Annotated in this window: 108 protein-coding genes and 1 pseudogene (1 of these 109 only partly in view); 43 read left to right on the top strand and 66 right to left on the bottom strand. The window is 63.7% G+C overall.

What is annotated here, in order from left to right; all coding sequences use genetic code 11:
- Positions 1-556 carry the 3' portion of an isoprenyl transferase gene (locus ACT3TS_RS04020; RefSeq protein WP_444530227.1) on the top strand. 284 nt of this gene lie to the left of the window's left edge, so the window shows 556 of its 840 coding nt (coding positions 285-840); its start codon lies off the left edge, out of view; the stop codon is at positions 554-556.
- A 195-nt stretch (positions 557-751) separates the two neighbouring features.
- On the opposite strand, the gene ACT3TS_RS04015 is transcribed toward ACT3TS_RS04020, so the two are convergent.
- Positions 752-3232: a beta-glucosidase family protein gene (locus ACT3TS_RS04015; RefSeq protein WP_444530195.1), complete on the bottom strand. Its 2481-nt coding sequence runs from the start codon at positions 3230-3232 to the stop codon at positions 752-754.
- Between the two features lie 59 nt (positions 3233-3291).
- Here ACT3TS_RS04015 and ACT3TS_RS04010 point away from each other — a divergent pair, with 59 nt between their 5' ends.
- Complete coding sequence (locus ACT3TS_RS04010) at positions 3292-3981, top strand: TetR/AcrR family transcriptional regulator (RefSeq protein WP_444530194.1); 690 nt, start codon at positions 3292-3294, stop codon at positions 3979-3981.
- On the opposite strand, the gene ACT3TS_RS04005 is transcribed toward ACT3TS_RS04010, so the two are convergent.
- From ACT3TS_RS04005 to ACT3TS_RS03980, 6 genes are all read right to left on the bottom strand, one after another.
- Positions 3978-4880 carry a carbohydrate ABC transporter permease gene (locus ACT3TS_RS04005; protein WP_444530193.1) on the bottom strand — a complete coding sequence of 301 codons (903 nt, stop codon included), beginning with the start codon at positions 4878-4880 and terminating at the stop codon, positions 3978-3980. The two genes, ACT3TS_RS04010 and ACT3TS_RS04005, sit on opposite strands and share 4 nt — an antisense overlap.
- The gene (locus ACT3TS_RS04000) at positions 4880-5872 is read right to left on the bottom strand and encodes an ABC transporter permease (RefSeq protein WP_444530192.1); all 993 of its coding nucleotides are present in this window, start codon (positions 5870-5872) and stop codon (positions 4880-4882) included. The genes ACT3TS_RS04005 and ACT3TS_RS04000 overlap by 1 nt, the downstream gene beginning before the upstream one ends.
- Positions 5869-7599 carry an extracellular solute-binding protein gene (locus ACT3TS_RS03995; protein ID WP_444530191.1) on the bottom strand — a complete coding sequence of 577 codons (1731 nt, stop codon included), beginning with the start codon at positions 7597-7599 and terminating at the stop codon, positions 5869-5871. The genes ACT3TS_RS04000 and ACT3TS_RS03995 overlap by 4 nt, the downstream gene beginning before the upstream one ends.
- 141 nt (positions 7600-7740) lie before the next feature.
- Complete coding sequence (locus ACT3TS_RS03990) at positions 7741-8388, bottom strand: TetR/AcrR family transcriptional regulator (RefSeq protein WP_444530190.1); 648 nt, start codon at positions 8386-8388, stop codon at positions 7741-7743.
- 324 nt (positions 8389-8712) lie between these two features.
- On the bottom strand, positions 8713-9843 hold the full coding sequence (locus ACT3TS_RS03985; protein ID WP_444530189.1) for an alpha/beta hydrolase: 1131 nt from the start codon (positions 9841-9843) through the stop codon (positions 8713-8715).
- Entirely contained in the window at positions 9840-11513 is a 1674-nt protein-coding gene (locus ACT3TS_RS03980; protein WP_444530188.1) for an FAD-binding dehydrogenase, read from the bottom strand. Before ACT3TS_RS03980 ends, ACT3TS_RS03985 begins: the two co-directional genes overlap by 4 nt.
- A 93-nt stretch (positions 11514-11606) precedes the next feature.
- Between ACT3TS_RS03980 and ACT3TS_RS03975 the strand changes: the two genes are divergently transcribed.
- Positions 11607-12674: a quinone-dependent dihydroorotate dehydrogenase gene (locus ACT3TS_RS03975; protein ID WP_444530187.1), complete on the top strand. Its 1068-nt coding sequence runs from the start codon at positions 11607-11609 to the stop codon at positions 12672-12674.
- A 135-nt stretch (positions 12675-12809) separates the two neighbouring features.
- On the opposite strand, the gene ACT3TS_RS03970 is transcribed toward ACT3TS_RS03975, so the two are convergent.
- Both ACT3TS_RS03970 and ACT3TS_RS03965 read right to left on the bottom strand, forming a co-directional pair.
- Complete coding sequence (locus ACT3TS_RS03970) at positions 12810-13814, bottom strand: aldo/keto reductase family protein (protein WP_444530186.1); 1005 nt, start codon at positions 13812-13814, stop codon at positions 12810-12812.
- Between the two features lie 135 nt (positions 13815-13949).
- Positions 13950-14570, bottom strand: a complete 621-nt coding sequence (locus ACT3TS_RS03965; RefSeq protein ID WP_444530185.1) for a DUF3043 domain-containing protein — start codon at positions 14568-14570, stop codon at positions 13950-13952.
- A 70-nt stretch (positions 14571-14640) separates the two neighbouring features.
- On the opposite strand from ACT3TS_RS03965, the gene ACT3TS_RS03960 reads away from it, so the two are divergent.
- The 5 genes from ACT3TS_RS03960 (at position 14641) to ACT3TS_RS03940 (ending at position 19751) form a co-directional block, all read left to right on the top strand.
- On the top strand, positions 14641-16101 hold the full coding sequence (locus ACT3TS_RS03960; protein ID WP_444530184.1) for a dipeptidase: 1461 nt from the start codon (positions 14641-14643) through the stop codon (positions 16099-16101).
- A gap of 77 nt (positions 16102-16178) precedes the next feature.
- Entirely contained in the window at positions 16179-16565 is a 387-nt protein-coding gene (locus ACT3TS_RS03955) for a HesB/IscA family protein (RefSeq protein WP_444530183.1), read from the top strand.
- Between the two features lie 183 nt (positions 16566-16748).
- Complete coding sequence (ctaC, locus tag ACT3TS_RS03950; protein WP_444530182.1) at positions 16749-17630, top strand: aa3-type cytochrome oxidase subunit II; 882 nt, start codon at positions 16749-16751, stop codon at positions 17628-17630.
- A gap of 13 nt (positions 17631-17643) precedes the next feature.
- Complete coding sequence (gene ctaD, locus ACT3TS_RS03945; protein ID WP_444530181.1) at positions 17644-19350, top strand: aa3-type cytochrome oxidase subunit I; 1707 nt, start codon at positions 17644-17646, stop codon at positions 19348-19350.
- The gene (locus tag ACT3TS_RS03940; RefSeq protein WP_444530180.1) at positions 19350-19751 is read left to right on the top strand and encodes a cytochrome c oxidase subunit 4; all 402 of its coding nucleotides are present in this window, start codon (positions 19350-19352) and stop codon (positions 19749-19751) included. Before ctaD ends, ACT3TS_RS03940 begins: the two co-directional genes overlap by 1 nt.
- Before the next feature lie 178 nt (positions 19752-19929).
- Here the strand turns inward: ACT3TS_RS03940 and ACT3TS_RS03935 are convergent, their stop codons facing one another.
- On the bottom strand, positions 19930-20217 hold the full coding sequence (locus ACT3TS_RS03935; protein WP_444530179.1) for an HPr family phosphocarrier protein: 288 nt from the start codon (positions 20215-20217) through the stop codon (positions 19930-19932).
- Positions 20218-20296: 79 nt separating this feature from the next.
- On the opposite strand from ACT3TS_RS03935, the gene ACT3TS_RS03930 reads away from it, so the two are divergent.
- Positions 20297-21076, top strand: coding sequence for a GntR family transcriptional regulator (locus ACT3TS_RS03930; RefSeq protein ID WP_444530178.1), 780 nt, complete (start codon positions 20297-20299; stop codon positions 21074-21076).
- 251 nt (positions 21077-21327) lie between these two features.
- Here the strand turns inward: ACT3TS_RS03930 and qcrB are convergent, their stop codons facing one another.
- The 4 genes from qcrB to ctaE form a co-directional block, all read right to left on the bottom strand.
- Positions 21328-22998: a cytochrome bc1 complex cytochrome b subunit gene (qcrB, locus tag ACT3TS_RS03925; RefSeq protein ID WP_444530177.1), complete on the bottom strand. Its 1671-nt coding sequence runs from the start codon at positions 22996-22998 to the stop codon at positions 21328-21330.
- Between the two features lie 2 nt (positions 22999-23000).
- The gene (gene qcrA, locus ACT3TS_RS03920; RefSeq protein WP_444530176.1) at positions 23001-24029 is read right to left on the bottom strand and encodes a cytochrome bc1 complex Rieske iron-sulfur subunit; all 1029 of its coding nucleotides are present in this window, start codon (positions 24027-24029) and stop codon (positions 23001-23003) included.
- A gap of 97 nt (positions 24030-24126) precedes the next feature.
- Complete coding sequence (gene qcrC / locus ACT3TS_RS03915) at positions 24127-24915, bottom strand: cytochrome bc1 complex diheme cytochrome c subunit (protein ID WP_444530175.1); 789 nt, start codon at positions 24913-24915, stop codon at positions 24127-24129.
- 90 nt (positions 24916-25005) lie between these two features.
- On the bottom strand, positions 25006-25644 hold the full coding sequence (ctaE, locus tag ACT3TS_RS03910; protein WP_444530174.1) for an aa3-type cytochrome oxidase subunit III: 639 nt from the start codon (positions 25642-25644) through the stop codon (positions 25006-25008).
- 186 nt (positions 25645-25830) lie between these two features.
- Between ctaE and trpD the strand changes: the two genes are divergently transcribed.
- From trpD to ACT3TS_RS03890, 4 genes are all read left to right on the top strand, one after another.
- Positions 25831-26895 (top strand): anthranilate phosphoribosyltransferase, encoded by a 1065-nt coding sequence (gene trpD / locus ACT3TS_RS03905; RefSeq protein ID WP_444530173.1) that lies wholly within the window; start codon positions 25831-25833, stop codon positions 26893-26895.
- A 247-nt stretch (positions 26896-27142) separates the two neighbouring features.
- Positions 27143-28270, top strand: a complete 1128-nt coding sequence (locus ACT3TS_RS03900) for a sugar ABC transporter substrate-binding protein (RefSeq protein WP_444530172.1) — start codon at positions 27143-27145, stop codon at positions 28268-28270.
- 107 nt (positions 28271-28377) lie between these two features.
- The gene (locus ACT3TS_RS03895; RefSeq protein ID WP_444530171.1) at positions 28378-29277 is read left to right on the top strand and encodes an ATP-binding cassette domain-containing protein; all 900 of its coding nucleotides are present in this window, start codon (positions 28378-28380) and stop codon (positions 29275-29277) included.
- The gene (locus ACT3TS_RS03890; RefSeq protein ID WP_444530170.1) at positions 29274-30593 is read left to right on the top strand and encodes a sugar ABC transporter permease; all 1320 of its coding nucleotides are present in this window, start codon (positions 29274-29276) and stop codon (positions 30591-30593) included. Before ACT3TS_RS03895 ends, ACT3TS_RS03890 begins: the two co-directional genes overlap by 4 nt.
- A gap of 80 nt (positions 30594-30673) precedes the next feature.
- On the opposite strand, the gene ACT3TS_RS03885 is transcribed toward ACT3TS_RS03890, so the two are convergent.
- Both ACT3TS_RS03885 and ACT3TS_RS03880 read right to left on the bottom strand, forming a co-directional pair.
- On the bottom strand, positions 30674-30955 hold the full coding sequence (locus tag ACT3TS_RS03885; protein ID WP_444530169.1) for an Lrp/AsnC family transcriptional regulator: 282 nt from the start codon (positions 30953-30955) through the stop codon (positions 30674-30676).
- Positions 30956-31078: 123 nt separating this feature from the next.
- Entirely contained in the window at positions 31079-31471 is a 393-nt protein-coding gene (locus tag ACT3TS_RS03880; protein WP_444530168.1) for a DUF3054 domain-containing protein, read from the bottom strand.
- Between the two features lie 173 nt (positions 31472-31644).
- Here ACT3TS_RS03880 and ACT3TS_RS03875 point away from each other — a divergent pair, with 173 nt between their 5' ends.
- Entirely contained in the window at positions 31645-32118 is a 474-nt protein-coding gene (locus ACT3TS_RS03875) for a VOC family protein (RefSeq protein WP_444530167.1), read from the top strand.
- Between the two features lie 16 nt (positions 32119-32134).
- Here the strand turns inward: ACT3TS_RS03875 and ACT3TS_RS03870 are convergent, their stop codons facing one another.
- Together ACT3TS_RS03870 and ACT3TS_RS03865 are read right to left on the bottom strand one after the other, a co-directional pair.
- Positions 32135-32827: an AAA family ATPase gene (locus ACT3TS_RS03870; protein ID WP_444530166.1), complete on the bottom strand. Its 693-nt coding sequence runs from the start codon at positions 32825-32827 to the stop codon at positions 32135-32137.
- 156 nt (positions 32828-32983) lie between these two features.
- Positions 32984-33568: a hypothetical protein gene (locus ACT3TS_RS03865; protein ID WP_444530165.1), complete on the bottom strand. Its 585-nt coding sequence runs from the start codon at positions 33566-33568 to the stop codon at positions 32984-32986.
- 88 nt (positions 33569-33656) lie between these two features.
- Between ACT3TS_RS03865 and ACT3TS_RS03860 the strand changes: the two genes are divergently transcribed.
- Together ACT3TS_RS03860 and ACT3TS_RS03855 are read left to right on the top strand one after the other, a co-directional pair.
- Positions 33657-35555: a PAS domain S-box protein gene (locus ACT3TS_RS03860; RefSeq protein WP_444530164.1), complete on the top strand. Its 1899-nt coding sequence runs from the start codon at positions 33657-33659 to the stop codon at positions 35553-35555.
- Complete coding sequence (locus tag ACT3TS_RS03855; RefSeq protein WP_444530163.1) at positions 35552-37285, top strand: FAD-dependent oxidoreductase; 1734 nt, start codon at positions 35552-35554, stop codon at positions 37283-37285. The genes ACT3TS_RS03860 and ACT3TS_RS03855 overlap by 4 nt, the downstream gene beginning before the upstream one ends.
- A 590-nt stretch (positions 37286-37875) precedes the next feature.
- Here the strand turns inward: ACT3TS_RS03855 and ACT3TS_RS03850 are convergent.
- A complete protein-coding gene (locus ACT3TS_RS03850) occupies positions 37876-39045 on the bottom strand; it encodes a calcium:proton antiporter (RefSeq protein ID WP_444530162.1) in 1170 nt (389 codons plus the stop codon).
- Between the two features lie 372 nt (positions 39046-39417).
- Here ACT3TS_RS03850 and ACT3TS_RS03845 point away from each other — a divergent pair, with 372 nt between their 5' ends.
- On the top strand, positions 39418-41238 hold the full coding sequence (locus tag ACT3TS_RS03845) for an MFS transporter (protein ID WP_444530161.1): 1821 nt from the start codon (positions 39418-39420) through the stop codon (positions 41236-41238).
- 223 nt (positions 41239-41461) lie between these two features.
- Here the strand turns inward: ACT3TS_RS03845 and ACT3TS_RS03840 are convergent.
- From ACT3TS_RS03840 to ACT3TS_RS03830, 3 genes and pseudogenes are all read right to left on the bottom strand, one after another.
- Positions 41462-42688 (bottom strand): annotated as a pseudogene (locus ACT3TS_RS03840) (DUF1990 family protein).
- Positions 42689-43171: 483 nt separating this feature from the next.
- Positions 43172-43657: a hypothetical protein gene (locus tag ACT3TS_RS03835; protein WP_444530160.1), complete on the bottom strand. Its 486-nt coding sequence runs from the start codon at positions 43655-43657 to the stop codon at positions 43172-43174.
- Positions 43658-43689: 32 nt separating this feature from the next.
- On the bottom strand, positions 43690-44598 hold the full coding sequence (locus ACT3TS_RS03830; protein ID WP_444530159.1) for a class I SAM-dependent methyltransferase: 909 nt from the start codon (positions 44596-44598) through the stop codon (positions 43690-43692).
- Between the two features lie 47 nt (positions 44599-44645).
- Between ACT3TS_RS03830 and ACT3TS_RS03825 the strand changes: the two genes are divergently transcribed.
- From ACT3TS_RS03825 to ACT3TS_RS03810, 4 genes are all read left to right on the top strand, one after another.
- Positions 44646-45221 (top strand): helix-turn-helix domain-containing protein, encoded by a 576-nt coding sequence (locus tag ACT3TS_RS03825; protein WP_444530158.1) that lies wholly within the window; start codon positions 44646-44648, stop codon positions 45219-45221.
- A gap of 85 nt (positions 45222-45306) precedes the next feature.
- The gene (locus tag ACT3TS_RS03820; RefSeq protein WP_444530157.1) at positions 45307-46053 is read left to right on the top strand and encodes a GntR family transcriptional regulator; all 747 of its coding nucleotides are present in this window, start codon (positions 45307-45309) and stop codon (positions 46051-46053) included.
- A complete protein-coding gene (locus tag ACT3TS_RS03815) occupies positions 46050-46895 on the top strand; it encodes a sulfite exporter TauE/SafE family protein (protein WP_444530156.1) in 846 nt (281 codons plus the stop codon). Before ACT3TS_RS03820 ends, ACT3TS_RS03815 begins: the two co-directional genes overlap by 4 nt.
- On the top strand, positions 46892-47206 hold the full coding sequence (locus ACT3TS_RS03810; RefSeq protein WP_444530155.1) for a DUF1634 domain-containing protein: 315 nt from the start codon (positions 46892-46894) through the stop codon (positions 47204-47206). Before ACT3TS_RS03815 ends, ACT3TS_RS03810 begins: the two co-directional genes overlap by 4 nt.
- A gap of 38 nt (positions 47207-47244) precedes the next feature.
- Here ACT3TS_RS03810 and ACT3TS_RS03805 read toward each other — a convergent pair whose 3' ends face one another.
- Positions 47245-48252: a YeiH family protein gene (locus ACT3TS_RS03805; RefSeq protein WP_444530226.1), complete on the bottom strand. Its 1008-nt coding sequence runs from the start codon at positions 48250-48252 to the stop codon at positions 47245-47247.
- A 153-nt stretch (positions 48253-48405) separates the two neighbouring features.
- On the opposite strand from ACT3TS_RS03805, the gene ACT3TS_RS03800 reads away from it, so the two are divergent.
- Positions 48406-49344 (top strand): LysR family transcriptional regulator, encoded by a 939-nt coding sequence (locus ACT3TS_RS03800; RefSeq protein ID WP_444530154.1) that lies wholly within the window; start codon positions 48406-48408, stop codon positions 49342-49344.
- Here the strand turns inward: ACT3TS_RS03800 and ACT3TS_RS03795 are convergent.
- Positions 49341-49475, bottom strand: coding sequence for a hypothetical protein (locus ACT3TS_RS03795; protein ID WP_444530153.1), 135 nt, complete (start codon positions 49473-49475; stop codon positions 49341-49343). The genes ACT3TS_RS03800 and ACT3TS_RS03795 overlap by 4 nt on opposite strands.
- An 87-nt stretch (positions 49476-49562) precedes the next feature.
- Here ACT3TS_RS03795 and ACT3TS_RS03790 point away from each other — a divergent pair, with 87 nt between their 5' ends.
- The 5 genes from ACT3TS_RS03790 to ACT3TS_RS03770 all read left to right on the top strand — a co-directional run bounded on the left by ACT3TS_RS03790 (position 49563) and on the right by ACT3TS_RS03770 (position 53955).
- Positions 49563-50519 carry a hypothetical protein gene (locus tag ACT3TS_RS03790; RefSeq protein ID WP_444530152.1) on the top strand — a complete coding sequence of 319 codons (957 nt, stop codon included), beginning with the start codon at positions 49563-49565 and terminating at the stop codon, positions 50517-50519.
- On the top strand, positions 50506-50874 hold the full coding sequence (locus tag ACT3TS_RS03785; protein ID WP_444530151.1) for a GntR family transcriptional regulator: 369 nt from the start codon (positions 50506-50508) through the stop codon (positions 50872-50874). The genes ACT3TS_RS03790 and ACT3TS_RS03785 overlap by 14 nt, the downstream gene beginning before the upstream one ends.
- 117 nt (positions 50875-50991) lie before the next feature.
- The gene (locus tag ACT3TS_RS03780) at positions 50992-52206 is read left to right on the top strand and encodes a metallophosphoesterase family protein (RefSeq protein WP_444530150.1); all 1215 of its coding nucleotides are present in this window, start codon (positions 50992-50994) and stop codon (positions 52204-52206) included.
- Positions 52207-52321: 115 nt separating this feature from the next.
- On the top strand, positions 52322-52876 hold the full coding sequence (locus ACT3TS_RS03775) for a cysteine hydrolase family protein (protein WP_444530149.1): 555 nt from the start codon (positions 52322-52324) through the stop codon (positions 52874-52876).
- Between the two features lie 122 nt (positions 52877-52998).
- Entirely contained in the window at positions 52999-53955 is a 957-nt protein-coding gene (locus tag ACT3TS_RS03770; RefSeq protein WP_444530148.1) for a DMT family transporter, read from the top strand.
- Positions 53956-54043: 88 nt separating this feature from the next.
- Here ACT3TS_RS03770 and ACT3TS_RS03765 read toward each other — a convergent pair whose 3' ends face one another.
- Positions 54044-54934, bottom strand: coding sequence for a sigma-70 family RNA polymerase sigma factor (locus ACT3TS_RS03765; protein ID WP_444530147.1), 891 nt, complete (start codon positions 54932-54934; stop codon positions 54044-54046).
- A gap of 105 nt (positions 54935-55039) precedes the next feature.
- On the opposite strand from ACT3TS_RS03765, the gene ACT3TS_RS03760 reads away from it, so the two are divergent.
- Positions 55040-55885, top strand: coding sequence for an SDR family oxidoreductase (locus ACT3TS_RS03760; protein ID WP_444530146.1), 846 nt, complete (start codon positions 55040-55042; stop codon positions 55883-55885).
- A gap of 126 nt (positions 55886-56011) precedes the next feature.
- Positions 56012-56362 carry a hypothetical protein gene (locus ACT3TS_RS03755; protein ID WP_444530145.1) on the top strand — a complete coding sequence of 117 codons (351 nt, stop codon included), beginning with the start codon at positions 56012-56014 and terminating at the stop codon, positions 56360-56362.
- 22 nt (positions 56363-56384) lie between these two features.
- On the opposite strand, the gene ACT3TS_RS03750 is transcribed toward ACT3TS_RS03755, so the two are convergent.
- From ACT3TS_RS03750 to ACT3TS_RS03730, 5 genes are all read right to left on the bottom strand, one after another.
- Entirely contained in the window at positions 56385-56570 is a 186-nt protein-coding gene (locus tag ACT3TS_RS03750; RefSeq protein ID WP_444530144.1) for a hypothetical protein, read from the bottom strand.
- Between the two features lie 172 nt (positions 56571-56742).
- On the bottom strand, positions 56743-57408 hold the full coding sequence (locus tag ACT3TS_RS03745; protein WP_444530143.1) for a maleylpyruvate isomerase family mycothiol-dependent enzyme: 666 nt from the start codon (positions 57406-57408) through the stop codon (positions 56743-56745).
- 177 nt (positions 57409-57585) lie between these two features.
- The gene (locus tag ACT3TS_RS03740; protein WP_444530142.1) at positions 57586-58131 is read right to left on the bottom strand and encodes a GNAT family N-acetyltransferase; all 546 of its coding nucleotides are present in this window, start codon (positions 58129-58131) and stop codon (positions 57586-57588) included.
- A gap of 162 nt (positions 58132-58293) precedes the next feature.
- The gene (locus ACT3TS_RS03735; protein WP_444530141.1) at positions 58294-58731 is read right to left on the bottom strand and encodes a VOC family protein; all 438 of its coding nucleotides are present in this window, start codon (positions 58729-58731) and stop codon (positions 58294-58296) included.
- Between the two features lie 136 nt (positions 58732-58867).
- Positions 58868-59143 (bottom strand): putative quinol monooxygenase, encoded by a 276-nt coding sequence (locus ACT3TS_RS03730; protein ID WP_444530140.1) that lies wholly within the window; start codon positions 59141-59143, stop codon positions 58868-58870.
- Between the two features lie 98 nt (positions 59144-59241).
- On the opposite strand from ACT3TS_RS03730, the gene ACT3TS_RS03725 reads away from it, so the two are divergent.
- A complete protein-coding gene (locus tag ACT3TS_RS03725) occupies positions 59242-59748 on the top strand; it encodes a COG4315 family predicted lipoprotein (protein ID WP_444530139.1) in 507 nt (168 codons plus the stop codon).
- A gap of 31 nt (positions 59749-59779) precedes the next feature.
- Here ACT3TS_RS03725 and ACT3TS_RS03720 read toward each other — a convergent pair whose 3' ends face one another.
- From ACT3TS_RS03720 to ACT3TS_RS03705, 4 genes are all read right to left on the bottom strand, one after another.
- Complete coding sequence (locus tag ACT3TS_RS03720; RefSeq protein WP_444530138.1) at positions 59780-60487, bottom strand: anti-sigma factor family protein; 708 nt, start codon at positions 60485-60487, stop codon at positions 59780-59782.
- Complete coding sequence (locus ACT3TS_RS03715) at positions 60484-60993, bottom strand: sigma-70 family RNA polymerase sigma factor (RefSeq protein ID WP_444530137.1); 510 nt, start codon at positions 60991-60993, stop codon at positions 60484-60486. The genes ACT3TS_RS03720 and ACT3TS_RS03715 overlap by 4 nt, the downstream gene beginning before the upstream one ends.
- 42 nt (positions 60994-61035) lie before the next feature.
- Complete coding sequence (locus ACT3TS_RS03710; RefSeq protein WP_444530136.1) at positions 61036-61458, bottom strand: hypothetical protein; 423 nt, start codon at positions 61456-61458, stop codon at positions 61036-61038.
- A 937-nt stretch (positions 61459-62395) separates the two neighbouring features.
- Positions 62396-63253 (bottom strand): helix-turn-helix transcriptional regulator, encoded by an 858-nt coding sequence (locus ACT3TS_RS03705; protein ID WP_444530135.1) that lies wholly within the window; start codon positions 63251-63253, stop codon positions 62396-62398.
- A 161-nt stretch (positions 63254-63414) separates the two neighbouring features.
- Between ACT3TS_RS03705 and ACT3TS_RS03700 the strand changes: the two genes are divergently transcribed.
- Entirely contained in the window at positions 63415-64272 is an 858-nt protein-coding gene (locus ACT3TS_RS03700; protein WP_444530134.1) for an SDR family NAD(P)-dependent oxidoreductase, read from the top strand.
- 344 nt (positions 64273-64616) lie between these two features.
- Here the strand turns inward: ACT3TS_RS03700 and ACT3TS_RS03695 are convergent, their stop codons facing one another.
- The 5 genes from ACT3TS_RS03695 to ACT3TS_RS03675 form a co-directional block, all read right to left on the bottom strand.
- A complete protein-coding gene (locus ACT3TS_RS03695; protein ID WP_444530133.1) occupies positions 64617-64925 on the bottom strand; it encodes a protein-tyrosine phosphatase family protein in 309 nt (102 codons plus the stop codon).
- 160 nt (positions 64926-65085) lie between these two features.
- Positions 65086-65700, bottom strand: coding sequence for an RraA family protein (locus tag ACT3TS_RS03690; RefSeq protein ID WP_444530132.1), 615 nt, complete (start codon positions 65698-65700; stop codon positions 65086-65088).
- Between the two features lie 93 nt (positions 65701-65793).
- Positions 65794-67428, bottom strand: coding sequence for a DUF6297 family protein (locus ACT3TS_RS03685; RefSeq protein ID WP_444530131.1), 1635 nt, complete (start codon positions 67426-67428; stop codon positions 65794-65796).
- Positions 67425-67598: a hypothetical protein gene (locus ACT3TS_RS03680; protein ID WP_444530232.1), complete on the bottom strand. Its 174-nt coding sequence runs from the start codon at positions 67596-67598 to the stop codon at positions 67425-67427. The genes ACT3TS_RS03685 and ACT3TS_RS03680 overlap by 4 nt, the downstream gene beginning before the upstream one ends.
- Complete coding sequence (locus ACT3TS_RS03675) at positions 67535-68002, bottom strand: ABC transporter ATP-binding protein (protein ID WP_444530225.1); 468 nt, start codon at positions 68000-68002, stop codon at positions 67535-67537. Before ACT3TS_RS03675 ends, ACT3TS_RS03680 begins: the two co-directional genes overlap by 64 nt.
- 276 nt (positions 68003-68278) lie before the next feature.
- Here ACT3TS_RS03675 and ACT3TS_RS03670 point away from each other — a divergent pair, with 276 nt between their 5' ends.
- Positions 68279-68677, top strand: a complete 399-nt coding sequence (locus tag ACT3TS_RS03670; protein WP_444530130.1) for a GNAT family N-acetyltransferase — start codon at positions 68279-68281, stop codon at positions 68675-68677.
- 56 nt (positions 68678-68733) lie between these two features.
- Here the strand turns inward: ACT3TS_RS03670 and ACT3TS_RS03665 are convergent, their stop codons facing one another.
- Positions 68734-69189, bottom strand: coding sequence for a GNAT family N-acetyltransferase (locus ACT3TS_RS03665; protein WP_444530129.1), 456 nt, complete (start codon positions 69187-69189; stop codon positions 68734-68736).
- A gap of 116 nt (positions 69190-69305) precedes the next feature.
- On the opposite strand from ACT3TS_RS03665, the gene ACT3TS_RS03660 reads away from it, so the two are divergent.
- Entirely contained in the window at positions 69306-70013 is a 708-nt protein-coding gene (locus ACT3TS_RS03660) for an ASCH domain-containing protein (RefSeq protein WP_444530128.1), read from the top strand.
- A 51-nt stretch (positions 70014-70064) separates the two neighbouring features.
- On the opposite strand, the gene ACT3TS_RS03655 is transcribed toward ACT3TS_RS03660, so the two are convergent.
- Entirely contained in the window at positions 70065-71210 is a 1146-nt protein-coding gene (locus tag ACT3TS_RS03655) for a serine hydrolase domain-containing protein (RefSeq protein ID WP_444530127.1), read from the bottom strand.
- 500 nt (positions 71211-71710) lie between these two features.
- Between ACT3TS_RS03655 and ACT3TS_RS03650 the strand changes: the two genes are divergently transcribed.
- Positions 71711-72928 carry a M23 family metallopeptidase gene (locus tag ACT3TS_RS03650; protein WP_444530126.1) on the top strand — a complete coding sequence of 406 codons (1218 nt, stop codon included), beginning with the start codon at positions 71711-71713 and terminating at the stop codon, positions 72926-72928.
- 144 nt (positions 72929-73072) lie between these two features.
- Here ACT3TS_RS03650 and ACT3TS_RS03645 read toward each other — a convergent pair whose 3' ends face one another.
- The 5 genes from ACT3TS_RS03645 to ACT3TS_RS03625 form a co-directional block, all read right to left on the bottom strand.
- Positions 73073-75463, bottom strand: a complete 2391-nt coding sequence (locus ACT3TS_RS03645) for an ATP-binding cassette domain-containing protein (protein ID WP_444530224.1) — start codon at positions 75461-75463, stop codon at positions 73073-73075.
- A gap of 203 nt (positions 75464-75666) precedes the next feature.
- The gene (locus ACT3TS_RS03640; RefSeq protein ID WP_444530125.1) at positions 75667-76095 is read right to left on the bottom strand and encodes a GNAT family N-acetyltransferase; all 429 of its coding nucleotides are present in this window, start codon (positions 76093-76095) and stop codon (positions 75667-75669) included.
- Positions 76088-76837 carry a phosphotransferase gene (locus ACT3TS_RS03635; RefSeq protein WP_444530124.1) on the bottom strand — a complete coding sequence of 250 codons (750 nt, stop codon included), beginning with the start codon at positions 76835-76837 and terminating at the stop codon, positions 76088-76090. Before ACT3TS_RS03635 ends, ACT3TS_RS03640 begins: the two co-directional genes overlap by 8 nt.
- 63 nt (positions 76838-76900) lie before the next feature.
- On the bottom strand, positions 76901-77470 hold the full coding sequence (locus ACT3TS_RS03630; RefSeq protein WP_444530123.1) for a GNAT family N-acetyltransferase: 570 nt from the start codon (positions 77468-77470) through the stop codon (positions 76901-76903).
- Positions 77471-77653: 183 nt separating this feature from the next.
- Positions 77654-80455, bottom strand: coding sequence for an aconitate hydratase (locus ACT3TS_RS03625; protein WP_444530122.1), 2802 nt, complete (start codon positions 80453-80455; stop codon positions 77654-77656).
- A 46-nt stretch (positions 80456-80501) separates the two neighbouring features.
- Between ACT3TS_RS03625 and ACT3TS_RS03620 the strand changes: the two genes are divergently transcribed.
- From ACT3TS_RS03620 to ACT3TS_RS03610, 3 genes are all read left to right on the top strand, one after another.
- A complete protein-coding gene (locus ACT3TS_RS03620) occupies positions 80502-80798 on the top strand; it encodes a hypothetical protein (protein ID WP_444530121.1) in 297 nt (98 codons plus the stop codon).
- Positions 80791-81468, top strand: coding sequence for a peptide deformylase (locus ACT3TS_RS03615; protein WP_444530120.1), 678 nt, complete (start codon positions 80791-80793; stop codon positions 81466-81468). The genes ACT3TS_RS03620 and ACT3TS_RS03615 overlap by 8 nt, the downstream gene beginning before the upstream one ends.
- A 200-nt stretch (positions 81469-81668) precedes the next feature.
- Positions 81669-82640 (top strand): putative RNA methyltransferase, encoded by a 972-nt coding sequence (locus tag ACT3TS_RS03610; protein WP_444530119.1) that lies wholly within the window; start codon positions 81669-81671, stop codon positions 82638-82640.
- A gap of 56 nt (positions 82641-82696) precedes the next feature.
- Here the strand turns inward: ACT3TS_RS03610 and yczE are convergent, their stop codons facing one another.
- Positions 82697-83368, bottom strand: coding sequence for a membrane protein YczE (yczE, locus tag ACT3TS_RS03605; protein WP_444530118.1), 672 nt, complete (start codon positions 83366-83368; stop codon positions 82697-82699).
- A gap of 59 nt (positions 83369-83427) precedes the next feature.
- On the opposite strand from yczE, the gene yczR reads away from it, so the two are divergent.
- From yczR to ACT3TS_RS03585, 4 genes are all read left to right on the top strand, one after another.
- Positions 83428-84837 (top strand): MocR-like transcription factor YczR, encoded by a 1410-nt coding sequence (gene yczR / locus ACT3TS_RS03600; protein ID WP_444530117.1) that lies wholly within the window; start codon positions 83428-83430, stop codon positions 84835-84837.
- A gap of 65 nt (positions 84838-84902) precedes the next feature.
- Positions 84903-85388 (top strand): NfeD family protein, encoded by a 486-nt coding sequence (locus tag ACT3TS_RS03595; RefSeq protein ID WP_444530116.1) that lies wholly within the window; start codon positions 84903-84905, stop codon positions 85386-85388.
- An 83-nt stretch (positions 85389-85471) separates the two neighbouring features.
- On the top strand, positions 85472-86407 hold the full coding sequence (locus ACT3TS_RS03590) for an SPFH domain-containing protein (protein ID WP_444530115.1): 936 nt from the start codon (positions 85472-85474) through the stop codon (positions 86405-86407).
- 270 nt (positions 86408-86677) lie between these two features.
- A complete protein-coding gene (locus ACT3TS_RS03585) occupies positions 86678-87019 on the top strand; it encodes an RNA polymerase-binding protein RbpA (RefSeq protein WP_444530114.1) in 342 nt (113 codons plus the stop codon).
- A gap of 350 nt (positions 87020-87369) precedes the next feature.
- Here ACT3TS_RS03585 and ACT3TS_RS03580 read toward each other — a convergent pair whose 3' ends face one another.
- The 19 genes from ACT3TS_RS03580 to ACT3TS_RS03490 all read right to left on the bottom strand — a co-directional run bounded on the left by ACT3TS_RS03580 (position 87370) and on the right by ACT3TS_RS03490 (position 110117).
- Positions 87370-88101: a polyprenol monophosphomannose synthase gene (locus tag ACT3TS_RS03580; protein ID WP_444530113.1), complete on the bottom strand. Its 732-nt coding sequence runs from the start codon at positions 88099-88101 to the stop codon at positions 87370-87372.
- A 446-nt stretch (positions 88102-88547) separates the two neighbouring features.
- The gene (locus tag ACT3TS_RS03575) at positions 88548-90194 is read right to left on the bottom strand and encodes an amidohydrolase (RefSeq protein ID WP_444530112.1); all 1647 of its coding nucleotides are present in this window, start codon (positions 90192-90194) and stop codon (positions 88548-88550) included.
- A 124-nt stretch (positions 90195-90318) separates the two neighbouring features.
- Positions 90319-93309, bottom strand: coding sequence for a DEAD/DEAH box helicase (locus ACT3TS_RS03570; protein WP_444530111.1), 2991 nt, complete (start codon positions 93307-93309; stop codon positions 90319-90321).
- A gap of 67 nt (positions 93310-93376) precedes the next feature.
- Entirely contained in the window at positions 93377-94219 is an 843-nt protein-coding gene (gene tatC, locus ACT3TS_RS03565; RefSeq protein WP_444530110.1) for a twin-arginine translocase subunit TatC, read from the bottom strand.
- 17 nt (positions 94220-94236) lie between these two features.
- On the bottom strand, positions 94237-94557 hold the full coding sequence (gene tatA, locus ACT3TS_RS03560; RefSeq protein ID WP_444530109.1) for a Sec-independent protein translocase subunit TatA: 321 nt from the start codon (positions 94555-94557) through the stop codon (positions 94237-94239).
- Between the two features lie 21 nt (positions 94558-94578).
- A complete protein-coding gene (locus ACT3TS_RS03555; RefSeq protein WP_444530108.1) occupies positions 94579-94950 on the bottom strand; it encodes a hypothetical protein in 372 nt (123 codons plus the stop codon).
- A gap of 9 nt (positions 94951-94959) precedes the next feature.
- Positions 94960-97164 (bottom strand): WYL domain-containing protein, encoded by a 2205-nt coding sequence (locus ACT3TS_RS03550; RefSeq protein WP_444530107.1) that lies wholly within the window; start codon positions 97162-97164, stop codon positions 94960-94962.
- A 167-nt stretch (positions 97165-97331) separates the two neighbouring features.
- A complete protein-coding gene (locus ACT3TS_RS03545) occupies positions 97332-97727 on the bottom strand; it encodes an FKBP-type peptidyl-prolyl cis-trans isomerase (protein ID WP_444530106.1) in 396 nt (131 codons plus the stop codon).
- 18 nt (positions 97728-97745) lie between these two features.
- Entirely contained in the window at positions 97746-98732 is a 987-nt protein-coding gene (locus tag ACT3TS_RS03540; RefSeq protein WP_444530105.1) for an FKBP-type peptidyl-prolyl cis-trans isomerase, read from the bottom strand.
- Positions 98733-99200: 468 nt separating this feature from the next.
- Positions 99201-100574, bottom strand: a complete 1374-nt coding sequence (gene pafA / locus ACT3TS_RS03535) for a Pup--protein ligase (protein ID WP_444530104.1) — start codon at positions 100572-100574, stop codon at positions 99201-99203.
- Positions 100575-100672: 98 nt separating this feature from the next.
- Entirely contained in the window at positions 100673-101404 is a 732-nt protein-coding gene (gene prcA / locus ACT3TS_RS03530; protein WP_444530103.1) for a proteasome subunit alpha, read from the bottom strand.
- Position 101405: 1 nt separating this feature from the next.
- Positions 101406-102227, bottom strand: a complete 822-nt coding sequence (gene prcB, locus ACT3TS_RS03525; RefSeq protein ID WP_444530102.1) for a proteasome subunit beta — start codon at positions 102225-102227, stop codon at positions 101406-101408.
- Positions 102228-102233: 6 nt separating this feature from the next.
- Positions 102234-102440, bottom strand: coding sequence for a ubiquitin-like protein Pup (locus ACT3TS_RS03520; RefSeq protein WP_444530101.1), 207 nt, complete (start codon positions 102438-102440; stop codon positions 102234-102236).
- Between the two features lie 144 nt (positions 102441-102584).
- The gene (locus ACT3TS_RS03515) at positions 102585-103397 is read right to left on the bottom strand and encodes a hypothetical protein (RefSeq protein ID WP_444530100.1); all 813 of its coding nucleotides are present in this window, start codon (positions 103395-103397) and stop codon (positions 102585-102587) included.
- A gap of 119 nt (positions 103398-103516) precedes the next feature.
- Positions 103517-105094 (bottom strand): depupylase/deamidase Dop, encoded by a 1578-nt coding sequence (dop, locus tag ACT3TS_RS03510; protein WP_444530223.1) that lies wholly within the window; start codon positions 105092-105094, stop codon positions 103517-103519.
- Positions 105095-105108: 14 nt separating this feature from the next.
- Positions 105109-106890 carry a proteasome ATPase gene (gene arc, locus ACT3TS_RS03505; RefSeq protein WP_444530099.1) on the bottom strand — a complete coding sequence of 594 codons (1782 nt, stop codon included), beginning with the start codon at positions 106888-106890 and terminating at the stop codon, positions 105109-105111.
- Positions 106891-106941: 51 nt separating this feature from the next.
- The gene (locus tag ACT3TS_RS03500; protein WP_444530098.1) at positions 106942-108105 is read right to left on the bottom strand and encodes a tRNA (adenine-N1)-methyltransferase; all 1164 of its coding nucleotides are present in this window, start codon (positions 108103-108105) and stop codon (positions 106942-106944) included.
- Between the two features lie 102 nt (positions 108106-108207).
- Positions 108208-109383 (bottom strand): site-2 protease family protein, encoded by a 1176-nt coding sequence (locus tag ACT3TS_RS03495; RefSeq protein WP_444530097.1) that lies wholly within the window; start codon positions 109381-109383, stop codon positions 108208-108210.
- Positions 109380-110117: an HAD family hydrolase gene (locus tag ACT3TS_RS03490; RefSeq protein ID WP_444530096.1), complete on the bottom strand. Its 738-nt coding sequence runs from the start codon at positions 110115-110117 to the stop codon at positions 109380-109382. Before ACT3TS_RS03490 ends, ACT3TS_RS03495 begins: the two co-directional genes overlap by 4 nt.
- Before the next feature lie 98 nt (positions 110118-110215).
- Here ACT3TS_RS03490 and ACT3TS_RS03485 point away from each other — a divergent pair, with 98 nt between their 5' ends.
- Both ACT3TS_RS03485 and ACT3TS_RS03480 read left to right on the top strand, forming a co-directional pair.
- Entirely contained in the window at positions 110216-111118 is a 903-nt protein-coding gene (locus ACT3TS_RS03485) for a PAC2 family protein (protein ID WP_444530095.1), read from the top strand.
- 887 nt (positions 111119-112005) lie between these two features.
- Positions 112006-112929 (top strand): DUF222 domain-containing protein (locus ACT3TS_RS03480; RefSeq protein WP_444530094.1); only part of this gene is annotated, 924 nt, incomplete at its 3' end.

The following is a 112929-nucleotide window of genomic DNA, read 5'->3' as shown; positions in this document are numbered from 1 at the left end:
CGAAAACTGGAAGCGTTCCCCGGAGGAGGTTCGCTTCCTGATGGGTTTTAACAAAGATGTATTAAGACGTCAGCGCGACCAGCTGGACGCGTGGGGCGTGCGAATCCGCTGGGCGGGACGCAAACCAAAACTGTGGGGCTCGGTCATCAAGGAGCTCGAGGAGGCGCAGGAGCACACCAAGGACAACGACGTGATCACGTTGACCATGTGTGTTAACTACGGCGGGAGGGCTGAAATTGCCGATGCCGTGTCGGCCCTGGCCGCCGATGTGGCGGCCGGCCGGCTGAACCCGAAGTCGGTAAATGAGAAGACTGTCCAGAGGTACATGTATCTTCCGGACCTGCCCGACGTTGATTTGTTCCTGCGCTCCGGCGGGGAGGAACGGCTGTCAAACTTCCTGCTCTGGCAATCGGCTTACGCCGAATTTGTTTTCATGGACACGCTGTGGCCCGAGGTTGACCGTCTGACGCTGTGGGCGGCAGTGGACGAATACGCGCGCCGGGACCGCCGCTACGGCGGAGCGGTGGACGCCGCAGCCGCCACCGCGCAGGCCTAGGCCACGGGGGTGGATTCCTTGGGCTGGGCGTTCGTTTGAGGGAACTGCTGGACATTTTGCGTTCGACGGCGCCAAGGATGATGCGTTGCCGGCAGGGTGGCTGAAGTTGGCAATGTCCAGTCCAGAATCCCGACGATCATCACTCCATTCGCGGCAAGGAATTCACGGATTCATGCGCGGCTGCGGCCACCCCGCTTACCGCGAGTTTGGAAGGTGGGATGCAACGAGCCGGACGTCGAGTGCGGAGCGTCCCACCATTACTTGCATGGGACCTTGACAGGCCCGCCATTCCGCATCCCAGACCATGAATGCGTGCGGGTCCAACTCAACGTGAATCCGGGTTGGCACTCCCGGCTCAAGAGCGGCAGTGGTGAACCCGGCCAGCTTGCGGGTTCGCCCTCCGTCGGAGGGCTCCACATACACCTGGACCACCTCCGTTGAGCATCGTGAGCCCTTGTTCTCCACCGTGAGAGTGCAGGCACTCCCGGAGCCGTCCAGCAGCAGACCCGAATAACGCCAATTTGACCAGCCCAGGCCATGACCAATGGGGTATGCGGGGGTACGTCCGGCCGCCTGCCAGCCGCGATATCCGACGTTCACTCCCTCCGCATAGTCAACGATGGAGTTGACCGGGATCGCGCCAGGGACGGGCACGTGCGCGGCCTCGTCCGGCAGCGTCCAAGGTAGCCGGCCGGCTGGTTCGGAGTGCCCCGTCAGAACATCCGCGACGGCGTGGCCGAACTCCTGGCCGCCGAGCCAACCCCACAGGATGGTCTCCACGTCGTCCCGCCAGGGCAGCAACACAGGGGCGCCAGCATTGACGACAACAAAGGTGTGTGGGTTGACCGCAGCAACCGCCCGTACCAGAGCGTCCTGGTGCCCGGGCAGCCGAAGCGACTTGCGGTCCCAGCCTTCGCTCTCCACCTCCGGGTTGGTCCCCACGACAACAACGGCGGCATCGGCGGCGGCGGCGAGGGCGCAGGCTGCTGCGATTTCGTCCTCGGCCGACGGGCCAGGTGCCAGGTGACGCAGTTGGGCGCTGACGAGCCGGCCGTAGCCGTCGGCGTCGATGACGTCCAGCACCACGTCCAGCTCGACAGTGCGCGGGTTTTCCACGTCCCAGCTGAAGGACTGACCAGGCGGCAGGTTGACGGTTGAATCCAGCACGACGTTGACACCTGGGTCGTGCACGTTTTCGGCGGCCGGCATGCCGTCGATCAGGACTCGGTACCGTCCGACGGCGCCGATCTCCAGAGTGTGGCGGCCCGGCTGGGACAGGGCGAGTGTGCCGCGAAGGCGCACCGAGGTGCATTCCGGGCCAAAGTCCTGCATCCAGCGCCAGTCCGAGCGGGCACACGACTCGGAAGTCAACACAGAGCCCTCGCCGTCGAGGCACTCGAGAAGGAGTCCGGCGCTGCCGTCTGGCGCCGAGACCAGTGCGGCATCCAGAAGCGGGGGGTGTTCGAAGCTGGTACCCCCGCTGGCATGGCTGACCGAGATTCCAGCCGCCGTGAGCGCCTGTTGCAGGCCGTCCAGCACGGAAACCGTGTGGTCGGTGGCGACATGTGCGCTGCCGCCGCCTTGCGTGTAGGAGTCGGCCGCGTTGGGACCGAGCACCGCCACCGACGAAGTTGTGGCCAGGTCCAGGTGCGGCCGACCTCCATGCTTGAGCACCACCATGGCCCGCGATGCCAGGGCGCGGGACGTCGCGGGCCCGTCAGGACGCTGCACCGACACTGTTACGCCCTGCTTGCCGAGCTTGCCGACGCGCCGGGCCAGCCGGAGCAGGCGCAGGACCTTGTCGTCAATGACGTCCTCGGCCACTGACCCTGTCCGGACGGCTTCGACCAAGGCCGGACCCCACGGCCCGTCAGGGCCGGGCATGACCAGATCCAACCCGCCCTGGGCGGTGGCGACGGTGCTGCTGGCCGCGGCCCAATCACTGATGACGACGCCGTCAAAGCCCAGTTCTGCCTTGAGAACGCCGCAAACGAGATGTGAGTGCTCCGTCATGGGCGCGGACTGCCCGCCGTCGTCCACGCCGTTGTAGGCGGCCATCACAGACCAGGCCCCGGTTTCGACGGCGGCCTCAAACGGGGGTAGATACACTTCGCGCAGCGCCTCCTCGCCCACCCGGCTGACGTAGCTGGTCCGCTCGGTCTCCGAATCGTTGGCAATGAAGTGCTTGACGCAGGCACCGACACCATTTTCCTGCAGCCCTCGGATGAAGCCGGCACCCATGCGGGCAGTCAGCCATGGATCCTCCGAATAGTTCTCAAAGTGGCGCCCGCCCACCGGGGTGCGCTGAATGTTCACGACGGGTGCCAGTACTACGTCGATGCCGAAAGACGTGGCTTCAGCAGCGAAAAATGCGCCTGCCTCGCGCGCGGCTCCCTCGTCCCAGGTGGCGGCAAGGGCACTGGGCGGGGGCATGGATGTGGAGGTGCCGCCGGAAACGACGTCACGGACGCCCGCTGGCCCGTCTGACATGACGACAGAGTCCAGGCCGATTTTCGGGATGGCCAGCGTGCTCCAAGACGAAGCTCCGGTCAGAAGAGCGGCCTTCTCCTCCAGCGATAGTTGCCTGAGCAAGGTGCGCAACTCGGTACCGTCCTCGACGTCCGGGAAGGGGCTTGCCCCGGCGGTCATTGTGGTTTCAATATGGGGATGGTTCATGGGGATGTTCCTCAAGCTGTTGGGAAAAGTGGTGGTGCGTGCGGGACTAGACTGGGGCCATGATTGTCGTGCCAGAGTCGATGTCCGCTGAAGAACGGAAGCAGGGCGACGGCCAACCGGAGGGCTTGCAGAAACGCAAGACGCGGCTGCGCCGCAACGCCATTTTTGAAATAGCAGCTGAAGCTTTTGCGGCCCAGGGGTACTACAACACCTCGTTGATGGACATTGCGAGCCAGGCCGGGATCACCCCGGCAGGGTTGCTGCACCATTTCAAGACGAAGGATGTATTGCTGACGGAGTTGTTGGAACGCAGGGATGCCGAGCATATTGCCGAGGTCCGCAGTCGAGGCGAATTGCGCGGACTGGCGTTCTTGGGCCACTTGGTGGACACCGCCCGCCTGAACGAGCAGCATCGAAGCACCACGAGATTGTATGCAGTGCTCTCGGCTGAGAGCCTCACGGACGGCCACCCCGCCCAGCCCTGGTTCCGTGCGCGCTATGAAGGCCTGCGAGCGATGATCGAGACCGCTGTGGCTGAAGCCGTGGCCGACGGGCAGTTGCCCGCTGGCATGGATGCGGCCCGGACGGCCGTGGCCGCCACTGCGGTTATGGACGGGCTGCAAGTGCAGTGGTTGCTGGCCCCGGACGTGATTGACATGGGAGATACGACTCGGGCTGTCATCGAATCCCTGCTGGGCGTCCGGCTCGAGACGGCCCCGGGTCCCGAGTCGATGGAAGCCGGGCGCTAACCCTTGACGGCGCCTGTCAACATGCCCTTCGTGAAATACTTCTGGGCGAAAGGGTAGACCAGCAGGATCGGGATGGTCGAGATGACGATCACAGCCTTCTGGATGGTTTCTCCCGGGGGTGCGGGCACACCCGGAGGTTGGACGCTGGAAAGCGTGGAACCTTGGACTACATACTGGTTGAGCACCAGTTGGATGGGCCACTTGGCGGCGTCGTTGAGGTAGATCATGGCGTTGAAGAAGGAGTTCCAATATCCCACCGCGTAGAAGAGTGCGATGACAGCCAGCACAGCCTTGGACAGCGGCAGCACGATCCTGATGAAGATTTGAAACTCGCTGGCCCCATCCAGTTTTGCCGCCTCGATCAGCTCACTTGGCAGACCCATGAAGAAATTACGCACAACAATCATGTTGAACGCCGAGATCAGGCCGGGCAGGATCAGAGACCAATAGGAGTCCAGCAGCCCCAGCTGGCGCACCAGCAGGTAGTTGGGGATGATGCCCGCGCCGAAGAGCATGGTGCACAGCACCATGACCAGGATCGGCTTGGCGAAGGGCACGTCCTTGGTGCGGGTGAGCCCGTACGCCAGGGTTGTGGTGAACGCCATGGACAGGACGGTCCCAACAAGTGTCACTCCAGCGGAGACCAGCAGGGCTCTCGTGACGACGCCGCCGGTCAGGATGGAAACGTACGCCTGGATCGAGAACGACGACGGCCAAAATGTGCCCGATGTGGCCGCCTCCGGGGAAGCGAAACTCATCAGGATCACATAGAAGAACGGGTACAGCATGACAACGACGATTGCGGCAATGGCCACTGCCTTGCCGGCCTGGACCAGCGGCCCCGGCCTTTCCATCCAGACCGGACGCGCGTCGGCCCGGCTCGCTTTCAGAATACTCATTAGAAGATTCCTCCTGTTCCAAGTTTCTTGGCAAACTTGTTGGCGGCGATGACCATCACCGTTCCGATGACGCCCTTGAACAACCCAGCAGCAGAGGCAATGCCCCAGTTGCCGCCGGCTATGCCGCGGAAGTAGACAAAGGTGTCGATGACCTCGGCAGCATCGGTCCCGATCGCTGGCTGTTGGAGCAGGATCTGTTCGAAACCGACCGTGAGCACGTTGCCCATGGTCAGGATCAGCAGCAGCGCAATGATGGGCACGAGCCCCGGCAGTGTGATGTGCCAAGTGCGCCGGAACGATCCGGCGCCATCGGTGGCCGCCGACTCGTACAATTCGGTCGGAATGGCAAGTATGGCGGCAAAGAAGATGATGGTGCCCCAGCCGACGTCCTTCCAAATCACCTGGGAAGTGACCAGTGCGGAGAAGGTGTCCGGGTTGGACATGATGTTGACGCCTTCGATTCCGATCCGATCAAACAACGAGGCGACGGGTCCGGCCCCGCCAAGCACCTGCTGCCAGATGGAGATGACAATGACCCATGAGATGAAGTGCGGCAGGTAAACCACGGACTGCAGGAACTTCTTCAAGCGCTCGGAGACCAAGCTGTTGAGCAGCAAGGCCAGCAGGATGGGTGCCGGAAAGGCGAAGGCAATCTGCAGGAACGAGATGATCAGGGTGTTCTTGACTGCGTTGAGCACCTGTGGGTCGGCAAAGATGTCGATGAAGTTCTGGAAACCAACCCATTCGGAGCCGGTGATGCCGCGGTAGGGGGAGAAGTCCTGGAACGCAACGACGTTGCCGAACATGGGCACGTAGGCGAACACGATGAAGAACAGAAACCCTGGGACGATGAAGACATACATGGCCCATTCCCGGCGCATGCGTTTGCGCAGGGAGAGACGGCTGGGCGTGACAGGCTTCGTCCGGCCGCGCGGCCCGGGACGGGCCGGGGCTTCCACCTCCGGGGGAGCTTCGGTGGTGGAAGCACTCATTTGGTGCCCTTGTCCAGCTGCTGCTGGAATTCGCTGCGAATTGCGTCACCGCCGGACTTGCGCCAGTCCTCGCGGTACTTGGCCAGATCGGACAGTGGCATCCGGCCCGATATGATCCCATTTTGATAGTTCAGGCTCAGCTGCCCAAGCTTGGTCCCGGCTGAGATATTGGTGTCGGAGAACAGGCCAACGGTAGGGTCAGCGACGGTGGCGGCTGTCAATTTCTCTGCCTGTGTCTGGTAGTTGGCGGTGTACTTCTTTGCCTCGGTCGGTATGCGGGTGGTGGGGGAGTTGAACACACCCAGGTACTGGATGCCGGCGCGGTCGACGTCGGCCTGGTCGTCTCCTGTGGGCACGAGGGAATGGTCGTCGGCGAACGTGAAGTTCACGCCCTCAATCCCGGAGTTGATGAACAGCGATTCCTTCGAGCCGAAAGGTGAACGCCAGTAGTTGGCCACGCCGAGCAGCGTCTTCAGCCGCGCTTCGTCCTTGGCCGCCTCGGCCGAGATGCCGACCATGCCCCAGTAGCCGGCATCGCGCGGGACCGTGATGTCGCCGCCGTCGAATCCAGGCGGGACGAGGAAGGCCGGTGCCGCACCTGGGGTGCCGGCTGCCAGCTTGGTCAGGATCTTGGCCCCGAAGAAGCCGTTGGTCGAGTCGATGTGAAGTCCAAGTGTGCCCTCGGTGAACATGCCCGAGTTCTTTTCCTTTTGGGTTCCCAACGCCAATGCGTCGGGGTGGAAGACGTTGCTCTGCCACAGGTCGTTCAGGTAAGTCAGAGACTGTTCGAAGCCGTCCGTCTCGATGACGTTAATGAGCTTGCCGTCCTTCAGCTGCCATCCTGTGCCGGCGCGGAACATCCACTGTGTCATGCCGATGATGTCGGCGGTGAGCCCGCCGATGGGCCAGAACTTCTTCCCGGATACGGTGCCAAGCTGGGCCATGTCCGTCAACATGGCCTTGAACTCATCGGCGCTGGCGGGCATGTCTGGATGCCCGGAGGCCGCCATGGCGTCCTGACGGATGACGGGGAAGTTGCTCAAGTACGAGTTCTCGTTGGGGATGCCGAAGATGTGGCCGTTCTTCTGCGAGGCCTTCCACGCATTGGGGTCGATGTTGGCCAGGTTGGGCCACTCCAGGATCTTGTCCCCTGCCAACACATCGGACAGGTCGGCGAAAACGCCGTCACCAATCGCTTGAGCGCCCACGGCAGTGGTGTCCTGGATAAATACCAGGTCCGGGATGTTGCCCGAGGCGATCGTGGTGGCCATCTTGTCGTTGTAGTTGTCCGAGGAGACGAGGGTGGGCTTGAAATTGATGGCCAGGTTCTTGTTCAGCTGCTGCCAGTATTTATTCTTGTCCAATGACTGTGGAGGGGCGCCCCACAGGATCTGGAAGGAGGTGACGTCACTGCCGCCTCCGGGTGCCGTGGGGACCGAACTGAAATAGGAGGCAGGGAAACCAGTGAAGGTGGGAGGCATTCCCGGCACCTTGCTGACGATGGCTCCGGGAACCGTTGTGGCGGGCACGTAGGACGGGGCCTGGAACGCGGTGGCTTTCTTGACGGAGTCATTGGCGCCACCGCCGCTGCCGCACGCGGCGAGCAGGCCGGTCGCGGAAACACCGAGCGCCATGCCGAACAGTCCGCGTCGCGACATGGATGTCCACGGGCTCGGTGTGGTGGTGCGTGCGGCGGGCAGTGCCGCCGAGTCGTTCTGCTGGTTCATGAAGATTCCTCACTTCTTTGTCAGGGAAGGGTGCCGCTTGTGTGGCGACGAAATCTCACTGTAATGTGGATCACTAAAAAAGCCTAATGACCATTTAGTAAGTGACTGTGTAACAGCTAGGCTGTCCGTCCGAAAATGTACTTACACGGAGCTGGGGCTGATGCCATTGACCACGTCCTTTATGACCTTGGCCAAGATGCGCGGCATATCCACGGCGGTCGGATCCAGCAGCCACTGCACCTGCAGCCCGTCCATGAGGGCGATGAGGGCCGACGCCGCATCACGGGCGGCTTCCCGGTCCGTTCCCGGGCCGGCAACCTCCAGTAGGGCCCCCTCAAGCTTCGCCCTGAGAGCGGCCAGTCGTTGCCGGAAATAGGCGTTGGCGGGGTGCCCGGCAGAGACGGACTCCGAGCTCAGGAGAGTGTATGCCTGTACCACGCCAGGGCGTTCAACGTTCATGGCTACGGTGTCCACCAAGTGGTCGAGGAACCCTTGATCGCCACGCCCTTCGTGCATTTGGATGGTCACCACGTCCGTGTCGTCGCGGTAGGTGAGCATGGCCATCAGCAGGCCCTCCTTCGAGCCAAAATGATGCAGAACCCCAGCGCGCGTCATGCCCGCACGCTCGGCCACGCTGGCCAACGAACCCTTGTTGTACCCCTTGGCTCCAAAGACTTCCAGTGCTGCCCGCAACACATCTTCCCTGCGGTCGGTGGTCCCGGTGGTCGAATCGTTCAACATGGCCTCTTCGGAGTCATTGGCCCGCCACGGTGGCGGAGTGGGTGCCATGGACAGCAGCCCCAACTAAGCATCTTAGGCACGAACCGGTCTGCCCAAAGACCGGCCTGCCCACAACGCAAGACAATCGCATGAGCGAGGCACCCGCGCTGGGAAGGTCAGGAATCGGTCCCGACCGGTCCCGATCGCTAAGCACGGAAGCATGGCCAGGAAACGTCGGCGGTCAGCAGAATGGCGACAGGGGTTCGACGTCCGCCTGCAGATTCGGATACCGGACGGGAGGCCTCCGTGTACTCCTTCCGCGCCCCGACAATGCTCCATCCCTAGCGCCGGTTCTTGCCGCACGGATGTATTAATACAGCTGTGTTCCAGGAGTTATTCGACGTAACCGCGCAGCCACCGGTCCAGCCGTCTGTAGGCGTCGTCACGGACGGGTTTGCTGGAAAGAAACACTTCGTGGATTGCACCGTCAAGCCGTTCAAGCGTGACGCTGTTGCCCAGCGACAATGTCCGCAGAGCCAGTGAACGGACATCAAGGACGACGTCTGCCCGCAGCATCTGGTCGTTCCAGACGGGCCCGAGCAGGCTCTTGGCGGAAAGCAGGACGAGGACCGGCATGGGCAGCTTCAGCCCGGCGGCCACCTCCTGCTGAGCCGCCAAGATTGCCTTCATCCAACCCGCCCGGACCGGAAAAGCGTGCGGCGGCCGAAGCGCCTTGTCGACATGCCATTCCCCGTAGGCTTCGGCGCTGATGCCACGCCAGTAAAACGACCTTTCGGGCACCCGCATCCGCATGAGCGGGCGCAGATCGGCCAATTGCACCAAGGGCGTCGCAGCCCGCCTGATGGCGGCACCGCCCTGGATTTCCAGCCACGGGCTGTTGAGAATCAAGTGGCTGACAAGGCCCGGGTGGTGGTGTGCCCACAGGGTCGCAATCAAGCCGCCCGTGGAATGCCCCAGCAAAATGATCCGGTGCTCGGACTGGCCAGCGCCCTCCGTTGCAGCCCGGGCCCCGGCAGTCTCCACGGCGATGGCTGCGTGGGCTGCAAGAATCTCGGCGTCGTAGTCGGCAAGGTCGGCCACGTAGCCGCCCAGTTCAGGGGAGCCAAGGCTGCGGCCGTGGTTGTGAAGATCCAGGGCGTAGAAGGAGTAGCCGCGCGCGGTGAAGAACTCCGCCAGTCCGGTGTTGAAGAAGTAGTCGCTCCAGCCGTGGATGAACAAGACCGCCCGGCCGGGCGGTGTGTCTCCGGCCGAGGCGCCAGCCACGGGCCGGTGCCGCACCAGCGTGGCCCGGTAGATGCCAGCCGAATTTACCGGGGCGGCGCTGGCAGCTGCGGCGCCAGAGGACGCGGCGCTGGCAGCCGCGGGACTCGCGACTGTCGGCTGCGTGCTTGCCGAGCCCCCACTTTTTGGGCCCGCGGTGTGTCGCATGGGGACCCGCAAGGTGGCCGCCTGGTAATCGGGACCAAGGATGTCGGGGAGCCAGCGTGGCTGATCCGCCGTCATGCTCCCGTGGCGCCAGCTGCGTGCCGGCCCGCAACGCGTCCTGAGAAAAGGCAGCCGCCAAGGAACGTCCCCTCCAGCGACCTGTTGCCGTGCAGCCCGCCGCCACCGAACCCGGCCGCCTCACCGGCCGCATACAGTCCCTCGATGGGTGTTCCGTCGGCGGAAAGCACCCGCGCGGACAGGTCGGTGGCCAAGCCGCCAAGGCTCTTGCGGGTGAGCGTTGTGAGGCGGACTGCAATGAGCGGCCCATGTTCCGGGGCAAGCATCGGATGGGGCGGCACCACACGCATCAGTTTGTCCGTGGCAAAGCGGCGGGCCTCCCTGATGGCATTGAGCTGCGTGTCCTTGCCCAGGCCACTGCTGACCTGCCGGTCCCTGGCCACCAGGGTCTCCTGCAGTCCGTCAGGATCGATCAGCCCGGAGCCGACAAGCTTGTTCATTTTCCCTGCCAGCTCCACGGCGGTGTCGGCCTGAACAAAGTCCACCCCGTAATCAATGAATTTTTGGACCGGACCCGTGGCTCCGGGAAGGGCCCGCTTCGCCAGCAGCTTCATGTCCTTGCCCGTCAAATCAGGGTTCTGCTCGGATCCGGACAGCGCAAATTCCTTGCTGATGATCGTTTTGTTCAACACGAACCAGGAGTGGTCGTGGCCCGTGGTTTCCAGATGCCGCAACGTGCCCAGTGAGTCGAAGCCCGGGAACAAGGGGACCGGCAGCCGGCGCCCCGTGGCATCAAGCCACAACGGGGATGGTCCGGAGAGGATCCGGATGCCGTGGTTGGGCCACACAGGGTCTGGATTGTGAATGCCTTCCGGATAGTGCCACATCCGGTCCGTGTTGATCAAGGCGCCGCCGGCACGGGCCACGGCCTGCTGGAATTCGCCGTCGACCGAGGCTGGAACTCCAGTCAGCATGTAGTCCGGGCCGGTGCCGTTGGGCCACTGCTCGCGAACCATCGGGTGATTGCCGCCGATGCCGCCGGTTGTCACAATGACCGCTTCGGCCGACACATTGAACCCGCCAGTGACTTCCCTGCTGCTGGCTTCGCCACGGTTGGCCGCGGAGTCCTCAAGCACGTCGCCGCGCACCCCGGTGACGGATCCGCCGTCGAACATCAGCTCCGTGGCACGGTGCCGGAAGGCCAGCTGCACTTTGCCGGCGGCCACGCCCTCCTGGACCTTGGCCAGGAACGGCGCAAGAATACCGGGGCCGGTGCCCCACACCACATGGAAACGAGGGACCGAATTGCCGTGGCCCTGGGCGTCATAGCCGCCGCGCTCGGCCCACTGCACCAGGGGAAAGAACCGGACGCCCAGCGAATGCAGCCAGGCCCGCTTCTCGCCCGCCGCAAAATCGACGTACGCCTCGGCCCAGCGCCGTGGCCAGGCGTCCTCGGGACGGTCAAACGCTGCAGAACCAAGCCAATCGGAGAGCGCAAGCTCGGCCGAATCCTTCACGCCCAGGCGGCGCTGTTCGGGGGAATCCACGAGAAAAAGCCCGCCGAAGGACCAGTGTGCCTGACCGCCAAGGGACGCCTCGGGTTCTTGATCCAGAATCAACACCGTGCGCCCGGCGTTGTACGCCTCCGCCGCGCTGACCAGGCCGGAGAGCCCGGCCCCAACGACCACAACGTCCGCGTGCTGCCATGTCCTTGCACCATTGCTATCCATGAGGACATGCTAACGCGCTTTGCCGGGCCGGATGCGGCATCGTTCCGGCGGAGGTGTTTTGCAGTTCCGGCGCCGAACCGGAAAACTAGGAACATGCGAATATATCCCACAGTTTTCCGGCTCTGTTTCTCCTGGATGGACGCCGAACGGGCGCACAAGATCGGCTTCACCATGATCAAGGCGAGCCAGGCGGTGGGGGCTGGTGCCGTGCTGCGGCGCATGTTTGCGCCCCCGGCGTCACTGCAGACCGAGGCGCTTGGCCTGACCTTCCCCACCCCGTTCGGGCTTGCGGCCGGGTTCGACAAGGAGGGCAAGGGCATCAATGCGCTGGCCAATTTGGGCTTCGGCCACGTTGAAGTGGGGACCATCACCGGGCAGCCGCAGGCGGGCAACCCCCAGCCGCGGCTCTTCCGCCTGGTTGAGGACCGTGCCGTGATCAACCGCATGGGTTTTAATAACGACGGCGCAGCCGCCGTGGCGCCACGACTCAAGCAGGCGTTGGCAGGCCTGGGCAGGAACTACCCCGCAGTGCGTCCGATTGTGGGGGTGAACATTGGCAAGACCAAGGTGGTTGAGCTGGCTGATGCGCTCGGGGACTACCTTGTCAGCGCCAGCACCCTTGCCCCTGCCGCCGACTACCTCGTTGTCAACGTGAGCTCGCCCAACACCCCTGGCCTGCGCCTGCTCCAGGACGTTGCCACACTGCGTCCGCTGCTTACGGGTGTCCGGGAAGCAGCCGATGCGGCTGCCGGCAGGCATGTCCCGCTGTTGGTGAAAATTGCCCCCGACCTGGCCGACGAAGACGTGGCCGACGTTGCCGCGCTGGCACTGGAACTCCAGCTCGACGGCATCATCTGCACGAACACCACCATCAGCCGCGACGGCCTGCACAGCCCGTCCGCACTGGTGGCTGAAAAGGGAGCCGGCGGACTGTCCGGGGCTCCGCTGAAGGCGCGGTCACTTGCGGTGCTGCGCCAGCTGAAAGCAGCCGTGGGCGAGCGGCTGACACTGATCTCGGTTGGCGGCGTGGAGACCGGTGCGGAGGTTCAGGAACGCCTTGACGCGGGTGCCACCCTGGTGCAGGGCTACACGGCCTTCCTGTACGAAGGACCGTTCTGGGCGGCCCGCATCAACAAGGAACTGGCAGCCCTGCGCAAATAGTTCTGGACAGGACGAAGCCCGGCCCCGCAGTTGGAGGCCCCGGAGCGAGGATGGATTTTGCTCGCGAGGAACGAGCGGCAAAATCATACTGCTCGCGAGGGGTCTGTGACGGAGGGGCCGGGCTTTCGTCTCCGGTTACGCCACGCGCGTCGGCGGGCTGACTGTCTTGGCCGGGTCGTTGACGAGGCTGGGCGCCAGAGCGGTGTCAATTGCTGCCATGAGTTCGGCCGGGATCTTCACGCCGGACGCCTTCACGTTCTCTGCGACCTGCTCGGGGCGGGACGCACCAACCAGGGCAGTGGCGACGTTGTCGTTTTGCAGCACCCAGGCGATGGCCAGCTGCGGCATGCTCAGGCCCAATTCATGGGCGACGGGCTGCAGCTTCTGCACGTTCCTGAGGATGTCGTCATCGAGGAAGGCCTTGATGGTGTTCGCCCCGCCGTGCTCGTCGGTTGCACGGGATCCGGCCGGCAGCGGCGCACCGGGCAGGTACTTGCCGCTCAACACGCCCTGCGCCATCGGGGACCACACGACCTGCGACATGCCCAGCTCCTTCGCCGCCGGGATCACTTCGGGTTCAATGACCCGCCACAGGGCAGAGTACTGCGGCTGGTTTGAGACCAGGGAGAACCCTGCTTCCCGGGCCAGGCGCTGGCCGTCGCGCAGCTGCTGGGCATTCCATTCCGAGACACCGATGTAGAGCGCCTTGCCCGCACGGACGACGTCGGCAAAGGCGGCGATGGTCTCTTCGAGCGGGGTTTCATGGTCGTAGCGGTGCGCCTGGTAGAGATCCACATAGTCCATGTTCAGGCGGCGCAGGGAATTGTTGATGCCTTCCATGATGTGTTTGCGGGAGAGGCCCGTGTCGTTGGGTCCCTTGGGCCCCACCGGCCAGTAGACCTTGGTGAACACCTCCAAGGATTCACGCCGCTCGGAGGCCAGGGCCGCACCGAGGACTTCCTCTGCGGCGCCGTTGGCGTAGGCGTCGGCCGTGTCAAAGGTGGTGATGCCGGCGTCGAGCGCGGCACGAACGCACGCCGTGGCCACGTCATTCTCCACCTGGGAGCCGTGGGTGAGCCAGTTGCCGTAGGTGATTTCAGTGATTTTCAGGCCCGATCGGCCGAGGTAGCGATATTCCATGAGCCAAGCCTAGCGTTAGGCGCCGGCGGCCGAGGGGCACCGGGAGCCCAAGAGTGTCCGGTCTTAAATGACGACGCCGGCCGCTTCCGTGGGGAAGCGGCCGGCGGGTTGCGTCCGGGCGGGGTCTTGACAGGGTCAGGAAGGCCATTCCCCGCGGCGCACCATGGGCTTGGGGAGGCGGAGGCGGCGGAACTGCATGGATCGCATGGAGCCGTACCAGACGACGCCGGAATCAACGGAGCCGAATTTCGCGGCCAGCAGCTTCTTGAGTTTGCGCGACATCAGCCACACGTCAACGGCCACAAAGGCGACCATGACCCAGAACAACCCAAAGATGATCAGCTGGGAGTTGTTGGAGCTGCCGTCGGAATTGCGCACGGGAATGATGACAGTCAGCAGCACGATGGCCAGCGCAGCAAACATCACGAACTCGCCGAGGCTGAACCTTGCATCAACATAGTCGCGGGCGTAACGCTTCTGGGGTCCCTTGTCACGGGCCGGCAGGAACCGCTCTTCGCCGGTGTCGAGGGCGCGGCGCATGCGGGCCTGTTCCTCACGCCGGGCATCACGGGCGGCAACCTTGGCGGCCGCCCGATCATTGGGCACCAGGGGGCGCTTGCGTGCCTCTTCCTGTGCCCTGCGCGAGGGCGTGGGCACGCCCTTGGCTGATTGCGGGTCCTTGAACCGGGCAAACTGCTCGTCGGAGGCAGGCGTTATCTGCGGGTCGGGGGCTTGATCTTTCTTACGTCCAAACACCCATAAAGGATACCCCGAACCGGCTCTTCAGCTTGACCGTGGCGACTTCGGCGGCGGTAGTCTGGGGAATATGACCCCTCAACAACCGGCAGCCAATGAACTTGGCGCCAATTTGACATCCATCACTGCCCAACTGCCCACAGCCGAGCTGCGCGACCGCGTGGCAGCCAGCTTCGCCAAGACTGTGGCGGAGCTGGTGGAGCTCGTGGCGATCCCCGGCATCGCGTGGGACGCCTTTGATGCCGCACAACTGGAGCGCAGCGCGGAGGCGGTTGCCGAGCTGATCCGCTCCACCGGACTGGACGACGTGCAGATCCTCCGGGTTGCCAAGGACGACGGCGGCCAGGGCGGGCCCGCCGTCGTGGCCAGAAAGGCGGCGGCACCGGGCCGGCCAACAGTGGTCCTGTATGCCCATCACGACGTGCAGCCCCCGGGGGAGCGGGAGCTGTGGAGCAGCGAACCCTTCACGGCCCAGGAACGCGGCGGGCGCCTGTACGGACGCGGCGCTGCCGACGACAAGGCGGGCATCATGGCCCACATCGCCGCTTTCCGGGCCATCACCGAGACGCTCGGTGAGGACTTTGGTGTCGGCGTAACCTTCTTCATCGAGGGCGAGGAGGAGGCGGGCTCGCCCACTTTCGGCACGTTCCTGAAGGAACACCGCGAACTGCTGGCCGGCGATGTCATTGTCGTCGCCGACTCTGCCAACTGGCAGGTCGGAATCCCCGCGCTGACCACGAGCCTGCGCGGCCTCGTCGACGGCACGGTGGACGTGCGGGTCACCGACCATGCAGTGCACTCGGGCATGTTCGGCGGACCGCTGCTCGATGCCCCCACCCTCCTGGCCCGGCTGATCGCCACCTTCCACGACGAACAAGGCTCGGTCGCCATCGAGGGCCTGCACCGCGGCGTGGAGCCTGTGGTGGACTATCCGGAGGAAACCTTCCGCGCGGACGCTGCCGTGCTCGAAGGCGTCCGGCTCGCGGGGAAGGGCAGCATCACCTCACGCCTGTGGACCCAGCCGGCACTGTCCGTCATTGGCATGGACATGCCCAGCGTGGATATGAGTTCCAACACGCTCCTTCCCGCAGCCCGGGCCAAGATCAGCCTCCGCCTGGCGCCGGGGCAGGACCCCTCGGAGGCCATGGCGGCAATCCGGGAGCACGTGCGGGCGCACGCACCCTTCGGTGCAACGGCCACGTTCACCCCCGGAGAGGCAGGGCAGGCCTTCGCCACCAACACCCAGGCCCCGGCCGCGCAGGCAGCACTGTGGGCGCTGGGGGAGTCGTGGGGCGTCGCCGCCGTCGAAACGGGCATGGGAGGCTCCATCCCCTTCATCGCAGACCTGAAGGCCACGTACCCGAACGCCCAAATCCTCGTCACGGGCGTGGAAGACCCGGATTCCCGGGCGCACAGCGCCAACGAATCCCTGCACCTGGGCGACTTTGAGAAGGCAATTGTGGCCCAGACGCTCCTGCTGGCAGCCATCAACCACGGTGCACTCGACGAAGCTCGGGAACAGAAGGCATGACGCTATGGTTGACATAAGTTAGCGCCCCTGCCGGGCCCGACGTAGCATGTAGTAGTACTCTCACGTAAGGAAATGCCATGACAGCAAATGTCCACGAAGAAACCTCATCTGCCGCTGTTGCACAGGCCGAACTGCCCACCCACGGTGTGTTGATCAGCGATGTTGCTGCCGGCAAGGTGCGCAGCCTGCTTGAACAAGAAGGCCGCACGGACCTGCGACTGCGTGTGGCTGTTCAGCCTGGTGGTTGTTCAGGCCTGATCTACCAGCTCTACTTTGACGAGCGGATGCTCGACGGGGACGCTGTGCGCGACTTTGAAGGTGTTGAAGTTGTCATTGACAAGATGAGCGTGCCCTACCTCGATGGTGCAAGCATTGACTTTGAAGACACCATTTCAAAGCAGGGTTTCACCATCGACAACCCGAATGCCGGGGGCTCTTGCGCCTGCGGTGATTCATTCCACTAAGCACGTCTTTCTACTCGATGTAGAGCCTGTCGGAAAAAATTCCAGATGGACATTCGACGCACGGAGGGTTTGGTGCGCATTTTGCCTGCCATAGCGGTAAGCTCTACATCGAGTAGTAAAACCCATTTAGCTTCGGCGGGAATAGTCCGCCGCAGAGCACAGTAAGAAGAGGAAGGGCCGTCTGTGAGTTCGCAGGACCGAACCGGCAGCCGACGCGCAAAAGTCATCCCCCTAACGGGGTTGGCGATTGCCGGAGCGTTAGCTTTGTCAGGATGTACGGCAGAGAATAAGAATGGCTGGATGCCAGGCGAGCGTGATACCACCAATCACACGGCCGGGATCATTGATCTCTGGGTCAACACCTGGATCACAGTCTTGATCATCGGCCTCATCACGTGGGGTCTGATCATCTGGTGCATCATTGCGTACCGTCGTCGCAAGGGTGCCACTGGTTTCCCCCGACAGACCAGTTACAACCTCCCGTTGGAGATCTTTTACGTTTTGGTGCCGTTGTTCATGGTGCTGGTGTTCTTCCACTTCACCGATGTGGAGCAGCAGTCCATCAACGCCCGTGACGACAACCCGGATGTCACCATCGACGTGCGGGCCAAGCAGTGGTCATTCGACTTTAACTACCTGGCCGGCAACGACGTCAAGGATTCAGTGTATTCCGTAGGTGTCCAGGCAGAGCTGGACGGCAAGCCGTTCGACAAGTCAACGCTGCCCACACTGTATTTGCCCGTGAACCGTTCGGTTGAGCTGCAGTTGAACTCCCGCGAAGTGATTCATTCCTTCTGGGTACCTGCGTTCCTGGACAAGAAGGACATGCTCCCGGGCAAGACCAACTACATGACCCTCACGCCCACGGCGCTGGGCACGTACGACGGCAAGTGTGCTGAGCTTTGCGGCGAGTACCACTCGGAAATGCTGTTCAATGTCAAGGTTGTCACCCAGGCCGAGTTTGACGCTCACTTGGCCGAATTGAAGTCAAAGGGCCAGACCGGCGAATTGACTGAGAAGTACGACCGTAATCCCGGCGCAATTAATTCTGTGAATCAGAAGTAGGGGGGAGAGGAAAGTGTCTACGCTCGAGTACTCGGCAACCGAAGTCTCTTCGGCTGCACCTAGGGTCGTTCCCGTGTCCAAGGGACGCATTGTCGTCAACTGGATCACCTCAACAGACCATAAGACCATCGGGTACATGTACCTGATTGCATCATTTATTTTCTTCTGCCTCGGTGGCGTCATGGCGCTCATCATCCGTGCGGAACTCTTTGAGCCTGGCATGCAGATCCTGCAGACCAAGGATCAGTACAACCAGTTGTTCACCATGCACGGCACCATCATGCTGCTCATGTTTGCAACACCCTTGTTTGCCGGTTTCGCCAACGTCATCATGCCCCTGCAAATTGGTGCACCCGACGTTGCGTTCCCCCGCTTGAACGCCTTGGCGTTCTGGTTCTTCCTGTTCGGCAGCACCATTGCAGTCACAGGGTTCATCACCCCGCAGGGTGCAGCAGCCTTTGGTTGGTTTGCTTACGCACCGTTGTCGAACACCACATTCAGCCCCGGAGTCGGCGGCGACTTGTGGGTGTTTGGCCTGGCGCTGTCTGGCTTCGGAACCATCTTGGGTTCGGTCAACTTCATCACGACCATCATCTGCCTGCGTGCCCCCGGCATGACGATGTGGCGCATGCCCATCTTCACCTGGAACACCTTGATTACCGGCATCCTGGTCCTGATGGCGTTCCCGCCGCTGGCCGCTGCACTGTTCGCCTTGGGCGCTGACCGCCGATTTGGTGCACACATATTTGACGCCGAATATGGCGGGGCCATGTTGTGGCAGCACTTGTTCTGGTTCTTTGGCCACCCCGAGGTATATATCATCGCCTTGCCCTTCTTTGGCATTGTCTCGGAGATCTTCCCGGTGTTCAGTCGCAAGCCAATCTTCGGCTACAAGGGCTTGGTTTTTGCAACGATCTCCATCGCCGCTCTTTCTGTAACGGTATGGGCCCACCACATGTACGCGACCGGCCAGGTCATGCTGCCGTTCTTCTCGTTCATGACAATGCTGATCGCGGTGCCGACAGGCGTGAAGTTCTTCAACTGGATTGGCACCATGTGGCGTGGTTCGTTGACGTTCGAAACGCCCATGCTGTGGAGCCTTGGCTTCATTGTGACGTTCCTTTTCGGTGGCCTGACGGGCATCATCCTCGCCTCACCGCCGTTGGACTTCCATGTTTCTGACACTTACTTTGTGGTCGCCCACTTCCACTATGTGGTCTTTGGCACCGTGGTGTTTGCCATGTTTGCCGGTTTCTACTTCTGGTGGCCGAAGTTCACCGGGAAGATGCTTAACGAGCGTCTGGGCAAGATTCACTTCTGGCTCTTGTTCCTCGGCTTCCACGGCACGTTCCTGATCCAGCACTGGTTGGGTGTTTTGGGCATGCCGCGTCGTTACGCCGACTACATGATCGAAGACAACTTCACCTGGATGAACCAGTTCTCGACGATTTCATCGTTTGTTCTGGGCGCATCAATGATTCCGTGGTTCTGGAATGTGTACATCACCTGGCGCAGTGCCAAGAAGGTCGAAGTTGATGACCCTTGGGGCTTCGGTGCTTCCTTGGAGTGGGCAACATCCTGCCCGCCTCCGCGCCACAACTTCACCTCGCTGCCTCGCATCCGCTCGGAGCGGCCGGCGCTTGATCTCCACCACCCGGAGCTTGCTCCGCATTACCAGCCGGCACAGCCGGTCGGCGCATCCTCGAAGGGAGCTAACTAATGAAGATTGAAGCATGGCTCTTCCTCCTCCTGGGCGTGTTCTTCATTCCGGTGGCCGTTGTCTACGGATTCATGGTCGATTGGAATGAGCACGTCGGATACCTGGCCTTGTTCCTGCTGGCCGCCCTTTGCCTGATGATTGGCGTCTATGTCTTCTACACCGGGAACCGTGTCGGTCCCCGTCCCGAAGATCGACTGGATGCTGAAGTTCATGAAGGTTCCGGCGAGCAGGGGCACTTCAGCCCCTGGAGCTGGTGGCCGCTGGTTCTCGCACTTGCCGCCGCCTCAGGTTTCCTGGGGTTGGCAGTGGGCTGGTGGGTGTTCCTGTTCGGCGCCGGCCTGACCGTCATCGCCTTGGTTGGCTGGGTCTACGAGTACAGCCGTGGAGACCACGCACACTAAGCCTGCACGCAGTGGGCTTTTGAACACGAAATAGGGTTTGTTCCCGCCGAAAGGCGGGAACAAACCCTATTTTTTTGTCTGCGTCTTTTCCGTCAGGAGATGCGTCTCCGGCCCGGTTCATCTGTGGACGGCCGCCACCGGGCCGAGCCCTCGGGGCCTGGAGGTGCCGTCTGCGGGGTCAGGCCGGGTCTGTCAGGTCAGTGAGCAGCAGCGCAGCCAACTCGTCCACGGCCGCGCGGACGGACTGGATGTCGGCCTCGCAGGCGCCGACGCCAATCTCAATCTCGGCGCCGTGCTCGAAATCGGCACTCATGACCTCCAACAATGATCGGCCGTCGACGGCGGCCAGGCCCTCCCTGGCCAGGGTGATGGGCAGACCGGTCCGGTTGACGGCCCTGACAAAGACAGCGGCTGGTCGGGCGTGCAGTCCCACACTGGCCGCCACTGTGGCTTTCCGGGTGTACATGGTTTAACTCCTTGGCGGTTGATGTTCTGTATTGAGAGTAGTCGTGTTTTAGGCTGGTACCTGTGAACAGAGGAGTTTCATGGGCTATTCGGTGCCACCGGCGAGGGACATCCCGGGGGAGTTGGACAGGGATTCGAACGTTTCGGTCCATATTCAGTTGCGGGAACTGCTGCGCAATTACATTCTGAACCACAGCAAGGCGGGACGTCAGCTGCCGTCCGAACGTGATTTGGCCTTGCATTTTGGTGTGGCGCGGATGACCCTGCGCCATGCGGTCCAGGCCCTCGTGGAGGAGGAGCTGCTGGAGCGTGTTGTGGGGCTGGGCACTTTTGTGGCACGGGCAAAACTTGACGTCACGCTTAAACTGACGTCCTATTCGGAGGAAATGGCACGACGCGGCATGCGCCCGTCGGCCAGAACTCTCGCCTTTGAACAAATTCCCGCCACAGCCCGTCTCGCACGCGAATTGCAGCTCGAGGAGGGCCAGGGCGTTATCCGCCTTCGCAGGCTGCTGCTGGCCGACGAGGAGCCCATGAGCGTTGACGAGAACTTCATCCCCGCCTGGCGCGTGCCGGGCATCCTGGACGCGGGGCCGCCGTCGTCGCTGTACAACATTCTGGGAGAGCGGTACGGCCTCGTCATCGAATGGGGCGAGGACACCATCGAGGCCAATGCTGCCACGCCGTCCATTGCCCGGTTGCTGCAGGTGGACATCGGGGCGCCCGTGCTCCGGACGGAACGCCACGCGTTTGTGTCCCGGTCGACGGTCGACTACTCGGTGTCGTTCTACCGGGCGGACCGCTACAAGCTTCGTGTGCCGCTCCAGCGTCCCGGGGTGCGGGCCCGGCGCATGTACTAGCAGGCTCGCTTTGCTGTCCGCAGCGGGCCACGGGGCGACCTCCTGCGGGGCGCTGATGGCTGACCAGCCCCCGCTGCCTGTGACTCGAGCCCCGATGTCCCAGGAACGTGCGTCCCGGGAGTGTGCGCCCCGGCCGTTGTTCTCCGCAGGATCGAACGTGGGGGAGACCAGATCCGGCCCGTGAGGCAACAAAAAAGCCGTGGTGCGGGCCCCTTTCGGGATCCACACCACGGCCTCTCTTGGTTCAATCGTTAGTGCGTGATTGCCTTGTCGTCGTCACCGGCGGAAATTGCCTCGTGATGGTGACCGGCTTCCAGTTCCGACGGTGCGGCCGGGGCCACACGGTCCTCGAAGAAGAAGCCGCTGAGCCTGCTGCGCATCTTCTCCGTCTTGGTGACGATCCCGTTTTCGTTCGGGATGCCGTCTTCAGCAACGGGTGACTCGTAACCAACAAGCTTGTAGCGCTTGTAGTCGTCGAGTTGTGCGTGAATCTCCTGGAACTCGCCGTGCGGCAGGCGCACAATGCGGCCTGTCTCGCGGCCGTGCAGTGCGATCTCGCGATCCTTGCGCTGCAGCGCAAGCGCCACCCGCTTGGTGACGATGAAGCCCAGGATCGGGCCGATGAAGAACAGTGCCCGCAACCAGTACGTCACGTCGTTGAGGGATACCTCGAAGTGCGTGGCGATCAAGTCGGAGCTTGCCGCAGCCCACATGACGCAGTAGAAGATGAACCCTGCAACACCGATGGCGGTGCGAGTCGGGGCGTTCCTCGGGCGGTCAAGCACGTGGTGTTCGCGGTGGTCGCGGGTTACCCAGCGCTCAATCCACGGGTAGGCGAACAACAGCATGAACAAGATGCCTGCCGGGATCAATGCCGGCCCAAGCACGTTGAAGGACAAGGTGTTGGTGCCCCACGGGAATGGGATGTGCCATTCCATCGGGATATTGAAGAACCAGCCCGGCATCAAGCGCAATGCGCCGTCAACAAATCCGATGTACCAGTCAGGCTGGGTGCCTGCCGAAACGGGGGAGGGGTCGTACGGGCCGTAGTTCCAGACCGGGTTGATCTGGAAGAACGCGGAGATGAAGGCAATGATGCCGAAGACGATGAAGAAGAAGCCGCCAGCCTTTGCCGCGTATACCGGGCCGAGCGGGTAGCCGACGACGTTGCGGTCGTTGCGTCCCGGGCCGGGGTACTGGGTGTGCTTGTGAATGACAACCATGAACAGGTGGATGGCCACCATGAGCAGGATCAAGGCGGGCACCAGCATGATGTGCATCATGTACAGGCGGCCAACAATGACCGTGCCGGGGAATTCTCCGCCGAACAGGAAGAACGAAATGTACGTTCCGACAACGGGTACAGACTTGACCACGCCGTCAATGATGCGCAGGCCGTTGCCGGAGAGCAGGTCATCGGGGAGTGAGTATCCGGTGAAGCCGGCTGCCAGGGACAGGATCAGCAGTACGCCACCCACAACCCAGTTCAGCTCGCGGGGCTTGCGGAACGCGCCCGTGAAGAACACGCGCAGCATGTGCACGGCTACGGCAGCAGCAAAGAGCAGCGCCGACCAGTGGTGCACCTGGCGCATGAACAAGCCGCCGCGGACCTCGAAGGAGAGCCGCAGGGTTGAGTCGTAGGCCACCGACATTTCCACGCCCTTGAGCGGGACGTAGGGGCCGTTGTAGTGGGTCTCCGCCATGGACGGATCAAAGAAGAACGTCAGGAAGGTGCCGGAAAGAAGCAGGATGACGAAGGAGTACAGGGCGACTTCACCAAACATGAAGGACCAGTGGTCGGGGAAGACCTTCCGGCCGAATTCGCGCAGCATTCCTGATCCGCCGACACGCTCATCAACAAAGTTGGTGATGCGTCCGGTGGGTGTCTTGGCTTCGAACGGTGTTTGCGTTGCAGCAGACATGATTAGCCACGCTCCCAAAAGCTCGGTCCAACAGGTTCATGGAAGTCGCTCTGGGCGACAAGGTAACCGTCGGCGTCAACTGCGATGGGCAGCTGCGGCAACGGGCGGACTGCCGGGCCAAAGATGACCTTGCATTCCTGCGTCAAGTCAAAGGTTGACTGGTGGCAGGGGCACAGCAGGTGGTGCGTCTGCTGCTCGTAGAGAGCAACGGGGCAACCAACGTGGGTGCAAATCTTGGAGTAGGCAACGATGCCGTTGTATCCCCAGTCCTCGCGGCCTTCGGACGGGTGAAGGTCCTCCGGGTTGAGGCGCATCAAGAGCACAACAGCCTTCGCCTTGGCGGCGAGCTTGCCTTCGGTGAGCTTGTTCAGCGATTCGGGAATCACGTGGAAAGCAGAGCCGATGGTGACATCGGAAGCCTTGATGGGCGTGCCGTCGGGGTCGCGGGAGAGGCGTTCGCCTTTTTGCCACAGTGTGTGGCGCAGGGAGTCACCCGGCAGCGGACCAAGGTCGCGGAAGATGGCGATTGCCGGCAGGGGGGCCAGGGCCACGGCACCGATGAGGGTGTTGCGGATCAGAGGGCGGCGTTTGATGCCCGTCTCTTCAACGATGTCGTCGATGATCTGGACAGCTGCCACACGGTCTTCTTCCGTGCGCAGCTCGTGGCGGTCTTCAGCCACTTCGTGGTCAGGCATGAGGGCGCGGGCCCAGTGCACAATGCCGGTTCCAATGCCCAGCATGGCAAATGCCACGCCCAGGCCCAGGAACGTGTTCTGGAGGCGCAAAGTGGCGAAGGTGTCGTCAAGGCGCACGCCAAAGTAACCAAACATGAAAAGCAGCGTGCCCACGATGGAAATGACAAACAGCCATGCCACCTGGCGCTCGGCCCGCTTTGCCGCCTTGGGGTTCGTATCGGCCAGTCGCAATCGGTGTGGAGGCAGTCCCGGATCTTGGAACTTGTCCACCTCTTGCTGACCAGCCTTAGCTACGGCGTCCGAGCTTGTCGGCGAGCCGTCACTATGGTTGCCCATAATCCCCTCATCCTTCTCTTATCCCGGTGAATTCCCGGGGTCGTAATGTAAGTTTCTCGAGGCTGCCAATGCAGCCAAAATCTGTGGCTTCTTGTGACTACGAGGTACGTGAAGTCAGCCAGATGGTGAAGCCGATGATGACTCCCAGAACGGCTGTCCAGAGGAACAAGCCCTCGGATACCGGTCCCAGTGAGCCAAGCTTGGCGCCGCCGGGTGAGCCCTGGTTCTCGATCGTGTTCAAGAAGGTGATGATGTCGCGCTTGCCGTCGGGGCTGATGTTGGCGTCATTGAAGACGGGCATGTTCTGCGGCCCGGTGACCATGGCGCTGTAGATGTGGCTGTTTGACACACCGGCCAAGGGGGGAGCGAACTTGCCACGGGTCAAGGCGCCGCCTGCTGCAGCTGCGTTGTGGCACATGGCGCAGTTCACGCGGAAGAGCTCGCCGCCGACTGCCGCGTCGCCGCCGCCGTCGAGATACTGTTCCTCCGGCAATGCCGGCCCGTCACCCAAGGTGGCAACGTAAGCAGACAGTTCCCGTGTCTGTTCGGTGGTGAACTGCTTCGGCTTCTCACGAGCCTGGGGTCCCTGCATCTGCATGGGCATGCGGCCAGTGCCGACCTGGAAGTCGACGGCTGCAGCGCCAACACCGGCCAGGGACGGTCCAGCGTCCGTGCCGCTGGCGCCGACGCCGTGACAGGTGGCGCAGTTGGCGACAAAGAGCTTTTCGCCCTCATCGACCTGCTGCGCCGTGTAGGTGGTGGTATCGGCCTTGGCCTCATTCACGGTTGTGACAACGGCGTACAGCCCACCTGTCAGCATGAGCCCCAACACCAGCAACGCTAGTGCGGCCAGCGGATGACGTCGCTTCTGCGAAAGTGCCTTCACTTGGTGGTTCCTTTGATCTATATCCAGCAGCCCCTGGTGAGGGCCGCAAATGCTAATTCTTACGTTGGTTGAAGAAAGCCGTGTGCCAGCCTACTTCAGGACGTAGATGACCAAGAAGAGGCCAATCCACACGACATCCACGAAGTGCCAGTAGTAAGAAGTCACGATCGCGCTGGTGGCTTCGAAGTGTCCAAACTTCTTGGCCGCGTAGGCGCGCCCGATGATGAGGAGGAATGCAATGAGTCCGCCGATGACGTGCAGGCCGTGGAAGCCGGTTGTCATGTAGAAGGCAGATCCATAGGGGTTTGAATTCAGGGTCACGTACTCGGAGGTCAGCATGGCGTATTCGGTCGTCTGACCGGCTACGAAGACTGCGCCGAGAACGAAGGTCAACAGGAACCACTCCGTCATTCCCCACTTGGAGAACTGGAAGAGGCGTCCGGTGCGGCGAGGCCGAAGGTTCTCAGCGGTGAACACACCCATCTGGCAGCTGAATGAGCTGGAAACCAGAATCAAGGTGTTCACCAAGGCGAACGGGAAGTTCAGCTTGGCCGTTTCTTCCGCCCACATCCCACCAGTGGTGGAACGCAGCGTGAAGTACATGGCAAAAAGGCCGGCGAAGAACATCAGCTCACTGGCCAACCAAACTACGGTTCCTACAGAAACCATGTTCGGTCGATTCAGTGTCGGATGCGCCGGGGTACTGGGGGCATGGGTCACAGTTGTCACATAGACATTATGTCTATAAAACCCCAGAGTTCCCAATGCAAAACTCCGAGTCCCGGATCTTTTTCTACAAACTTGCGAAATTCCGGGGGATTCACAGGTTAAACCCAGATCCCTATGCACAACACAGTCCTTGTGTCAATGGTCACAATCGTTACAGAGGGCCTTGTTTCGTCTAACATCTTGAGAGTGAAACCTCTTGAAAACGCGTCCGCCGCCTCACGCACGTGGCCAAACCTGATCGCGGCCTTGATTGCCGGGGAAGACCTCAGCCAGGATGCCACCCAGTGGGCCATGAACACGATCATGACTGGAAACGCCACCGACGTGCAGATCGCCGGCTTCCTCGTTGCGCTGCGCGCCAAGGGTGAGACGGTTGCCGAAGTGACCGGGCTGGTGGAGGCCATGCTCGCCAACGCCCGTCCACTGCGGGTTGACGGGGATGCCCTGGACATTGTGGGCACGGGAGGGGACAGGCTCAACACCGTCAACATCTCCACCATGGCGGCCCTTGTGTGCGCGGGGGCAGGTGCCACCGTCGTCAAGCACGGGAACAGGGCCTCCTCCTCCGCAGCCGGTTCCGCCGACGTGTTGGAGAGTCTGGGGGTGCGTCTGGATCTGTCCCTGGAAAAGGTTGCCCAGGCGGCCACCGACGTGGGCATCACGTTTTGTTTCGCCAATTTCTTCCACCCCTCGATGCGTTACGCGGCCATCGCACGCAAGGAAATTGGCGTGCCCACGGCGTTCAACTTCCTTGGTCCGTTGATAAACCCGGCCAGGGTGGTGGCCTCGGCCATTGGGGTCGCCGACGCCCGCATGGCCCCGCTGATGGCCGGCGTCCTCGCCGCCAGGAACATTCGCGCCCTGGTGTTCAGGGGCAGTGACGGCCTCGATGAATTGACGACGACGGGCACCTCCACCATCTGGGAGGTCAGGGACAATAAGATCACCGAGAGCCACTTTGACCCGCTCGATCTGGGCATTCCCCGGGCCACGATAGCGGACCTGCGCGGGAAAAATGCCGACTACAACGCCGACGTGGTCCGGCGCATCCTTGACGGCGAACGCTCGCCGATCCGCGACGCGGTGCTTCTGAACGCTGCCGCCGGGCTCGTTGCCTACGACAGGTCCAGTTCCGGAACCCTCCTTGAGCGCATGAAGTTTGCCCTTGCCAGGGCCGAGGCCGCGATCGACGGCGGGGCCGCAGCCAATGTACTGAAATCCTGGGTCGCGCTGAGCACCGAAGCGCAATAACGCAGTTTGCAGTGGCTTGTTGCCCGGGCCGGCCTTGCGTGAAAAAATGGCCAGAAGACCGGGCTGTGAACCGCAGCCGCCCCGGTAGCTGGCGTTCCTGGAGGGGGCCTGCCCGGGCCCACGGGCCGCCTGCCACAGGAACCGACGGGAAAGTCGGGGCGTTCGGCAACCCTTGACGCCCACACCTTCGAGTGCGACGCTGGGACCAACCGCCAATGTCGGCGGCGCGTATCGGGAGGTTCTTTCCATGAAGATCGCCACGATGAGAGCGGTCGCCACCGGCGCCGCCCTCCTGCTGACACTGGGTGCCCTCGCAGGGTGCTCAAACGGGGCCGAAAACTCCGGTTCCAACGGCGGAGGCGGCGGCTCGTCGGGCGCCGCGGACAACAACGCCCAGATCGGGCTGCTCCTGCCGGACTCGGTCACGGCCCGCTACGAAAGTGCCGACAAGCCGTACTTCGAAGCCAAGGTCAAGGAACTTTGTGCCGGTTGCAAGGTGCTCTACGCCAACGCCGACGGCGACGCGTCCAAGCAGCAGCAGCAAGCAGAGTCGATGCTGACCCAGGGGGTGAAGGTGCTGGTCCTGGACCCCTTTGACGGGGAGGCAGCAGCCGCGATCGTCGCAGAGGCGAAGGCCAAGAGCGTGCCGGTCATCTCCTACGACCGGCTGATCAACAGCGCGGACCTGAGCTACTACATCTCCTTTGACAATGTGAAGGTGGGCGAGTTGCAGGCCACTGCGCTCGTTGACAAGCTCAAGGCCGATGGCGTGAAGCCCGGTGATGGCGGCATCCTCATGGCCAACGGCTCGCCCACCGACAACAACGCCAGCCAGTTCAAGGAGGGCGCCCACAAGGTCATCGACGCCAGCGGTTACAAGGTGCTCGCCGAGTTCGACACACCCGGGTGGGAACCCGCAAAGGCCCAGGACTGGGTGGCTGGCCAGCTGACCCAGTTCAAGGGCGAGATCAAGGGCGTGTATGCCGCGAATGACCAGGTTGGCGGCGCCGCAATCTCCGCCATGAAGGCGGCCGGTGTTTCGCCGCTTCCCCCGGTCACCGGCCAGGACGCAGAGCTGGCAGGCATTCAGCGCATCCTAGCAGGGGACCAGTACATGACCGTCTACAAGGCACTTAAGCCGGAAGCCGAAAAGGCTGCCGAGCTCGCCATCTCCCTGACCAAGGGCGAATCGCCGAAGGGCGACGTCACGGTGAAGACCAAGGGCGGAGCCGAGATCCAGTCGTTCCTGCTGACGCCCGTAGCGGTCACTGCGGACAACATTGAGGACACCGTGGTGAAGGACGGATTCTACAAGGCATCCGAGATCTGCACCGCAGATTACAAGGAAGCCTGCGACAAGGCCGGCATCAAGTAACACCCACACCAGCTCGGGGCTGCCGCAGGGCGGCCCCGAGCTGGTGTTCCCACGCCATTCGCCCGCTGGCCACCACCCGACTGATCGCCGACTTCAAGGAGATGCACGTGACGTTGCAAGCCTCGTCAATCCAGCACACCGGGCCCCAGGGGGAACCCGTGATCAGCTTGCGCGGCATCTCGAAAAGCTTCGGCGCGGTCAGGGCCTTGGACGTGGTCGACCTGGACATCTTCCGCGGTGAGGTCGTCGCGATTGTCGGTGACAACGGTGCAGGCAAGTCCACGCTCGTCAAAATACTGGCAGGGGTGCATCCACAAGATTCAGGCACCATCAGCTTCGACGGCAAACAGGTCTCGATCACGTCACCGGCAACATCCCGATCCTTGGGCCTGGCCACCGTGTTCCAGGACCTCGCCCTCTGCGACAACTTGGACGTGGTGTCCAATCTCTTTCTCGGCCACGAAGTTGGCAATTTCACCCTCGACGAAGAAGAGATGGAGAAGAGGTCGTGGGAGCTCCTGCGCCAGCTGTCCGCAAAGATCCCGTCCGTACGAATCGCTGTCGCCTCGCTCTCCGGCGGGCAACGCCAAACGGTGGCCATCGCCAGGTCGCTGATCGGTGAACCTGCGGTGGTCATCCTTGACGAACCAACGGCTGCCCTGGGAGTCGCGCAAACCGCGGAGGTGCTCAACCTCGTCGAGCGGCTGCGCGAACGCGGCCTCGGAGTGGTGCTGATCAGCCACAACATGGCGGACGTGCAGGCCGTCGCCGACCGCGTCGTCGTACTCCGGCTGGGACGCAACAACGGTGATTTCATGCTCGCCGATGTCAGCTACGAAGAGATCATCGCCGCGATTACCGGCGCCACCGACAACGCGGTGACCAGGCGGGCGAGCGCCCAGACAGGCAGCGGTCGAATGCGAGCTGCCGAACCGAGCGGCGGGGCGGAAGCTGTTGGGGCGGAGAGCGACGACGGAAACGGCCCGGGGGAGGACCTGACATCATGACCACGCCGACAAACCCTGTGACACCGAAGAAACCACTGGAACCGAAGCGTGCCGGAAAGCCACATCAAAAGACAGCCGAAACCCCGGCCAAGCTGGCCGCCGACCGGCAGGATGAGCGGCTCGCCCGGAATGAGGGCCTGGGCGGCGCCATCCAGTCCTTCCGCGTGCGGGTGGCCGGCGGCGACCTCGGCTCGCTGCCGGTGGTGATAGGCCTGATCGTCATTTGGGCGATCTTCCAGATCATGAACCAAAACTTCCTCTCCGCAAACAACCTGGTGAACCTGTCGCTGCAGTGCGCAGCCACCGGCACGATCGCGATCGGTGTGGTGCTTGTGCTGCTGGTGGCGCAGATCGACCTCTCGGTGGGCTCCATCAGCGGTCTCTCGGCCGCCATCCTGGGCGTGGGCATCACGGTCGGCGGCTGGCCGATCTGGCTTGCCATCGTGGTGGCCCTGGCCGCGGGCCTGCTGATCGGGCTCATCTACGCCGTCCTGTTCACCCGGTTCGGCGTGCCAACGTTCGTGATCACCTTGGCCGGGCTGCTCGCCTTCCTCGGCCTGCAACTGCGGGTGTTGGGGCCCAACGGGTCGATCAATCTGCCCTATGAGTCGTGGATTGTGCAGTTTGCGCAGCGCTGGTTTCTGCCACCGTGGCTCGCCATCCTGCTGGCCGTTGTTGCCGCGGGCGCCATGTTCGGCTCGGATTGGCTGCGTGCCAGACGACGCCGTTCGGCCGGACTGTCGACCGGCTTGGTGTCGTTGATGGTCATCAAGAGCGCGGCGCTGCTGGTGGTCTTGATTGTCGCCGTCGCTTATTTGGCGACCGACCGCGGAATCGGGCTGATGTTCCTGCTGTTCGTCCTGCTGGTCGTGACGATGAATTTCTTCCTGGGCCGCACCCGATGGGGGCGCTCGGTCTTCGCCGTCGGCGGCAACGTCGAAGCCGCACGGCGCGCAGGCATCAAGGTCAATCGCGTCTACATTTCGGTGCTCATGCTCGGCACGTTTTTCGCGGCACTGGGCGGTCTGCTTGCCTCGGCACGGCTGACTTCCGCGAGTTTGTCGAGTGGCGGCGGCGACACGAACCTTGTCGCCATTGCGGCGGCAGTCATCGGCGGAACGAGCTTGTTTGGCGGACGCGGAAGCGCCTATTCGGCGTTGCTGGGAATCCTGGTGATCCAGTCAATTTCCAACGGGCTGACCCTGCTGAACTTGGATTCGTCAATCCGCTACATGATCACCGGGGCGGTGCTGCTGCTCGCAGTCATCATCGATTCGCTGTCGCGCCGATCGCGTGCGAGCCACGGCCAGGCCTAGCGGGGACACGCCGGGCATGATCACGCCGGGGCCGCTCCCGGGCGACGTCCTGCCAGGGGCGTTGGGGGCGGGTCTGGGAGTTAGTTGTCGAAGCCCAGCGAATACGCGGCATCCAGATCACGCTGGGAGTAGGCGCGGAAGGAGATTTGTGTGGTGGTGGAGACCACTGACTTGACCTTGGAGAGCTTGTCGGCGATGACATCGGCCAGGTCTTCATGCTTCTGCACGCGGGCAATGGCGATCAAGTCCCATTCGCCCGTCACGGAGTAGACCTCGCTGATTCCCGCGAGTTCGGAGATTTCCTGGGCGGATTCGGGGATCCGTGTGGCATCAGTTTTGATCAAGACAAAAGCGGTGATCACAGGTGGGTTCCTTGTCATGTGGCTAATGGGAAATAGTGCTCATGTTGATCGTAACCCAATGAGCGCCGGGGCCACCGTCGGCGGATGCGCCTGTCGGTCGATGGAGGGTGCGGCGGTCAGCTGTCAGGGCCGCTGGTTGCGACGTGCCACCCAGGCTGCGATGAACCTGTGGCCCAGCAGGAAGACTGCCAGGACGATCGTGGCGACGATGACAAAGGGCAGTTCCGCAGTATTTCCGGAGGCAATGCGCAGGGCCATCCCGCCGGCCACCGTGATCAGCCACAGACAGATGCCCTGGGGCCGGATGCGGAGGGGTTGCTGCCACATGCGGCACACGAGCCAGCCGATGGCCAGGGATGCAAGGAAAGGCCATGCCGTCTCGAACACCCCTCCTGCCGTGAGGCTTTCCTGGTGCGAGCTGCGGCCCGAGAGGGCAAAGAGCACCACCAGCACAATGTCTGCGGCGGCTGCATAGAGAAGGATCTTGGACCCGGGGGTAGTCTTCGTTTCGTTCACCCTTGGAGTTTAGCCGCAATCCTGTGCAGTCCGTTTTCCTGACCGTCCGTCCCGGCAACCGCATTCTCGGGCGGCCAAAGCTACGGGTGGGTAGGCATTGTCGCAGGACGCCGGTCGATCTAGGCTTTTTCACAGGCCAATTGATTGGTGTGGAGCGCAGGGGAGTGGTGAACATGGCTGGCATTGGGACGTGCCTGTGGTTTGACGGGCAGGCCGAAGAGGCCGCAAATTTCTATGTGGGGTTGTTCCCCAACTCACGCATCGGCGAGGTATTGCGCTGGGGCGGGGACGGGCCGGGTGTGCCGGGGTCGGTGCTGACAATCTCCTTCGAGCTCGACGGCCGCAGTTTCCGGGGCCTCAACGGCGGTCCCGAGTTCACGTTCAGCGAGGCAATTTCCTTTGAGCTGTTCTTTGACACGCAGGCAGAACTGGACGAGAAGTGGAACGCCCTGACGTCCGACGGCGGCCAGGAGAGCCAGTGCGGTTGGCTCAAGGACAAATTCGGGGTGTCGTGGCAGCTGGTTCCGACCATGATGACGGGGGTGCTCAACGGCCCCGACCCGGACGGCGCGGCCCGCGCCATGCAGGCCATGATGGGCATGAAAAAACTGGTGATCGCCGAGCTTCAGGCGGCCTACGACGGCTGAGCTGGAATGGCCGGCATTAAATGTATTTCAAGAACCGCTGCGGGGCAGCCAGGAACGAGCGCCAGCTTTGCACGAGTTCCAGCTCTTCCCAGTTTTTGGCCCGCAATCCCCAAGGCCCCACCTCGTAAATGTCGGCACCCGGCAGGGAAGCCAACAGCGGGGAGTGGGTGGAAAGGATGACTTGAGAGTCGCCGTCGTCCAATAATTGCGTCAGGACACTGAGCAGCGAGAGGCAGCCGGAGAAGGAAAGTGCCGATTCGGGCTCATCCAGGATCCAGATCCCGCCGCCGCGAAATCTGTCGACGATCAGCTGCAGGAACGATTCGCCGTGGGACATCTCGTGGAAGCTGATGTCGGCCCGCCCGCCGCGCGGGTTGTCCTCCAAATAGGTGAAGAAGCCGTGCATGGTTTCGGCGCGCAGGAAGTAGCCGTACTTGCTGGTGCCGGCGTTGCGGACGACCTTCAGGTACGAGTGGAGGTCCGATTCGGTGGGGCGGCTGTGGTGCATGGCACCGGTGGAGCCGCCCTCGGGATTCACCCCGCAGGCCATGGCGATGCCCTCCACCAGCGTTGACTTGCCGGAGCCGTTCTCGCCCACGAAAACTGTGGCGCGGCCCAGGTTGATGCCTTCGCGCAGGATCTGCTGCACCGGGGCGAGGGTGGCCGGCCACGCGTCCGGGTCGGGCGGGTTGAAGTCGTTTCTGCCCACGTGGCGGATGGGAATTTCCCCAAACATCATGGCAGGTTGACCCGGTGCGCCGTCAGGGTCCGGCGGCCTGAGGCCGTCAGCAGCCTTGCGGGATCGTGATGTGTCATAACGCCATCCTGCCAGTCTTTGGGTGCCAGGTTGCTTTCGGCAGGAGCGTCAGTCCCGGTAGTGGGGCTGTTGCTCCCCTGGATTTGCCCGCACAACGTCAAGGCGGCCGTCCGCCAGGAGTGCCGCTATGGCGTCGCTGCTTGCGCCAATGCCAGCCCAGTGCGGGTCCACGTCCGAGGCTGCGCACCATGCGTGGTCGGCGGGCCAAATGAGGGCAGGGACCGGCAGCCACGGTTGACCGGGGGCCTGATCCTCCGGGGCAACGTCCCAAGTTCCGGCTTCCGAGACCTTTCCACTGTAGAGAAAGTAGGAGCGGTTGGGGACGTCGACCCGGGCCCCGGGCATGGCGAAGCCAAACCCGTCCCAGAAGCAAAAGAAGAGTTCGTCCGGTGTTGTTGTGTGTTTTCGCAGGGCAGCAACAGCAAATTCCAGCTGCTGCGTTTCCGTGGGTGCATCCGGGCCGGGGGCAGCGTGATTTTCGCTTTGTCCGGGCTGTGCCGGATCCGGGATGAACCGCAGCCGCGCATGCCCGTCGAAGCCGGCCGGACCAAAACCGACAAGCTGGTGCCATGGGAGCTGCGAGGACGTGATCCAGTCCGCTGCGGAGGAGTCGGTGCAAGGTTTAATGCCCATGGGATCACCCTACCCGCCCGCGAACGGGTGTATATTTCAAATCACTGCCCGCCTTCCGCCGGGCGGAGGTTCCCTGGAGGAGCACGCCATGCCGAACAGTGGCCTTGGTATCGATTCGTGGCCGCCCTCTGTCGCAGCGCGGCTGCTGGATTTAAGTGCCGACCTGGCCTGTGTGACAGGGGCTGACGGCCATTTTCGCGAGGTCACCGGCGACTGGACCGGCCTGCTCGGCTGGAACGCACAGGAGTTGTGCGCACGGTCGCTGGTTGAGCTGGTGCACCCGGAGGACGCCAGCGAGACGCAAACGCAGCTGAGGCGCGCAAGTGAAAGCGCCGCCGTCGTGTGTTTCCCAAACCGCCTCCTGGCCGCGGACGGCTCCACCCGGTGGCTGCTGTGGACCCTCGCCGGCGAGCCGCAAGAGCAACTCCTGCACGCCGTCGTGCGTGATCTGACCCCGCAGCACGAGGCAGCGGCCCGGATGCGTGAAAGTGAGCGGCGCTATCTTGACCTCATCGAATCCGCCCACGACATCGTGCAAAGCATCCTGCCCAATGGGCACTTCGGCTTCGTCAACCGGGCCTGGCACGAACTTCTCGGCTACACGCCCGCGGAGCTGCCCGGGCTGACCTTGTTCGACATTGTGGCTGAGGCCGACCATGACCATTGCATGTCCATCATCGGCCAAATCATCAGCGGACAGTCGTTCGACCATGTGGCGGTGACGTTTGTTGCCAAGGACGGGCACACCTTCCCTGTTGAGGGGAACGCGACGGGCAGATTCCTTGAGGGGCAGTTCGTCGCGACCCACACGTTCTTCCGGGACGTCAGCGACCGCAAACAAGCCGAAGCGCTGCAGGCCGCCTACCAACGGCAGCTGGAGGATGAGGTTGCCGAGCGTTCAGCCGCACTCATCCAAAGCGAAAAGCTGGCCACGCTCGGGCGGTTGAGCGCCGGCATGGCCCATGAACTCAACAACCCGGCCGCCGCTGCCCGGCGTGGGGCCTCGCTGCTGGAGGACTCGTTTTCCAAGACCTGCGGGGCCCTGCTGGACTTGGCCCGCGCGGCACAAAATCCCGCCGAGGCGGCCAGGCTGGGCGGGCTCATCGAACGGGCGGCGGTGCAGGCCAAGGACGCCGACCGGCTCGACCCGCTCACCCGCGGCGACCGGGAGGACGACGTCGAATCCTGGCTTTCCGCGCACGGGCTTGCCGATTCCTGGGAGGCCGCGGGATCGCTGGTGGACTTGGGCATGGATGCCGCCGGTCTTGACGAGCTTGCCGGCGCGTTTGGCCCCGACCACCTCGGTGCGGCAATCACGGCGCTGGCCGAGGCACGCAACGCGTACGGGCTCATCGCGCAGATCGGCCATGGTTCGGCGCGGATCTCGGCGATCGTGGCCGCACTAAAGGACTACAGCTACATGGATCGCGCCGCCGTGCAGGACGTGGACATCCACGACGGACTCGACGGCACCCTCGTCATGCTCCAATCCAAGCTCAAGCACGGCATCGAGGTGCACCGCGACTACGGCCCGGACGTGCCGCGCATCGAGACCCTGGGCAGCGAACTGAACCAGGTGTGGACCAATCTCATCGACAACGCCGCCGACGCCATGAACGGTTCGGGGCGCCTGACCATCCGCACCCGGGCCGCGGCGGGCGGGGTCGCCGTCGAAATTCAGGACGACGGCGGCGGCATCCCGCCCGGAGCGCTCGGCAAGGTGTTTGACCCGTTCTTCACGACAAAGCCGCCGGGGCAGGGCACCGGGTTGGGGCTCAATATTGTGTTCAACATGATCCGTGGCACCGGCGGCACCATCGACGTGCAGTCGGTTCCCGGGCGCACGGTGTTCCGGGTGTGGCTGCCGCTGCAGCGCCCGGCGGCTGCTCCGGGACAGGCAGCTCCGGGACAGGCTGCTCCGGGACAGGACGACGCGCAGGGACCGGGACAGGGACCGGGTCACGCGCAGCCGGGGAGCCGGCCATGACCGGGAACGCGCCAAACGGGCAGCATCAGGGCGCGCAGCACGAGCCGCCACCTCCGCAAGCCCCGCAGCGCCCGGCCCCGCAACGTCCGGTCATCCTCGCCGTCGACGACGATCCGGCCGTGCTCAGTGCAGTCCGCGGGGACCTGCGCAGCCGGTACGGCCGCCATTACAGGGTGCTGACGGCCGCCGGCGGTGCCGAAGCCATCGAGACTCTCAAGCGATTGAAACTGCGTGGTGACCCGGTCGCCGTCGTCGTTTCCGACCAGCGCATGCCGGAGGTCAACGGCACGGAGGTCCTCACGGCAGCCCTGGCGCTGTACCCCGAGCTGCGCACGGTGCTGCTCACCGCGTACGCCGACACCGACGTGGCCATCGGTGCGATCAACGAGCTGCACCTGGACTACTACATCCTCAAGCCCTGGGACCCGCCGGAGGAACGCCTGTTCCCCGTCATCGACGACCTCCTCGGGGATTGGCACGCCCACCACCAGCCCAGCTACGCCGTGACCCGCGTCATCGGCAGCCGCTGGTCGGCGCCCACCCACGAGATCCGCGACTTCCTGCAACGCAACCAGATCCCCATGCAATGGTTCGACGTCGATGCCAGCGAGGAAGGCCGGGCGCTGCTCGAGGCGGCCGGCGACGACGGGTTGCCGCTCGTCATCACCGCGGACGGCACCACACTGCACATGCCCGACGTCGGAACCCTGGCCGCCGCGCTGGGCCACAAAACCCATGCCGATGCCGAAGCCTTTGATTTGGTGATTGTCGGGGCCGGTCCCGGGGGCCTGGCTGCCGCCGTCTACGGCGCCAGCGAGGGGTTGCGGACGGTCTGTGTCGAGCAGCTTGTGCCCGGCGGCCAGGCCGGCCAATCTTCACGCATTGAGAACTACCTGGGTTTCCCCACCGGCATCTCCGGGTCTGACCTTGCCCGGCGGGCAGTGACCCAGGCTCGGCGGTTCCACGTCGACGTGGTGGCGCCGGCAGCTGCGGTGGGCCTGGACCTGACCGGTCCATACCCGCGGGTGGAATTGGCCGACGGATCGGCAATCAGTGCCGGCGCCGTCATCCTCGCCTGCGGCGTTGCCTACCACAGCTTGAATGTGCCCGGCAGTGCCGATCTGGAGGGCCGCGGCGTGTTTTACGGTGCCTCAATGAGCGAGCGGGACACCGTGGGCGGTGAGGACATCGTCGTCGTGGGCGGGGCAAACTCGGCCGGGCAGGCGGCCGTCTACTTCTCCGACTATGCCCGCTCCGTGACCATCCTGTGCCGGGCGGGCGAGCTGGGCGCGAAGATGTCCGCCTACCTCGTGGACCAAATTGCCGCACGTCCCAACATCACCGTGCGCTGCGGGGCAGCCATCGAATCGCTGGATGGGGCGGAGCGGCTGGAGGGCGTGAGAATTCGCGGTGGCGCAGGCGGGGTGCCGGAGCTGGTGGCCGCCTCGGCGTTGTTCGTGTTCATTGGTGCCTCGCCACGCACCGACTGGCTTCCACCGCAAATCGTCCGGGACTCCCGCGGCTTCATCCTCACCGGGCCCGCACTCGACGGCTCCACCGGCCGCCACCGCACGGCCGACGGCGAGCGCGACCCGTTCCTGTATGAGACGAGCGCCCCGGGTGTGTTCGCCGTCGGGGATGTGCGGGCCGGCTCGCTTAAACGGGTCGCCTCAGCCGTCGGGGAGGGATCGGTCGCCGTCCAGTTCGTGCACCAGGTCCTGCGCAGCTGAGCGTCCCGCGTGCCTCACCCAAAGTGCTCGCGACACTCTCCGGCTGTGTGGCCTGTGCCCCCGTGGACGCCAGACTCTCGAGGACAGGCCCTGGAATTGGACCCATGCTGCAAGGAAAACCGTGAACTGCACGCCGCCGCATAGCTGGAAGCGGCCCTGGAGCACGGGGATGAGCAGGGAAAGGCTCTGCAAAGCGCTCTCCGCTGAGGACAATCCGAGCTTCGCCACCATCTGCAAGCTCGCCAAAGCCCCTGGTCTGCGCATTCATTTCAAATCGTCCGCCTGATTGCAGAAGCGGGAACACCAGCTTTGCTGCTGGCGCATCCACGAAAATTCGAGCTGGATGCGTCGGGTTCGCCGAAACTGGCCGGTCGACACGTGTCGGCGTCAAGTGGCCGGGGAACTCTTGGGGATAGACCAAGGGGGCTCGCCAGACTGAACCAACGACGACGGTGCCGCTCCCAGCGGAAGCCCGGCAGCCGTCGTCGTGCATCAGGCTAGGTGGCCAAGGCCCCGCCTTCCACCTGGGACTCCTCCTCGGCCTCGTCAATGTAGTGCTGGACGGTGGCCACGGGCAGCCGCGGTTCTGCCTAGGAAAATACGACGATGCCGTAGACGGCGAAAACCACGAGATGGGCCGCGCCGTGCATCGCTGTCACCTTTTTGGCCGCAAATGTCGAAACAGACAGCAGCAAGGAGACGCCCAGGAGCAAGAGCTCCGCCGGTGATTCACCGAGCACCACCGCCTGGCCGGTCAGCAGGCCAATGATGAGAACGGCGGGAATCGTCAGGCCCACGGTGGACACCAGGGCGCCGTGGCAAAGGTTGCTGACACGCTGGATCTCGCCGTTCAATGCTGCCCGCACCGATGTGATCGATTCCGGCAGGAACACGATCATGGCGATGAGGATGCCGGACAGGGCTGTCGGTGCGCCGATGCGGTCAAGGCCGTCGTCCAGAAGGGTGGCCATGTCGTGCGAGAGCAGCACGATCGGCAGGACCGTGACGACCAGCAGGGAGATCCGCAGCAACAGCTCGGTGCGGTGCTCGGCCATGACCGCAGAGATGCGAACACTGGAGCTCGCGGGGCGTAGTGGGTTGGTTGTGCCGCGCGGGGTCTGGGCGGCGGTAAGGCGTGGGTCGACTTCCCGGAAGCTGTCGGCTTGTTTGCCCATCTGCTGGAAGAGGAAGAAGCCGTAAAGGGCCAGGGTGAGCACGATGATGGGGATTTCCTGCCCCTGGGTGTAGGACCCGGATTCGCCAATCAGCGCGGGCAGCGCGAAGGCCAGGGAGATCAGCACGATCAGCAGGGCAAGATAGGCGGAGGTGCCCGTGCGATTGTGGGCCAAATTGCCGTGTTTCAGGCCGCCGACGAGCAGGCTGAGCCCGACCACGGCGTTGAGGATGATCATCGACACGGCCATCACCGAGTCCCGGGCGATGGTTGCGTGCTCGCCGGGTCCAAGCATGACGGCAGAAATGAGCACCACCTCGATCAGCACGATCGAGAGCGTGAGGACCAGCGACCCATAGGGGTCCCCAAGCCGTTTGGCAAGATGTTCAGCCTCGTGAACCACTCCGAACGCACAAACCAGAATGACGCCCACGATGACGGCGAGCGCAGCGACCAGCAGTGGTGCAGGCACCGGCGGCTCCAGCAGTGGACCGGCAAACACCAATCCGATGACGGCGCCCCAGCCGATGGCGAGCCGCACGATGGCTGTGGGGGTGAGGATGGACCGGACAGTTGAGGAAACCATGGGGTGATCCCTTTTCGACGGGGTCGTCCCCGTGACAAGTAAACGAACGGGCCGTCCCATCCGCAGCGCTGCTGTGACGCACAACGGCCGTCCCGCAGGATTCATCCCAAGCGAGAAGGTGTTGTGTGCGGCAAGGCAGCAACTTCCGCTCCCAGCCTAGGGCACGCACAAAGTGAAGGTGCAATCCCGCCGCCGGTGAGCAGCAACAATTTCCAGCCACTTTTCGGGTTCATGCAGCGGCCGCAGGACTAGCATTGATAGTTAGCAGAGGTAACCAATTCCCCTGCCCCGACAACAACCGAGGGGCTGGCAAGCGTGGTTCAGGCGAAGGTGCGGGCAAGCGAGCGCAGAACTATTCGAAGAACCCGGGAATTGGCCAGTCCGCACTACAAGTGGATCGCCCTGTCCAACACCACCCTTGGCGTCCTCATGGCCACCATCAACGCCTCAATCCTGCTCATCGCGCTGCCCGACATCTTCCGCGGCGTCGGGATCAACCCGCTGGCCCCGGGCAACACCAGCCTGCTGCTGTGGCTGATCATGGGCTACATGGTGGTGACCGCCGTGTTGGTGGTCAGCTTTGGCAGGCTGGGCGACATGTATGGCCGGGTGAAAATGTACAACGCGGGCTTCGCCGTCTTCACGGTGTTCTCGATCCTGCTGGCTGTGACGTGGCTGCAGGGTGTGCCGGCCGTCATGTGGCTGATCGTCATGCGCATCCTCCAAGGCGTCGGAGGCGCGATGCTGATGGCCAACTCGAACGCCATCATCACCGACGCCTTCGGTGTGGACCAGCGGGGCCTGGCTCTGGGCTTGAACCAGGTGGCGGGCATTGCCGGTTCATTCCTGGGGCTGATCATTGGCGGACTGCTTGGCCCCATCGACTGGCGGCTGGTCTTCCTTGTCTCCGTCCCAGTGGGCGTTTTTGGCACCGCCTGGGCGTACCTGAAGCTGCATGAGAACGGCATCCGGCAGCCGGCACGGCTCGACTGGTGGGGCAACATCAGCTTCGCCGTGGGCTTGATCGCCGTGCTGGTCGGCATCACCTACGGCATCCAGCCCTACGGCGGCCACACCATGGGCTGGGGCAACCCGTGGGTGCTGGCAGCGCTGGTGGGCGGCGCCGTCGTGCTTGGCTTGTTCGTCGTCGTGGAGAACCGGGTGGCCGACCCCATGTTCGAACTCTCGCTGTTCCGCATCCGGGCCTTCACCGCGGGCAACCTCGCGAGCCTGCTGTCGGCGATCGGCCGCGGCGGGCTCATGTTCATCCTGATCATCTGGCTGCAGGGCATCTGGCTCCCGCGCCACGGCTACAGCTTCGTGGACACACCGCTCTGGGCCGGCATCTACATGCTGCCGCTGACGGCCGGCTTCCTCGTCGCCGGGCCCATCTCCGGCGCCATTTCCGACCGCCGCGGTGCCCGGCTGCTGGCCACCGGCGGCATGGTGGTGGCCGCGCTGAGCTTCGGCTGGCTGCTGCTCCTGCCCGTGAACTTCTACTACTGGACGTTCGCCCTGGCACTGCTGCTGAACGGGATCGGCATGGGCTTGTTCGCCGCCCCCAACCGCGCCGGCATCATGAACGCCCTGCCGCCCAACCGCCGCGGCGTGGGCGCCGGCATGAGCACCACCTTCCAGAATTCTGCCATGGTGCTGTCCATCGGCATCTTCTTCTCCCTCATGGTCACGGGCCTGGCCCGCACCCTCCCGGCCACCCTGAGCGCCGGGCTGACGGCCCATGGTGTTGCCGCGGTCGACGCCGGACGGGTCGCCAACCTGCCCCCGGTCTCCGTCCTGTTTGCCTCACTGCTGGGCTACAACCCCGTCCAGACCTTGTTGGGTCCTGCCGCGCTGGCCAAGCTTCCCCCGTCCGACGCCGCATACCTCACCGGCCGCGGCTTTTTCCCGGCACTGATTTCCGGCCCCTTTGCGGACGGGCTCGCCGTCGCGTTTGGCTTTGCGATCGTTGCCTGCCTCGTGGCGGCGATGGCTTCGGCACTGCGGGGAGGCAAATATGCCTACGGTGACGGGTCGGGCGCCGGGTACGGGGACGGGAACATGAACGCCACCGGAGTGGGTGCCGATCATGCCGCCATCGCGGCCAGCTCAGCCGTCTCGGCCGCGTCCGGTGCGCGAGATCGGTGGCAACCCGCAGCGACTTTCCCTCCACAGCACCGAACCCGCCCAAAATAGTGGGCTCGCCCAACATCGGACGGTGATTGCGCAAAAAGACGGTTGTCTGCCACCCGCTTTTTACGCAAACAGCGTCCCTTTTGCGATGGTGGTGCCCAAACCGGCGGATGACCCCGTTCCTGCGGCCCGAACAGTCCACGTGAAAGATTAGAACACTAATTCGAACACTGATTCGAACGCGTTGGCAGCGTCGGTGGCCTGCTGGACCGATACCTGTGGTTCCTCAGTGCAGCGCTCGCAGGTAGCGTCTGCGCACGACTTTCTGGATGATCATCAGGAGGGGAAACAAGGCCCGCCACGGCTGCTGCGGTGCCGCCCGCGTGAGTGACCGGATGGTCAGGTGCACCTCATCACCAAAGCGGTGCACGATGAACGCCTCCTCGCCACTGACGGGATGCCCCGGCAGCGTGCGATAGGCGAAGCCCACCCGGTCGGGAGTGTCCACCACCCTGATTACCTCCACCGGCTAAACGACCTTGACGCCGAGGAAGCTGGCGGTGACGTTGACCTGGTCGCCTTCCGCCACGGGTCCCGGCGCATCCACGGTAAAGCCGCTGCGTGTCTTCACCGTCCAGCGCAGCACATCGGCTGAAACGCGCTGCCACAGCTCCTCGCCCGTGCCCAGCTGCGCCGTTTCGGATGACACCCGGTAGCCGCCATGGTTGAGGGACCAATCGCTGCGGGCCGGCATGGTCAGGCTGCGCCGCCGTTCTCCCTGCGCCGCCCATGCCGGCCCCTCCTGGTCATGCAGCCACGTCTGGCGTGAGGCGGGTTCGCCGCTGACATCGCGGAGCCAGTACGTCGCATCCGGGTCCCAGCCCGCCAACACAGTGGAGTGGCTGTCGTCGACGGGGATGGCAACACCCGCCGTTGTCAGGTAGCCGCCCATGGTGAGGTGCACGCCGTCGTACTTGTCCTGGAATCGGGACCAGTCAGGCATGACCCAGGAACCGATCCGCCCGGTGGTGCGGTACCAGTCGTGGCGTTTGGCTGCGGTGACCTCCAGCGAGTGCTCGCGGCACAGCTGAGCCCACGCCCCGGGGGAATCGATCTCCAGGATCCGCGCACCGTACGGCGCATGCAACTGCTCAATGGCGGCTTCCGTTTCGCCGAATCCGTCCTCCACGAGCCACAGGCCCGCAGGACCAAGGGCGCCCAATGAGCGCGTGCTGCTGGCCAGGCCCGACGGCGGCCGGGACCACCACGTGCCGCTGAAGTTCGCCGTCGGGTCGCTCGGGCGGTCCGTGGCGGAGCGAACTTCCTCCGCCATTACATCCAGGCGCCACTGCTCGAGCGTCTCCGCAGCGCCCTTGCGCTCCGGAGGGGGACGGGACAGATCGTCAACAAAACTGACAGTCCACTGTGTGGCGGGATCCAGGGGCGCCTTCCACCAACCAGTGTGGGGCGATTTCGCCAGCAACTGTGCGAAGCGGTGGAGGGCGCGGCGCATTACGGGAGTCGCGGCCAGGACGTCGTCGCCATCCGGTTCCTGCCAATAGCGTGCCGAGTTCACGGTGGAACAGAGCGCTTCGAGGAGGCCGGTCTCGGTGAGCAGGGGGAGCGGCACGGCGTCAAGCAGGGCCGCCGCCTCATGGGGAGTTGGTGTGGGCAGTTCGGCATCCGATCCGGGGCCGACCATGACAACGGATCGCCCCCGGCCGGGGTCAAGGTGGTAGGAAGCGTAAAACCGGGCCATGCCAAAATCGCTCTGGCCGGCTTCCACGGAAGCTGCCGTGGCGGCCATGTCAGCGAGCTCGAGGCACAGGCGCCGGCCGCGGGGTCCGGCAAGCAGCGCAGCGGGATCCAAGTCAGCGGGATCCAGATCAGGCGGGCCCGGCGTGGCGGGTGTCGGTGTCATGGGGTCAGCCTACCCGGAGGGCGCTCGCGGCCAGGGGCGTGCCTCTTCGGGCTGAAACCGTCAGGCGTGCAGAGTTCAGTCCAGCTGCACCCGGCAGCTCTTGCCTGTCAGCTCCCCGTTCCCGGTGAACTCGATGGTGAGGTGCTTGACTCCTGCGGGCGGTTCCGGCAGGAAGGTCCAGGAACCGTCCCATTCCGTGCCGGTTCCCGCCCACCGTCCTGCCACGCAACGGTAGACGGTGTCGTGATTGTCGGTGATGTCCGCCTTGACCGCGCTGAGGACTGCCTGGCCGGGCATGGTCGGGGGCGGGCCCGCCTTGCCCTTGCCGTGGAGCTTTTGCTCGGCGACCCATGCCTCGACTTCTTGGAGGTGCGCGATGTCCCTGCGCTGAGTCTCCAGATTCCGGGGTGCCTCAAGCCCGATCCTGACGCCGCGCTCGCCGCCAGTGGCACCAAGATGCTCGGGGACGTCACGGACTAGCGAGACACCCGCCAGCCGTACGTCGATGCCTTCGTTGCTCGCGACGATCAGGTCCCCGGGTGCCCACACAATGGTTGTCATAAAAGCAGCCTAACGGCGGGATCGCATCAAAACTAGGCTTGCGACTTGCGGGCGGCCCACCCTGTGCGGTGCCCGCGCACGACAAGGTCGCCGCGGCGTTCCAGGGACTCCGGCCCGTCGCCCAGCAGGACCTCCAGCGAGGCGAGGTCTGCAGGCGCGGCGCTGCCTGCGAGCGCATTCCGCATCCGGCCCAGGAAGGTGCGTGCATAGCGGGCGGCGAGTTCCGGCGTCGAGCTTCCCGTGGTGGGGAAGTGGCGGCGTTCGACGGCGGATCCGGCACGTTCCAGCCCGGCCGTCCACTCGGGGTACTGGTTCCAGCCGTTGCTGGCCAGCGTTGCGTGCAGGCGGGCTTCCAGGCCGGGCTCGACGGCGGACCCCGCAGGAGGCGTCTCGGGAAGGAAGCTGGGCAGGCTGTCCATCTCGACAATGATGAGCAGGCCGCCGGGGTTCAGTGCCTCAAACATCTCGGCCATGGCACGCTCCGGATTGGTGAGTTCGTGGAGCGAGGAGGAAGCCCACATGAGATCGGCAGTTGCGCTCGCAGGCCAACCCTCGTCGAGGTCTGCCTGCAATCCAGCCACCCGGCCGTCAAGCCCCTGAGCTGCGGTTGCTTCCAAGGTCGCGGACAGCATGGTCGCGGACTTGTCGAGGGCGGTGATGTGGGCGTTGGGGAAGCGGCGGGCCAGCGCCAGGGTGCCAACGCCGGATCCGGCGCCGACGTCGATGATCGAAGCTGGCTTCTGCGCGGAAAGGTCCGCAGCCCACGCCGTGGCCTCCTCCAAGTAGGAGCCGAGGATGCGTGCGTCCAGGTCAAGCGTCTCCGCGAGTTCCGCGCCGCTCGGGTGCGCGTGGCCCTCGCCGTGCTGGTCGTGGCCGTGCCCGGCCCTGCCGTGTGAGTGGCCGCCGTGTGAATGTCCGTGGTGTTGTGCGTGTTCAGTCATGCTTCGACGGTAGCGGTTCCCTGCGGCTAACGCATAGACTAATGCGCATGACGCAAGAAACCGATGTTGATGCCGTAATTCGCCAGCGCATCCGCAGTCTCCGCCTTGCCCGCGGCTGGTCCCTGGACAACCTCGCCGGCCGCTGCTCACTCAGCCCCTCAACACTCAGCCGCATTGAAACCGGCCACCGGCGCATAGCGCTCGACCAGCTGATCCCGATATCCCGGGCGTTCGGCACCACGCTGGATGCGCTGGTGGAATCCGCCGGCGACGAGGACGTCGTCATCCGTCCCCAGCCCGGACACTCCCAGGGCCTGACCACCTGGATACTCTCCACCGACGACGGACTGCACGGCAAAACCGTCGCCAAAATGCGCATCACCCCCGAGCGCCCGCAACAGCCCGGCGTGCACCCCGGCCGCGACTGGTTCACCGTCCTGTCCGGCATTGTCCGCCTTGAGCTGGGGGAGCGGACCATCCTCGTCCACCCCGGCGAGGTGGCCGAGTTCTCCACCATGGTCCCGCACGCCATCTGCGCCCACGAAGGCCCCGTGGAAATCCTCAGTATTCTCAACCACGACGGCGGAGTCGCCCACCTGCACGGCGGGGCGCGCCCGGCGTAGCGGTCACGGCTGTTACGGGGCTGCGGGCTGCCCATTGGGTCCGGAGGGATTGCCGTACCAAACACAGATCAGTTATTATAACAATATGACTGCATCGACGGGCGTTCCCCTCTATCTCCAAGTTGAACATGCCCTGGTTGCCCGCTTGGCGGACGACTTGAAGCCCGGTGATCGGTTGCCAACAGAGGACGAGCTGATCCAGCAATTCGGCGTGAGTCGCATCACGGTGCGGCGGGCTGTGCAGAACCTGGCCGCTCGTGCTTTGGTGGTGACCAAACCCGGTCGTGGAACCTTCGTTGCCGCACCGAGAATCCGCCAGCCCCTCACGGAGCTGACCGGGTTCGTCGAAGACATGGAAGCGCATGGTCTCGCGGCCACCGCACGGGTGCTCACGATCCAGGAGGTGCCGGCTCCGCCAAACGTGCGTGCAGCGCTCGATCTGCCGCTGGGGTCAGCGGTCACTTTCATCGAACGGGTGCGCCTGGCAGGCGGGCATCCAGTCTCTTTCGATCGCACTTACCTCATTCCGGAGCTGGGCCGCCTGATTGCCAAGGACGATCTGGAGACCGAGCCGATCTTCACCCTGCTGGAGCAGCGGCACGCCACTCCGTTGGTTGAGGCGTCGTATGCCTTGCAGGCCGTGGTGGCTGACGCAGACGTGGCAGAAGCGCTTGAGATGGACGTAGGGGGTGCTGTTTTCCGTATCGAACGTATCTCATATACTGTCGGGAATCGCCCGGTGGACTATGAAGTGCTGCATTACCGGGGTGAGGCGATCACGTTCACCACACGCCTGCCCCGCAGCCCCGCCTCACCGGAGGCCGGGCAGTGAGCCCGGACCAGTTCTTCTTTCTCTTTGCTGCGGCACTGGCAGCCGGTGCTTTGGGGAGTGCTTTGGGGATGGCGGGCGGGATCTTTGTGGTCCCGGTTCTGACCCTGTTCGCAGGGGCGTCGTTTCCCGTTGCCGTTGCGGTCAGCCTCATCTCAGTGATCGCCTGCTCCTGCGCCAGTGCACCGCAATTCCTGAAGGCCGGACTGACCAATCTGCGTCTGGCGGTCGTGCTGGAAGTTGCCACAACATTTGGTGCGCTGGCCGGAATTCTGATGATCGGGCTGGTGCACGACCAAGTCCTGTATGGCATCTTCGCCACCGTGCTGCTGGTCTCGGCGCTGCAGATGTTCCTGGGGCGGCGTGCCCGCGTGCCCCTCACCTCGGACCGCACCTCCCAGAGACTGCGCCTGGCTTCCGCCTATACTGATCGCGACGGGACAACCGTCACCTACCAGGTCTCGCGAGTGCGGTTGGGGCTTTCGTTCATGTTCGGCGCCGGGCTGCTGTCCGCCTTGTTGGGCATCGGCAGCGGGGTGCTGAAAATTCCAGCGATGGATGCGGCGATGCGACTGCCCATCAAGGTATCTTCAGCCACGGCGAACCTCACGATCGGAGTCACCGCTTGCGGAACAGCCGCCGCGTATCTGCTTGCCGGCAACGTTGACCTTTCCCTCACCGCCCCCGTCGTCCTGGGCTCGGTCGCCGGCTCCATCCTCGGGGCCCGCATCCTGGTCAGAGTTGCCGGTCCCGGCCTGCGCACGGTCTTCATGGTCGTGCTCCTGGCCCTGGCGGTCCCCATGGCCATGAACGCCTTCGGCCTGCAGATGGGAGGCCTGTCATGACCGAGGTTGCCACCACCGTCAGCGCCACAGACCGGTCGCTTTCGCGCCGAATCGCCGTCCTGATGCGCTGGGGCACACTGACGGCCACAGTCCTGCTCATTGCCGGGGCAATTCTCGGCTGGTGTGCTCTGGCTCCGGCGTCATCCGTGGCGGTCGTCGCCGGGTGCGGCGTCCTCATCCTCTTGCCTGTCATTCGGTTGCTGCTCATGCTGATCAGTTTTGCCCGTCGCACGGACAAACCCTATGTGGGCATCACTGTCCTGGTGCTTGTCTTCATTCTCACCTCTGCAGTCACCGGACTGATTCTGTAACAAGCGCTCCTGCTGCGGCGGCACGTGCCCCGGCGGGCTCACCCCATTTGCACGGCGCCCCAGGCAAGGGTGGCGATCAACACCGAAGACAGCAGCGCCACCAGGAGGGCGCGCCATCCGGTGCGGATGAGCTCGCCCAGCCGCACTGCTGTGCCGAGGCCGAAAAGCGCCATGGCCAGCAACGCGGTCTGCACAGTGTCGGCCGCGTCAATGACCTCAACGGGCACGGAAACGAAAGTGCGGATCAGCATGGCACAGATGAATCCGACGACGAAGAGCGGCACGATCGGGGGATGCTTGGTGCCGGCCTCTGGCGCACCCTCCCGGCGTCGCACGACAAATGAGGTGATGGCGACCATCGGGGCGAGCATCAGCACGCGGGTGAGCTTGACGACGACGGCGACAGCAAGCGCGGCTGAACCGGCGACCTGGGCGGTTGCGACGACTTGGCCCACGTCATGCACGCTCGCACCAACCCAGTGCCCGAACTGCAAGTCGCTGAACCCGAGCGGATGCCAAAACCACGGCAGCACCGCGATCGCCAAAGTTCCACACAGCGTGACGAGCGCAATCGGGGTGGCCGTCTCCTCATCCTTGGATTTGGCGACGTGGCTCATCGCACCGATTGCGGACGCGCCGCAAATGGAGAATCCTGTCGCGATCAGCAGCGGCTGGTGGCCTGGCAGCTTGAACAACCGCCCCAACCACAACGTCACACCAAAGGTGACCGCCAGGACCGCCACTACAGTGACGATTGAAATCCAGCCGAGGTGCACAATGTCGAGCAGGCTCAGTTTCAGCCCGAGAAGCACAATCCCCAGGCGCATGAACCTCTTGGCCGTGACGCTCAAGCCCGCGGCGAGGACACCCGCCAGCGCCCGGCGGACGAAGGGGATCTGGGCGGTCAGGATGCCGATCATCACGGCGGCCGTAAGGAGCGGGATCGCAGGCACAAGCCCATGGATGCCCCAGGCGAGCGTTGCTGCGGCAGCGGCTGCAGCGACGCCGGGCACCGAAGCCACAACACCGTTCAACCGTGCGCGCATGGGACGCGGAGGGTCGGCAAGTGGGCTGCTGTGACCGGGGTGGTGGGGCATCATCTTTGTTGAACTCATGGAATCCACTCTCGCCGCTGGCATGAGGGTGCGGTAGGGGGCGTATCGTTGTTGGGACACAAGTCAAAGTTGTAGGAGGCGTTCTTGCTCGGTCCCCATGTCCCCGACCTCGCCGGACTGGAAATACTCGTTGCCGTGGGCGAAGTTGGGAGCCTGAGCCGCGTCGCCGAGCTCCTTGGCGTCTCTCAGCAAGCCGTCTCCTCACGGGTGCGATCGTTGGAGGGGCAGGTCGGTGCCTCACTCATTGCACGGTCTGCACGAGGCTCTGCGCTGACTGCGACGGGGGCGGTGATTGCCGGGTGGGCGTCGGAGGTCCTTGCCGCGGCGGAGCGGTTGGAAGCCGGCATTGAATCGATCCGTTCTGAGGCGATGCGCCACCTCGACGTCGCGGCAAGTCTCACTGTCGCGGAGTACCTCCTGCCCCGCTGGCTGCTCGCCCTGCGTGACCGGCAGGAGTCGGCAGGCCAGGTGGTGACCAGAATCGGGCTGACGGCGGCAAACAGTGAAGCCGTGATCGCTCTCGTACGCTCCGGATCAGTACCGCTGGGGTTCATTGAAACACCCGATATTCCGGCCGATCTGCGAGCCGCAACCATTGGGCGCGACACGCTGCAGGTTGCCGTATCCCCAACTCACGCGTGGGCGCGCAGACGGAAGCCGCTGACAGCGGAGGAACTGGCCAACACTCCGCTGATCTCACGCGAGGAAGGCTCGGGAACCCGCAAGGCACTTGAGTATCTGTTCGATCGTCCAGGAGCGACAGGTGTCCTGGTGCCGCCGCGCCTGGAACTTTCCAGCACGGCCGCAGTCCGGACCGCGATAGCCTCCGGGGTGGCCCCCGGGGTCCTGAGTTCATTGGCCATCGCCGACGATCTGGCCCTCGGGCGCCTGGTCGCAGTCGAAGCGACCGGGGTCAAACTTACAAGAACCCTGTCGGCGGTATGGTCAAGCGGACCGCGGCCGTCCCAGCCGCCGGCACAGGACCTGATCGCCATCGCGCGGAAGCACCGTTGGGCTGGCTAGGGAGTCGGCCTGGAGCACGGGTTCAAGGTCCCCATGAAGGTGCGGTAGGCGCGGATCGTTTCCACACCGTTGCCGAGCACCACGTGTGAGTCGACCATCTTGACGAACACGTCGTGTTGTTCAATAGTCATCGCGCGGCAGCTTCGTGCTTGTCCGGGTGCCGGAACGTCTTCGCATTGTAATGATACATTGAGACAAACAGCAAACAAAGGAGTGTCATGGATGCCTCACCCGCCATTGCCTGGACCGTCATGGCATTGTTGGCCGCCCTTTTTTCGGTGGGCCTGCTAACAGGACGAACCAAGCGCTCCCAGGAAAGGCGGGTGTTCACGTTTTGGCAGCGGGTTGGGCTGCCCATGGGGACGGAACAAATCAACGCCTCGGTCCAGCGCAGGCTGCGCCGCAGTGCGACTGCCACCTTGCTGGGTGCCCTGGCAGGTCTGCTGGCAGCTGCGGTGGCCCTGCTGTTGCTGCCCAATTCCGCCAGCACATTTGAATACTTGTGGCTCGTGGTCCTCCCCGCCGTCCTTGTTTGCGCGACGTTGTTTGACGTTGTCCTGGCCCTGCGGGATTCCCTTTTTGTGCAGCGGCCGGACGCCCCGCGAATGGCACGGACTGTGGCCGTCACGGCTGCCGACTATGTGAGTCCCTGGCGGCTGCGGCTTGCCCCGCTGCTGGTGCTGTTGGCAGCGGCCCTTGCCGCTGCAGGCTTGATCCTGGGCGTGGCAGGTGAGGTCGACATGGGCCACTTCCTGCGCAGCCTTGCCCTTCCCTCCCTCCTTGCGTCGGTGTTGGTCCTCTGCGGCACGGTCTTCGCCGCGCGCAGGATCCTGGCACACCCCCAGCCGGTCAGCGATCCGCTGGAACTTGCCTGGGACGACGCCCTGCGGGCGGAAACCTTCAGGAAGATGGGTCTGTTGGCGGCAGCCGTCGCCTGGCTCGCCCTGGCTGCGGGGGCGATGGGAATCCTCGGGGCGTTTGCGGCCCCCGGCGGCACCGATGGCTCAGTGCCCGGGTCTGCCCTCACCGAACTGCTCTTTACCTGGGGATATCTGGCCATCCTCGCAGTCTTCACTTTTGGTGGCGCAAGCAACTACTTCCGCTACCGACTATGGCGCAACCTCGCCCCGGCGCTCCCGCCATCACCGGGAGCGACCAGCCATGCTGTTGGTTGACCCCCGTTCGCCGGTTCCCCCGTTCGAGCAGATACGCGTGCAAATCCTGCAACTCATCCAGGATGGCAGCATGGCACCCGAGAATCGGCTGCCGACGGTGCGCAAGCTCGCCGCCGATCTGGGCCTTGCCCCCAACACTGTCGCGCGGGCCTACCGGGAACTTGAACTCAACGGCGCCATTGAAACCCGCGGGCGCCACGGCACCTTTGTCGCAGCCCATGACGATCCGGTGCACCAACAGGCGCAAAAAGTGGCCAGGGAATTTGCCCATCAAATCCGCGCCCTTGGACTGGGCAGGGACGATGCCTTGGCACTGGTGAATGAGCAGTTCCCGGCGCCGGTGACAGGAAGGTGAGACGTTCACTTCCTGTTTCCGCACTGGTCTTGCGGCGTAGGAGGCCCGGCCAATTTGCCCACCTAGTGTCAGTCCGGAAGGCAGCCCGACAGGGGCCGCAACATCATGGAGGCAGCAATGACGGAGAACACCAACTCAGTGAAATTCAGTCGCAGGACAGCGTTGGCAACGGCGGGCACATTGGGAGCGCTGGGCATCACCATGGCAACGGCAGCCGCCGGCAACGCAGCACCCGGCGCCAAGGCGCCGAAGCCAACGCTGGCATTCCGACCCGACGGATCGTTCAAGATTGTCCAGTTCAACGACACCCAGGACGATGAGCAGACCGACCGCCGCACGGTTGAACTCATGGAAAAGACCCTCGACTCCGAAAAGCCTGACTTTGTGGTCATCAACGGGGACGTCATCAACGGCGGCTGCGACACCGAACTGGAGGTCCAGCAGGCACTGAACCACGTCGTGCTGCCCATGGAAAGCCGCCAGATTCCCTGGGCCGTGACTTTTGGCAACCACGACGAAGACTCCGCGGCACGCAGCGGCATGACCGAGGCCAAAATGCTGGCGTTCCTGCAAAGCTACGAGTTCAATATCAACTCCGAAAACATCGAGGGACTGACCGGCACCTCCAATTCACAGCTGCTGATCAAGTCCGCAAAGTCCAAGGACCCGGCGTTCGGCATCTGGCTGATTGACACCGGCCGCTACGCACCTGAGAACATTGCCGGCCAGAACTTTGAGGGATACCCGGACTGGGACTGGGTGCGCATGGACCAGGTCGGCTGGTACCGCAAGCAGTCGCAGGCCGTGGAGAGCAAATACGGCAGGAAAATTCCCTCGCTCATGTGGGGCCACATCGCCCTCCATGAACACCGCAACATGTGGTTCGCCAGCCTTGACTCACGGACGGATGCGGACCACGCCCGCGCAGTCGCCAAGCACGCCATCGTCGGCGAGCGCAATGAGGACGAATGCCCCGGGCCCATCAACTCAGGATTGTTCAGCGCATTCCTGGAACGAGGGGACGTGTTGGGCTATTTCGTGGGCCACGACCACGTCAACTCCTATGCAGGCAACTACTACGGGGTTCAACTCGGCTACGCTCCCGGTTCCGGGTTCGGCGCCTATGGATTGGACGGTGCCGAGCGGAACCGCCTCCGGGGCGCCCGGGTCTTTGAACTGGATGAGAACCACCCGGACATCTACAAGGACACACGGGTGGTCTTCGCGAAGGACTTTGGCATTGACCTCACGGCAGACCGACAGTCCATCACGCCCCCGCTGCCGATCCCCGAGGCAAAGCCCGGCAAACCTGGCAAACCCGGCAAGAAGTAGCGCACTGGCCTGGCCGCCCGTCCGTGCTCCATCCAAATGGGCGGGTGTTCCGTGCCGGGGCTGGACGGCGTAGTCTCGTGTACGGCAACGATTCACCCCTGACGTGAGGATCACCATGACCACGCTTCCCGACCGCACCAAGACTGCCTTGGTGGTCATCGACGTCCAGAACGATGTCATGGCCGATGCTTACCAGCGGGCTCCGGTGGTGGCGAACATTCAGACACTTGTGGATGCGGCCCGCAGCACCGGAACCCAGATTGTCTGGGTCCAGCATTCCGATGACGACCTCCCCAAGGACAGCGAGGAGTGGGAGTACATCCCCGAATTGCTCCGCCGCGAGACTGAACCCCTGGTCCACAAGAGCTACGGCGATTCCTTTGAGGGCACGGACCTCGAGGACGTCCTCGCCCGGGGCGAAGTGGGCAGCCTGGTTGTTGCCGGAGCCCAGACCGACGCCTGCATCCGCTCCACCATCCATGGCGCGTTCACCCGCGGCTACGACGTCACCCTCGTCAGCGATGCCCACACCACCTCGGACAACAGCGAATGGGGTGCACCGGGGCCGGAACAGGTCATCGCCCACACCAACCTGTACTGGAAGTATCAGGACGCACCGGGCCGCACCGCTGCCGTCGTCGCCACTGAAGATGTGGGCTTCTCCAAATAAGCAGGGCACAAGCACGACGCCGGGCACTCACCCGGCTGCCGCACGTCCAGTCGGCTTGCGGCTGCTTCGGGAGGGCCGCCCTGTGCCCGGAGATCGTGGCGGCGTCGCCTAAGATGATCTAAATGGTGCACACCCCGCGTCGACCGCGCCCACTTTCGCTGAGCAGGCAGGAACTGGCCCTGCTCGCCATCACGGTGTTGTGGGGTGGCACCTATCTGGTCATACACCTGGCCATGCGGTACAGCGGCCCCATGTTCTTCGTCGGCATCCGCTTCGCCGTCGCCGGGCTCATCGCCGCTATTATTTTCCGTCGCGCGCTCCGCGTCATGACCCGGGCCGACCTTGGCGCCGGCGCCGCGATTGGCGTCATGATTTTCTTTGGCTACGGCCTGCAAACTGTGGGCCTGCAAAGCATCAGCAGCAGTACCTCGGCCTTCCTCACCGCATTGTTCGTCCCCATGGTGCCGTTCCTGCAATGGGCCGTGTTCCGCAAGCGGCCGCACGTCATGGCTTTCGCCGGGGCGGCACTGGCGTTTGCGGGGCTCGTGCTGCTGGCCGGCCCGGATGCCTTCCAGCTGGGCCTGGGGACCGGCGAGGTGGTGACTCTCCTGAGCGCCGTTGCCATCGCCGGGGAGATCGTGTTGATCAGCCTCTTCGCTGCCAAGGTGAATTTGGGCAGGGTGACCGTGGTGCAGTTGCTGGTGTGCAGCGTCCTGGCGTTCGTGGCCATGCCCGCCACGGGGGAAGCCGTCCCCGCCTTCTCCTGGGTGTGGCTTGCGGCCGGGGTCGGGCTGGGCCTGGCAAGCTGCATCATCCAGCTGACCATGAACTGGGCGCAAAAGTCGGTGGACCCCACACGCGCCACCATCATCTACACGGGCGAGCCGGTCTGGGCCGGCGTGATTGGCCGCATCGCAGGGGACCGGCTGCCGCCCCTGGCTCTGGTGGGCGCGGTCTTGATTGTGCTCAGCGTCCTCGTCAGCGAGCTCAGGCCGCTGGGACGGCCGGCATCCGGGAACCCGAGCTCCGCCGTCGTGCTTACCGGTGACGGAGAGCTCCCAGGATCCGGCGCACTCTGACGGGAATGCCCTGCCGGCTGTCCCACCGGAACCAGCGGAAGTTGGTCCAGTAAAACACGATGAAGGAGCAGCGCAGCCAATCAGTGGGTCAGTCTGCAATGGCCGGGTTGAGCGCCGCGAGACGGCTTGCGCCGGCCAGCACGTCGATTGACACTATGCGCCCGCCGGCGACGGTGAATCCAGTGATGGACTGGAGCTGCCCATCCTTGACGGTGATGACCCCGGCCGCGCCGTTGACGAGAATGTGTTGGTAAGGCAGCGAATCCGGGCCGAACATGCGTGCGTTGCTGGCCACTGTTGTGCCGCCTCTGAGCACCAGTGGCTGGGCCGTGAGTCCACTGGCGCGGAACTCGGCGTCCGGATGGAGGATGGCGACGAGGGCCTCGAAGTCGCCGTTCCGGGCAGCAGCAAAGAAGGCGTCAACCACCTGCCGCTGGCCGGCCAGGTCGGGATCCGGTAAGGGAGCCTGGCCGCGCACCCGATTCCGGGCCCGGCTGGCCACCTTCCTGGCGGCATCGGGTGTGCGCTCGATGATGGGGGCGAGCTCGTTGAAGGGAACCTGGAAGAGGTCGTGCAGGACAAAGGCGAGCCGCTCGTCCGGGTCCAGCGTCTCCAGCACCACCTGCAGCGCCAGCCCAACATTGTCGGTGAGAATGGCCTGCTCTTCGGGGCCCATTGCCTGGCCTGTCCCGCTGCCGTCCGCCCTGCTGAGGATGGGGTCCGGCATGAAGTATTCCAGCGGATCCTCCCGCAACCTGGCCCGGGAGCGGAGGGCGTTCAAGCTGACGCGTGCCACGATGGTCGTCAGCCAGGCCGTGAGGTTGTTGATGTGTTCCCTGTCCGCGCGGCTTGCGCGCAGCCACGTGTCCTGGACAGCGTCCTCGGCCTCGCCCAGCGATCCAAGCATGCGGTATGCAATGGCCCGCAAGTGGGCGCGTTGCGCCTGGAATTGGGCTGTGAACAAGTCCGGCTCGGTCATGCGGTCACATTCTTCCAACGTGCGGTGTCTATTAAGCAGACCCGGTTCGGGTCCATGCGGCGGCAGGAACTGCCCTGCCGTCCAGTTGAGAAATTGGAGCACACCATGGAACTTCCCATCTTAGTCACGGGTGGAACAGGAACGCTTGGCAAGGCGCTGGTGCCCGGGCTGGTGGCCGCCGGAAAAGACGTCCGGGTTTTGAGCCGCACAGCGCGGACTGGCGTGGCCGAAGGGGACGGGAACAGCCCCGGCGTGGAGTACATCGTCGGCGACTTGTCCGCGGGGCAGGGCATCGATGCTGCGGTGGCCGGTGCTGAAATTGTCATCCATGCGGCAGGCAGTGCCAAAGGAGACGCGGCGAAGGCGGCCCACCTTGTGGACAGCCTCCAACGGGCAGGCAGCGCACGCCACTTGATCTACATTTCGGTGGTTGGCGCCGAAGAGACTCCTTTTGAAAGCTGCATCGACCGCGCCACGTTGGGCTACTTTGACGAGAAGCGAAAGGGGGAACTTGCGGTCTCCGGTTCCGGGATCCCTTGGACCATCCTGCGGGCCACCCAATTCCACGACTTCATCGCCGCGTTTGCGGAGTTGGGCATGAAGCTGCCCATCATGCCGTCATTCTCAGGTTTCCGGTACCAGCCGGTCGATGCCCGCGAAGTGGCGGACAAGCTCGTGGAGTTGGCGCTGGGTGAACCGGCAGGCCTCGTGCCCGCCATCGGCGGACCCTCCATTTACCCCATGGCAGACCTGGTCAGGAGCTATGCCAAGGCGACCGGACACCGGCGTATTGTGCTGCCGATGCACATCCCCGGCAAGGCGGCCAAGGCTCAACGGAACGGTGCGAACCTTGCCAGGGACCGCGCCGTGGGCCAGCGGACCTGGGAAGAATACCTGGCCGAAAAAGTCGGGGCCCAAAAGTTGGGCGCTGAAAGAGCGGGCGCTGACTGAGCAGCGAGCATTCGCTGCCTAACGCTGCATGTTAAATGCATACGGCATGGGGGCCGTGCCGCAAGGCCCCCACAGGGTGCACAATGGTTGGCTGTCCAACCAGCAACACCCGAAGGAAACTGCCACATGCCCCAGACAACCAGCCCTTTCGACCTCCCCGAGAGCCGGTCCGCCTGGGCCGGAAAGCCGTGGAACGGGACGTGGGGATCGGCCGCCTCGAGGCCCGGCTTCGGGCGCTGGAACGCTTCGGGTTGGACCTGTGCCCTGGCAGGACGGATCCCGCCGGGACCGATCCATCCGGGACCGATCCAACTGCACCAGCCCTGCCTCACCTACATTGCCGACGTCCTGCCCAGTCTCGGCGAGGAGGGTGTCCAGACGTGCATGCTCCGGCATCTGGTCCCCGAGGGTGCACTGGCCCTGAACGAGCCGGATCCTGGCCGGAGCGGCTGGAACGCGCCGGCTTGGGCAGGCTGACGGTGACATCACTGCAGGTCAACTACCGCACGCCGGCGGAGGTCTTGGTGGAGGCCGCACCGGTCATCAGCCCAGCGCTTCCGGATGTAATTGTGCCCTCGTCGATCCGGAGCAGCGGCATCCCGGCGACGCATGCTGCCGTGTTGGAACCGGACGCCGTGCCGGAGCGGTGGCTGGCGGCAAACACCGAGGGGATCGTGTGCGTCATAAGCGCGGGCGACGCCGGCAGCTAGTGGTCCTCAGCCAGTGAGGACAGATGCTTTCAGTGTTGTTGCACGGGACAGACGTTTGGGCGCAGGCGGGGGAGGGGTTGCCGCTTCGGTGCGGCACCTTGCGGACTGCGATCAACCAGGTTGTCGTGCGCGTCCGGGACCTGAAAATTAGTTGGACTCCCCAGATCCGGGCGCCGCACAACGACTGCGCAGGGCTGCGACCCCGTCACCTGAAAGTTCATCGCAGTACAAGCTGCGGCCGGCCATTGCCATGGTCAGCGCCAGAGTAGATCCCTGCACGAGGAGACCATCGCCAATGGCAAAGGGGCCATCGGTGGCCTCCAGCCGCAACCCGACGATTGCGTTCTTGCTTTCCACAGTGAAGTTGCCGCGGGCGTAAAAGTCCGCAACGGCAGTGACGACACCGACCGGGACTGATCTGACAATTCCCAGTGGACGGCGAATGTCTGCACTGTGCACAACAACCTCTCCCAACCAAGCGGCTGTCGGGCCAAACGTCGACGTGGTGCTGGTGGTGATCTCTCGAAACAAGGCCAATGTTTCGGCAGGCGTGGAACCAAGATGTTCAGCAAGGCGCCTGTCGTTGTGAAGGTCGAAGTCGAACCTGGCGCCAAGAACGCTGGTGAACCAGCGCAGGGGACCGGTGCTCGCAGCAGCCGTGAGATGGGCAACGACTTGCTCCACGCTCCAACGCCCACACAGCGACTGGAGCCTCCACCGGCTATTGTCGAGCAGGGCCAGGTCGGCAGCGAGAGCGGCACGCTCGACGTGGGCAGCGGACCATAGTTCCCTGTTTGCGTCGTTCCTGGCCAATGGTTCGCCCTTCCTTGCATTTGCGGGCGGATGGATGCGCCAGCGTCTTGGATTGACTGTACTGCCCTGTTGACCGACGCACAGACAGGCTGATGATGTTCCCTGCCGCAACGTTGCCGGCCCCGAAGGTGCCCTGCCAGGACTTCAGGCGGTCGACTCCAGCTGGAGTGGCTGTCATCATGGGTGGCGGTCTGCGCGCAAAATGGAAAAGAGCATCGAGTCGCGCCGCACCCCGTTCACCAATCGGTGGGAACGCAGCAGACCCTCCGGGGTGAATCCGCTCTTCTCCAGAACACGGATTGAGCCGATGTTGCCGGGGTGGCAGGTGGCGGTGATGCGCTCAAGTTGGAGCGCATCGAAACCCAGCGCCAGCAGATGTTCGACAGCTTCCGTGGCGTACCCTTTGCCCCAATGGGCCCGGTGGAATGTGTAGCCAAGTTCGCCGTTGCGATCACCGGAATCAGTGACCCAGACAGCCACCGATCCGATCGTCGTGCCGTCCAGGACAGCCGCGAGCGAATACGATGGCCGGTCTTGGCCAATGCCGGCTTGCGCGGCTTCTTCAACGAAGTCCGCCGTCTGCTCCAAGGTATTGGGACCCCACGTCGACCAGCGGGTGACTTCGGGATCGGAGGCGTACTCGTGAACGGCCGGGATGTCGGAGCGGCTGAAATCGCGAAAAATGAGCCGTGGCGTGTGCGGATGCGCTCTTGGAATACTCATGGGTCACCTGTTCCGTCGTGTGCCAAGGTTCAATCCTATTGGCGCCTGGACTGTCATCCCGACATGCGAGGCGCCACACCTTGAGCCGGGAAAGGGTCTCTTGCCAAACAGTCTTTCCGTCCTGACAACTTGGGATACAGCCCAATTGGGCCGTATGGGCCGTTAGTCCTTCTTCAGTTCCTGGGCGAGCATCACGAGAATTCCGCTGGGACCGCGGAGGTAGGTGAGTTTGTAGACGTCGGAGTAAGTCGCGACGCCGCGCAGTGGATGGCACCCGTGCGTTGCGGCTATCTCGAGAGCCTTGTCGATGTCGTCCACCGAGAAGGCCACGCGGTGCATGCCGATGTCATTGGGTCGGGTTGGGTGTGTCTCGATCGCCTGGGGGTGGATGTATTCGAAGAGCTCGAGCCGGCCATGACCGTCCGGGGTCTGGAGCATCGCGATCTTGGCGTGGTTTCCATCAAGCCCGACGGCGGTGTCCGTCCACTCGCCGCTGACCGTGTCACGGCCGATGACCGTTAGACCGAGATCGGTGAAAAAGGCCACTGTTGCTTCGAGGTCGCTAACCGCGATGCCGACGTTCTCAAGTTTGATGGCCATGCGTTGAAAGCTACCAAAGCGGACAGAATAATTCCAGTGCCGGCGAGGCACCATTTCTGCCCGTCAGGGGTCCTTCACCCAGCAATCCCATCGCTGACATGCGGTTTCCCCTGGCGGTTGGTCTCACCGGCTCAGATCATCCGATGACGGAGTAGTTCCGCTTGATGTCCGCCGTTGCGCGGCCCCACTCGCTGGCCTTTACCCGTGCCTGGTGGATCTCGAAGGAAACGGCATCCTCGAACCGTTCGGAAACATCCCACACGAATGGATCGTCGGTCTGGACGACCTCGAAGGACAGGCAGCCCGGCTCGGCACGCGTCAATTCAATGTGACGGGGCAGGTGCTCCACCACGGCGGAAAGCTGCTCGGCGCTTTCGCATCTCAATTGGCCGGTCAAAACGGTGTTGTCCATAAAGAAGATCCTGCCATGTGTGAACCGGGCTGCCCGCCATCTCGTGTGTTGGGCATGGAGCCATCGAAGGTTTCACCAAGGCAAACGGAGAACCGGTCATGAAAGCCAAAATTGGAATCGCCCTCAGCGCGCTGGCGCTGGCTGCCCTCACGGCGTGTGGCAGCACAGCCGGGCCGGGCGGAATTTACAACACACCGGGCGGTTCGTCGTCATCCGATTCCGCCACAGGCGAGCTGCACACGGCCAGCACGTCCCTTGGCACCATCGTGGTCAACGGGGCCGGAATGACCGTGTACTTTTTCGATCACGACAAGCCCAACGAAACCGCCAGCACCTGCACGGGCGCCTGCCTTGCGTTGTGGCCGGCGGTCATCACCGCCTCAGCAACACCCACCATCTCCGGCGTCACGGGAACCGTTGGCACCATCACCGGCACGGACGGCGCAAAGCAGGTCACCCTGAACGGGCTCCCGCTGTACACCTACGCTGCCGACAAGGAGGCCGGGGACACCTCGGGCCAAGGTTTCGGCGGCATCTGGTGGGTGGTCGACGCCAATGGAGCCAAGGTCACGTCTGCACCGGCACAGGTCGGCAGCGGCTACTGAGCGGGTTGGGCACAGTGGCAACACGCAAGAATCACGGGGCCGCGCTGAGCAGCGTGGCCCCTGCGCCGTCCCGGATGTCCAGCCGCACGATGGAATGTGCCGGGCTGCCGGTGGTCGCCGTCGGCGAGACGTCGCTGCCGGGGCCTGCGGTCCAACTGGCCACCGTGGTTTCCACACCGGCCGTCGAGACCATGACCATGACATAGTCCTGGCCTGTCGGTGCGCCCGAGTATAGCGAGGCCGGGGCGTACGAGCAGGTCCAGTTGATCTGTGTCCCCCACGGAAAGCTGGCCAGTGTTCCCGTGGCCGTCAAGCCGCGCGGGGACGTGCCGGAGAAGGTGAGCGGGACGCTTGAGGAGGCGCTGCTGACCGCCAACGGAGGGGGAGCGGTGCTGGCGTCGAGGGCGGTGGTGATGGCCGCCGTCGTACCTGCCAAGGCAATGGCGGCAGCCGCGGCCGCCATGACAAGCCGACGACGGCGGACGGCCACTTTTGCGGCCAGCCCGGCATAGAGCGGCGGGGGTCCCGTCGCTGTCGCGGGGGTTGCGGACGAGGGAACGGCGGCGTGTTCCGCACGCGTCAGGGCGAGCAGGCCGGGCAGGCCTGACAGCTCGGCAACGTGCCGTCGGCAGCGCGAACAGCCGGAAAGGTGGTCCTCAAATTCGCGGCGTTCGGCCGTGGACAGGGAGCCGAGCACGTAGGCGGCGTCCCACAGGGCATACGGGTCGGAGGCATTCATCGTCCGCTAACCCCTCTCTCTTCCAACGCCAGGCGCAGCGCCCGCAGGCCATAATGCAGCCGCGATTTGACGGTTCCCTCCGGGATTTCCAGTTCCGACGCGATTGACGCCGTGTCCCGGCCCCCGTAATAGGCCTGCCGAATCACCTCACGGTGCTCCGGGCTGAGAGACTCCAGCGCGTCTCCCACCAGCCAAGCATCAAGGACCCGCTCGGTCTGGTCGTCGCCGGGAACCTCTGGCAGCTGGTCCGTGCCGAACTCGTGCCGGTGCCGGGCGCTGCGCCAATCGTCGATGATGAGGTTCCGGGCCACCGTGAACAGCCAGGCACGCAGCGCGGACGGTTCCCGTGCCAATACCTCGGGATGTTGCCAAGCCCGCAGCAGGGTCTCCTGGACCACGTCCTCGGCCTGTGCCCGCTCATGGACCAGCCGCATGACGAACCGCCAGAGCAGCTGGGCATAGTCGCCGTGCAACTCCCGCAATGCCTGCTGCTCGTCCTGGCGCATTCCCACCTCCTGACGCTTATACGCAGTATGGGCCCGGATGGTTCACTCGGCAATGCGTCGCCGGAAAAGTCCGACGGCGGCCAACACCGCACCTGCTCCTTGCGCAGCTGCACTGAGCGATTTTTGGAAGAACCAGACGGGCTCGTACATGGCAGGTAACGGGCCGAACGCGGGAATGTTGATGTAGCGGTACAGCAGGACTGCCGCGAGCCCGCCGGCGGCAACGATGAAGGCGGCGGCGTAGGCCGGCCGGCTGCCTCGGACCAGCACGTACAGGCCGGCAACGATGGCAGCTGCGGCCTCAATCCGGAACAGGTTGCCCTGTCCGATGCCGCCCTGGGCTGCAACTTGGTAGAAGGAGGCAAGCTGCAGGTGTACGACCGCGTCGATGGCCAGGGTGGCCGGCACCAGCACGCGCAGCGCTGTGCCGAACGGATCGTGGCGGTATAGTTTCGGGTTGCTCATTTCTTGTCCTGGACTTCGCTGACGCGTGGGCGGGGGGCCTTTACCTGTAACACGGGTTGGCGCTTCATTTGGTTCAGTTTCTTCGGTTGCGCATTCAGCAGCGTCTCGGAGGCCGTGGGCTCCGGGAGCGTCCGCAACAGGTTGGGCCTCTGCACGGAGAAGTTTGCGGCCTACCGGCGTTGGTTGGCCTCTCGCGGTTCAAATCGTGCGCCGTCACGGTCTTTCAGGAGCCACAATCCGGACCATGGCCCCCACCGTGATTCCGCATCTTCCGGGGCCCGCCCATGACCCGGAAGGTGGACTCCGAACCCGGAAGAGCGCCACGGTTTCCTCAGCAGCACGTGTCCTTGCAGCTCAGATAATTTGGAGACCTGTTGCGGGCCAAAGTTGAGCCGATCACGAAGGCTGTAAACGGGGTGGACCCGTGCCGATTGCATAAATTCGGTGCTGCGGATGGAGCCGCCTGAAGTGCCTCGTTCCCTGGAATAATGCCAGAGAAGTCTTGGTAATCAGCGCCATCAGCCCTTCGTCGATGAGCCCGAGAATCACGCCCCGTGGCGGATGCTCCATGAGGTTCAGCACGATGAAGGCCGCCACAACGGGATCGGTGAAGGAGAGCAAACAGCCACAGATCGAGCGTACCGACCACAGCCCGCAGCGGGGGTGACAGCTGCGTTGAGTGCCCGAGAGGTGATTCGTTTTCCGGGGCACTTGCGGAAGTACGGGCGTCCAGTGTTGATGCATCGGAGTCAGAGGTGGGCCGATCATGCTGAGGCCGTCGAAGGCGACGTGGGGGACACGGTCTCCCGCGTAGCGTTGAACCGGCCGCACGGATCCTGCGCCCGGAGACCCAACTCCGACGGCGGGACTCAGCAGACATCGGGAGCTCGCCCCACCCGCCACGGACAGCAAACGACGTTGGACTATAACGTGGCACTCACGAGGAGCCAACCTTCCTCGAGGTGAGGTTGGCTGTGCCGACGACGTTCAAGAGTTCTGCTTTGTCGGCGCTTTCGGTCCCCGGGGTGGCGGTAAAAACGAGAAGGGTCTGCATCTGGTCCGGGTCGAGAACCACTTGGCAGTAAAGGGACAGCTCGCCGACTTCCGGGTGCACGAATCGCTTCTCTTCAGAGTTGCGGACGCCGATTTGGTTCTCGTCCCACAGCGCCGCAAATTCAGCACTCCGCTCCTGGATCCGATGCACGAGCTCCGCTGCAGCTGATGAAGGACCCAGCCGGGCGGCCGATGCGCGCAATTGTGACACCTGGAAGCGGCTATGGTGATCGTGATCGGCTGCGGGATAAATGGTGCGGCTGGCAGAATCGGTGAACCACCGATATGCGGCGCTCCGCTCGGCGCCCTTGAAGTGGGAGTGGTCCCCGAGGAGGGCGATGGCGCTGACGTTCTGGGCGAGCGTCTCTCCAACGGACCCCATGACCTGGGCGGGAGTATCGGTGAGGCGGTCAAGAATGCGCATGAGCCCGGGGCTGACATGGCTGCTGGACCCAGACCGGGAGGGAGCCGGATGTCCGGCGAGAAGCAGCAAGTGGTCGCGTTCGTCAATGTTCAGTCGCAGAGCACGAGCGAGCGCATTGACCATTTGCACGGACGGCTGCGGACCGGCACCACGCTCCAGACGAGCGAGGTAGTCGGAGGACATGTCTGCCAGATCGGCGACTTCCTCGCGCCGCAAACCAGTCGTTCGACGCCGAGGGCCGCGTCTGAGACCGACGTCTTCAGGCTGCAGTGCGTCTCGGCGAGTCCGGATAAACGTTCCGACGGCAATTTGATCCATGAGCCGTTCCTCCTCGGGCTGATATATCTCCATTCTCTCTGAACCCGGACGGGTGTGACAGGACCTCTTGTTCAGTGGATAAACGTGTCCTTGTTGCAAATCTCCAACTGAGGTCTGATGTGAACAGCAGCCATTTCGGTTGCAGAACCTGGAGAAGCGCGATGGCTAAGTGGACCTCGGCAGACATGCCGGAAATGAACAGGAAGACCGTGCTGGTAACGGGAGGCTCGAGCGGAATCGGCTTCGTCGCCGCCCGTGAAATGGCTGCGGCAGGCGCCCACGTCACTCTGGGTGTGCGCAACGTCGCGAAGGGACGTCTCGCAGCGAAGGAAATGCACGGCAGCATCGACGTTCGTGAGATTGATGTGTCAGACCTTTCAAGCATCCGGGATTTCGCGGACGCGTGGACAGGCACGCTCGACATCCTGGTCAACAACGCAGGAGTCATGGACATCCCCTTGAGGCGCACCAGCGACGGCCTTGACATGCAAACCGCCACCAATTCGTTCGGGCCGTTCCTGTTGACGAACCTGCTGTTGCCGAAAATCACCGACAGGATTGTGTGGATCACAAGCCAGTTGCACCGGATGGGGCACCTGCATACCGGCGATCTGAACTGGGAATCCCGCCCCTACAAATCGAGGGACGCCTACAATGACTCGAAGCTGCAGGTCGTACTGTTTTCCCTCGAGCTCCAGCGTCGGCTCGAGGAAGCTGGTTCCAACGTTCGCTCTGTGCTTGCCCACCCTGGCATCGCGACAACCGCACTTGCTGCGCACTCGGGGGCGAACAACATCAACCGATTCTCTTTCCTGCTGAACGACCCCGCCCATGGGGCGCTGCCGACCCTGTTCGCGGCAACCCAGAACGTCTCCGGCAACGCATATGTTGGCCCCGACGGTCCCGGCAGCATCAAGGGCTACCCGAAGGTTCGCAAACCGGGAAAAGCGGGCCTCAACGCTCAATCCGCCTCGCAGCTGTGGACGGCCGTTAGCAAGAGGGTCGGGGTGCCAGCATGATGCCCAGTTCGGACGCTGCGCACTGTCACCTCAGATGACGAGGGTGCATCTGGCGCAGCTTTGCACCTTGCGGCAGAGCCTTCCTACCGATCTGAATTCGCCGCACGCTCCGTCCGAGACCGGTTAGGGCGGCTTGGGGCGAGCAGAACTGGCAGTAGGAGTCTCGCTGCAAATGAACGACGGCGCCGATGGCCGGGACTGGCGCGGATTTGCCAGGCCGGATCTTCCTCCTGTGATACGTGGTGGGCCGCGGTTGGTGGAATGGCTTCGAGTTGGCAGTAGCCGGAGCTCGGACGTGATGGGCACCCTAAATGATCTCCAAGCCGCTGAATTATGCTGCGGATTCAATCCGCGGTGAAGCGCTCGACGTACCGGCGTTGCCATGGCGTTTCAACCGCGCGGGGATGGTACTGCTCACGAACGAACTTCACTGCCTGGTCAGCCGGCACGCCGTCGAGCACGGCGATGCATGCCAGTGCGGTTCCTGTTCGCCCGAGTCCTCCACCGCAGGTGACTTCCACCCGCTCCGTTGTCGAGCGGAGCCAGGCTTCCCGAAGCGCGTCCTTTGCATCGTCGCGGTCCTTGGGCAGGCGAAAATCGGGCCACCGCACCCAGCGGGCATCCCAATCGACCGGGGCTGGCCTGCGTCCCATGAGGTGGATTGTGAAGTCGGGGAAAGTGTCAGGTGGCTGCGGCCGGCGAAGGCTGCGGCCGCGCAGCAATCGGCCGGACGGCAGAGCCAACACACCGATCTCACCGGACTCCCACGTAGCGCGCATAACTTAAATATAGGGGCGGTTGGCGGGCGGCTGGTTACCAGTCCACTCCGGCCGCGCGCAGGATCGAGTTGATCTTTTGCTCGTGTTCGGCCTCCCAAGCGTCGAGCAATTGGGCTTGTTCCGCGTTGGATTTCTTGGAGACTGCCGCCATCACCGCGGCGATGTCCGCGGCAGGCACGGCAACTATCCCTTCCTCATCCGCAACGATGAAGTCGCCCGGATACACCAGCACGCCGCCGCAATTCACAGGCTCCTGGAGGGGAAATGGAACAGCCTTCAGTCCGGGCTTGGGCACCACAGCGCGGGCAAAGACGGGAAAGCCCAGCTCACGTATCTCGGCGATATCGCGGATGGCACCGTCAATCACAAATCCGGCAAGTCCACGCCGATGCGCCACAGCGGCGACGTTTCCGCCAGCGACCGCGTGGGAGGCGTCTCCGCCGTCGACCACGATCACGGACCCGGCTGGTGCCCGGTGGATTGCCGCATGGAGCATCAAGTTGTCGCCTGGGGCGCAACGGACAGTGTAAGCGGGCCCGCTGAGTTTGGCTCCGGCCCACAATGGGCGAATGTCGGGGGAGAGGACCTGTGACCGCGCGACCTGATCGGCGACGTCCGTGGGTGAGGCGAATTGGGGCAACGCGTTCATGGGGCTCCCTTGATCTGGGCGGTCAGTTTCCTCTCAGATCATACGGGCACGTGTTTGGCGGCGCCTTCTGTTGCGTGGGCGTCGGGCGGCAGATCAGTGTCTGCGAGTTGCGAACCAGAGACAAAATAGGGACGTAACAATTTGCAGCACCAGCAGCCATACGGTGAGCGTCCCTGTCACCAACGCCAGCAAGGTGGGCAGCATTGCCAAGACGACGAAGTCAGGCCCTCTTGTATAACTTTCAATGGTTCCATTCGACTGCAAGACAGTGAGCATGGTTCCATCAACACTTGCCCAATCTGGCGCGGGCCGGTAGGCCATTCGCATGGCAGCCCCTGCAAGTCCGACGCCGGAGAGCATTCCCATGCCCAGAAGTGCAGATGTGCTGAACCCTCCGCTGCTCGCGCCCAACAGTGCCAGCAAGCCAAAGCTGAGCGCACTCCAGGTAACGGTTGCGAGAACGGGCACCACTGCATGCAGGCGAAGCTGAGCCGATGCGCCCAAGGGAAGCAACCGGTCCAGTTCCGGCCGGTCGGCGTATTGCTGGGCAATAGTGGAGGATGTAACGGCAACTCGCCAGCCTGTTAAAAACAACACTGCGACAACGATGATGGCGCTGCCCAGGCCGTCGATGAGCGTCACTGCTCCGGGAAGCAGCCCCAGTCCAACAAGCGTTCCCACGGTCTGGGGTTTACGCATGAAGGCCACCACGTCGGCGAAAACGAGGACACCTGCAGGAGATTTAGGCACCCGCGTCGTGATATTGAATCTCTTTCTTCCGCCGGAGTCCGACCGCAAGGCCTGGCCGAGCTCGCGAAAATCAGCAAAATACAAGGCGCTGCTGGCATGACCGGTAATTCCGCCAGCAGCCACCAGGTCAGCCCGGTACAGCCTGCCCAAGCCCGCATAAGCCCAGGCACATCCAACAACGGCCATTGCGAACATGACAAACAAAGGCCAAATACGCCCCTGGGCCACGACCAGCGGCCAACTTGACGGAAGCACCTGCAGGACGGATGAGAGGGCAGCTAAGAACTCATCACTTCGTGGCATGACCGTTGGCAGCAGCAATGTCAGCAAAATGTCGGCGGAGACTGCCCGTGCGCAGGTCTCGACGATGCGTTGTCTGCCGGAGATTTGAATTCCGACGGCGGAAGCGATGATCAGCGCACCCAAGAAGACGGCAGTAAGGCAGGCCAGGATCACGGATGAAACGCCATGGGCCGGGCTGGACAGTGCAGCCACCGGAGCCATGCAAAGCCCGGCCACACTACCGGTCCAAAGCAGCTTCTTGGCGATGGGGCCGAGCGCAAGTTTTCGACGGTCTGTTGGCAGGCTGAGCCACCAATATCCCTGGGCTCGGCTGGTTGCCACAGGTCCTGTCCGGCAAGCGAGAACTACACCGTAGGCGGATCCCAGAAGCAGCATCAGACTCATGGCCACCGACGCCGGGAACGGCCAGAGGTGTGCCGAGGCGATGGGGCGCGTTAAGAACCAGCCGGCGTCGACCACCAGATCTTGCTGTATGCCATAGAACAGGGAACCCGCGTACATGAGAATAACTGCAGCGCCTAAAAGACTTTGGTAGACGTCGCCAACGGTGCCCCAGCGGCTGGTGGTGCGATGTTTGTTGAACGCGTTCCTGGTGAAGGCAACAGGGTCGAAGTCGTGTTTCTTGCCCATCACTGTGGTGGACCGGGTTGCGGGTGATGTCTCTGCCGGTGTCATGCTGAAATAACTGCCGCAGCTTCATTCGGTGACAGGAAGCGGACTTGTTCGTCAACGACCATGCACCGATCCGCGACGTCGGTCAGGAGGAGCGGATCATGGGTGATCAGGAGCAGTGTGCTGCCCTGGTCGGTGGCGGCGTTGAGACGGGTTGCGAGTTCCCGCCGCATGGGACGTCCAGTCGTTGCTCGGGTTCGTCCAGGACCAGCAGGGTTGCTGGTCGGATGAGCGCCGAAGCCAACAAGAGCCGTCGCCGCTGCCCCGACGACAGTTCGTCAGGCATGTTCCCGCCATGGTTGCCCAGTTCAAAGAACTCCAGCTCAGCGTCAACGGCTTTCGCGGGCTTGGGCACCTGATGGCCGTGGGCCGTCATCAACAGGTGTTCAGCAACTGTCAGGCCAGGAAAAAAGGCGTCCTCATCAAAGATGGTGGCGACATTGCGTCTGAAAGACGCAGACCGCTCATCCACGGGACGGCCCTGGAAATAGGACAGGCCCGCCAGTGGCTGCTGTTGCCCGCACAGGGTTCTTGCGACAGTTGATTTGCCAGCTCCATTGGGACCGACGATCGCCATCGAGGACCCGGCACTGAGCTCGAAGGAAACAGGATCGCAGACTGGTGTTCTGCCGAACCCAGCCACTAATCCTTCGGCCACAATCGTGGCTGTCCCGCCAGAATTACCAATATCCAACTGCCCCAATATTCCCCCAAAACATCTCTGTCACGCTGCGATAGGACGCAGCGCACTCTTCGCAATAGCCTACCTGCATCCGTCATGGCGACCGTGGGTGTTGTTAGTACAAACGGCAACTGTCGGTGCTGGATACCAGCATGAAATACGATTCTGTGGATGACGACCCATGACTTTTCGATTCGATGTACGACGCCGTCAGACTGGCGCCAGATCCGCGACATCCGTTTGGCGACAACCAGCGATACACCCACGGACTTTGCGGAAAGCCTGGAAGCAGGGGAGGGCATGGATGAGACAGCGGGGAGGCAGCGAGGTGAACGTGGAATCGCAGCTCATGGGGCCCAGGCTGCTGCCATGTCTGGCTCCGGCCAATGGGTGGGGACCATCGAGGCTTGGGCGAGCACCGAGGGCGGCAAGCTAGCGCTCCACGTTCGCGAAGAAAACACCCGGGCGAGGAAATACTACGAACGAAACGGTTTTGCCGCGACCGGCCACAGCGTCCCTTATAGCCTGTACGCCACGAAGAACGAACTGGAGATGGTCAAGCACCTCTGAGGGTGTACCCCGCCGGGGGAGTGGTGGGTTCTTTGCCTCCCGGCCGGTGGGGCGGGTCAGAGTTGTCTGCTCCAGGCAATTTCCCGATCGAGCTGGCCTGTCTCGATGAAGAGTTGAACTTGGTGTGTTGCGGCCAGGGCCGAGGCAAGATCGTTCGTTTCTACAGATGTGAAGCCAAGTTTCTGCCAGAAGGGACCTGACCTGCGGCTGAACAACCAGGCGTGCTCGGCGCCAGCCTCGGCGGCCTGATCCAAAGTAAATTGGGCGACTTCACTGCCGATACCAGTTCCGCGAAGTGCTGGATCGACAGCGACGCTGCGGAGAAGGGCATGGCGTCCGTCGGCACTGCATTCAAAGCCGGCACTCCCTAGAATCCGTCCCGTCCTCTCGCCTCGCAAGACCCACAAATTCACCGAGGGTGAGTCCAGGCCACTGAGAGTCAGGTCGGCGATGCGCAGAAATTCCGTAATTTCTCCAGCGTCACTGACCGTTGCGCGCATAAGATCCTTCACCCCACAAGCGTAGCTGCACAGCATCGGGAGCCGTGAGTGTGAACTTGTGTCGAAACTTAATGGATTCCCGTGCGGGGGGGAGCGGTCACCATCGACTGGTAGGGAAGAATACATCCATGGACCCACTTGAATCAGAGCTGCGAGTTATCCAGGCGGCAGAGGAGTTGGCAGCTACTCTCGGTTCCGATGAGAACCATACGGTTGCAGCAGCGGCGATGGATACGCAAGGGGTGATTCATCGGGCCGTCAATGTTTATCACTTCACTGGCGGGCCGTGTGCAGAGTTCGTGGTCATGGGGCTCGCGGCAACGGCCGGAGCCGGCCCCTTGATGACCATGGCTGCAGCGGGCGACGGCGGACGCGGTCTCATTCCGCCCTGCGGCAGGTGCCGGCAGGCGATGCTGGACATTCACCCGGACATCATGGTCGCCGTACCGGGAGGCAAAGGCGCAAGGATGCAGCCGATCAGAAAACTCCTTCCATCCTCGTATGTGCTCCCGGACGCAGGTTCCCGGAGGATCCTCAGATTTAACAAGAGGTACTACGAGGCTGTGGCGACTGGAAGCAAGGTGACGACGGTTCGTTTTGATGAGGATGTGGTGCCCGGGGAGTATGTCTTCGTATTTGAGGACGACGCCGTTCATCGCACCCTGGCAGGGGTGGTATCCAGAGTGCAGTACTACCGGCTGGACGGCATGACGGCCGAGCAGGCCCGTCTCGCCCGGGGTACGTCCATGGAGGAGTTCCGCCGCGAGTTGCGCAACCACTATCCAGAGTTGTCCGACCAAGATGCGGTCAGCGTGGTGGAGTTCGAACTCGTCTGATGCAGGGGGAGGGGGAGTGGTGGCGTGTACCTGCCCAGCCGTGCTCCGAGGTCAGGATTCCACGGGTATGTCGTCAAGGTCCCAGGAGTAAGCCTTGGCAATGCGGTTCTGGATCTCCGCCATCACTGATCCACCCTTGTCGCCATTGGTCATGATCACGGCACCGTAGCCTTTGGCGACGTGCGCGATGGCTTGGGCTTTGAAGCCCCAGTTGTCACCGTCGTGTTCGAAGTACCAGCCATCGCCTTTTTGCGTCACCATGAAACCGACTGCGAACGGGCCCACCCCGACGGGGGTGACCATGTTGCGCATCGTGGTTCTGTCCAGAACAAGCGAGGATTCTCCCGCCAAAGTCTTTTGCACTTCGATGAGGAACCGGGCCAAGTCAGTTGCTGTTGTCCACAATCCGGCAGCGGCCTGCTCCGGGTGCGCATGCCATCGTGCGTCCATCGCCTCGCCCGAGACGTCGTGTGCATGGGCTGCCCGGCATTCGAGTTCTGCCGGCAAGGGCTGCTCGAAGGTGCTCATGGTCATGCCGATCGGTTGAAGGACCCAATCATGCATGATTTGTGCGAAGGGTGCTCCGACTGAGTCGGTGAGTGCGAGCTGCTGTATCTCGATGCCGCCGCCCGAATACTGGTAAGCCGTCATGGGCGGCCGCACCGGCCGCACTGCAGCCAGAGGGGAGGGTGGAAGCCCGTCGAGGACCTGCAGCAATGTCGGCAGCGGCTCATTCGGTTTGTACCCGGGGAAACCAAATCCGTCTCCGAGGCCCGAAGTATGACTCATGAGCATTCGAGGTGTGACCGCACCGCCTCCATGGAACTGCCCCTGAGGCAGCTGCCAGCTATTCAAGATGGTGTTGATGTCTTGGTCGAGATCGAACAGCCCGATCTGCGCAGCCTTCAGCGACGCCATCGCCGCCACCGGTTTACTGATCGAGGCCGCCTGGTACAGCGTTTCGTCGGTAGCTGCTGCTCCGGACTGCACGTCTGCCGTGCCCCATGACTTCGTCCACGCGATCTGGAAGTTGTTGATGACGGCGATGCTGACACCAGGCACATGGAAGTGGTCCAGCAACTGCGTGACGGGGAGGGAGCCGACGTGGTGCAGGTCTGCTGGCTGTGGGCACTCGATCTCGGCAATCCTCGAGTCTTGCATCTCGGATGGTTCTGGCAGGCTGGCTGACATGTTCATGAACCTACCATCTCGTTCCGCGAACAACTGGAACGTCGCTGAGTAAGTCGTAGACACGCGCCGCCACATCCGCGGGTGCGTTCGTCCGCTGGCCCGCCGAAACCATGCGTCAACTGGGTGGAAGGTGGGTCTGTGAAGATAAGAAAGGACAACAGGGCGCCCCGTATGGGAGGGCCAGATTCACTTTACTTTACATAATGTAGATTATCGGCGCATTATCAGGGTCAGTCCTTTTCTACGCAAGAACCCTTCATGCGGCGCGACGCCATGAAGTAAATGGGTGCCACTTGAACCTCCGTCGTCTTGTCTCCTCGGCCCAGGAAACTCTGAGCGGCCACTTGTTGCCTCAACAAAAATATCTCCAGGAAGGTGAGTCGTTGTGCTGCACTATCGAGGGGTCTAGGCTAGGTGCCAGTCCTTCGTTCCCCAGTGTGGTCTTGCTCCGGCGGCACGATCTGAGCCTGCAACAAGCGGGTCCACCAACGATGGAGGAAGAACTCATGCGTGTTCGAGTCGGATTCAAGTTCGCTGCCGCTGTGATCGCTGTGTCGTTGACGGGTGCCGGGTGCACAACTCTCGGTGGCAGTGGATCCCCGCCGACGTCTGACACGTCGGCACCGTCCCCGCCCGTATCCACGCCGGCGGACCAGGTGAGCGCGATCCTCGTCCAGCCCATCCATGACGCCCAGGTCGTCCGCGGAAGCGACGAGCTGGGCCACGTCGAATACGAACTCCTCGTCGTCAATGCGTTCAGCGACCCTGTGACGTTGACCGGTGTGACGGTCGTCGATCCTGACGGTAAGGATCTCATGACGGTGGAGGGAGACATCCTTGCGGCCGCGACCCAAACCTTATACACCCACGCAGCGTCGCCCGTCGTCGACGCCTCAGCAGCTGTCGTGGTGGAGGTGGACCTGCCGCTGCCGTCGGGCGATAAAGTTCCGGAGCGACTGTCGAACCGGATCGAGTACACACTGCCTGCGGGTTTGGTTGGTGCGGCTATCGTCGACGACACCGTCGTTCACGGCCCCGAGATCGTGGTCGACCGCACAGCAGCCACAGTGATCGCACCTCCCCTTGCAGGCGACGGCTGGCTGGCCACCAGCGCGTGCTGTTCGCCCAACGTCCACCGCGACCTGCGGCTCTCTGCGGACGGGATCCGCCTTGCAACAGCCGAGACCTTCGCCGTGGACTGGGCCCAGGTGAAGGGTGACCGCGTTTACGACGGCGACGGCAGCCGAAACGAGCTGTTCTACGACTTCGGAGCGAACGTGCTCGCGGTCGCCGACGGCACAGTCGTTGCGGTCCATGACGGCGTCCAGGAATCGACCCCGTTCAAGTCCACCGCCCCCGAGACGAAGGAGGGCTACGGCGGCAACCAGGTGATGATTAAGATCGCCGAGGGCGTCTATGCGGCCTACGCGCACCTGCAGCCGGGCAGCCTTGCCGTGGCCGTCGGCGACACAGTGAAGGCCGGCGACGTTGTCGGCAAGCTCGGGAACACCGGACCCTCCCAGGGGCCGCACCTGCATTTCGGCCTCCTCGACAAGCCCGACCTCTTCGTGGGGCGGAGCCTGCCGTTCGTCTTTGAGAGCTTCACTCTCGTTGGCACCGTGGACTTCGCGTCGGCGACAGGTGACACACTCGCAATCTCGCCCGAATCACGCAAACTTGCCAAGGCCTACCCGCTCTACGGCACTATCGTGGACTTCCCCTGATCCCTGCCAGCCAACGCGGCCATCGTGGGGACAAACTCCGCCGACTCCCCCGCCAGTTCGTGCAAGAGCACCACGACGGGTCCGGAGCCCCCGTCAAGTAGGACAGCTCCACGGCGCCGCGGGCAATCGAACACCGTTCGAACATCAGGCGCCGATGTAGGCTGCCAGGTGCTCCCCCGTCAACGTCTCCCGGCCAGCCACAAGCTGTGCCGGCGTTCCCTCGAAAACGACAGTCCCGCCGTCGTGCCCGGCACCGGGACCAATGTCGATGATCCAGTCGGCATGCGCCATGACAGCCTGGTGATGCTCAATCGCAATGACCGACTTCCCGGACTCGACCAGCCGGTCCAGCAGCCCCAAAAGCTTCTCGACGTCGGCCAGGTGCAGCCCCGTGGTGGGCTCGTCGAGGACGTAAATACCGCCCTTCTCCCCCAGGTGCGTGGCCAGCTTGATGCGCTGGCGCTCACCGCCGGAAAGCGTGGTCAGCGGCTGGCCGAGCTTGAGGTAGCCAAGTCCGACGTCGGACAGCCGGCTGACGATCTTGTGTGCGGCAGGCAGCTTGGCCTCGCCTTCGGCAAAGTACTCTTCCGCCGCATCCACCGACATGGACAGGACCTCGCTGATGTTCTTTCCGCCCAGGTGGTACTCGAGGACCGCGGCTTGGAAGCGGCGGCCCTCGCACTCCTCGCACACAGTGGAGACGCCGGCCATCATGCCAAGGTCGGTGTAGATGACGCCGGCACCGTTGCAGGTGGGGCAGGCCCCCTCGGAGTTGGCGCTGAACAGGGCAGGATTCACGCCGTTGGCCTTCGCGAAGGCCTTGCGGATGGGGTCCAGCAGGCCGGTGTAGGTGGCGGGGTTGCTGCGGCGGGAGCCTCGAATGGCGCCCTGGTCAACCGTGACGACACCGTCGCGCCCGGAGACGGAACCGTGGATGAGGGAGCTCTTGCCGGAGCCGGCCACGCCTGTTACTACTGTCAGCATGCCCAGCGGAATGTCGACGTCGACATCCTTCAGGTTGTTCTCGTTGGCGCCGCGCACCTCGAGCACGCCGGTGGGCTTGCGGAAGGTTTCCTTGAGCGTCATCCGGTCATCGAGATGCTGTCCGGTAAGGGTGCCGCTGGCGCGCAGCCCCTCGAGGCTGCCCTCATAGACCACCTCGCCGCCGGCGGATCCTGCCCGCGGGCCCAAATCAACCACGTGGTCGGCGATGGCGATGGCCTCGGGCTTGTGCTCCACGACGAGGACGGTGTTGCCCTTGTCCCGAAGCTGCAGCAGCAATTGGTTCATGCGGGCGATGTCATGCGGGTGCAGGCCGATGGTGGGCTCGTCGAACACATAGGTGATGTCCGTCAGGGAAGAACCCAGATGCCGAATCATTTTGGTGCGCTGGGCCTCGCCGCCGGACAGCGTGCCGGAAGGGCGGTCCAGGGAAAGATAGCCAAGGCCGATGTCCACGAACGAATCAAGGGTCTCCCCCAGCGCACCGAGCAGCGGCGCCACCGAGGGCTCGTCGAGGGAACGCACCCAGGCGGCGAGGTCGTTGATTTGCATGGTGCACGCGTCGGCGATGCTCACGCCGTCGATCCTGGAGTTGCGGGCATGCTCGGCCAGGCGGGTGCCGTTGCAGTCGGGGCAGGTGGTGAACACGACGGCACGCTCCACAAAGGCGCGGATGTGCGGCTGCATGGCGTCCACGTCCTTGGCCAGCATGGATTTTTGCATCTTGGGAATGATGCCCTCGTACGTCAGGTTGATGCCCTCGACCTTGATCTTGACCGGCTCCTTGTGCAGAAGGTCGTGCAGCTCCTTCTTCGTGAACTTGCCCAGCTTCTTGTCCATGTCGAAGAAGCCGGAGCCGGCGAAGATGCGCCCGTACCAGCCGTCCATGCTGTAGCCCGGGACGGTGATGGCGCCTTCGGACAGCGACTTGGCGGAGTCAAAGAGCGCGTCGAGATTGAAGTCGTTGACCTTGCCCATGCCCTCGCAACGCGGGCACATGCCGCCGGTGATGGAGAAGCTGCGCCGCTCCTTGATCTTCTCCCCCGCTTTCTCGATCGTGACGGCGCCTGCGCCCGAGATGGAGGCGACATTGAACGAGTAGGCCTGGGGCGAGCCAATGTGGGGCTGGGCCATCCGGCTGAACACGATGCGCAGCATGGCGTTCGCGTCGGTGACGGTGCCCACGGTGGAGCGAGGGTTGGCGCCCATGCGTTCCTGGTCGACAAGGATGGCGGTGGTCAGCCCTTCCAACAGGTCGACGTCGGGCCGTGCCAGTGTGGGCATGAAGCCCTGCACAAAAGCGCTGTAGGTTTCGTTGATCATGCGCTGTGACTCGGCAGCAATCGTGCCAAACACCAGCGAGCTCTTGCCCGATCCCGAGACGCCGGTAAAGACCGTGAGCCGCCGCTTGGGGATCTCGACGCTGATGTCCTTGAGGTTGTTCACGCGTGCACCCTGCACCCGGATCAAGTCATGGGTGTCGGCCGCGTGCATGCGCCCGCCCGGTGTCGCCGTCGTCAGGTCCTGGCTCATCATGTCTCTTCTCTCTGCAGCGGGCCGCCTTCGCGGTCGCTGTCCAGCTTATCCGCAAGGCGCCGCTGGAGAGGGGCCGGGCCTTCTTCGATCCTGCTCATTTTCGGCACATCCCCACACTACAAGCGCGGCAGCAGTCGAGGGCAGGGCTTCCGTGCAGGGAGTCTGGCAGGCGCCTGCCGCCGGACCCACAAGGGCTGCAGCTAATCGAATCGCACAAATGCCCGGGTTGTGCCGCTGCGAAATTCCGTTGTCTGCTGAAAGCCGAGCGCCTCATAGAACGCCTTCTGGCCAGGCTCGTCGTCGGTCAGCAGCACCTTCTGCCGCACGCCGCCGGAGTCTTGAAGCGCCTGCCGAACCAGTTCGCGGCCAATTCCGCACCGCTGAAACTCGGGCCGGACCAGCAGGTCCTGCAGGTACCAAATGCTGGCTCCGTCGGAAATGACCCGGGCCAGGCCCACCAGCTGCTCCCCTGTTCTAGCCGCGACAACCAGGTGCGAACCCTCGAGGGCCGCTGCCAGCCGCTCGGGGGTTTCTGTGTAGCTGGTCCACCCCACGGAGTTGTACAAGTCCAGAAGGTCTGGCAGTGCCAGACCGGTGCCTGCGCTCCGGATGTAGTCAATGTCAGCCATGGGGCCCGCCGTCGTCCGCAGCCGTGAAGGCTGCCAGGTATTCCACGTCCCGGACGTACAGGTCGGCGTCGTCGTTGAGGTCAGGCTTCTCCAGTTCCACGGCCTTGACCCGGGACATGTCCGCAAGGTCCCACAGCCTGATGATGGCGACACGGAGTACGTCGTCCCAGGTGGAGTCCGATCCATAGGCGTCCAGGACTAGTTGCACCCGCGCTCTTGCCTGGGCCATGCCGGGAGCGTTGGCGGGCGTGTCCCGGGCCAGCGGCACGGCCCGGGTGGCAAAATAGGCCAGATCCCACATTCGTGGGCCAGGCGAACACATGTCGAAGTCGATGGCCCCCACCAGCCTGCCGTCCTCAAAAGCGAGGTTGTGCGGGGCAAAGTCGTTGTGGCAAATGACCTCGGCAGGCACCTTGGCCGGCGACTGCCACACGGCCCCGTCCAGCCCGAAACCAATGCTGGCGTCGTGAAGCCGGCGCAGGCGCCGGGCCCCCTCCACGAGCACGGATTCCGTCCACACCCAGTCAGGCAGCGGGTACAGCGGCACGTCTCCCGCAACGAACGTCAGCCGCTCCCGGCCGCCGGCAACTTCCAGCGGCTGCGGGACCCAGTCGATGCCGGCGCGGCCCAGGTACGCCAGATAGCGGTGGACCGTGGGCGTCCAGGGCCCGGCATTGCGCAGCACCGTGTCCCCGTCGCGCTCCACTGCATTCATGTTGCCACCGGGCAGCGGTTCTGGCATGGGGGCGTCCCTTTTCAGCGGGTGGGAGGATGCGCCCGGAAGGATTTGCGCGGGCGCGGAAGGCTAGACGGCCGGCTCTGCGGCGGCGGGATCCGTGGCGGCCGGTTTACTGACCAGGAACAGTTCGCAGGCAGCGTTGTAATACTTTTTGGACAAGCCCTGGTGCTCCATGCCGAGGCGGCGGCACACGCTCTGGGACGCCTCGTTGGCAGGGTTGGTCACCGCCACCACCTGCTCCAGCCCGGACGCAAAGGCGTGGTCCAGTACCGCCGTGGCGGCTTCGGAGGCGAAGCCGTTGCCCCAGTGGTCCGGATGGAAATGCCAGCCGATCTCGATGTCCTTTGAAGGCTGCAGGGGTTCGTCACCCGAGGCCGGAATCGGCTTGAGCAGCAGTGTCCCCACGGGCAGGCCGTCCTCCTTGCGGGTCACGGCCCAGATGCCGTGGACAGGATGGTCCATTGCCTGGAAACGGGCAAGCCGCTCAACAGCCTCCGAGCGGCTGGCCATGACGGCCGGCTCGGTGCCGATGAAGCGCTGCACCACCCAGCGGGAGTACAGGTCATAGATGAAATCGACGTCGGAATCTTCCCAGGGACGCAGGGTAAGGCGTTCAGTGTTAATTACTTCTGTCATTGAATCATTATGCACGGTCGATGGCTTGCCGGCCCTCGACCGCGGATTCCCGGGCGTGCTCCGCCGTAACACAAGGCCCGTCCGCAGCCCACGTCAAGATGGACGACGGCGGCAACCGGCCGCCGTCGTCCATCCCACCTGAGGTGCATCCCAGCCGTGTCCACACCCCGCCGAGGTGCCGGACTAGGAATCCAGCAGCTGGCGCAGCACGTACTGCAGGATGCCGCCGTGGACGTAGTAGGCCTCCTCGGCGGGGGTGTCGATGCGCAGGGTTGTCGCAATCTCGCGGCTGGTGCCGTCCGATTCGATCCGCACGGTGACTTCCCTGGGCAGTGGATTGGCGCCGGCCAGGCCGACGACGGAGTACGTCTCCATGCCGGTCAGGCCCAGCGATTCGGCGGTGTCTCCGTCCTTGAACTGCAGGGGCAGCACGCCCATGCCGATCAGGTTGGAGCGGTGGATGCGCTCAAACGAGGCGGCGATCACGGCCTTGACACCCAGCAGCATGGTGCCCTTGGCAGCCCAGTCACGGGAGGATCCGGAGCCGTAGTCGGTGCCGGCAATGACCACCAGCGGGGTGCCTGCCGCAAGGTAGGCGGTGGAGGCGTCGAAGATGGTTTCCACCGGGCCGTCGGCCGAGCGTTTGGTAAAGCCGCCTTCCACCCCCGGCACGAGGAGGTTGCGCAGCCGGATGTTGGCGAAGGTGCCGCGGATCATCACATTGTGGTTGCCGCGGCGGGAGCCGTAGGAGTTGAAGTCAACCTGGGCGACGCCGTGCTCCAGCAGGTATTGCCCGGCTGGCGTGGACTTCTTGATGTTGCCGGCCGGGGAGATGTGGTCGGTGGTCACTGAGTCGCCCAGCATGGCCAGCACCCGGGCCCCGACAATGTCGGTGACGGGGGCCGGCTCGCGCTGCATGCCGTCAAAGTAGGGTGGCTTGCGCACGTACGTTGATTCCTCGGACCAGGCGAACATGTCGCCCTCGGGGACGTCCATGCCGCGCCAGTTTTCGTCGCCATGGTAGACATCCGCGTAGCCGTCGGTGAACATTTGCGCCTCGAGGCTGGCGTCAACCACTTCCTTGATTTCCGCCGTCGTGGGCCAGATGTCCTTCAAATAGACGGGGCGCCCATCGGTGGAGGTGCCCAGCGGGTCCTTGAGCAGGTCAACGTGCATCGACCCGGCCAGGGCATAGGCGATGACCAGCGGCGGGGACGCCAGAAAATTCATCTTTACCTCGGGGTGGATGCGGCCCTCAAAGTTCCTGTTCCCGGACAGGACGGCAGCAACGGTGAGGTCGTTGCCGTTCACGCCTTCGCTGACGGCCGGGATGAGGGGGCCGGAGTTGCCGATGCAGGTGGTGCAGCCGTAACCCACCAGGCTGAAGCCGAGTTTGTCCAAATACGGGGTGAGGCCGGCACGGTTGTAATAGTCCGTGACGACGCGCGAGCCGGGGGCCAGGGTCGTCTTCACCCACGGCTTGCGGTCAAGGCCCAGCCCGACGGCTTTTTTGGCCAGCAGTCCGGCGCCGATCATGACCGACGGGTTGGAGGTGTTGGTGCAGGAGGTGATCGCGGCAATGACGATGTCGCCGTGGTCAAGGGTGAGCTGTTGCCCGTCAAGGACGATCCGGGCCGGGTCGCTGGGCCAATCCAGGGAGTCCGGCGAACCGTCATCCTCATACACGTGCGGGGGCGCGTCGCGGGCAATGCGGGAGCTGATGGCCACGGGGTCGCTGGCCGGGAACGATTCATCTCCGGCGTCGTCAAGCCCGCCGGCCATCACGGCAACTTCCTGCGACTCTCCGGCCAGCAGCCCGCGTACGGCACGGGTTGCGCTGCGCAGCGGAATCCGGTCCTGCGGCCGCTTGGGCCCGGCGATGGAGCTTTCCACGGTGGACAGGTCGAGTTCCACGATCTGGCTGTAGTCGGGGGTGTGGTCGGGATCGTGCCAGATGCCCTGTTCCTTGGCGTAGGCCTCGACAAGGTTGATCTGGTGTTCGGTGCGGCCCGTGAGGCGCATGTAGCTCAGTGTTTCCCCGTCAATGGGGAAGATGGCGCACGTTGAACCGTACTCGGGGCTCATATTGCCCAGCGTTGCCCGGTTGGCAAGCGGCACATTGGCCACGCCCGGGCCGAAGAAGTCGACAAACTTGCCCACAACACGGGTCTTGCGCAGCAGCTCCGCCACGGTCAGCACCAGGTCGGTGGCGGTGGTGCCCTCCGGCAGTTCGCCGGTGAGCTTGAAGCCGACCACCTGGGGAACAAGCATGCTCATGGGCTGGCCGAGCATTGCTGCCTCCGCCTCGATCCCGCCGACGCCCCAGCCAAGCACGCCCAAGCCGTTCACCATGGGCGTGTGCGAGTCGGTGCCGACGAGAGTGTCGGGATAAGCCTGGGTCACGCCGTCGTGCTTCCTGGTGAACACCACCCGGGACAGGTACTCCAGGTTCACCTGGTGGCAGATGCCGGTGTCCGGCGGCACCACCAGGAAATCGGCGAACGACTGCTGGGCCCAGCGCAGGAGCTGGTAGCGCTCCTGGTTGCGCTTGAACTCAAACTCGGAGTTCTTGGTGATGGCGTCCGGGCGGTTGAAGACGTCGGCGATGACCGAGTGGTCGATGACGAGTTCGCCGGGGATCAGCGGGTTGATTTTGGTGGGGTCCCCGCCCAAGCCCGACATGGCGTCGCGCATGGCCACCAGGTCAACCACGCACGGGACGCCGGTGAAGTCCTGCATCAGCACCCGTGCCGGCGTGTACTGGATTTCCTTGCTAGCTTCGGCGCCGGGGTCCCAGTCCCCCACGGCGCGCACCTGCTCGGCCGTGACAAGGTGGCCGTCCTCGTTGCGGAGCAGGTTTTCCAGCAGCACCTTCAGGCTGTAGGGCAGCCTGGCGGAGCCCGGAACCTTGTCCAATCGGTAGATTTCATATGGTTCGCCATCAACGACGAGTTCACCGCGTGCATCGAAACTGTTGGAAGACATGTCAATCCCTTTTCTCAGCTAGCCCTTTAAGCCACCATAGCCCCCAGTGGCAGCTTGGCAAGGGCTGTACGAGAAGGTGCGCGCGGAGCTGTGCCCGGGATCGGCCGATGCTTGGCACAATGGAGGCACCATCAACTCCTGGGAGGGCACGATCATGAAGTTTGTCTTGGAAGTGGACTTGGACGCCGTCAAGGAGGAACCAGGGCCGGAATTGGCCCGCATCCTGCGCTATTGGGCAGGCAACCTCAACCACTACGCCCTTGAACCGGGAGTTGCCGAGACGGTCATGGACAGCGCCTACTCCCCTGTTGGCGCCTGGCGCATCGAGGCCGACAATGCATGATCCCGAGCTGCCCGTGTTCGACGACGCCGGCCTCAATCAAGGCAGCCCCAGCCAGACCTATCTGCAACAGGCCCTCGCCGCCGTTCTGGATGCCGACGGACTCCCGCCGATTGTGCAGGCCGGCCACCCCGTCCTGCGCGCCCGGGCGCTCCCCTTCACCGGGCAGCTCACGGACCCTGACTTGGCGCGGCTCATCGAGATCATGACCGAGACCATGCGGGCCGCTCCGGGAGTTGGCCTGGCCGCCCCGCAGATCGGCATCCCGCTGCAGCTTGCCGTGCTCGAAGACGTGTACGACGTCTCCGCCGAGAACGCGGCTGCCCGGCACCGCGAGCCGCTTGAACTCTTCGCCATCCTCAACCCCCGCTACACCCCCGCCGGCAACGCGCTGGCCTCCCATTACGAGGGCTGCCTGTCAGTGCCCGGCTGGCAGGCCGTGGTGGACCGGCCTGCAGCCGTTGACCTGTCGTACGACGACGAACTTGGCACCGCGCGCACCCGCCGGTTCACGGGGTGGCAGGCAAGAATCGTCCAGCACGAAAGCGACCATCTCGCCGGCACCCTGTACCTCGACAAGGCACACACGCGCTCGCTGGCAAGCAACGCCCAATACAACGAGCACTGGGCCAACCCGGACATCGCGGCCGCCCGGGCGGGGCTGAACTTCTAGCAGTTCTACGGCGCCACATGCTCGCTGTCCGCCGCCTTCTTCGGATCGAGTTTGCAGTTGTTGGACGTGGAAACCGCATTCCGAGGGTTTGTGGTCCAACAACTGCAAACTCGAATTCATGGTGCCAGCCTTGAGGGCAGACGGCTGGTCGCCGGTTGGACGGTGGGTCCCTGATTGCCGCCAGCCGCTAGGATTATGGGATGGACACCGCCGCGCTCAACACCCTGCTCTGCCCGATCTGCGGCCTCGAATTCTCTGACAACCAGCCCCGGTCGCTTGCCTGCGCCAACGGCCACAGCTTTGACATCGCCCGCCAGGGATACCTGAACCTCCTCACCGGACACGGCACCAAATTTGTCCCCGACACCGCCGACATGGTCGCTGCCCGCGACGCATTCCTGGACGCCGGCCACTACCTGCCGCTCGGAGCCGCACTGGCAGAGGCAGTGCAGGCGCAACTGGCCAGCACCGGAAGCAGCCCGGCCCTGATCGTTGATGCCGGCACCGGCACCGGCTGGTACCTCCACCAGATCCTGGCGGCGCTGGCACCCGAGCCTGGTGGGGTTGAACCCGGGCGGGATGCCAACCACGGACCCGACCCGGCCAGCGGGACCCGCAATATGGCCGCGGCCAGTAGTGCCAGCAGCGGCACTCGCAGCGTGGCCGCGGTGGGCCTGGACATCTCCAAGTTCGCCCTGCGCCGGGCAGCCAGGCGCAATCCGGCCGCCGTGAACATCGTCTGGGACCTGTGGCGGGAGCTGCCGCTGGGAGCCAACACGGCCGACGTCGTGCTTGTCATCTTTGCCCCGCGCAACGCCACCGAATTTGCGCGCATCCTCAAGCCGGGCGGGGCGCTCGTGGTGGTCACTCCCCTGCCACAGCACCTCGCCGAAATTGCCCAGGACGCAGGGATGCTGGCGATTCAAGCTGACAAGGAAGCAGCCCTCACCCACTCGATGGCGGCGAATTTCTCGCTGGTGGCCAGCCAGGAGCTGGTGGTGCCGCTGCGGCTGGCCCCGGCCGACGTCGGCAATGTGGCCTTGATGGGCCCGGCCGGGCACCACCTTGACCCCGTTGAATTGGGTGTACGGCTGGCGAAGCTGCCCCCACTGACGACGGCGACGGCGGCATTCCGCATCTCGGTTTTCACTGCGGTGCCGGCACAGTCCTGAGTGGGCCGCCCCCGGGCGTCCTGCCTGACGCCAATTGTGCCTGACGCCAATTGTGGTCAGTCCTGCCCGAGCGGGCGCTGCGGCTCGGGGTCGCCAAGGTCGATCATGGCCGCCGGGCGCTTGGTGTGCAGGTCGACGTGGAGCCAGCGCAAGGTCAGCTGTGTCAGGGGCCCCACGCACAGGGCGAACGCCGCGGTTCCCGCGCCGACAACACCGCCAAGGAAGAAGCCCACCACCACGACCGAGAGTTCGATGGCGGTCCGGATGAGCCACACCGGGCGGCCGGTGACCCGGACCAGGCCCGTCATCAAGCCGTCCCGCGGGCCGGGACCCATGCCGGCGCCAATGTAGAGCGCGGTGGCGAACGCCAGGAGGAACAAGCCGGCTGCGAAGGAGCCGACTTGCAGGCCAAAATGCTGCGCTTGCGGGATTATTGCCAGGCCCACATCCGCGAAGATGCCGACCAGGATGGCGTTGGCGATGGTGCCAAAACCTGGCCACTGCTTGAGCGGGATCCAAAACAGCAAGACCACCCCGCTGATGATGATGGTGCACAGCCCAAAGGAGATGCCTGTGGTCCTGGACAAGCCCTGGGCAAAGACGTCCCAGGGTGAGGCACCAATGTTTCCGCGGATCATCAGGGCGATCGCAAACCCGTATAGGGCCAGGCCAAGAAAGAGCCGGACAACACGGACTGGAAGATTTCGGGTGGAGAAGAACAACTGCATGAGCCCAGTCTAGTCAAACTGGCCTTACGCAAAAGGGCCAATTCAACTAATGTGGCTTCATGAACTCTTTTGTAACCGGACGCAGGCTGGTGCGCGAGCTTGGCGAATGGCGCAGCAGCGCCCCCGCCTACAAGGCCCTCGCCGAGCGGATCCGCGTGTTGCTCATGGACGGACGGCTCTCCAGCGGTGCGAAGCTGCCGGCCGAGCGGGAATTGAGCCAGGCCCTGGCGTTGAGCCGGACCACGGTCGCTGCCGCGTATTCAAAACTGCGCGACGACGGCTTCCTGGACAGTGTGCGCGGCTCGGGCAGCACGTTGCAGCTCCCCGGCCGGGAACGCGGCGAGCATGCCCTGCACCCCGGCCTCTCGCTGGACTTCACCAAGGCCACGGCACCGGCTTATCCGGGGATTCAAGGGGCCTACGCAAACGCGCTTGAGCAGCTGCCAGCGTACTTGTGCCATGACGGCTTCGACCTGGTTGGCCTGCCGGACCTCCGGGAAGCCATTGCACAGAGCTACACGGACAGGGGCGTGCCCACCTCAGCCGATCAAATCATGGTGACGGTCGGGGCCCAGCATGCGCTCAACCTTGTCACCCGGACCCTGTACTCACCCGGTGAACGAATCCTGGTTGAACAACCCACCTATCCGCATGCACTCGACACCTTTGCCTCCGTGGGGGCGCGGGTGCTGGCCTTTCCGGTCCGTCAGGACGGTGGCTGGGATTTACAGGAGGCACTGCTGCAAATCCGGCGGGCGGCACCGAGCCTGGCATTCCTCATGCCCGACTTCCACAACCCCACCGGCATGAGCATGTCAATCCATGAGCGCGAATACCTGGCTGCTGCGGCAGCACGGGAAGGGACCGTCCTTGTTGTGGATGAAACCACGGCGCTGCTGGACATCGACCGTGGGCCGTTGCCGCCCATGGCTGCCTTCTCCCCCAATATTCTGACCTTGGGGTCGTTGGGGAAACTTGCCTGGGGCGGCCTGCGGGTTGGGTGGATCCGGGGCCCGCGCGAGATCATGGCCAGGCTCCTGCGCAACCGACCTGCCGGGGACCTTGGCACGCCGCTGGTTGAACAACTCGCGGCCACCACGCTGCTTCAGGAGCTGCCGTCGATGGCGGCCAGCCGCAGCCTTGACCTGCGCCGCGGGCGGGACACGGCAGTGCAACTCCTCCGTGCGCAGCTGCCGCAATGGCAGGTGCAGGTCCCCGACGGCGGCATTTCCCTGTGGATCAACACCGAATCGGTGTCCAGCTCAGCCCTGGCGCTGGCGGCCAGGGCTGAAGGGCTCGGGCTGGTTCCCGGCCCGCGGTTTGGGATCGACGGCGCCTTTGAACGCTATCTGCGCCTGCCCTTCGGCTACAGCGACGGACAGTTGGGCGAGGGAATCGGGATCTTGGGCCGCATTGCCGGCCATGTTGGCTCCGACCCGTTGAGAATGCCACTTCAGGCCGTCATTTAGCCGGATATTCCCAGCCTCGCGTAGTAGGCTCGTAGATACGGAAATAAGTCTCTAAGGGGGACTCAATGCTCGAATGGATTAATGACTTTGGCTGGATCATCTGGCTGACAGTTTTCCTGCTGTTGGCTGTCGCTGAGATGCTGACGTTGAACCTGTACTTCATTTTGATGTCTGTTGGAGCATTGGCTGCCCTCGTGGCTTTCCTGTTCCACGCTGAACTGTGGCTGCAGATCGTGATTTTCTGCGTTGTTGCGCTTGCCACCACCGTCCTGATCAGACCACTGGCGCTGGCGCATCTGCACCGCGGCCCGGCCGACCAGCTCTCCAACATTGACCGGCTCATCGGTCACAAGGCAGTCGTCCTGGAAACGGTCGGACTCGCCGGAGGATTGGTCAAGATCGGCGGCGACATCTGGACTGCCCGGATCACCGGAGGCAGTGAGCTTCCCGTCGGTTCGGCCGTTGAAGTCGACGCCATCGACGGCGCCACCGCGATCGTCAGCCACCCCTTGGCGCACAAGTCGCCGGGACCAGCCACCACCACAGCTTAGGCACCACTGCCGGGCCGCGGGCTCATGCCCGCGCGCCATGTGGCAGTGATGCACAGATTCTTACACAGAAAAGAGGGGATTTCATGGGAGACGGAGCCGGCACAGTCGTGTGGCTGTTTGTTGTACTAGTCCTACTGATATTCGTAGTGATTGTCCTTGTTCGATCGGTCCGCATCATTCCACAGGCCCGTGCCGGTGTGGTGGAGCGCCTTGGCAAGTACCAGCGCACCCTGAATCCAGGGCTGACGGTGTTGATTCCATTCGTGGACCGCCTGCTGCCGCTGCTGGATCTGCGTGAGCAGGTTGTCTCGTTCCCGCCGCAGCCCGTGATCACCGAAGACAACCTGGTGGTCTCCATCGACACGGTTGTCTACTTTCAGGTCACCGACCCCCGTGCGGCAACCTATGAGATCGCGAACTACATTCAGGCTGTGGAACAGCTGACCACCACCACGCTGCGTAACGTCGTCGGTGGCTTGAACCTGGAAGAGGCACTGACCTCGCGTGACCAGATCAACGGTCAGCTGCGCGGCGTGCTCGATGAGGCCACCGGCCGCTGGGGCATCCGCGTCAGCCGTGTCGAGCTCAAGGCCATTGACCCGCCCCTGTCGATCCAGGACTCCATGGAAAAGCAGATGCGTGCGGAGCGTGACCGCCGTGCGGCCATTCTGACGGCGGAAGGAACCAAGCAGTCAGCCATTTTGACCGCCGAAGGTGAGCGCCAGTCCTCCATCCTGAAGGCTGAAGGCGACGCCAAGGCCGCGATCCTGCGCGCTGACGGTGAATCCCAGGCCATCCAGAAGGTCTTCAGCGCCATCCACAAGGGCAACCCCACGCAGAAGCTGCTGGCTTACCAGTACCTGCAGACGCTGCCCAAGATTGCCGACGGCACCTCCAACAAGCTGTGGATCATCCCCAGCGAAGTGGGCGAGGCCTTGAAGGGCATCGGCAATGTTTTGGGGACCACCACCCCTGACACCGACGACGCCGTCGACCTCACCCAGTCTCCCGGAGCCTAAGCAGCGTCACGGGAGCAGCACCGGCAACACCGGGATTTCACCAGAAACACGGTGAACGCGGCCAAGCACGTATAATGAGTGCTTGGCCGCGTGGCGTTTTGCCCGGCCGCATTTTTCGCATCCCGGCCGTGCAGGAACAATTGCATGCGGTGATGCGTTGAAACTAATGTCGTCAAAGCCTTGGATGACGGTGGAATCCGCTGAAATCCGGGGTCTTACACCCGTGCTTCATGAACGCATTGAAGCAGGGAACAACTTGAGGGAGAAGTCATGAGCGATCGCAGCCTGCGTGGCATGCGCTTGGGCGCACAGAGCATGGAGACGGAATCCGGTGTGGAGCCGGCTCCCCGCCAGCGCGTGGAATACCGTTGCCCCGACGGCGAGCAGGTGTTTGTCACGTTCTCGTCCGAAGCCGACATCCCGGCAACCTGGATGTCCAAGACCGGCAAGGAAGCCCTCCTTGTGAACGGCGAAGCCCCGGACACGTCCAACGACAAGCCGGTGCGCACCCACTGGGACATGCTCCTTGAACGGCGCAGCCTGCCCGAGCTGGAAACCATTCTGGCGGACCGCCTGACCATCCTGCGCGAAAAGCGCGGCGAAAAGGTCTAGGCACCAGCGCGAGACCCAAAAGGTGGGCTGCCCAAACGGGCGGCCCATCTTTTTTGCGTGTTCCCGCATTCCCAGACTCCCCGACTGCGCACCTCCCGCCTCCTCCCCCGAAGATCTGTGTGGCAGTCGCTGGATCGGAAAGCACATACTGTCGGTGATGTGGTCCAACAACTGGTGCACAGAAGTTCAGCTGGGCCATGCGGAAGCTCAGGCGCACCGTGGGCGGCTGGTGCACCATGGAAGGCCGGAGAGCCGTGGGACGGCGAAAGGCCCCTCCCCCGTCGTGGGTGACGGTGGCGGGGCCATTCGAGAGCTGGCGGGGACGTTCCTGTGCCCGGTTGCGGGAAAACCTACTTGTTGCGACCTGTCAGTTTGTTCCAGCGCGCAGTCAAACCCCACTTGGTGACGTTGAGCATTGCCTCCTGGACAATGTTGCCGCTCATCTTCGAGGCCCCAAACTCGCGCTCCACGAACGTGATGGGCACCTCGACCACCTTGAGGCCCAGCTGGCACACGCGCCAGAGCATGTCGACCTGGAACCCGTAGCCAACTGATTCCACGGAGTCGAAGTCAAGCGCCTCGAGGGTGCTGCGCCGGAACGCGCGGTAACCGCCTGTCACGTCCCGGATCGGGATCCCCAGCAGAACCCGCGAGTACAGGCTGCCGCAGGTGGAAATCAGCTTGCGGTGCAATGGCCAGTTGACGACCTTGCCGCCGGGGACCCAGCGTGAGCCCAGCACGAGGTCTGCGCCCTGGTCGATTGCATCAAGAAGCAGCGGTAGTTGCTCGGGCTGGTGCGAGCCGTCGGCGTCCATCTCTACCAGTACGTCGTAACCGGCCTCCAAGCCCCAGGCAAAGCCGGCCAGGTACGCGGCTCCCAAACCCTCTTTGCCGGCGCGGTGCAGGACATGAACTTGGGGATCATTGGCTGCGAACTCGCTGGCCCACTGGCCGGTGCCGTCGGGGCTGTTGTCGTCAGCAATGAGCACGTCCGAATTCGGCACGGCTGCGCGCAACCGGGTGAGCGTTTTGGGCAGCGACTCAATCTCGTTGTACGTGGGAATGATCGTCAGGACACGCAACAATTGGTGCCTTTCACTGGAGAAAATTGGTGGCAGGCCTTGCGCTGCTTCCGCCGGAGCCGGAATGTGGCTCTTACTCACAGCGGACGGGGCAGGCAATGCCGAATGTCCAGTATATGGGAGGGTGCAGGAGAAAAGATAAGTTCACGCGCCTTCGGACCAAAGAGGAGCCGTGCACAAGCACAATATGCGCATGCACGGAGCCAAACTGTTTTCTAGTGGCGCGCGAACTTATCTCCCAAGTGTCGGTAGGACGGTCTCCCGCACCGACCGGGCCCCTCCCCCAAAGGAGGTTCTCCGCTCCCCTAAAACTAATTGCCCATGGTCCTGGTGTCAACACGGTGCTGACCTGCAACGATGCGCATCGTTGCAGGTCAGGGGCGGTATCTGCGGGGGTCCATGACCTGCCGGAGAGGGCCGTCTTTTGGGCCGGAAAGGTGCTGAATTCAGGCCTGCCCGGCACCTGCCTGGAAGTCGTTGCTGGCGTACAACTCGCGGCCCAAGTGCACCGTTTGCAGGCAGCGGGGATCATTGTCACTGTCCAGTGCGGGCAACAGCGGCGTCCGTGCCCGCGGGTCGGTCGACCAGGACTGGACCCTTTCATCGGCGACCTGCACCATAAGTGCTTCCACGTCCCAGACGGCAAAGCTGGCTGGTGCCCCGGGGCCCAACTGACCGTGGAACGGGTTTTCGGATTTGGCAGCCCGCCAGCCGGCGCGGGTGTGGCCAATGAAAGCCGCCCGGGCCGAGATCCGTGAGCTGGGTTCGTGGTGGTTCAGCGCTGCGCGCACACTGGCCCACGGGTTGAGCGGGGTGACGGGCGCGTCCGAGCCAAAGAACAGCGGCACGCCTGCCGAGTAGAAACGGGCCAGGGGGTTGAGTTCCAGGGCGCGTGCGGCGCCGAGCCGTTGGGCGTACATGCCGTCGCTCCCGCCCCAGAGCGCGTCAAAGACTGGCTGCACGGATACGCCGACGGCGTGTTTGGCAAGCGCCGCCATGGCTGCCTCGTCGACCATTTCGGCGTGCTCAAGGCGGTGGCCGGCAGCACGAATTTTATCGATGCCCACTTGGCTGGCAGCTTGTTCCAGGCCGGCAACGGCAATCTCCATGGCACCGTCGCCAATGACGTGAAACCCGCCGGTCAGGCCCAGCTCGGACGTGGCGGCGAAATGGTTGGCCACCTGATCAACCGTGAGTTGGGCGCTGCCGCTGGTGTTGGCGTCGTTGTAGGGCTGGCGCAGCAAGGCTGAGCGGGAGCCCAGTGAGCCGTCGATGTTAATGTCCCCGGCCAGGCCCAGCAGGTTGACGCCCACCCCCGACAGCCGGGCCAGCACCTCCCGTGCTTCGTCGGCGCTGGAGACCAGTTGGCCCCAATATGGCAGGATTTCCGGGAGGCCGGCACCTTCCGTTGCCGTCAACGCCATCAATGCTGCCAAATCGTCGGGAGAGCCCACATGCGGCGCGCTCATCTCGGCGAGGGCAACATAGCCGTTGGCGGCTGCGTGGCGCAGTGCCCGCTGCTGTGCCTGGCCGCGCCGTGCAGGCGTCAGGGAACGCGCCGCGTCCCTTGCGGTGGCATGGGCGGCTCCGCTGACAAGTCCGTCCCCCTCCCAGCCGGGGAGACTGTCAAGGCCGCACCGCTGTGCCAGGGCCGGTGACACAAGTCCTGAATGCACGTCCACGCGGGCGAGATACACCTCACGTCCGGCGGCTGCCCGCTCCAGCTCGGCGGCACCGGGCAACCGGGGGTTGGCCCAGCTCGAGTTGTCCCAGCCATGGCCCAGCACCAGGCCGTTGGTGGCCGCGGCTCCGGCGGCAACCAGGTCCAGAAGTTCCTCGGCGGACCGTGCCCCGGCCAGGTCAACCGACTCAAGTGCCAGGCCCGTCTCGGTGACGTGGACATGGGAGTCGACGAATCCCGGCGCGACCAGCGCGCCCTGCAGGTCAACTTCACGCATGCGTGAATCCAGCAGCGACGTGGCGGCATGTTCGGAGCCCACCCAGGCCACCACATCCCCGTCAACCAGCATGGCGGTGGCGAAGGGGTCGGCGGCGCTGTAGACAGAGCCGTTACGGTACAAGGTCAATGACATGGGAAAGCTGTCCTTTCAACAAAATGTGCAACAACAAGTGGATCGTCGGCAAGTGCATTGCCGTCAAGTAAACCGCGTACGTCAGCGAGGGTCTCTAGGCCGCCACCGCTTAGGCCGCCACTGCTCAGTCCACCACTGCGGTGTAGGCGACCACGCCGCGGCGCACCAGGTCCATGGCGGATCTGCAGACGGGGGCAAACTCCGCGGGCAGCGAGGGCACCTGTGCCAGCTGCCCCAAGAGGTCGATGACCTGCTTGGTCCAGCGTACAAAGTCGCCGGCGGCAAGGTCGGTGCCGTGCAGTGATTCCTGCAGGCTCCGGCCCCCGGCCCACTTGTACATGGGCCAGACCAGGCCAAGCTCGGGTTCGCTTGTCAATGGCAGCCTGTGGGACTCCTCGTCATCCTGCAGGCGGGACCACAGCACGATCACGTCTTCGACGGCCTGTTCCAGGCTGACACTGGGCATCCGCGGCCTGGCCCCCTCGGCGTCGCGCTTGGACTGGTACACCAGCGTCGTGACAAAGGCGGCCAGCTCGGCGGCGTCCAGGTCGCCAAAGGATCCTTGCCGCAGCGCCAGGGCGATGAGCAGGTCCTTCTCGCCGTAGACGCGCCGCAACCGCTGGCCGTCATTACTGGGACGCAGGTTCCCGGCGTCGTCCGCGACCACAAAACCGTAGCCCGCCAGCAGGTCGATGACCCGGTCGAAGGTCCGTGCAATGGTGTTTGTGCGCGCCTGGATGGCCCTGACAATGCCGTCGGTCTCCTTGCGCAGCTTCCACCAGCGCTCGGACCACCGTGCGTGGTCCTCCCTGTCGCTGCAGCCATGGCAGGGGTGGGCGCGCAGCTTCCTGCGCAGCGTGGCGATCGCGTCGTCCTCGAGCGCAGGCAGGTCCTCGTCGCGGTGCTTGAACGCCGCCGAACGGTGGGGGCGCTGGCCGGAGTTGTCGGCGAGCCTGGCCTCGACCGCCGCCAGCAGGTTCCGCTTGTCCTTGGGCACTTTTGGATTGAAGCCCTTGGCCACCCGCACCTGGGCCAGGGCCTCCACCGGGCCGGTCAGGTCATGCAGGCTCAGCCGGCGGTACTCCTTGTCCAGGCCGAGCACCCCTGGGCGCGGACTGCGGGCGTTGGCATCTGCATCAAGCACGACGGCGTAACCGGCGTTGCGTCCGCCCGGCACCATGATCACGTCGCCGGCACGAAGATTGGCGACCGACGCCACAACGGCATTGCGCCGCTGCTTTGCCTTGGATTTAGAGGCACCCGACTCGTGGTCGGAGAGTTCGCGGCGAAGCTTGGTGTACTCGCTGAAGTCGCCGAGGTGGCAGCTCATGGACTTTTCGTAGCCGGCCAGGGATTCTTCCCGGGAGCGGACCTGCCGGGCCAGGTCAACCACTGAACGGTCGGCCTGGAACTGGGCAAAGGAGGATTCCAGAATGTCCCGTGTGCGGGCACGGCCGAACTGGGCCACGAGGTTGATGCTCATGTTGTAGGTGGGGCGGAAACTTGAGTTCAGCGGATAGGTGCGCTTGGAAGCCAGCCCACCTACGGCGGCGGGGTCGGTGCCCGGCTGCCACAGCACAACTGCGTGGCCCTCGACGTCGATGCCGCGCCGGCCGGCACGGCCTGTCAGCTGGGTGTACTCCCCCGCTGTGATGCCAACGTGGGCTTCGCCGTTGTATTTCTCCAGCTTTTCCAGAACCACAGTGCGGGCAGGCATGTTGATGCCCAGGGCCAGCGTCTCCGTGGCGAAGACCGCACGGACCAGTCCGTTGACGAACAAGTCCTCGACAACTTCCTTGAAACTTGGCAGCATGCCCGCGTGGTGGGCGGCCAGTCCGCGCAGCAGGCCGTCGCGCCAGCCCCAAAAGCCAAGGATGTCCTTGTCGGCGTCGGGCAGCTCGGCACAGGCGGTGTCCACGCGGCGGGCGATCTCAGCTTGTTCCTCCGGCGTCGTCAGCCACAGCCCGGCGGCAGCACATTGCTGCACGGCGGCGTCGCAGGCTGCGCGGGAGAAGATGAAGGTGATGGCCGGCAGCAGGTCCTGGCTTTCAAGGGCGCGGATGACCTGGGGGCGGGAGGCAGCCCTGGCCCAGCCGGGGCTGCCGCCGTGACCCCCACCTTGGAAGCCGCCGCCCTGATAGCTCCGGCGCGGGGAGTCGCCACGCTGGCCTCCACGCTCTTGAGGGGGATTGTTCTGGTAGCCGCGGCCGCGGGAACCCCCGGAACCGCGCCGGCCGTGGCTGCTGCCGTGGCCGGTGCTGACGGATTCGCTGCGCGCCAGCTTCAGCAGTTCGGGGTTGATCTTGGGTGTTTTGGCACCGGTCCCGGCGCCATTGTTGGCAGCCGGGCCGGCGCTCTCAGGCCTGGTTGCGGCGACCTTGTCGGCAGGAACCGTCGCGGCGATCTCGTCGAACGGGACGTTTTCGGCAAACAAGTCAACCAAATCGCGCCGCACCATGACGTGCTGCCACAGCGGCACGGGCCTGTGTTCGGAAACCACGACGGCTGTATCCCCCCTGACAGTGCCCAGCCAGGCGCCAAACTCCTCGGCGTTGGAGACTGTGGCGCTCAGCGAGATGACGGAAACCTCGCTGGGCAGGTGGATGATCACTTCTTCCCAGACTGCGCCGCGGAAGCGGTCGGCCAGGTAGTGGACCTCGTCCATGACCACATAGGACAGGCCGGTGAGTGTGTCCGAGTCGGCGTACAGCATGTTGCGCAGCACCTCGGTGGTCATGACCACCACAGGGGCTTCCGAGTTATAGCTCGTGTCGCCTGTCAGCAGGCCCACATTAGCCGCACCGTATTTGGCGGCCAGTTCCTGGAATTTTTGATTGCTCAGGGCCTTGATGGGCGTGGTGTAAAACGCCTTGTGTCCACGAGTGAGTGCCAGATGAACGGCAAATTCGCCAACAATCGTCTTGCCGGCCCCGGTGGGGGCGGCAACCAAAACACCGCGGCCGGCCAGCACGGCCCGGCACGCGGTGTCTTGAAAATCATCCAACTCGAAATTCAGGCCGGCCTTGAAGTCACCAAAGTCGGTTCCTGCATCCACGGACCGCTGTTTGGCTGCCAGGTAGCGTTCGGAAGGACTTGGCATATCAGAGTTCGGCATGCCTCAAGCCTACGTCAGCCTGGGCCTCACTTGGCCCAAGCCGGTGTCGGTACGGAAGACGCAAAGATCAGAGGATTTCAAGATCCTTCGACGGCGTCGCGACATCCGCTGTGACGTCTGATGCCTTGGCTTTTTTGGCATCCCGGCGGTCACGGCGCTTGTCGTTGAGAATGCACAAGCCAATTGCGCCGAAGTAGAGCACCAACAGCGGTGCACCCAGGAAGAACATACTCATGACGTCGGAACCCGGTGCCGCCATGGCCGAGACGATCGTGACACCGAGAATGGTGAAACGCCAGGCCTTGAGATAGGTCTTGCCTCGCACAATGCCTACGGCATTGAGCGCAACGAGCAATACGGGAACCAAGAAGGCTACCCCCATAAACAGCATCAGCTGCATGGCAAACTGCAGGTACTCAAGGGCCCCAATAATGTTCGCAGACTCACTACCCGCAGGGGTAAATGAGGTCAACGCCTTCACGATATTGGGCCAGACCAACCAACCTGCATAAATACCAGCCAGGAACAGCGGAACCGAGGCAAACATATAGGACAGCGAGTATCGCCGTTCCTTCTTGGTCAGCCCGGGAGTGATGAACGCCCACAGCTGGTAGATCCACACCGGTGAGGCAATGATCAGGCCTAAGAGCAACGTGATCTGAATCTTCAAATCAAAGGAGCTCGTAACACCCGGAAAATTCAAGGTCGCCACAATGTCGCGTTCTTCACTGATGTCGCGAAGAGGCTGCGTCAGAGCAGTGAGCAGCGGGTCATAGATGATCCAGCCGAGAATGATGCCCGGGATCATCGCCAGCGCACTCTTGAACAGCCGGTTTCGGGCCTCAATCAGGTGGGCCTTGAGCGGCATCCGCCCTTCTGGGTTGGCTTTACGGCCTTTTGTGGCGCCCACCGGTTCCGTCTCGGTTTCTATGACTGAGCGCCGGTACCGGTTCCGGTACCCTCGCCCGAAGCGTTGCCCTGTGTTGGGTTGTTGACGATCTTGCCCTCAAACGGCGCCTCAGGGGCGGCAGCCGTTGTCGGTGCTGCGGGTGTCGTCGGAGCAGCCGGCGGGGTCGAAGGGGTCTCGTCCTTGCCGTCGTTCTTCATTTCCTTGACCTCGGACTTGATGATCCGCATGGACTGGCCAAGGCTGCGGGCCATGCCCGGGAGCTTCGGTGCTGCAAAGAGCAAGAGAACAACAATGATGATGATGGTGATAGCCCAGGGGCTCTCAAAAAGTCTTCCCACGGTAACGCCTTTCCTTTTGGTTCATCCTACGTCGTGTAATGCTTCGATGTCGCGCAAGGATTGGAGCTGTCCGCGTTCTTTCCTGCGGGCGACGCGCCGCTGAAGACGGGCGAAACGCCGTTCTTCTTTGGCAGCTAGGTAATCATCCTTCATTTTTTCAGGGGTTGCAAAAACGGCGCTGCCGGGAACCACCGTCCGCGGTTTTGTGACGTGCTCCACAGCGGCTTTTTGCATGCTGGCATCCCAGTAGGCGCTGCGCTCGGCGGAGACGTCGCTGAATGTTCGCACCGTTGCCGTGGCGCCCCGCCAGAGCTTGAAGCCCAAAAAGGCAATGAAGAGCAGGGCCAGCGCAACGAGCGCCAACCAAATTAGAATCCAGGACCACCAAGGCATTTTTTAAGTCTATCCGTCCTGACTGGGAGGGGCCGGGGTGTTTTCGCCCACAGCGTCATTGCCTGCCGCGTCTTGGCGTGCAGCGCCATGCCCGGCAGCGTCAGATCCGGCCGTGTCATAGCTTTCGGCGGCGTCCGCCAGCCAGGCAGCTGCAGCTGCGCGAAGCTCCTCCGGGGCGGCCACCCTGGCGTGTCCGCCGAGCCGGGCCATGAGCGGGGCCAGCGTCGCTGTCTCCCCCACAAGCAGCCGCAGCCCGACAGCGCCGCCGGCAAAGGCAGCGCCACCGAGAGAGTCGCCACCCGAGAAACCAGCGTCGTCGGCAGCCTCGCCCTGAGGCCCGGACTCAGGCCCAGCGCCGGCAAGGTCGAACAGCCCGGCGTTGTAGGCGGGTCCCAGGCGCTGCGCGGTGGTTGCATCGGCCACCAGCTGGACAGTGACGTCGTCACTGCCTGGATCGTAAATCCCGGCGGCTGGATCCCACGACACGGCCGTCGCAGTCGCGTGTACCTGCACGCCGGCGTCGGAAAGTTCCTTGATGTGGTCGACACGGAAGCTGCGCAGTCCCCCGGCCCGGCGGCACCAGGCACGCAGGTACCAGGCGGAATCCATGGAGAACAGGCGGCGGGGCTCAACAACGCGTTCACTCAACTCGTCCCGGGAACGGACCAGGTAGGTGATGGCGGCGGCCCTGCCGTTGTCGATCGCTTCCTGCAGGGCGGCAATGGTGTCCATCTCCTGGCCGGAGATCAGGTGAAGTCCGACGGCGTCGGCCAGCCAGGCGTCGTTCCCCGCCACGGCGCCCACTGACTCGATGGCCCGGCCCAGATTTTCGGCTTGTTGGGTGCCCGGGATGGCGGTGAGTGCCTGCAGCCCGACAAGGACGGAACAGGCTTCTTCCTGGGTCAGGCGCAGCGGCCCGGACAGTGTTTCGGCATCCCTGATGAACACCTGGCCGGCCTCTGTTGTCACGTCCATGAGGTCGCCATGGAAGTAGCCGGGCAGGCCCGTGACGTTGAGCGTGTCCTTGTCCTTGGCCCACTCCTTGGCGCCGATGCTGAATTCGGCCAGAACCTCGGCCTCCGACACACCCGGGTTCGCCACCAGATATGGCACCATCGACAAAAGCCGGATCAACCTGTCCCGGGAATCCCTTTTCCTGGCCGGGGGCGGCGCCAGGGTGGTGGACCAATCCAAAGGACCCGGCGCTGATGCAGCAGCCGTTGCAGCGCGGCGCAACCGCCCGGCAACGGCTTCGCGAAGCTCGGGAGGATCCAAAACCTGTCCCATGGCACCCAGGGCTGCAACGTCGTCGGCCATCAACTCGGGTTCACGGTAGGTGACGTGCAAGACGTCCCAACCGTCCCGCAGCCAGCTGGAATCCGTGACCGGGGTTGTACCGCTGCGGCTGCGCAGCCAGTTGGCCGCCCCTGCCGGCACGGCGATGGTTGCCGTGTGCGGGATGCCGGTGCCCAAGCTGGTGAGCACCGTGGAGATGGTGAAATCTGTGGGGCGTTCGAAGGTTTCCAGCGCGTGGACCTGAACGTCGGAGGTGATGCGGGAGAGCCGGAAGTTGCGTTCCTGGGCCTTGTCCACATCGAAGGCTGCGAGATACCACTGCCCGTACTTGTTGCCCAAGCCCCACGGCTGGACGGTACGCAGAGTGCTCTCCTCCGACCCGGCCCCGCGGTAGTTGAAGCTGACCGGATGGTGGTTGCGCAGGGCCGTCCACAGCGGCTCAAAGGAGGGCTCGGCGGTGCGGATGCGCGACTGGGCAGTCGTGTCGTCCTCATACCAGCCGGTCCCGGCACGCGTGGCGATCTTGCGCAGCGCCGACTGTGCTGCTGCGCCAAGCGTGGCCTCAGCCCACAGGCCGGCGGCAATGGAAACCAGCGTCATGGCCGATTCGTCAAGGCGGACAGCGGGAACGCGGTACTCGTCGGGATTGATGCGGTACAGCACCTGGTCGTACGCGTCGGTTCCCTGCTCCTCCGATTGTCGGATGGGGATGCCAAGGTCCAGCAGGGTCTTCTTGTCCCGCTCAAACATGCGTTCAAAGGACGCGTTGATTTTGGCCGCCTCGGCGGCGGTGGCTGCGGCTCCCAGATAGCCGTTGACGTGGTCCCGAAGATAGCTCTTGCTGTGGCCCCGACGGGTTCCAAGCAGGGCGATCACGAGGTTCAACAGGCGTTCAGTGGCATCAATTTTTGTGGACACATGGCCCACAGTACTAGCCGGTAGGGCAACTTGCCGCCATGGGTGCGTGACTGTGACGTGGACTAGAGGCGCACTCCTGCCAGCTGGCACGCCCGCAGATTAAAGAGTTCCGGCCGCCAAGAGTGTGCTTGGCGGCCGGAACGGGGTGGTGCAGAGTGTGGCGTTTGTCAGCGCACGCCCACGAGGTCAACAACAAAAATCAAGGCCTCGTTGGGGGCAATGGCGCCGGCGGCGCCGCGTGAACCGTAGGCCAGTTCGGAGGGGATTTCCAGGCGGCGGCGGCCGCCGACCTTCATCCCGATCAGGCCCTGGTCCCAGCCCTGGATGACCTGGCCGATGCCGGCCTTGAATTCCAGCGGCGTGCCGCGGCCCCAGGAGGAGTCAAACTCTTCCCCGGTGGAGAAAGCGACGCCGACGTAGTGTGTTGACACCGTGTTGCCGGGAACAACCTCGGTGCCGTCGCCAACGATCAAGTCTTCAATCAAGAGTTCGGTGGGAACTGCGTGTTCCGGGAAGTCGATTTCGGGCTTGCTGCGGTCAAAGTTGCGGGTTCCAAAAGACATGGTTCTCCTTGTGGTTGGTTACTTCTTCGATTCAATCTTAACAACAAATACGAGTGGACCTTCAGGTTTGCCCTGGGCAGCTGCCTGGTCGCCGTAGGCTAGCGCCGAAGGGATCGTCAGCAGCACCGTGGAGCCAACCTTCTGGCCGGCAAGGCCCATGGTCCAGCCCGGGATTACGCCTTGGAGGCCGAATGTTGCGGCCTCGCCGCGCTCGTAGGCGGAATCGAACTGCTTGCTGTCGGACCAGGTCCAACCGGTGTACAGGGCCGAGATTGTGTCATTGGCAGTGACTTCGTCGCCGGTACCCTCAGTGAGGACCTGGACGGCGAGATGTGCAGGTGCGTCGTTCTTGGGAATTGTAATGCTCGGAACGCCCTTGGCGTCGAGCTTGGCTACAGGCAGCTTTCCAGCCTTCTCCAGTTCGGCCGTTTCATCGGCGCTCATGAGCTTCGGGGCGGGCGGGGCTTCCTTGGCGGAGACCACCTGGAAGACGCTCAAGTTTGAGGGCTGTGCGTCCTGTGCAGGTGCTTCTGTGGAGCCGGCGACAGCGGCTTTGCCTGGGGTGCCGTAGGAGATGTAGGCGCCCACCTTGGCGTTGGTGAAGGTTTCATAAACCAGCGGGAATTGCGTTTTGAACGAATCGTTCAGTTCAAGTGTTCCGCCAGCATCCTTGGTGAAGTTCTCACCCACTGTTTCTCCGCTTGTTGTGTCCAGTGCAATTTCACGGATGGCAACTGCTTGGCCGCCGGCGACCTGTGCGCCATCGCCATCGGTTACGATGCGCATCGATTCAGCTTTGATGGCCAAAGGCTTGTCAAAGGTGACCTTGGGGGCCTTGCCCTTGCCCTGGTCATCGACCTTGACGGAGGCCAGGGCCTCGGCATTGGCCGGTGGGACGGAGACGGACGAACCGGGGGCGTCCGAGGCAGCTGGATCTGACGATCCCGATGAACAGGCTGTCACAAGTAGCAGCAGGGGAAGAAGCAGGGCAAGAAGTCGGCGCACAGAGACTCTTTCTTTGGCGGGAACATTGGGGCGGTGCCGGGCGGGCTGTCGTGGCAGCCCCGCAGCAGATACTTTCAAGAATGCGGGGCCCAATCCTGGCTTGTCAGCTTTGGGCCGTAATCAGCCTAACTGCTGAAGCTGGACAAAACCTGCTTGCGGGGTTGCGATCGGCCATGAAAAAGGGTGGAGTGATTCTCCGGCTTTTGTGGCACTTTCGTCGTGGATGGCTACACAGCCGAGCTTTGAGACCCTCAAGCCGAAGGGTGTGGGCTTCGCCGAGAACGACCCGGAGCCGCGAGAACGCATCGAAGTTACGCCCTTCTCGCGAGCTTGAACCATTCTCGACGAATCAGGCTCAGAGACGTGCGACTTTGGGCCATTCTCGGCGTGTGTGAACGGCTGATTCGCCCACGGAAGAGCCATAGCAGTCTGGTTTCCCGGGCTTTCCCGGGCCGGTTCCGGCCGGGCTTAGTATTCACCGCGCAGGGAGGCAATCAGCGCGTCCACACGGTCGTCGTCGTTCTTGAACGGGTCCTTGCACAGGATGGTCTGGTGGGAGCGGTCATTGAGTTTCAGGTGCACCCAGTCAACGGTGTAGTCGCGGCCGGAGTCCCGTGCCGCTGTGACGAACTTGCCGCGCAGATGGGCGCGGGTTGAGGGCGGTGCCGTCTCCGTCGCTGTTGCGATGTCTTCGGCCGTGACCAGCTTGGCCGCCGCCCCACGCCGTTCCAGCATGTTGAACAGTCCCCGTTCCGGCGAAATGTCGTGGTAGCGCAGGTCGAGCTGGGCAACTTCAGGCGAACCCCAGTCCACGTTGTGCCGTTCGGCGTACGCGCCCAGCAGCTTGGCTTTGATGGCCCAGTCAATTTCAGTGTCAATGCTGGAATAATTTTCCGATTCAACGGCATTCAGGGTGCGTTCCCACAGCTCCAGGATGCGCGGCACAAGGTCGTGGTGGGCGCCGTGGGAGCGCACAAATCCGCTCACCTTCTCCAAATAGTGCCGCTGGATGTCGATGGCGGTCATGGTGCGTCCGTCGGCCATCTTCAGCGGGTGCTTGCCGGTGATGTCGTGGGAGATCTCGCGAATGCTGCGGATAGGGTTCTCCAGGCGCATGTCGGACATGATGGTTCCGGCCTCCACCATGCGCAGGATCAAGTCCACGGTTCCCACCTTGAGCATGGTGGTGGTTTCCGACATGTTGGAATCGCCCACAATGACGTGCAGGCGGCGGTACAGTTCCGCGTCGGCATGCGGTTCGTCACGGGTGTTGATGATGGGCCGTGACCGTGTGGTGGCTGAGGACACGCCCTCCCAGATGTGGTCGGCCCGCTGGGAGAAAGCAAACTTTCCGCCTTGTTGGGCCGGGAGCACCTTGCCGGCCCCGGCGAACAGCTGCCTGGTGACGAGGAAGGGGATGAGGATGTCGGCGAGCCGGTTGAATTCGCCCTTGCGGGTGATCAGGTAATTCTCGTGGCTGCCATAGGAGTTGCCGGCGGAATCCACGTTGTTTTTGAACAGGAAGATCTTGCCCGGATAGCCGTCCAGCTCCAGCCGTGACTGCGCCTCCTGGACGAGTTCGTGCAGGATTGTTTCGCCGGCCCTGTCGTGGGCAATGAGCTGGGCGATGCTGTCGCATTCGGCCGTGGCATATTCCGGGTGCGAGCCAACGTCCAGGTACAGGCGGGAGCCGTTGGGCAGGAAGACGTTCGAGGAGCGCCCCCAGCTCACGACCTTGCGAAAGAGGTACCTGGCGACTTCTTCTGGAGACAGCGGCCGAGAGCCGGGCGCTGAATATGTCACGCCAAACTCGGTTTCAATGCCAAATATCCGCCGGTCCACCAGGTACGTCTCCTCAGTTGTTTGTGCTTGAACAGGTGCTCTTCAGATACTGCTTTTGCCACGTCTTGCCGTGGCTGCCCGGGCGTGCCGTCGGCTTGTCAGTTCGGGTCCAGCTGTGCGGCGACGTCGGCTGCGGTGAGCCGCCTGAACGCCCGGTGCGAGCCCCCGGCCCGTGACGCGTTGCGGTCAAGCACCGCCACTTCCAGGGTCTCCGAAGTCAAGGGGGCTGCCGGGCCCGTACCGGCTGCCGCTGCGGCAAGGCGCGGAGCCTCCAAGGCGGTGACGGCGCAGCGCAGGGCCTGCCCCAGACTTGCCCCGGCCGTCCACAATTTTTCAAGTTCGGCCTGCACCAGGTCGGCCTTGCCACCCATGGCCAGGAAACCGGACTCGTCGGCGATTGAGCCGTCAAAGTTCAGCCGGAAGATGTGGTCTTCACCCTGGCGCTCCCCCACCTCGGCCACCGCCAGTTCAACCTCGAACGGTTTTTGTTCGGCTGTGAACACCGTGCCGAGGCTTTGCGCGTACACGCTGGCCAGGCCGCGGGCCGTGACGTCAACCCGGTCGTAGGAATAGCCGCGCACATCCGCGTAGCGCACGCCGGCCTGGCGCAGGCTCTCAAATTCGTTGTATTTGCCCACGGCCGCAAAGGCTATCCGGTCATAGATCTCACCGATCTTGTGCAGCATGGGCGACGGATTTTCGGCCACCAGGGCCATGCCGTCAAGACAGCTGAGCACCACAACCGACTTGCCGCGGGCAATTCCCTTGCGGGCGAAGTCCGCCCGGTCCTTCATGACTTGTTCGGGGGAAACATAAAATTGCTGCGCCATGCTACGCCTCCCTGCGCTCTATGGTCCGAAGCGCGACAATGGCTTCCACCACGGCAGCCAACGTTTCCTGGCCAACCCTGGCGGCGCCGTCGTCCGTCACCACGTAAACCACCGGCCACAGCCGACGCACCAGGTCCGGCCCGCCGGTGGCGGAGTCGTCGTCGGACGCGTCAATGAGCGCCTCAACGCCCACGGCGACGGCCTCGTCGAGGGAGAGCTCCGGCCGCCACAACTTCTTCAGCGCACCGCGGGCAAACACGGAGCCGGAACCGACACTGTGGTGTTCCAGCTCCTCATAGCGGCCGCCGGTGACATCGTAGGAGAACAGCCTGCCAGCTTCCTCCCCCGCCTCGAGCCCGGCAAACAACGGCACCACGGACAGGCCCTGCAGGGCCATGGGCAGGTTGGCGCGGATCATGGCGCCCAGCCGGTTGGCCTTGCCCTCGAGGCTCAGCAGCGTGCCTTCAATCTTTTCGTAATGCTCAAGTTCAACCTGGAACAAGCGCACAATGTCGATCGCAATGCCGGCCGTGCCAGCAATGCCCAGCACCGAATATCGGTCTGCCGGGAACACTTTTTCAATGTGCCGGTTGGCGATCATGGAGCCCATGGTGGCGCGACGGTCCCCCGCCATGAGCACCCCGCCCTTGAACGTCAGCGCCACGATGGTGGTGCCGTGCGGGGTCGCCGGCATGGCTCCCGCCGGCAGGGATTGGCCGAAGGGCAGCAGGCCCGGATTGCTGCGGCTCACATGGTCAAGGAACGACGACGAGGAGCCCGCACCTTCCAGCGCTGGAAACTCACTCCTGCTGTGGGCAGCCATGGGGTCCTACTGTCCGCCCTTTTGGACAAACCCGCGGACAAATTCCTCGGCGTTGACTTCCAGCACGCCGTCAATTTCATCCAGCAGGTCATCGACACCGGTGGTGGCAGCCTGGGCGGCCGCCGAATCCGGTGCCGGCGTGGGCGCGGGAAGCTCGTCGACGGGTTCTTCTTCGGTGCGTTGGGAAACGTTTTTCTGTTCCTGAGAAGCCATGATGCATCCTTCTTACGCTAAGTGCCGGGCACTTGGTTGTGTGCCTGCTTCCATCCTGCCACGGACCCGCCGGGAATGCGGCAGCCAGCGGGCCGTGGTAACGATGTGACGGCCTTGAAGAGGCTGCCGCGGGAAGATTCAGGTTTAGGAAGCCGCCAGAACCTGATCCACGATCGTGGCCAGCTCGGCGGCTGACGCTTCCTCGGTGTCGGTGCCCAGCTTGACCACTGAGACGAGCAGACCGCCGTGCAGGGCTTGCACCGAGACTGTTTTGGTGACCTGGCCACCGGGCATGTTCTGGGTGATGATCCTGGCGTTTTCCGAGTCGGCGGCGGTATCCACCGCGATGTCCTTCATGGTGGTGTCCACCGTCTGGCCCGCAATCTCCATGCTGAATGTGGAGCAGGCGCCGTCCTGGTCTGAGGCGCGGTCCAGCGTTTCCAAGAGCAGCTCCGGCTTGGCTGACAGGAGCGTCACTGCTGTCCCCGAGCCGGTGGCAGCGTCGGCGGTCCACATCCCGCTAACATGGACGCTGCCATCGAGCAGTTCCGTATTCGAACTGGCGAATGCGCGGCACTCTTCAGGTGTGATGGCGACATCAGCCACCGCCGACTTCGACAGTTCCTGCGTTTTGGCAAACTCTTCGGCCGGTATCACGGTCAACGCGGCACCGTTGGCGTCCTTGAGCCCGGTCAGAATGGCGGTCAGCTCAGGTTCCGTGAATTCCTTGGCTTCGGCTGCCGTGGGCTCTCCCTGGTCCGCTGGCTTCTGCGCAGCGGATTCGTCGGCAGAATTTTGTTCGGTCTGGCTTCCGTCGGTGGCTGGGGCGGGGCCGCTGCAGGCGCTCAGGGCGAGGATGGCTGCAGCGCCGATCGACAGAAACGCCGACGGTCGTGCAGCAGCACGTGACCTCCCGCGTGAAGCAGATGATGACAGAGAAGTGATTTTAATGCTCATGGATTCCCCCAATATTGGTGATGGTGACAACAAATATATCGGGCGATGGGAGCAATGGCCACACGGTGCTTGGCGCGTGGGTTGCCCTGTGGTGGCTGCCCGGATGGTCCGGCAGGCAGCTAGTGAACGTCGGCCAAGAGTGCGGCAAGGAATTCTTGCAGCCCAGTGTGTTCCGCAAATAATGTCCGGGTCAGCTGCTCCGTGCCCCGCAGCGGCTCCTTGGTGGACACCCGCTGGAGCCGTCGCAGGGTGGGCAGCTCGAAGATGACCGAATCCCAGCTGGCACCCACCACATGGGCACCAAATTCCTGGATGCACCGGCCCCGGAAATACGCCCGCGTGTCCGTTGGCGGCTGCTGGACTGCCGCGGCAATCGATTCGTCGGTGACGACCCGCTGCATGCGGCCGCGTTGGAGGAGCTTGTAGTACAGGCCCTTCTCGGGGCGGATGTCCGACCACTGCAGGTCGATGAGTCCCAGCCGGGGGTCGTCCCAGGCCATGTTGTCCCGGGCCTTGTACTGCTGCAGCAGCTGGAGCTTGGCCACCCATTCCAATTGCCCGGCAAGGCTCATGGGGTCGTTGCCCAGGGCGGTCAGGACTTCTTCCCATTTGGCCAGAACGGCAGCTGTGTGGCCGTCGCCGGTCTCCGGGTCGCTTGAGCCGTTGGCTGCACAGTGGGTCCGGGCAGCGGTAAGGTAGCGCCACTGCACGTCAAGGGCGCTGACGCGGCTGCCGTCGGCCAGCTCATGGGTTTGCTGCAACTGCCAGTCATGGCTGATGTCTCGCAGCGACGCTACGGGGTCGGCAAATTCCAGTTCGGGAGCCGAACCGTGTTCGATCATGTCCAGCACAAGGGCCGTCGTGCCGAACTTGAGGTAATTGGAGACCTGGCTGAGGTTTGCATCTCCAATGATCACATGGAGGCGGCGGTACTTGTCGGCGACAGCATGCGGTTCGTCCCGGGTGTTGATGATGGGCCGGCGGATGGTTGTTTCCAAACCCACCTGGGCCTCGAAGAAGTCGGCACGCTGGCTGATCTGAAAGCCAACCCCCGAGCCGTCCTGGCCGATGCCCACCCTGCCCGCACCGCACATGATGGCGCGGGTGACAAAGAACGGTGTCAATCCCGTGACGATGTTGTTGAACGGCACCGAACGCGGCATCAGGTAGTTCTCATGGCTGCCGTACGACACTGCCTTGTTGTCGGTGTTGTTCTTGTAGAGGTTGATTCCGGGCACCCCCGGCGTGTCGGCGATCCTGCGCACGGCGGCCAGCGCCACCAGGTCTCCAGCGGCGTCCCAGCGGACCGCGTCGAGCGGATTGGTCACCTCGGGCGATGAATATTCCGGGTGGGCATGGTCAACGTAAAGGCGTGCCCCGTTGCCCAGCACCATGTTCATCATCAGGGGAATGCTGGCATCGCCGCTTTCCCCGCCCTCGAGCGCAATCTGGGCGGCCGTCAGCTCGTGCTCCGAATCGGTGAGCTGGCTGGGGTGGGCGGCGCTCCGGGGCATCGACCACCCGCGGGCATCGGCCAGCGGGTCCTCGTCGGTATAGTCCCAGCGGGTTTCCCCGCCTGCAGCCGCACGATGGCTTGTTTGCCGTGAATAAGCGTGCACGACCTGGGTTGACAGCCAGGTTGCGTTGAAGCCGCCTCCCCCGGGCGCATGAATGCCGTATTCGGTTTCAGCACCCATGACCCGGACAACACTCACAGGTACTGCCCCGTGTTGGGCAGCGTTTCCAGCGTCTTGCCCGGCACCTGGCCTTCCTTGCTCTGCACGATGGTGCGGATGTAGGTGATTCGTTCACCTTTTTTGCCCGAGATTCGGGCCCAGTCGTCGGGGTTGGTGGTGTTGGGCATGTCTTCGTGCTCACGGAATTCGTCCACGACGGCCCGGAGCATGTGTTCGATCCTGATGCCCTTTTCGCCACTTGTCAGGAGGTCCTTGATGGCGTATTTCTTGGCCCGGTCAACAACATTCTGGATGACGGCGCCGGAGTTGAAGTCCTTGAAGTACAGCATCTCGGTGTCCCCGTTGGCGTAGGTGACCTCCAGAAATTCGTTGGCCTTGTCCGTGGCGTACATGGCCTCAACCGTGCGCTGGACCATGGCGTCCACGGTTTCCTGCGGGCTGCCGTTGTTGGCGGCCAGGTCGTCCGCGTGGAACGGCAGGGTGGTGGTGACGTACTTGGCAAAGATGTCGGCCGCGGCTTCGGCATCGGGGCGCTGGATTTTCACCTTCACATCAAGCCTGCCGGGGCGCAGGATGGCAGGATCAATCATGTCCTCACGGTTGGAGGCACCAATGACAATGACGTTGTCAAGGCGTTCGACGCCGTCAATCTCGCTGAGCAGTTGCGGCACGATGGTTGTTTCCACATCGGAGGATACGCCCGTGCCGCGGGTGCGGAACAAGGAATCCATCTCGTCAAAGAAGACGACGACGGCGCTGCCATCCGAGGCCTTTTCTCTCGCCCGGATGAAAATGAGCCGGATTTGGCGTTCGGTTTCACCCACGTACTTGTCAAGCAGCTCGGGGCCCTTGATGTTCAGGAAGTAGCTTTTTTGGTCCTTCACGCCGGAGCGTTCCCGGGCCCGTTTGGCCAGTGAGTTGGCGACCGCCTTGGCGATGAGCGTCTTGCCGCAACCGGGAGGGCCGTAGAGCAGGATGCCCTTGGGTGCCTTCAGCCCGTGTTCGCGGTACAGGTCGGGGTGCAGGAAGGGAAGTTCGACGGCGTCGCGAATCTGCTCAATCTGTGAGGTCAGGCCGCCGATGTCAGAGTAGGAGATGTCCGGAACTTCTTCAAGGATCAGGTTTTCCACCTCGGAACGGGGAATTTTCTCCAGGGCATAGCCTGTGCGCCCGTCAAGTGTGAGCGCATCACCGACCTTGACGGCACCGCCCTGCAAGACCCCCGCCAGGCGCACAACACGTTCCTCGTCTGCGCGGCCGATCACCAGGACGCGGCTTGTGCCCAGGAGCTCCTTGACGGTGACAAGTTCGCCGACGCGCTCATATCCAAGTCCTGCGATGACCGTGAATGCCTCATTGAGCAGGACTTCCTGGCCCACCGTGAGTTCGTTCATGCGCAGCAGCGGGCTGATCCCGACGCGCATCTTCCGGCCCGACGCATAAATGTCCAGGCTTTCATGGGCCAGTGCCGAACTGGTCCCGGACGACTGCACCGGCAGGTTGATCGCCAGGATGGTGCCGAAACTGTAGGGCGGCTCGCCGTCGTTCTCCAAGGCCGAGCGCAGCTTCATGATCTCGGACTTGGCCGTCTCCAGCATGGCAACAAGCTTGGAGTTGTTCTGTGTGGCCGAGGCAAGCTGCCGGTCAAGGTTGCGTGCCTTGTCACGGAGCACATTCAGCTGGCGTTCAAGCACGGCCTGCTGGCCGGTGCCGGTTGAATAACCGGCACCGGCCGAGCCTGGTGCGGCTGTGCCCTGGGCAGGGTTTTCCGGGGTGGAGTGGGGTGCGTCGCTCATGACCATCGATCCTTCCGCAGCCGTGTCCGGCCAGTACAGCTGATTTTAGTGCTATTGCGCGTCGGTGCCAGTTTCAGGCCCGGTTTCCGTGCCGGTTCCTTCTTCTGTTGACTTGCTCTTGGTCCGCTTCGTCTGGACCGTGGATGAGGCATCCCTGGCAGCGCGGCGCAGCTTCTTGTCGGAAACGGCACGCTCCCCCACGGCTGCCGGGGTCCAGGCATCGAGGTCAGCCTGCGCAAAGTCTGTCTTGGAGGCGCGGCGCTTCGGGGACATGCCCGTCACGCCGTCGGCCAGCCGGCGGGTCACCATCAGGAAACCGGTGTGGGCGACCATGCGGTGGTCCGGGCGGACTGCGAGGCCTTCAAGGTGCCAGCCGCGCACCATTGACTCCCAGGCGTCGGGCTCGGTGAAACGGCCGTCGGCGCGGATGGCCTCGGCTGTACGCGAAAGCTGGGTGACGGTGGCAACGTAGTTGATCCACACGCCGCCCGGGGCCAGGACGGTTGCCACGGCGTCGAGGCACTCCCAGGGGGCAAGCATGTCAAGGACAACGCGGTCGATGCTGCCGGGGGCTTCCTGTTCCACCACCTGGTCCTGAAAGTCGCCGAGGGAGATCTTCCAGGCCGGGTGCGGGCCGCCGAAGATTGTCTCAACGTTGCCGCGGGCAATGTCGGCAAACTCTTCCCTGCGCTCAAAGGAGTGCAGGTAGCCACTGTCGCCCACTGCCCGCAGCAGCGAGATGGAGAGGGCGCCGGAGCCAACACCGGCTTCAACAACGCGGGCACCCGGATAAATGTCACCCATGGTGATGATCTGCCCGGCGTCCTTCGGGTACACAACGGCAGCGCCGCGCGGCATGGACAGCACAAAGTCAGACAGCAGCGGACGCAGCGCCTGGTACTGCTGGCCAACGTTGCTTTCAACCATGGAACCCTCGGGGGAACCAATCAGCAGGTCGTGATTAAGGAAGCCCTTGTGCGTGTGGTAGGCGGTGCCCGGCGTCAAGGTGATCGTGTTCATGCGGCCGCGCTCGTCCGTCAGCTGCACGCGTTCTCCGGCGCGGAACGGACCGCGGCGTGCGCTTGCACCATGGGGTGCAGCCCCCTGGCTGCTTGCCGCATCCCCGGATGCGGCCGCAGCTGGAGATGCGGCCGCCCCTGGGGATGCTGCCACGCCCCGGGCGTCCGGTGCGTCAATTGTGTCGTGCTGGTTCATCGGTGGGTCCTGTCGTGTTGGTACTCGCAAAATCTGCTGTGCTGCTGGTGTGTTCGTGGTGTGCGTTGTCCGGTTCGGTGTGGGGCGGGGCCTCGGCGTGCGTCAAGAAATCGGCTTGCCGGTGATGGCGGCAACAACCTTGGCCTGGCTGAGCAGGCCGGTGATCTTGCCGTCCCGATTGATCACGGCATACTCGGTGTCCGGCAGCTGGGCCAGATAGGACACCAATTCAGCTCCTGCCGCGGTGTCGGGAACGTAGGCGCCCCCGGACAATGACCGCGCCACTGCCGTGGCAGGGGTTGTGCCTGCAGCTTCCGGCGGCACGTGCGCCAGGGCGTGTTCATCAACGACGGCGGCAGGCCTGCCGTCAGCGCCAAAGAGCACGATGGGTTCGCTGGGGTATTCCCCGCGCAGGGTCCAGAGCTGGGCCACTGTGCACTGCTGCGAGGCGCTCACGGCCGGAACCGCCAGTGAGCCGGCGGTGATGGCCGGCAGGCGCAGGCGGATGGAGGCCCCCTTGATTGACGCGGAGGCTCCCATCCACAGGAAGCCGGCCAGCACGACCACGATGAGCGTCGTGGTCAAGTCGGGTTGGGTGCCGCGAATGTAGGGCACTGCCAGCACCACGGCAACGATGACAACCACGATGATGCGTCCGGCCCAACCGGCGGCGACGGTGCCTTTTTCCTGGCTGCCGGTGGCTTTCCAGACGATGGACTCAACGAGGCGTCCGCCGTCGAGGGGCAGGCCGGGCAGCACGTTGAACACGCCAATGAGCAGGTTGGCCCAGATGAAGATGTTGGTCAGCAGGATGGCTATGGCTGTGCCAAGGGACACGGGTCCCGCCGTGGCGGCTTCCGGCAGTCCCAATTTGACCAGCCAGCCGAGCCCGGCCAGCACGAAGTTGGCAATGGGACCGGCAAATGCGACGACAAGTGCCTTGCCGGGTGTTGCCTTGCTGAAATCAAATTCAGTGTGGCCGCCCCACAGGTTCAGCACGATCTTGTGGGTGGGCCAGCCGTACATCTTGGCGGCCACGGCATGGGCGAGTTCGTGGATGAGCACCGAGAAAAGCAACAGCAGCGCATAGGCGAAGGCGACCAGGTAGGCTCCCGCGCCAAGCGACGGATAGATGTTCTGCAGCTGCGGGCCAAAGATGACAACGGTGACGGCGGCGATCAAGAACCAGGAATTGGCCAAAATGATGGGTGTTCCCCGAACCGAGCCAAGGACCAGACCTTCCCGGCGCGTCTTGGTGCCGCCAGCGGAACCGCTCACAAAGCAGCTCCGGCGGAGGCGGCGTGGGAGGCCAAAGCTGCCGTGACGTCGTCGTACGTCATTCCAGCCAACGTAGGCCAGGTTGCGTGCCGGGAATCCTCGGGCAGCGGGACGGCATGCGGGATGGCAATGGTGGCGACCCCGGACGCGACGGCGGACGCAACACCGGGAATTGAATCCTCCAGGGCGGCACAATCGGCTGCGGTGAGGCTGGGATCGGACTCGCGGAGGCGCTCAATGGCCTTCAGGTATGGCTCGGGGTGAGGTTTTCCATTGGCCACTTCATCTCCGGTGATCAGGAATTCAAAGTACTCCTCATCCAGGGCCTTGACGACTTCGCTGGCCAGATTGCGCTCGCTCATGGTGACAAGGGCGCAGCGCACGCCGCGGCCGTGCAGCTCGGCGAGCAGTTCACGGGCGCCCGGACGCCACGGCAGTGCCTTGCGGATGCCGGCAATCACGGAGTGGGAGAGGTGGTCGATGATTTCACGCACGGAAAGCTGCACGCCGGCGTCCTGGAGGATGGCGGCCGTGGTGGTCAGCGCATTCCCGACCATGGCCATGGCCTTTTCTTCGTCCCAATGTCCGCCGTGAGCGGTTACCAGGTCAATTTCGGCGGCGATCCAATAGGGCTCGGTGTCAACAAGTGTCCCGTCCATGTCCCAAAGGACGGCTTTGAGGGTGGGTGCAGTGTTGGTCGCCTCGGGCGCGTCGGCGGCAGTCGGTAAAAGCATGCCTTCAGTCTACGTGGCGTGCGCGGTGGAACTGTTTTCAAGAATGGCTGTGCGTGGTGCGTAGTGCCTGAACTGTCTTGTCGCCGTAGGCTGGAACGGTGAGCACAATCAATAATGGCGAATCAGGCCAACCGTCAGGCGATCTCGGACGGTTGCTGCAACCTGCTCCCGGCGAAGACCGCGTGACGGTCATGCTGGCAGCCTTTGAGGGTTGGAACGATGCCGGCGAGGCTGCCAGCGACGCGCTCAAGTACCTGCACGAGCTGTGGGGCGCGAAGAGGGTCGCCGTCATTGAGCCGGATGAATACTACGATTTCCAGTTCACCCGCCCGGAAGTCCGGCTCACCTCCACCGGTGGGCGCAAAATCAAGTGGCCGGTGACCAAGATTGCCAAGGCCAGCATTCCGGGCACCAACATTGACGTGGTCCTGGTCCACGGCATTGAGCCTTCCTACCGCTGGCGTGCCTACACTGCGGAGTTGCTGGCCAAGGCGGCCGCGCTCAATGTCAACTATGTGGTGCTGGTCGGGGCGCTGCTTGCCGACGTTCCCCATTCACGGCCCATTCCCGTCACTGCAACGTGCGACGACGACGAGCTGAGCTCGCGCTTGAACCTTGAGTCCTCCCAGTACGAGGGGCCCATTGGCATTGTTGGTGTCTTGAACGAACTGTCCCTGTTGGCCGGCTTGCCCACCATTTCATTGTGGGCGGCGGTGCCTCATTACGTGGCGCAGGCGCCCTCCCCCAAGGCTGAACTGGCGCTGCTGAACCGCATCGAGGATTTCCTGCACGTGCCGCTGTCAACAGTTGAACTGGCCGACGACGCACAGGCGTGGGAGCGCGGCGTGAACGACCTTGCCTCCGAGGATGCTGAAATTGCCGCCTACGTGCAGCAGCTGGAGGAAGCCAAGGATACGGCCGAACTGCCCGAAGCGACGGGTGAATCCATCGCCAAGGAATTTGAGCGCTATCTGCGCCGCCGGGGCCAGGACCAGCCCTAAATTGCCTGCTGGTGCCCGGGGTGCCCGGGGCACCTTGCTACGCCCAGCAGCGGCCCCTGAGGCCGGGCATGCTTGGCATGTTCGAGAAGCGCAGCCATGACGATGACCGGCATGGCACGGCGAGGCGCGGCGCGACAAACCTGTTCGCGGCATTGAACGTCGCTGGCTGGGGTGTGAATGCCTCCACTCTTTCTCCCGCGCCGTACGTGTGCACCGTTCCCGTGCGCCGTACGGGTGCGCCGGTCCGTGGAGCTCAAGAAGCTACTGAGCAAGATCGGCAAGCAAGCCCCGGTGAGCTCGACGTGCATATCGTCTGTGGCAACTACGGGAGGCGCAAGAGACCGACCAGCGTGTGCTGGGCTCCCGGAAACCCGTGGTTCGCGACGCATTTCTGGCCCCCTCTGTTCGTCTTGGATCAAACAGGTCCAGCGGCTGTTCGCTGAGGAGGTTCGTGCGTGATTTGGACGATTATGGACAGGAAGCAGGGCCGTGGGGGGCTAGGAAATATTTTTAGGTAGTTGTGGATACTAGTGTTGCTTTCCACACATTTGAGATATGATTGTGGTATGGGTAGTTCAGTGAATTTCCCGGTTGGCCGGGATGGTTCATCCACCACAGTGAGTGTGGCGGACCTGATTGCTGGACTTGCTCTTCCTTCCATTGAACCCCTTGGCACTGACATTGCTGCGATGGCCGGGTTGCCTGACCTGCCGGTTCCCGATCCCCGCCACTGCGGCCCCCGTGGCCGCTCTGCTGACACTGCTCAGCCCACCGCTCCAGAAGCCGTTGACCCCGCTACTGCTGTCCCCGCCGGTACTGGCGCCGGGTCTGACGCTCTTCATTCCCCTGTTGCTGGACCATCTGCTGCTGGTGTTGTGGAGTCCCGTTTGGAGGGGGCGCGGGCGTTGATGGATGGTTGCACGGACGCGATCGCGGCGTTGCATAAGCATCAGAATCAGTGCGCTGCGTTGGCGGCTGTGTTGATTGCCCGTCTGGAGTCCACGGCCGTTCTTGAGGGCGGTATTCTTGCTGTTGATTCCTGGCAGTACGATATCTCGCTGATGTCGATGCGGGCTGACTTGGCCGGGATCTTGTCGGTCTCCGAGGGCGTGGCGGGGCAGTTGATTTTGCACGCTGGCACGCTCGTGAACTATTTGCCGGCCACGATGGAGGGTTTGAGCGGTGGCGAGTTGGGGTGGGACTACGCGGTCATCATCGCCGGAGAAACGAGTCTGCTGCGTGAAGCCGGCCTGGCGCAGGAAACTGTTGATGCTTTTGAGCAGGTCTTGCTCGGCAAAGCTGCCGGCGCCACTCTGCCGAGTTTCCGGGAGAAGGCCCGGCGCCGCCGTGAACGGTTCTACCCGGAAACGATCACGCCCAAGACGCGGCGGGAGTATAGCCAGCGGCGGTTGGGTGTCTCTCGTGCCCGGGACGGGATGTCGTGGTTGAGCCTGTATGCACCAGCACCGACCGTGGAAGCTATCTGGGCTCAATGCACCCTGACTGCCCAGGCAGCCCAGGGACCTCACGAGGAGAGGACCCTGACCCAGCTCAGGGCTGATGTCGCCGCGGCCCTGCTGCTGAACCAGTCCATGGCCGAAAACCAGATCTACGCCCCCACCCAACCCAACACCACCAATACCGCCGGCACCAACAATGCCGCCACCACCGCCTCTGGTGCGCCTAGCGCTGCAGGGGCTGGTGTGGTCGTGTCTGGTGATGCTCAGGGTCCGTGGTTCGCGCCAGTGGACCCGGCTGCCGACGGGGTTCCTCTGGACCCCGGACCGGAACCAGAGCCAGACCCGACCCCG

Source organism: Specibacter sp. AOP5-B1-6 (genome assembly GCF_052376555.1).
GTDB lineage: Bacteria > Actinomycetota > Actinomycetes > Actinomycetales > Micrococcaceae > Specibacter.
The sequence above is the reverse complement of the archived record's forward strand: the minus strand, read 5'-3'. Positions and strand labels throughout refer to the sequence as shown.

Excerpts from the sequence above, each read along its gene's own strand:
- ACT3TS_RS04015 (WP_444530195.1), bottom strand. The coding sequence starts at position 3,232 with ATGAACCATCCCCATATTGAAACCACAATGACCGCCGGGGCAAGCCCC.
- ACT3TS_RS04010 (WP_444530194.1), top strand. The coding sequence starts at position 3,292 with ATGATTGTCGTGCCAGAGTCGATGTCCGCTGAAGAACGGAAGCAGGGC.
- ACT3TS_RS04005 (WP_444530193.1), bottom strand. The coding sequence starts at position 4,880 with ATGAGTATTCTGAAAGCGAGCCGGGCCGACGCGCGTCCGGTCTGGATG.
- ACT3TS_RS04000 (WP_444530192.1), bottom strand. The coding sequence starts at position 5,872 with ATGAGTGCTTCCACCACCGAAGCTCCCCCGGAGGTGGAAGCCCCGGCC.
- ACT3TS_RS03995 (WP_444530191.1), bottom strand. The coding sequence starts at position 7,599 with ATGAACCAGCAGAACGACTCGGCGGCACTGCCCGCCGCACGCACCACC.
- ACT3TS_RS03990 (WP_444530190.1), bottom strand. The coding sequence starts at position 8,388 with ATGGCACCCACTCCGCCACCGTGGCGGGCCAATGACTCCGAAGAGGCC.
- ACT3TS_RS03985 (WP_444530189.1), bottom strand. The coding sequence starts at position 9,843 with ATGACGGCGGATCAGCCACGCTGGCTCCCCGACATCCTTGGTCCCGAT.
- ACT3TS_RS03980 (WP_444530188.1), bottom strand. The coding sequence starts at position 11,513 with ATGGATAGCAATGGTGCAAGGACATGGCAGCACGCGGACGTTGTGGTC.
- ACT3TS_RS03975 (WP_444530187.1), top strand. The coding sequence starts at position 11,607 with ATGCGAATATATCCCACAGTTTTCCGGCTCTGTTTCTCCTGGATGGAC.
- ACT3TS_RS03970 (WP_444530186.1), bottom strand. The coding sequence starts at position 13,814 with ATGGAATATCGCTACCTCGGCCGATCGGGCCTGAAAATCACTGAAATC.
- ACT3TS_RS03960 (WP_444530184.1), top strand. The coding sequence starts at position 14,641 with ATGACCCCTCAACAACCGGCAGCCAATGAACTTGGCGCCAATTTGACA.
- ACT3TS_RS03955 (WP_444530183.1), top strand. The coding sequence starts at position 16,179 with ATGACAGCAAATGTCCACGAAGAAACCTCATCTGCCGCTGTTGCACAG.
- ACT3TS_RS03940 (WP_444530180.1), top strand. The coding sequence starts at position 19,350 with ATGAAGATTGAAGCATGGCTCTTCCTCCTCCTGGGCGTGTTCTTCATT.
- ACT3TS_RS03935 (WP_444530179.1), bottom strand. The coding sequence starts at position 20,217 with ATGTACACCCGGAAAGCCACAGTGGCGGCCAGTGTGGGACTGCACGCC.
- ACT3TS_RS03930 (WP_444530178.1), top strand. The coding sequence starts at position 20,297 with ATGGGCTATTCGGTGCCACCGGCGAGGGACATCCCGGGGGAGTTGGAC.
- qcrB (WP_444530177.1), bottom strand. The coding sequence starts at position 22,998 with ATGTCTGCTGCAACGCAAACACCGTTCGAAGCCAAGACACCCACCGGA.
- qcrA (WP_444530176.1), bottom strand. The coding sequence starts at position 24,029 with ATGGGCAACCATAGTGACGGCTCGCCGACAAGCTCGGACGCCGTAGCT.
- ACT3TS_RS03900 (WP_444530172.1), top strand. The coding sequence starts at position 27,143 with ATGAAGATCGCCACGATGAGAGCGGTCGCCACCGGCGCCGCCCTCCTG.
- ACT3TS_RS03890 (WP_444530170.1), top strand. The coding sequence starts at position 29,274 with ATGACCACGCCGACAAACCCTGTGACACCGAAGAAACCACTGGAACCG.
- ACT3TS_RS03875 (WP_444530167.1), top strand. The coding sequence starts at position 31,645 with ATGGCTGGCATTGGGACGTGCCTGTGGTTTGACGGGCAGGCCGAAGAG.
- ACT3TS_RS03865 (WP_444530165.1), bottom strand. The coding sequence starts at position 33,568 with ATGGGCATTAAACCTTGCACCGACTCCTCCGCAGCGGACTGGATCACG.
- ACT3TS_RS03860 (WP_444530164.1), top strand. The coding sequence starts at position 33,657 with ATGCCGAACAGTGGCCTTGGTATCGATTCGTGGCCGCCCTCTGTCGCA.
- ACT3TS_RS03855 (WP_444530163.1), top strand. The coding sequence starts at position 35,552 with ATGACCGGGAACGCGCCAAACGGGCAGCATCAGGGCGCGCAGCACGAG.
- ACT3TS_RS03850 (WP_444530162.1), bottom strand. The coding sequence starts at position 39,045 with ATGGTTTCCTCAACTGTCCGGTCCATCCTCACCCCCACAGCCATCGTG.
- ACT3TS_RS03835 (WP_444530160.1), bottom strand. The coding sequence starts at position 43,657 with ATGACAACCATTGTGTGGGCACCCGGGGACCTGATCGTCGCGAGCAAC.
- ACT3TS_RS03830 (WP_444530159.1), bottom strand. The coding sequence starts at position 44,598 with ATGACTGAACACGCACAACACCACGGACATTCACACGGCGGCCACTCA.
- ACT3TS_RS03825 (WP_444530158.1), top strand. The coding sequence starts at position 44,646 with ATGACGCAAGAAACCGATGTTGATGCCGTAATTCGCCAGCGCATCCGC.
- ACT3TS_RS03820 (WP_444530157.1), top strand. The coding sequence starts at position 45,307 with ATGACTGCATCGACGGGCGTTCCCCTCTATCTCCAAGTTGAACATGCC.
- ACT3TS_RS03810 (WP_444530155.1), top strand. The coding sequence starts at position 46,892 with ATGACCGAGGTTGCCACCACCGTCAGCGCCACAGACCGGTCGCTTTCG.
- ACT3TS_RS03805 (WP_444530226.1), bottom strand. The coding sequence starts at position 48,252 with ATGCGCGCACGGTTGAACGGTGTTGTGGCTTCGGTGCCCGGCGTCGCT.
- ACT3TS_RS03795 (WP_444530153.1), bottom strand. The coding sequence starts at position 49,475 with ATGACTATTGAACAACACGACGTGTTCGTCAAGATGGTCGACTCACAC.
- ACT3TS_RS03790 (WP_444530152.1), top strand. The coding sequence starts at position 49,563 with ATGGATGCCTCACCCGCCATTGCCTGGACCGTCATGGCATTGTTGGCC.
- ACT3TS_RS03785 (WP_444530151.1), top strand. The coding sequence starts at position 50,506 with ATGCTGTTGGTTGACCCCCGTTCGCCGGTTCCCCCGTTCGAGCAGATA.
- ACT3TS_RS03780 (WP_444530150.1), top strand. The coding sequence starts at position 50,992 with ATGACGGAGAACACCAACTCAGTGAAATTCAGTCGCAGGACAGCGTTG.
- ACT3TS_RS03775 (WP_444530149.1), top strand. The coding sequence starts at position 52,322 with ATGACCACGCTTCCCGACCGCACCAAGACTGCCTTGGTGGTCATCGAC.
- ACT3TS_RS03770 (WP_444530148.1), top strand. The coding sequence starts at position 52,999 with ATGGTGCACACCCCGCGTCGACCGCGCCCACTTTCGCTGAGCAGGCAG.
- ACT3TS_RS03765 (WP_444530147.1), bottom strand. The coding sequence starts at position 54,934 with ATGACCGAGCCGGACTTGTTCACAGCCCAATTCCAGGCGCAACGCGCC.
- ACT3TS_RS03760 (WP_444530146.1), top strand. The coding sequence starts at position 55,040 with ATGGAACTTCCCATCTTAGTCACGGGTGGAACAGGAACGCTTGGCAAG.
- ACT3TS_RS03755 (WP_444530145.1), top strand. The coding sequence starts at position 56,012 with ATGCCCCAGACAACCAGCCCTTTCGACCTCCCCGAGAGCCGGTCCGCC.
- ACT3TS_RS03750 (WP_444530144.1), bottom strand. The coding sequence starts at position 56,570 with ATGACGCACACGATCCCCTCGGTGTTTGCCGCCAGCCACCGCTCCGGC.
- ACT3TS_RS03740 (WP_444530142.1), bottom strand. The coding sequence starts at position 58,131 with ATGAGTATTCCAAGAGCGCATCCGCACACGCCACGGCTCATTTTTCGC.
- ACT3TS_RS03735 (WP_444530141.1), bottom strand. The coding sequence starts at position 58,731 with ATGGCCATCAAACTTGAGAACGTCGGCATCGCGGTTAGCGACCTCGAA.
- ACT3TS_RS03730 (WP_444530140.1), bottom strand. The coding sequence starts at position 59,143 with ATGGACAACACCGTTTTGACCGGCCAATTGAGATGCGAAAGCGCCGAG.
- ACT3TS_RS03725 (WP_444530139.1), top strand. The coding sequence starts at position 59,242 with ATGAAAGCCAAAATTGGAATCGCCCTCAGCGCGCTGGCGCTGGCTGCC.
- ACT3TS_RS03720 (WP_444530138.1), bottom strand. The coding sequence starts at position 60,487 with ATGAATGCCTCCGACCCGTATGCCCTGTGGGACGCCGCCTACGTGCTC.
- ACT3TS_RS03715 (WP_444530137.1), bottom strand. The coding sequence starts at position 60,993 with ATGCGCCAGGACGAGCAGCAGGCATTGCGGGAGTTGCACGGCGACTAT.
- ACT3TS_RS03710 (WP_444530136.1), bottom strand. The coding sequence starts at position 61,458 with ATGAGCAACCCGAAACTATACCGCCACGATCCGTTCGGCACAGCGCTG.
- ACT3TS_RS03705 (WP_444530135.1), bottom strand. The coding sequence starts at position 63,253 with ATGGATCAAATTGCCGTCGGAACGTTTATCCGGACTCGCCGAGACGCA.
- ACT3TS_RS03700 (WP_444530134.1), top strand. The coding sequence starts at position 63,415 with ATGGCTAAGTGGACCTCGGCAGACATGCCGGAAATGAACAGGAAGACC.
- ACT3TS_RS03695 (WP_444530133.1), bottom strand. The coding sequence starts at position 64,925 with ATGGGACGCAGGCCAGCCCCGGTCGATTGGGATGCCCGCTGGGTGCGG.
- ACT3TS_RS03690 (WP_444530132.1), bottom strand. The coding sequence starts at position 65,700 with ATGAACGCGTTGCCCCAATTCGCCTCACCCACGGACGTCGCCGATCAG.
- ACT3TS_RS03685 (WP_444530131.1), bottom strand. The coding sequence starts at position 67,428 with ATGACACCGGCAGAGACATCACCCGCAACCCGGTCCACCACAGTGATG.
- ACT3TS_RS03680 (WP_444530232.1), bottom strand. The coding sequence starts at position 67,598 with ATGCGGCGGGAACTCGCAACCCGTCTCAACGCCGCCACCGACCAGGGC.
- ACT3TS_RS03675 (WP_444530225.1), bottom strand. The coding sequence starts at position 68,002 with ATGGCGATCGTCGGTCCCAATGGAGCTGGCAAATCAACTGTCGCAAGA.
- ACT3TS_RS03670 (WP_444530130.1), top strand. The coding sequence starts at position 68,279 with ATGACGACCCATGACTTTTCGATTCGATGTACGACGCCGTCAGACTGG.
- ACT3TS_RS03660 (WP_444530128.1), top strand. The coding sequence starts at position 69,306 with ATGGACCCACTTGAATCAGAGCTGCGAGTTATCCAGGCGGCAGAGGAG.
- ACT3TS_RS03655 (WP_444530127.1), bottom strand. The coding sequence starts at position 71,210 with ATGAACATGTCAGCCAGCCTGCCAGAACCATCCGAGATGCAAGACTCG.
- ACT3TS_RS03650 (WP_444530126.1), top strand. The coding sequence starts at position 71,711 with ATGCGTGTTCGAGTCGGATTCAAGTTCGCTGCCGCTGTGATCGCTGTG.
- ACT3TS_RS03645 (WP_444530224.1), bottom strand. The coding sequence starts at position 75,463 with ATGAGCCAGGACCTGACGACGGCGACACCGGGCGGGCGCATGCACGCG.
- ACT3TS_RS03640 (WP_444530125.1), bottom strand. The coding sequence starts at position 76,095 with ATGGCTGACATTGACTACATCCGGAGCGCAGGCACCGGTCTGGCACTG.
- ACT3TS_RS03635 (WP_444530124.1), bottom strand. The coding sequence starts at position 76,837 with ATGCCAGAACCGCTGCCCGGTGGCAACATGAATGCAGTGGAGCGCGAC.
- ACT3TS_RS03630 (WP_444530123.1), bottom strand. The coding sequence starts at position 77,470 with ATGACAGAAGTAATTAACACTGAACGCCTTACCCTGCGTCCCTGGGAA.
- ACT3TS_RS03625 (WP_444530122.1), bottom strand. The coding sequence starts at position 80,455 with ATGTCTTCCAACAGTTTCGATGCACGCGGTGAACTCGTCGTTGATGGC.
- ACT3TS_RS03615 (WP_444530120.1), top strand. The coding sequence starts at position 80,791 with ATGCATGATCCCGAGCTGCCCGTGTTCGACGACGCCGGCCTCAATCAA.
- ACT3TS_RS03610 (WP_444530119.1), top strand. The coding sequence starts at position 81,669 with ATGGACACCGCCGCGCTCAACACCCTGCTCTGCCCGATCTGCGGCCTC.
- yczE (WP_444530118.1), bottom strand. The coding sequence starts at position 83,368 with ATGCAGTTGTTCTTCTCCACCCGAAATCTTCCAGTCCGTGTTGTCCGG.
- yczR (WP_444530117.1), top strand. The coding sequence starts at position 83,428 with ATGAACTCTTTTGTAACCGGACGCAGGCTGGTGCGCGAGCTTGGCGAA.
- ACT3TS_RS03595 (WP_444530116.1), top strand. The coding sequence starts at position 84,903 with ATGCTCGAATGGATTAATGACTTTGGCTGGATCATCTGGCTGACAGTT.
- ACT3TS_RS03590 (WP_444530115.1), top strand. The coding sequence starts at position 85,472 with ATGGGAGACGGAGCCGGCACAGTCGTGTGGCTGTTTGTTGTACTAGTC.
- ACT3TS_RS03585 (WP_444530114.1), top strand. The coding sequence starts at position 86,678 with ATGAGCGATCGCAGCCTGCGTGGCATGCGCTTGGGCGCACAGAGCATG.
- ACT3TS_RS03575 (WP_444530112.1), bottom strand. The coding sequence starts at position 90,194 with ATGTCATTGACCTTGTACCGTAACGGCTCTGTCTACAGCGCCGCCGAC.
- ACT3TS_RS03570 (WP_444530111.1), bottom strand. The coding sequence starts at position 93,309 with ATGCCGAACTCTGATATGCCAAGTCCTTCCGAACGCTACCTGGCAGCC.
- ACT3TS_RS03555 (WP_444530108.1), bottom strand. The coding sequence starts at position 94,950 with ATGCCTTGGTGGTCCTGGATTCTAATTTGGTTGGCGCTCGTTGCGCTG.
- ACT3TS_RS03545 (WP_444530106.1), bottom strand. The coding sequence starts at position 97,727 with ATGTCTTTTGGAACCCGCAACTTTGACCGCAGCAAGCCCGAAATCGAC.
- prcA (WP_444530103.1), bottom strand. The coding sequence starts at position 101,404 with ATGGCGCAGCAATTTTATGTTTCCCCCGAACAAGTCATGAAGGACCGG.
- prcB (WP_444530102.1), bottom strand. The coding sequence starts at position 102,227 with ATGGCTGCCCACAGCAGGAGTGAGTTTCCAGCGCTGGAAGGTGCGGGC.
- ACT3TS_RS03520 (WP_444530101.1), bottom strand. The coding sequence starts at position 102,440 with ATGGCTTCTCAGGAACAGAAAAACGTTTCCCAACGCACCGAAGAAGAA.
- ACT3TS_RS03515 (WP_444530100.1), bottom strand. The coding sequence starts at position 103,397 with ATGAGCATTAAAATCACTTCTCTGTCATCATCTGCTTCACGCGGGAGG.
- dop (WP_444530223.1), bottom strand. The coding sequence starts at position 105,094 with ATGGGTGCTGAAACCGAATACGGCATTCATGCGCCCGGGGGAGGCGGC.
- arc (WP_444530099.1), bottom strand. The coding sequence starts at position 106,890 with ATGAGCGACGCACCCCACTCCACCCCGGAAAACCCTGCCCAGGGCACA.
- ACT3TS_RS03500 (WP_444530098.1), bottom strand. The coding sequence starts at position 108,105 with ATGAACCAGCACGACACAATTGACGCACCGGACGCCCGGGGCGTGGCA.
- ACT3TS_RS03490 (WP_444530096.1), bottom strand. The coding sequence starts at position 110,117 with ATGCTTTTACCGACTGCCGCCGACGCGCCCGAGGCGACCAACACTGCA.